Origin of the sequence: Minwuia sp. (assembly GCF_048263705.1) — a bacterium.
In the GTDB taxonomy this organism is placed as follows: Bacteria; Pseudomonadota; Alphaproteobacteria; order Minwuiales; family Minwuiaceae; genus Minwuia.
Genome location: NZ_JBLXDV010000002.1, coordinates 1 through 112,361 on the forward strand (window position 1 = coordinate 1; position 112,361 = coordinate 112,361).

General features: G+C 63.2%; 114 protein-coding genes and 1 tRNA gene (1 of these 115 running past the window's edge). 56 read left to right on the top strand and 59 right to left on the bottom strand.

The genetic code is table 11. The annotated features are described in order from the left end of the window. Both ACN0X7_RS02380 and ACN0X7_RS02385 read left to right on the top strand, forming a co-directional pair. Nucleotides 1-469 (top strand): hypothetical protein (locus tag ACN0X7_RS02380; RefSeq protein ID WP_417513723.1); only part of this gene is annotated, 469 nt, incomplete at its 5' end. A gap of 48 nt (nt 470-517) precedes the next feature. Then, nucleotides 518-1,258, top strand: coding sequence for a hypothetical protein (locus ACN0X7_RS02385; protein ID WP_417513725.1), 741 nt, complete (start codon nt 518-520; stop codon nt 1,256-1,258). Between the two features lie 18 nt (nt 1,259-1,276). Here ACN0X7_RS02385 and ACN0X7_RS02390 read toward each other — a convergent pair whose 3' ends face one another. Further along, nucleotides 1,277-1,504, bottom strand: a complete 228-nt coding sequence (locus ACN0X7_RS02390) for a hypothetical protein (protein ID WP_417513727.1) — start codon at nt 1,502-1,504, stop codon at nt 1,277-1,279. Between the two features lie 126 nt (nt 1,505-1,630). Here ACN0X7_RS02390 and dnaG point away from each other — a divergent pair, with 126 nt between their 5' ends. Genes dnaG through ACN0X7_RS02405 form a run of 3 tightly spaced genes read left to right on the top strand, consistent with a single transcriptional unit; the run spans nt 1,631 to nt 6,073 of the window. Next, complete coding sequence (gene dnaG, locus ACN0X7_RS02395) at nt 1,631-3,490, top strand: DNA primase (protein ID WP_417513729.1); 1,860 nt, start codon at nt 1,631-1,633, stop codon at nt 3,488-3,490. Nucleotides 3,491-3,525: 35 nt separating this feature from the next. Next, nucleotides 3,526-5,562 carry an RNA polymerase sigma factor RpoD gene (gene rpoD, locus ACN0X7_RS02400; protein ID WP_417513731.1) on the top strand — a complete coding sequence of 679 codons (2,037 nt, stop codon included), beginning with the start codon at nt 3,526-3,528 and terminating at the stop codon, nt 5,560-5,562. A gap of 25 nt (nt 5,563-5,587) precedes the next feature. Continuing rightward, nucleotides 5,588-6,073, top strand: a complete 486-nt coding sequence (locus ACN0X7_RS02405) for a hypothetical protein (RefSeq protein WP_417513733.1) — start codon at nt 5,588-5,590, stop codon at nt 6,071-6,073. A 32-nt stretch (nt 6,074-6,105) separates the two neighbouring features. Here the strand turns inward: ACN0X7_RS02405 and ACN0X7_RS02410 are convergent, their stop codons facing one another. From ACN0X7_RS02410 to ACN0X7_RS02420, 3 genes are all read right to left on the bottom strand, one after another. Then, a complete protein-coding gene (locus tag ACN0X7_RS02410; RefSeq protein WP_417513735.1) occupies nt 6,106-6,513 on the bottom strand; it encodes a host attachment family protein in 408 nt (135 codons plus the stop codon). Nucleotides 6,514-6,622: 109 nt separating this feature from the next. Continuing rightward, entirely contained in the window at nt 6,623-7,450 is an 828-nt protein-coding gene (locus ACN0X7_RS02415) for an MBL fold metallo-hydrolase (protein ID WP_417513737.1), read from the bottom strand. A 226-nt stretch (nt 7,451-7,676) separates the two neighbouring features. After that, complete coding sequence (locus ACN0X7_RS02420; RefSeq protein ID WP_417513739.1) at nt 7,677-8,855, bottom strand: M20 aminoacylase family protein; 1,179 nt, start codon at nt 8,853-8,855, stop codon at nt 7,677-7,679. 156 nt (nt 8,856-9,011) lie between these two features. Between ACN0X7_RS02420 and ACN0X7_RS02425 the strand changes: the two genes are divergently transcribed. Further along, nucleotides 9,012-10,580 (top strand): portal protein, encoded by a 1,569-nt coding sequence (locus tag ACN0X7_RS02425; RefSeq protein ID WP_417513741.1) that lies wholly within the window; start codon nt 9,012-9,014, stop codon nt 10,578-10,580. A gap of 193 nt (nt 10,581-10,773) precedes the next feature. Here ACN0X7_RS02425 and ACN0X7_RS02430 read toward each other — a convergent pair whose 3' ends face one another. The 8 genes from ACN0X7_RS02430 to ACN0X7_RS02465 all read right to left on the bottom strand — a co-directional run bounded on the left by ACN0X7_RS02430 (nt 10,774) and on the right by ACN0X7_RS02465 (nt 15,916). Beyond that, entirely contained in the window at nt 10,774-11,409 is a 636-nt protein-coding gene (locus ACN0X7_RS02430) for a class I SAM-dependent DNA methyltransferase (RefSeq protein WP_417513743.1), read from the bottom strand. A 110-nt stretch (nt 11,410-11,519) separates the two neighbouring features. After that, nucleotides 11,520-11,933: a 3TM-type holin gene (locus tag ACN0X7_RS02435; RefSeq protein WP_417513745.1), complete on the bottom strand. Its 414-nt coding sequence runs from the start codon at nt 11,931-11,933 to the stop codon at nt 11,520-11,522. A 1-nt stretch (nt 11,934) separates the two neighbouring features. Further along, nucleotides 11,935-12,315: a D-Ala-D-Ala carboxypeptidase family metallohydrolase gene (locus ACN0X7_RS02440; protein WP_417513747.1), complete on the bottom strand. Its 381-nt coding sequence runs from the start codon at nt 12,313-12,315 to the stop codon at nt 11,935-11,937. After that, on the bottom strand, nt 12,315-12,755 hold the full coding sequence (locus ACN0X7_RS02445) for a hypothetical protein (RefSeq protein WP_417513749.1): 441 nt from the start codon (nt 12,753-12,755) through the stop codon (nt 12,315-12,317). The genes ACN0X7_RS02440 and ACN0X7_RS02445 overlap by 1 nt, the downstream gene beginning before the upstream one ends. After that, nucleotides 12,752-12,955: a hypothetical protein gene (locus ACN0X7_RS02450; RefSeq protein WP_417513751.1), complete on the bottom strand. Its 204-nt coding sequence runs from the start codon at nt 12,953-12,955 to the stop codon at nt 12,752-12,754. Before ACN0X7_RS02450 ends, ACN0X7_RS02445 begins: the two co-directional genes overlap by 4 nt. Further along, nucleotides 12,952-13,254, bottom strand: a complete 303-nt coding sequence (locus tag ACN0X7_RS02455; RefSeq protein WP_417513753.1) for a hypothetical protein — start codon at nt 13,252-13,254, stop codon at nt 12,952-12,954. The genes ACN0X7_RS02450 and ACN0X7_RS02455 overlap by 4 nt, the downstream gene beginning before the upstream one ends. Continuing rightward, complete coding sequence (locus tag ACN0X7_RS02460) at nt 13,251-14,309, bottom strand: SGNH/GDSL hydrolase family protein (protein WP_417513755.1); 1,059 nt, start codon at nt 14,307-14,309, stop codon at nt 13,251-13,253. Before ACN0X7_RS02460 ends, ACN0X7_RS02455 begins: the two co-directional genes overlap by 4 nt. Continuing rightward, nucleotides 14,309-15,916 carry a hypothetical protein gene (locus tag ACN0X7_RS02465; RefSeq protein ID WP_417513757.1) on the bottom strand — a complete coding sequence of 536 codons (1,608 nt, stop codon included), beginning with the start codon at nt 15,914-15,916 and terminating at the stop codon, nt 14,309-14,311. Before ACN0X7_RS02465 ends, ACN0X7_RS02460 begins: the two co-directional genes overlap by 1 nt. A gap of 188 nt (nt 15,917-16,104) precedes the next feature. Here ACN0X7_RS02465 and ACN0X7_RS02470 point away from each other — a divergent pair, with 188 nt between their 5' ends. Next, nucleotides 16,105-16,959, top strand: a complete 855-nt coding sequence (locus tag ACN0X7_RS02470) for an LLM class flavin-dependent oxidoreductase (RefSeq protein WP_417513759.1) — start codon at nt 16,105-16,107, stop codon at nt 16,957-16,959. A 15-nt stretch (nt 16,960-16,974) separates the two neighbouring features. Continuing rightward, nucleotides 16,975-17,829, top strand: coding sequence for a metallophosphoesterase family protein (locus ACN0X7_RS02475; RefSeq protein WP_417513761.1), 855 nt, complete (start codon nt 16,975-16,977; stop codon nt 17,827-17,829). A 335-nt stretch (nt 17,830-18,164) separates the two neighbouring features. Here the strand turns inward: ACN0X7_RS02475 and ACN0X7_RS02480 are convergent, their stop codons facing one another. Then, nucleotides 18,165-19,805, bottom strand: a complete 1,641-nt coding sequence (locus ACN0X7_RS02480) for a carotenoid oxygenase family protein (protein WP_417513763.1) — start codon at nt 19,803-19,805, stop codon at nt 18,165-18,167. Between ACN0X7_RS02480 and ACN0X7_RS02485 the strand changes: the two genes are divergently transcribed. From ACN0X7_RS02485 to ACN0X7_RS02515, 7 genes are all read left to right on the top strand, one after another. Then, nucleotides 19,764-20,273, top strand: a complete 510-nt coding sequence (locus ACN0X7_RS02485; RefSeq protein WP_417513765.1) for a TetR-like C-terminal domain-containing protein — start codon at nt 19,764-19,766, stop codon at nt 20,271-20,273. The genes ACN0X7_RS02480 and ACN0X7_RS02485 overlap by 42 nt on opposite strands. 266 nt (nt 20,274-20,539) lie before the next feature. Further along, complete coding sequence (locus tag ACN0X7_RS02490; protein ID WP_417513767.1) at nt 20,540-21,361, top strand: phage capsid protein; 822 nt, start codon at nt 20,540-20,542, stop codon at nt 21,359-21,361. Between the two features lie 16 nt (nt 21,362-21,377). Further along, complete coding sequence (locus ACN0X7_RS02495; RefSeq protein ID WP_417513769.1) at nt 21,378-21,641, top strand: hypothetical protein; 264 nt, start codon at nt 21,378-21,380, stop codon at nt 21,639-21,641. Nucleotides 21,642-21,794: 153 nt separating this feature from the next. Further along, complete coding sequence (locus tag ACN0X7_RS02500) at nt 21,795-22,370, top strand: hypothetical protein (RefSeq protein ID WP_417513771.1); 576 nt, start codon at nt 21,795-21,797, stop codon at nt 22,368-22,370. 5 nt (nt 22,371-22,375) lie between these two features. Next, nucleotides 22,376-24,400: a hypothetical protein gene (locus tag ACN0X7_RS02505; protein ID WP_417513773.1), complete on the top strand. Its 2,025-nt coding sequence runs from the start codon at nt 22,376-22,378 to the stop codon at nt 24,398-24,400. Between the two features lie 29 nt (nt 24,401-24,429). After that, nucleotides 24,430-24,798, top strand: coding sequence for a hypothetical protein (locus tag ACN0X7_RS02510; RefSeq protein ID WP_417513775.1), 369 nt, complete (start codon nt 24,430-24,432; stop codon nt 24,796-24,798). 127 nt (nt 24,799-24,925) lie between these two features. Then, a complete protein-coding gene (locus ACN0X7_RS02515) occupies nt 24,926-26,137 on the top strand; it encodes an NADP-dependent isocitrate dehydrogenase (protein ID WP_417513777.1) in 1,212 nt (403 codons plus the stop codon). A 64-nt stretch (nt 26,138-26,201) separates the two neighbouring features. Here the strand turns inward: ACN0X7_RS02515 and ACN0X7_RS02520 are convergent, their stop codons facing one another. Beyond that, entirely contained in the window at nt 26,202-27,188 is a 987-nt protein-coding gene (locus tag ACN0X7_RS02520) for an adenosine kinase (RefSeq protein WP_417513779.1), read from the bottom strand. Nucleotides 27,189-27,258: 70 nt separating this feature from the next. Between ACN0X7_RS02520 and ACN0X7_RS02525 the strand changes: the two genes are divergently transcribed. The 4 genes from ACN0X7_RS02525 to ACN0X7_RS02540 are packed head-to-tail and all read left to right on the top strand — an operon-like array spanning nt 27,259 to nt 30,421. Next, nucleotides 27,259-28,674 carry an amidase gene (locus ACN0X7_RS02525; protein ID WP_417513781.1) on the top strand — a complete coding sequence of 472 codons (1,416 nt, stop codon included), beginning with the start codon at nt 27,259-27,261 and terminating at the stop codon, nt 28,672-28,674. Continuing rightward, nucleotides 28,671-29,411 (top strand): EI24 domain-containing protein, encoded by a 741-nt coding sequence (locus ACN0X7_RS02530; RefSeq protein ID WP_417513783.1) that lies wholly within the window; start codon nt 28,671-28,673, stop codon nt 29,409-29,411. Before ACN0X7_RS02525 ends, ACN0X7_RS02530 begins: the two co-directional genes overlap by 4 nt. Nucleotides 29,412-29,414: 3 nt before the next feature. Then, on the top strand, nt 29,415-29,918 hold the full coding sequence (locus tag ACN0X7_RS02535; protein ID WP_417513785.1) for a bactofilin family protein: 504 nt from the start codon (nt 29,415-29,417) through the stop codon (nt 29,916-29,918). An 11-nt stretch (nt 29,919-29,929) separates the two neighbouring features. Beyond that, entirely contained in the window at nt 29,930-30,421 is a 492-nt protein-coding gene (locus tag ACN0X7_RS02540; protein ID WP_417513787.1) for a hypothetical protein, read from the top strand. Nucleotides 30,422-30,434: 13 nt separating this feature from the next. Here ACN0X7_RS02540 and ACN0X7_RS02545 read toward each other — a convergent pair whose 3' ends face one another. The 3 genes from ACN0X7_RS02545 to ACN0X7_RS02555 all read right to left on the bottom strand — a co-directional run bounded on the left by ACN0X7_RS02545 (nt 30,435) and on the right by ACN0X7_RS02555 (nt 34,559). Further along, a complete protein-coding gene (locus ACN0X7_RS02545) occupies nt 30,435-31,070 on the bottom strand; it encodes a DsbA family protein (protein ID WP_417513789.1) in 636 nt (211 codons plus the stop codon). Beyond that, nucleotides 31,070-32,800 (bottom strand): AMP-binding protein, encoded by a 1,731-nt coding sequence (locus ACN0X7_RS02550; RefSeq protein ID WP_417513791.1) that lies wholly within the window; start codon nt 32,798-32,800, stop codon nt 31,070-31,072. The genes ACN0X7_RS02545 and ACN0X7_RS02550 overlap by 1 nt, the downstream gene beginning before the upstream one ends. A 76-nt stretch (nt 32,801-32,876) precedes the next feature. Continuing rightward, nucleotides 32,877-34,559: an acyl-CoA dehydrogenase family protein gene (locus ACN0X7_RS02555; RefSeq protein WP_417513793.1), complete on the bottom strand. Its 1,683-nt coding sequence runs from the start codon at nt 34,557-34,559 to the stop codon at nt 32,877-32,879. 538 nt (nt 34,560-35,097) lie between these two features. On the opposite strand from ACN0X7_RS02555, the gene ACN0X7_RS02560 reads away from it, so the two are divergent. The 3 genes from ACN0X7_RS02560 to ACN0X7_RS02570 all read left to right on the top strand — a co-directional run bounded on the left by ACN0X7_RS02560 (nt 35,098) and on the right by ACN0X7_RS02570 (nt 37,586). Continuing rightward, entirely contained in the window at nt 35,098-35,451 is a 354-nt protein-coding gene (locus tag ACN0X7_RS02560) for a hypothetical protein (protein ID WP_417513795.1), read from the top strand. Between the two features lie 237 nt (nt 35,452-35,688). After that, nucleotides 35,689-36,696, top strand: a complete 1,008-nt coding sequence (gene dusA / locus ACN0X7_RS02565) for a tRNA dihydrouridine(20/20a) synthase DusA (RefSeq protein WP_417513797.1) — start codon at nt 35,689-35,691, stop codon at nt 36,694-36,696. Nucleotides 36,697-36,842: 146 nt separating this feature from the next. Then, on the top strand, nt 36,843-37,586 hold the full coding sequence (locus tag ACN0X7_RS02570; RefSeq protein WP_417513799.1) for a hypothetical protein: 744 nt from the start codon (nt 36,843-36,845) through the stop codon (nt 37,584-37,586). A 23-nt stretch (nt 37,587-37,609) separates the two neighbouring features. Here the strand turns inward: ACN0X7_RS02570 and ACN0X7_RS02575 are convergent, their stop codons facing one another. Together ACN0X7_RS02575 and ACN0X7_RS02580 are read right to left on the bottom strand one after the other, a co-directional pair. Continuing rightward, complete coding sequence (locus ACN0X7_RS02575) at nt 37,610-38,836, bottom strand: PAS domain-containing sensor histidine kinase (RefSeq protein ID WP_417513801.1); 1,227 nt, start codon at nt 38,834-38,836, stop codon at nt 37,610-37,612. Nucleotides 38,837-38,893: 57 nt separating this feature from the next. Continuing rightward, nucleotides 38,894-39,907 carry a phosphotransferase family protein gene (locus tag ACN0X7_RS02580; RefSeq protein WP_417513803.1) on the bottom strand — a complete coding sequence of 338 codons (1,014 nt, stop codon included), beginning with the start codon at nt 39,905-39,907 and terminating at the stop codon, nt 38,894-38,896. An 84-nt stretch (nt 39,908-39,991) separates the two neighbouring features. Here ACN0X7_RS02580 and ACN0X7_RS02585 point away from each other — a divergent pair, with 84 nt between their 5' ends. The 5 genes from ACN0X7_RS02585 (at nt 39,992) to ACN0X7_RS02605 (ending at nt 44,736) form a co-directional block, all read left to right on the top strand. Then, complete coding sequence (locus ACN0X7_RS02585; protein WP_417513805.1) at nt 39,992-40,906, top strand: SDR family NAD(P)-dependent oxidoreductase; 915 nt, start codon at nt 39,992-39,994, stop codon at nt 40,904-40,906. Nucleotides 40,907-40,972: 66 nt separating this feature from the next. Further along, nucleotides 40,973-42,178: an aminotransferase class V-fold PLP-dependent enzyme gene (locus ACN0X7_RS02590; RefSeq protein WP_417513807.1), complete on the top strand. Its 1,206-nt coding sequence runs from the start codon at nt 40,973-40,975 to the stop codon at nt 42,176-42,178. Nucleotides 42,179-42,197: 19 nt separating this feature from the next. Next, on the top strand, nt 42,198-42,794 hold the full coding sequence (locus ACN0X7_RS02595; RefSeq protein WP_417513809.1) for a cysteine dioxygenase: 597 nt from the start codon (nt 42,198-42,200) through the stop codon (nt 42,792-42,794). Then, nucleotides 42,791-44,386: a rhodanese-like domain-containing protein gene (locus ACN0X7_RS02600; protein WP_417513811.1), complete on the top strand. Its 1,596-nt coding sequence runs from the start codon at nt 42,791-42,793 to the stop codon at nt 44,384-44,386. Before ACN0X7_RS02595 ends, ACN0X7_RS02600 begins: the two co-directional genes overlap by 4 nt. Then, nucleotides 44,386-44,736, top strand: coding sequence for a tRNA-binding protein (locus tag ACN0X7_RS02605; protein WP_417513813.1), 351 nt, complete (start codon nt 44,386-44,388; stop codon nt 44,734-44,736). Before ACN0X7_RS02600 ends, ACN0X7_RS02605 begins: the two co-directional genes overlap by 1 nt. Before the next feature lie 9 nt (nt 44,737-44,745). On the opposite strand, the gene ACN0X7_RS02610 is transcribed toward ACN0X7_RS02605, so the two are convergent. Further along, nucleotides 44,746-45,531 (bottom strand): short-chain dehydrogenase/reductase, encoded by a 786-nt coding sequence (locus ACN0X7_RS02610; RefSeq protein ID WP_417513815.1) that lies wholly within the window; start codon nt 45,529-45,531, stop codon nt 44,746-44,748. 58 nt (nt 45,532-45,589) lie between these two features. Here ACN0X7_RS02610 and ACN0X7_RS02615 point away from each other — a divergent pair, with 58 nt between their 5' ends. From ACN0X7_RS02615 to ACN0X7_RS02630, 4 genes are all read left to right on the top strand, one after another. After that, nucleotides 45,590-46,447 carry a TIGR01459 family HAD-type hydrolase gene (locus ACN0X7_RS02615; protein WP_417513817.1) on the top strand — a complete coding sequence of 286 codons (858 nt, stop codon included), beginning with the start codon at nt 45,590-45,592 and terminating at the stop codon, nt 46,445-46,447. A 48-nt stretch (nt 46,448-46,495) separates the two neighbouring features. Beyond that, nucleotides 46,496-48,349 carry an acyl-CoA synthetase gene (locus tag ACN0X7_RS02620; RefSeq protein ID WP_417513819.1) on the top strand — a complete coding sequence of 618 codons (1,854 nt, stop codon included), beginning with the start codon at nt 46,496-46,498 and terminating at the stop codon, nt 48,347-48,349. Nucleotides 48,350-48,506: 157 nt separating this feature from the next. After that, complete coding sequence (locus tag ACN0X7_RS02625) at nt 48,507-49,553, top strand: tetratricopeptide repeat protein (RefSeq protein ID WP_417513821.1); 1,047 nt, start codon at nt 48,507-48,509, stop codon at nt 49,551-49,553. A gap of 5 nt (nt 49,554-49,558) precedes the next feature. Continuing rightward, nucleotides 49,559-50,605, top strand: a complete 1,047-nt coding sequence (locus ACN0X7_RS02630) for a tetratricopeptide repeat protein (protein ID WP_417513823.1) — start codon at nt 49,559-49,561, stop codon at nt 50,603-50,605. 9 nt (nt 50,606-50,614) lie between these two features. Here the strand turns inward: ACN0X7_RS02630 and ACN0X7_RS02635 are convergent, their stop codons facing one another. The 12 genes from ACN0X7_RS02635 to ACN0X7_RS02690 form a co-directional block, all read right to left on the bottom strand. Next, nucleotides 50,615-51,166: a histidine phosphatase family protein gene (locus ACN0X7_RS02635; RefSeq protein ID WP_417513825.1), complete on the bottom strand. Its 552-nt coding sequence runs from the start codon at nt 51,164-51,166 to the stop codon at nt 50,615-50,617. After that, on the bottom strand, nt 51,166-52,866 hold the full coding sequence (locus ACN0X7_RS02640; RefSeq protein ID WP_417513827.1) for a Na(+)/H(+) antiporter subunit D: 1,701 nt from the start codon (nt 52,864-52,866) through the stop codon (nt 51,166-51,168). Before ACN0X7_RS02640 ends, ACN0X7_RS02635 begins: the two co-directional genes overlap by 1 nt. After that, nucleotides 52,853-53,092: a hypothetical protein gene (locus ACN0X7_RS02645; RefSeq protein WP_417513829.1), complete on the bottom strand. Its 240-nt coding sequence runs from the start codon at nt 53,090-53,092 to the stop codon at nt 52,853-52,855. The genes ACN0X7_RS02640 and ACN0X7_RS02645 overlap by 14 nt, the downstream gene beginning before the upstream one ends. Continuing rightward, nucleotides 53,089-54,576 (bottom strand): monovalent cation/H+ antiporter subunit D family protein, encoded by a 1,488-nt coding sequence (locus ACN0X7_RS02650; protein ID WP_417513831.1) that lies wholly within the window; start codon nt 54,574-54,576, stop codon nt 53,089-53,091. The genes ACN0X7_RS02645 and ACN0X7_RS02650 overlap by 4 nt, the downstream gene beginning before the upstream one ends. Next, on the bottom strand, nt 54,573-56,078 hold the full coding sequence (locus ACN0X7_RS02655) for a monovalent cation/H+ antiporter subunit D family protein (protein ID WP_417513833.1): 1,506 nt from the start codon (nt 56,076-56,078) through the stop codon (nt 54,573-54,575). The genes ACN0X7_RS02650 and ACN0X7_RS02655 overlap by 4 nt, the downstream gene beginning before the upstream one ends. Further along, entirely contained in the window at nt 56,075-56,464 is a 390-nt protein-coding gene (locus tag ACN0X7_RS02660; RefSeq protein ID WP_417513835.1) for a cation:proton antiporter subunit C, read from the bottom strand. Before ACN0X7_RS02660 ends, ACN0X7_RS02655 begins: the two co-directional genes overlap by 4 nt. Continuing rightward, on the bottom strand, nt 56,461-56,922 hold the full coding sequence (locus ACN0X7_RS02665; RefSeq protein WP_417513837.1) for a Na(+)/H(+) antiporter subunit B: 462 nt from the start codon (nt 56,920-56,922) through the stop codon (nt 56,461-56,463). The genes ACN0X7_RS02660 and ACN0X7_RS02665 overlap by 4 nt, the downstream gene beginning before the upstream one ends. Continuing rightward, the gene (locus tag ACN0X7_RS02670; RefSeq protein WP_417513839.1) at nt 56,919-57,512 is read right to left on the bottom strand and encodes a DUF4040 domain-containing protein; all 594 of its coding nucleotides are present in this window, start codon (nt 57,510-57,512) and stop codon (nt 56,919-56,921) included. Before ACN0X7_RS02670 ends, ACN0X7_RS02665 begins: the two co-directional genes overlap by 4 nt. Continuing rightward, nucleotides 57,509-57,859 (bottom strand): monovalent cation/H(+) antiporter subunit G, encoded by a 351-nt coding sequence (gene mnhG / locus ACN0X7_RS02675; protein ID WP_417513843.1) that lies wholly within the window; start codon nt 57,857-57,859, stop codon nt 57,509-57,511. Before mnhG ends, ACN0X7_RS02670 begins: the two co-directional genes overlap by 4 nt. Further along, complete coding sequence (locus ACN0X7_RS02680; protein ID WP_417513845.1) at nt 57,856-58,134, bottom strand: monovalent cation/H+ antiporter complex subunit F; 279 nt, start codon at nt 58,132-58,134, stop codon at nt 57,856-57,858. Before ACN0X7_RS02680 ends, mnhG begins: the two co-directional genes overlap by 4 nt. Continuing rightward, nucleotides 58,131-58,637 carry a Na+/H+ antiporter subunit E gene (locus tag ACN0X7_RS02685; protein WP_417513847.1) on the bottom strand — a complete coding sequence of 169 codons (507 nt, stop codon included), beginning with the start codon at nt 58,635-58,637 and terminating at the stop codon, nt 58,131-58,133. Before ACN0X7_RS02685 ends, ACN0X7_RS02680 begins: the two co-directional genes overlap by 4 nt. Before the next feature lie 105 nt (nt 58,638-58,742). Next, on the bottom strand, nt 58,743-61,043 hold the full coding sequence (locus ACN0X7_RS02690; protein WP_417513849.1) for a hypothetical protein: 2,301 nt from the start codon (nt 61,041-61,043) through the stop codon (nt 58,743-58,745). 56 nt (nt 61,044-61,099) lie between these two features. Between ACN0X7_RS02690 and ACN0X7_RS02695 the strand changes: the two genes are divergently transcribed. Next, the gene (locus ACN0X7_RS02695; protein WP_417513851.1) at nt 61,100-61,684 is read left to right on the top strand and encodes a cold-shock protein; all 585 of its coding nucleotides are present in this window, start codon (nt 61,100-61,102) and stop codon (nt 61,682-61,684) included. A gap of 18 nt (nt 61,685-61,702) precedes the next feature. After that, on the top strand, nt 61,703-63,052 hold the full coding sequence (locus tag ACN0X7_RS02700; protein ID WP_417513853.1) for an FAD-dependent oxidoreductase: 1,350 nt from the start codon (nt 61,703-61,705) through the stop codon (nt 63,050-63,052). Between the two features lie 26 nt (nt 63,053-63,078). Here the strand turns inward: ACN0X7_RS02700 and ACN0X7_RS02705 are convergent, their stop codons facing one another. From ACN0X7_RS02705 to rph, 5 genes are all read right to left on the bottom strand, one after another. After that, a complete protein-coding gene (locus ACN0X7_RS02705) occupies nt 63,079-64,224 on the bottom strand; it encodes a tetratricopeptide repeat protein (RefSeq protein WP_417513855.1) in 1,146 nt (381 codons plus the stop codon). A 96-nt stretch (nt 64,225-64,320) separates the two neighbouring features. Beyond that, on the bottom strand, nt 64,321-65,571 hold the full coding sequence (locus ACN0X7_RS02710; RefSeq protein ID WP_417513857.1) for an MFS transporter: 1,251 nt from the start codon (nt 65,569-65,571) through the stop codon (nt 64,321-64,323). Further along, nucleotides 65,568-66,731 (bottom strand): radical SAM family heme chaperone HemW, encoded by a 1,164-nt coding sequence (gene hemW, locus ACN0X7_RS02715; protein ID WP_417513859.1) that lies wholly within the window; start codon nt 66,729-66,731, stop codon nt 65,568-65,570. The genes ACN0X7_RS02710 and hemW overlap by 4 nt, the downstream gene beginning before the upstream one ends. A 14-nt stretch (nt 66,732-66,745) precedes the next feature. After that, nucleotides 66,746-67,348 (bottom strand): RdgB/HAM1 family non-canonical purine NTP pyrophosphatase, encoded by a 603-nt coding sequence (gene rdgB / locus ACN0X7_RS02720; protein WP_417513861.1) that lies wholly within the window; start codon nt 67,346-67,348, stop codon nt 66,746-66,748. Nucleotides 67,349-67,351: 3 nt separating this feature from the next. Then, nucleotides 67,352-68,071 (bottom strand): ribonuclease PH, encoded by a 720-nt coding sequence (gene rph, locus ACN0X7_RS02725; protein ID WP_417513863.1) that lies wholly within the window; start codon nt 68,069-68,071, stop codon nt 67,352-67,354. A 186-nt stretch (nt 68,072-68,257) separates the two neighbouring features. On the opposite strand from rph, the gene hrcA reads away from it, so the two are divergent. The 4 genes from hrcA (at nt 68,258) to ACN0X7_RS02745 (ending at nt 72,055) form a co-directional block, all read left to right on the top strand. After that, nucleotides 68,258-69,307, top strand: a complete 1,050-nt coding sequence (hrcA, locus tag ACN0X7_RS02730; protein WP_417513865.1) for a heat-inducible transcriptional repressor HrcA — start codon at nt 68,258-68,260, stop codon at nt 69,305-69,307. 44 nt (nt 69,308-69,351) lie between these two features. Further along, nucleotides 69,352-70,014 (top strand): nucleotide exchange factor GrpE, encoded by a 663-nt coding sequence (locus tag ACN0X7_RS02735; protein WP_417513867.1) that lies wholly within the window; start codon nt 69,352-69,354, stop codon nt 70,012-70,014. A 10-nt stretch (nt 70,015-70,024) separates the two neighbouring features. Then, nucleotides 70,025-70,993 (top strand): ATP-grasp domain-containing protein, encoded by a 969-nt coding sequence (locus tag ACN0X7_RS02740; RefSeq protein WP_417513869.1) that lies wholly within the window; start codon nt 70,025-70,027, stop codon nt 70,991-70,993. A gap of 69 nt (nt 70,994-71,062) precedes the next feature. Continuing rightward, nucleotides 71,063-72,055, top strand: a complete 993-nt coding sequence (locus ACN0X7_RS02745) for an MDR family oxidoreductase (RefSeq protein ID WP_417513871.1) — start codon at nt 71,063-71,065, stop codon at nt 72,053-72,055. Between the two features lie 22 nt (nt 72,056-72,077). Here the strand turns inward: ACN0X7_RS02745 and ACN0X7_RS02750 are convergent, their stop codons facing one another. Then, complete coding sequence (locus tag ACN0X7_RS02750; RefSeq protein WP_417513873.1) at nt 72,078-73,451, bottom strand: mechanosensitive ion channel family protein; 1,374 nt, start codon at nt 73,449-73,451, stop codon at nt 72,078-72,080. 113 nt (nt 73,452-73,564) lie between these two features. Between ACN0X7_RS02750 and ACN0X7_RS02755 the strand changes: the two genes are divergently transcribed. Then, nucleotides 73,565-75,379: an acyclic terpene utilization AtuA family protein gene (locus ACN0X7_RS02755; RefSeq protein ID WP_417513875.1), complete on the top strand. Its 1,815-nt coding sequence runs from the start codon at nt 73,565-73,567 to the stop codon at nt 75,377-75,379. Nucleotides 75,380-75,434: 55 nt separating this feature from the next. Beyond that, nucleotides 75,435-76,505 carry a bifunctional DNA-binding transcriptional regulator/O6-methylguanine-DNA methyltransferase Ada gene (gene ada / locus ACN0X7_RS02760; protein WP_417514656.1) on the top strand — a complete coding sequence of 357 codons (1,071 nt, stop codon included), beginning with the start codon at nt 75,435-75,437 and terminating at the stop codon, nt 76,503-76,505. Here the strand turns inward: ada and ACN0X7_RS02765 are convergent. From ACN0X7_RS02765 to ACN0X7_RS02775, 3 genes are read right to left on the bottom strand one after another with little or no spacing between them, the layout of a single operon-like run. Then, nucleotides 76,498-77,109 carry a DUF1684 domain-containing protein gene (locus ACN0X7_RS02765; RefSeq protein ID WP_417513877.1) on the bottom strand — a complete coding sequence of 204 codons (612 nt, stop codon included), beginning with the start codon at nt 77,107-77,109 and terminating at the stop codon, nt 76,498-76,500. The genes ada and ACN0X7_RS02765 overlap by 8 nt on opposite strands. Further along, nucleotides 77,106-77,699, bottom strand: a complete 594-nt coding sequence (locus tag ACN0X7_RS02770; protein WP_417513879.1) for a LysE family translocator — start codon at nt 77,697-77,699, stop codon at nt 77,106-77,108. Before ACN0X7_RS02770 ends, ACN0X7_RS02765 begins: the two co-directional genes overlap by 4 nt. A 32-nt stretch (nt 77,700-77,731) precedes the next feature. Beyond that, a complete protein-coding gene (locus tag ACN0X7_RS02775) occupies nt 77,732-78,952 on the bottom strand; it encodes an adenylate/guanylate cyclase domain-containing protein (protein WP_417513881.1) in 1,221 nt (406 codons plus the stop codon). Between the two features lie 115 nt (nt 78,953-79,067). Between ACN0X7_RS02775 and ACN0X7_RS02780 the strand changes: the two genes are divergently transcribed. Further along, on the top strand, nt 79,068-79,637 hold the full coding sequence (locus tag ACN0X7_RS02780; protein ID WP_417513883.1) for a NifU family protein: 570 nt from the start codon (nt 79,068-79,070) through the stop codon (nt 79,635-79,637). 80 nt (nt 79,638-79,717) lie between these two features. Further along, entirely contained in the window at nt 79,718-80,605 is an 888-nt protein-coding gene (locus ACN0X7_RS02785; protein ID WP_417513885.1) for a glucosaminidase domain-containing protein, read from the top strand. Between the two features lie 96 nt (nt 80,606-80,701). Here ACN0X7_RS02785 and ACN0X7_RS02790 read toward each other — a convergent pair whose 3' ends face one another. From ACN0X7_RS02790 to ACN0X7_RS02820, 7 genes are all read right to left on the bottom strand, one after another. Next, nucleotides 80,702-81,112 (bottom strand): DUF2852 domain-containing protein, encoded by a 411-nt coding sequence (locus tag ACN0X7_RS02790; RefSeq protein ID WP_417513887.1) that lies wholly within the window; start codon nt 81,110-81,112, stop codon nt 80,702-80,704. A 139-nt stretch (nt 81,113-81,251) separates the two neighbouring features. Further along, complete coding sequence (locus ACN0X7_RS02795) at nt 81,252-81,881, bottom strand: TetR/AcrR family transcriptional regulator (protein ID WP_417514658.1); 630 nt, start codon at nt 81,879-81,881, stop codon at nt 81,252-81,254. Between the two features lie 58 nt (nt 81,882-81,939). After that, entirely contained in the window at nt 81,940-82,773 is an 834-nt protein-coding gene (locus tag ACN0X7_RS02800; RefSeq protein WP_417513889.1) for an SDR family NAD(P)-dependent oxidoreductase, read from the bottom strand. A 1-nt stretch (nt 82,774) separates the two neighbouring features. Then, nucleotides 82,775-84,055 (bottom strand): ArgE/DapE family deacylase, encoded by a 1,281-nt coding sequence (locus ACN0X7_RS02805; protein ID WP_417513891.1) that lies wholly within the window; start codon nt 84,053-84,055, stop codon nt 82,775-82,777. Next, entirely contained in the window at nt 84,052-84,870 is an 819-nt protein-coding gene (locus ACN0X7_RS02810) for a hypothetical protein (RefSeq protein WP_417513893.1), read from the bottom strand. Before ACN0X7_RS02810 ends, ACN0X7_RS02805 begins: the two co-directional genes overlap by 4 nt. After that, a complete protein-coding gene (locus ACN0X7_RS02815) occupies nt 84,867-86,351 on the bottom strand; it encodes a M81 family metallopeptidase (protein WP_417513895.1) in 1,485 nt (494 codons plus the stop codon). The genes ACN0X7_RS02810 and ACN0X7_RS02815 overlap by 4 nt, the downstream gene beginning before the upstream one ends. A 92-nt stretch (nt 86,352-86,443) precedes the next feature. Then, nucleotides 86,444-87,169: a Bax inhibitor-1/YccA family protein gene (locus tag ACN0X7_RS02820; RefSeq protein ID WP_417513897.1), complete on the bottom strand. Its 726-nt coding sequence runs from the start codon at nt 87,167-87,169 to the stop codon at nt 86,444-86,446. 109 nt (nt 87,170-87,278) lie between these two features. Here ACN0X7_RS02820 and ACN0X7_RS02825 point away from each other — a divergent pair, with 109 nt between their 5' ends. Further along, nucleotides 87,279-87,785: a MaoC family dehydratase gene (locus tag ACN0X7_RS02825; protein ID WP_417513899.1), complete on the top strand. Its 507-nt coding sequence runs from the start codon at nt 87,279-87,281 to the stop codon at nt 87,783-87,785. 16 nt (nt 87,786-87,801) lie between these two features. Here the strand turns inward: ACN0X7_RS02825 and ACN0X7_RS02830 are convergent, their stop codons facing one another. The 3 genes from ACN0X7_RS02830 to ACN0X7_RS02840 are packed head-to-tail and all read right to left on the bottom strand — an operon-like array spanning nt 87,802 to nt 90,616. Beyond that, nucleotides 87,802-89,178, bottom strand: a complete 1,377-nt coding sequence (locus ACN0X7_RS02830; protein ID WP_417513901.1) for a CoA-binding protein — start codon at nt 89,176-89,178, stop codon at nt 87,802-87,804. 10 nt (nt 89,179-89,188) lie between these two features. Next, nucleotides 89,189-89,995, bottom strand: a complete 807-nt coding sequence (xth, locus tag ACN0X7_RS02835) for an exodeoxyribonuclease III (RefSeq protein ID WP_417513903.1) — start codon at nt 89,993-89,995, stop codon at nt 89,189-89,191. Nucleotides 89,996-90,010: 15 nt separating this feature from the next. Continuing rightward, nucleotides 90,011-90,616: a hypothetical protein gene (locus tag ACN0X7_RS02840; protein ID WP_417513905.1), complete on the bottom strand. Its 606-nt coding sequence runs from the start codon at nt 90,614-90,616 to the stop codon at nt 90,011-90,013. 209 nt (nt 90,617-90,825) lie between these two features. Here ACN0X7_RS02840 and ACN0X7_RS02845 point away from each other — a divergent pair, with 209 nt between their 5' ends. Then, nucleotides 90,826-92,070 carry a tetratricopeptide repeat protein gene (locus ACN0X7_RS02845; RefSeq protein WP_417513907.1) on the top strand — a complete coding sequence of 415 codons (1,245 nt, stop codon included), beginning with the start codon at nt 90,826-90,828 and terminating at the stop codon, nt 92,068-92,070. Between the two features lie 18 nt (nt 92,071-92,088). Here ACN0X7_RS02845 and ACN0X7_RS02850 read toward each other — a convergent pair whose 3' ends face one another. The 4 genes from ACN0X7_RS02850 to ACN0X7_RS02865 all read right to left on the bottom strand — a co-directional run bounded on the left by ACN0X7_RS02850 (nt 92,089) and on the right by ACN0X7_RS02865 (nt 93,882). Next, nucleotides 92,089-92,586, bottom strand: a complete 498-nt coding sequence (locus tag ACN0X7_RS02850) for a cupin domain-containing protein (RefSeq protein ID WP_417513909.1) — start codon at nt 92,584-92,586, stop codon at nt 92,089-92,091. A 7-nt stretch (nt 92,587-92,593) separates the two neighbouring features. After that, nucleotides 92,594-93,019, bottom strand: coding sequence for an HIT family protein (locus tag ACN0X7_RS02855; protein WP_417513911.1), 426 nt, complete (start codon nt 93,017-93,019; stop codon nt 92,594-92,596). Between the two features lie 26 nt (nt 93,020-93,045). Further along, nucleotides 93,046-93,132 (bottom strand) — tRNA-Leu (locus tag ACN0X7_RS02860). 57 nt (nt 93,133-93,189) lie between these two features. Beyond that, the gene (locus ACN0X7_RS02865) at nt 93,190-93,882 is read right to left on the bottom strand and encodes a hypothetical protein (RefSeq protein WP_417513913.1); all 693 of its coding nucleotides are present in this window, start codon (nt 93,880-93,882) and stop codon (nt 93,190-93,192) included. 51 nt (nt 93,883-93,933) lie between these two features. On the opposite strand from ACN0X7_RS02865, the gene ACN0X7_RS02870 reads away from it, so the two are divergent. Beyond that, a complete protein-coding gene (locus ACN0X7_RS02870; RefSeq protein WP_417513915.1) occupies nt 93,934-95,073 on the top strand; it encodes a mandelate racemase/muconate lactonizing enzyme family protein in 1,140 nt (379 codons plus the stop codon). A gap of 8 nt (nt 95,074-95,081) precedes the next feature. On the opposite strand, the gene ACN0X7_RS02875 is transcribed toward ACN0X7_RS02870, so the two are convergent. The 4 genes from ACN0X7_RS02875 to ACN0X7_RS02890 are packed head-to-tail and all read right to left on the bottom strand — an operon-like array spanning nt 95,082 to nt 99,086. Further along, nucleotides 95,082-95,714 carry a division plane positioning ATPase MipZ gene (locus ACN0X7_RS02875; protein ID WP_417513917.1) on the bottom strand — a complete coding sequence of 211 codons (633 nt, stop codon included), beginning with the start codon at nt 95,712-95,714 and terminating at the stop codon, nt 95,082-95,084. Nucleotides 95,715-95,724: 10 nt separating this feature from the next. Then, nucleotides 95,725-97,209: a CHAD domain-containing protein gene (locus ACN0X7_RS02880; protein WP_417513919.1), complete on the bottom strand. Its 1,485-nt coding sequence runs from the start codon at nt 97,207-97,209 to the stop codon at nt 95,725-95,727. Nucleotides 97,210-97,221: 12 nt separating this feature from the next. Further along, nucleotides 97,222-98,283, bottom strand: coding sequence for a lipid A deacylase LpxR family protein (locus ACN0X7_RS02885; RefSeq protein WP_417513921.1), 1,062 nt, complete (start codon nt 98,281-98,283; stop codon nt 97,222-97,224). Next, nucleotides 98,280-99,086, bottom strand: coding sequence for a hypothetical protein (locus ACN0X7_RS02890; protein WP_417513923.1), 807 nt, complete (start codon nt 99,084-99,086; stop codon nt 98,280-98,282). Before ACN0X7_RS02890 ends, ACN0X7_RS02885 begins: the two co-directional genes overlap by 4 nt. A gap of 319 nt (nt 99,087-99,405) precedes the next feature. Between ACN0X7_RS02890 and ACN0X7_RS02895 the strand changes: the two genes are divergently transcribed. The 12 genes in view from ACN0X7_RS02895 to murB are tightly spaced (at most 5 nt apart) and all read left to right on the top strand, a layout consistent with a single transcriptional unit that may run on beyond the window. After that, nucleotides 99,406-99,876: a division/cell wall cluster transcriptional repressor MraZ gene (locus ACN0X7_RS02895; RefSeq protein ID WP_417513925.1), complete on the top strand. Its 471-nt coding sequence runs from the start codon at nt 99,406-99,408 to the stop codon at nt 99,874-99,876. Continuing rightward, nucleotides 99,873-100,841, top strand: a complete 969-nt coding sequence (gene rsmH / locus ACN0X7_RS02900) for a 16S rRNA (cytosine(1402)-N(4))-methyltransferase RsmH (RefSeq protein WP_417513927.1) — start codon at nt 99,873-99,875, stop codon at nt 100,839-100,841. Before ACN0X7_RS02895 ends, rsmH begins: the two co-directional genes overlap by 4 nt. Then, complete coding sequence (gene ftsL / locus ACN0X7_RS02905; protein ID WP_417513929.1) at nt 100,838-101,167, top strand: cell division protein FtsL; 330 nt, start codon at nt 100,838-100,840, stop codon at nt 101,165-101,167. Before rsmH ends, ftsL begins: the two co-directional genes overlap by 4 nt. Further along, on the top strand, nt 101,164-102,930 hold the full coding sequence (locus ACN0X7_RS02910; protein ID WP_417513931.1) for a peptidoglycan D,D-transpeptidase FtsI family protein: 1,767 nt from the start codon (nt 101,164-101,166) through the stop codon (nt 102,928-102,930). The genes ftsL and ACN0X7_RS02910 overlap by 4 nt, the downstream gene beginning before the upstream one ends. Then, the gene (locus ACN0X7_RS02915; protein WP_417513933.1) at nt 102,917-104,347 is read left to right on the top strand and encodes a UDP-N-acetylmuramoyl-L-alanyl-D-glutamate--2,6-diaminopimelate ligase; all 1,431 of its coding nucleotides are present in this window, start codon (nt 102,917-102,919) and stop codon (nt 104,345-104,347) included. The genes ACN0X7_RS02910 and ACN0X7_RS02915 overlap by 14 nt, the downstream gene beginning before the upstream one ends. Further along, the gene (locus tag ACN0X7_RS02920) at nt 104,344-105,774 is read left to right on the top strand and encodes a UDP-N-acetylmuramoyl-tripeptide--D-alanyl-D-alanine ligase (protein WP_417513935.1); all 1,431 of its coding nucleotides are present in this window, start codon (nt 104,344-104,346) and stop codon (nt 105,772-105,774) included. The genes ACN0X7_RS02915 and ACN0X7_RS02920 overlap by 4 nt, the downstream gene beginning before the upstream one ends. Nucleotides 105,775-105,777: 3 nt before the next feature. Then, nucleotides 105,778-106,866 carry a phospho-N-acetylmuramoyl-pentapeptide-transferase gene (gene mraY, locus ACN0X7_RS02925; protein ID WP_417513937.1) on the top strand — a complete coding sequence of 363 codons (1,089 nt, stop codon included), beginning with the start codon at nt 105,778-105,780 and terminating at the stop codon, nt 106,864-106,866. 5 nt (nt 106,867-106,871) lie between these two features. Then, nucleotides 106,872-108,242, top strand: a complete 1,371-nt coding sequence (gene murD / locus ACN0X7_RS02930) for a UDP-N-acetylmuramoyl-L-alanine--D-glutamate ligase (protein ID WP_417514660.1) — start codon at nt 106,872-106,874, stop codon at nt 108,240-108,242. Continuing rightward, the gene (locus tag ACN0X7_RS02935) at nt 108,239-109,363 is read left to right on the top strand and encodes an FtsW/RodA/SpoVE family cell cycle protein (RefSeq protein ID WP_417513939.1); all 1,125 of its coding nucleotides are present in this window, start codon (nt 108,239-108,241) and stop codon (nt 109,361-109,363) included. The genes murD and ACN0X7_RS02935 overlap by 4 nt, the downstream gene beginning before the upstream one ends. Continuing rightward, nucleotides 109,360-110,460: an undecaprenyldiphospho-muramoylpentapeptide beta-N-acetylglucosaminyltransferase gene (murG, locus tag ACN0X7_RS02940; protein ID WP_417513941.1), complete on the top strand. Its 1,101-nt coding sequence runs from the start codon at nt 109,360-109,362 to the stop codon at nt 110,458-110,460. Before ACN0X7_RS02935 ends, murG begins: the two co-directional genes overlap by 4 nt. Next, nucleotides 110,457-111,881, top strand: a complete 1,425-nt coding sequence (gene murC / locus ACN0X7_RS02945; RefSeq protein ID WP_417513943.1) for a UDP-N-acetylmuramate--L-alanine ligase — start codon at nt 110,457-110,459, stop codon at nt 111,879-111,881. The genes murG and murC overlap by 4 nt, the downstream gene beginning before the upstream one ends. Nucleotides 111,882-111,886: 5 nt before the next feature. Next, nucleotides 111,887-112,361, top strand: partial view of a UDP-N-acetylmuramate dehydrogenase gene (murB, locus tag ACN0X7_RS02950; protein WP_417513945.1) — the 5' portion only. The gene runs 455 nt beyond the window's last position; 475 of the gene's 930 nt are visible here — the first part of the coding sequence; the start codon lies at nt 111,887-111,889; the stop codon falls past the right edge of the window.

Genomic DNA, 112,361 nt, shown 5'->3' on the forward strand with positions numbered 1-112,361 from the left:
GCATCACGCCAAAGGAGTGCGCCAACTACATCACCAATGCAGGATACGCTTCAATCTAATATTGGAACGCTCTAGAGAATATCACGGAGAAGCTTTCGACCCAGAAACCGGCGCGCGGGTTCATGTTGATGCCTCAAACGATGACCAGAATCAAATACAGGTATTTGCTGATAATTACGAAAACATGAGTCGATTATCCACCTCAAATCAGCTGCAGGAATTTGAAATCTCGCATGCTGATTTCGAGAAATTTCAATTTTTAGTAGAAAATATGTCGAGAATCATAATTGATTATGAAGTTCCTTATAAATTCTACGAAATTGGGGTTGGCGAGAGGAATGCAGGCAATAGAAATGGAGTTACTAGACTAATTATTCTATTAGTTGGAGTAGATGTAGATATCGCTCGAGAGAAATTTCAATCTAACAGTCCAGATATTGATGTGAGGGCCACCCCAGGCAGTCATTGAAATTTTCTAGCGAGCCAGTCCAGCCATTCAAAAAGAAAAATCGATGCATTGATCGATTCATCGGATATAAGTTTACAAACTATCGCCGCTCCATCAAATGTCGAATGCTTTGCTGCTGGAACCATTGTTCGTACACAAAATGGTAAAATACCTATTGAAAGAGCTCAAGTTGGCGAGCTAATTCTCGCACCTAATTCCAGAACAGGCGATCTAACTTCCGCCCGCGTGACCCGCATCTTCACCAGCGAAGTCAGCCTCATCCTCGACTTCCACGGCACGGGTGTCACACCGGGCCATGTTTATTGGTGCGCAAGCGGGCGGCTCGCGGGTGAGTTTGCCCCGCTGATCGACATTCTGCGCACGGATGGTGCGGTGGCGGATACGGACGGGAATCAGCTGCGAGCGGCGACGAAGCAGCCGGTTGGCGGTGCCATGGACCGCCCGGTGCGGGTTGTCGCCGTCGGCGGCGCGCAGGGCGTCGAGACAGGCACGGTCCGCACGGGCACGCGGATTCCGGAAGGCGCAGGCTGGGTGACCGTCGATGCGCTGATCGCGCGGGCGGGCGGCACATTGGCCGAAGATGGTCTGGTGCAGGTGCCCGGTGCGGCCGAGGCCGCGCCCTTCATGCTGCCCACCGACCATGTGCCGAAGCGCGCGGCGCCCCCCCCCATTATTGAGTTCTTCCATGGTGCCGCATTCGTCCGGGTGGGGCAGTTCAAGAATGGCGCTTCGCCAGCGGCCCACATGAAAGCCATCCGACATCTCTGGTCTGATTTTTCCGTTAGTTGACGCAGTCGGTAGATGCGGTCAGCCAGCCTTGCAGTGACCGCAGGGTGTGCCGGGTGCGATGAAGGCGCCGCAGTTGTCGCACTTCACCAGATCCACGGACTGGCCGTCGGCATGTTCGGGGCGTCCCGGTTTCGACTTCCGCGCGCGCGGCTTGCGCCCCGCTCCGTCGGAGACGCGGTTCATGTAGCGAAAGCCGTAGAGCACCGCCGCGATGGCTCCGATGAGCAGAAGGATTTTCCAGATCATGGGGCTGAACTTAAGAGCGAAATCGATTGCACGGAAGTCTTTTTCGCCGCGCAAACGATTCGCATAGCAGCCGCCGATCTGGCATGAATGCGGGTCCATCATTACCTGTCAGAACATGAGGCGGCCTTGGCCTTTCCGAAGCACTTTCTGGACGAATTGCGCGGCCGTGTGAACGTCGTCGAGCTGGTCGGCCGGACCGTGCAACTGAAGAAGCGCGGCCGCGATCACTGGGGCTGCTGCCCGTTCCACGGCGAGAAGACGGCCAGCTTCAAGGTGTCGGAGGATCGCGACGACTATCACTGCTTCGGCTGCGGTGCGCATGGATCGGCCTTCGACTTCGTGATGCAGACCGAGGGGCTGAGCTTTCCCGAGGCGGTCGAAAGCCTGGCCGAGTTCGCAGGCATGCAGGTGCCGGAGGTGACGCCCCAGGACCGCCAGCAGGCCGACCGCATGACCCGTCTGGCCGAAGCCAACGAGGCAGCGGCAAAGTGGTTCACATCGCAACTGCATGGCGGCGCGGGCGCGGAAGCGCGGGACTATGTGGCGCGCCGCGGCCTGTCGCAGAAGGCGGTCGAGGAATTCCGGCTGGGCTATGCCCCCGACCGCAATGACGGGCTGAAATCGGCGCTGATCGAGCGCGGTTTCTCCGAGGCCGAACTGATCGAGGCCGGTCTGATCGCACAGCCCGACGACGGGCGCGGCTCCTATGACCGGTTCCGGCACCGGCTGATCTTCCCCATCGGCGACCGGCGCGCGCGCATCATCGCCTTCGGCGGGCGGGCGCTGGGCGATGCGCGCGCGAAATACCTCAACAGTCCGGAGACCCCGCTCTTCAACAAGTCGATGACGCTGTACAATTTCGCCATGGCCCGGGAAGCTGCGCGCACGGCAGGTACCGTGATCGTCGCCGAGGGCTACATGGACGTCATCGCGCTTGCCGAAGCTGGCTTCCGGCACGTCGTGGCGCCGCTGGGCACCGCCATCACCGAGGAGCAGATCGGCATGCTTTGGCAGATGACGGCGGAACCGGTGCTCTGTCTGGACGGCGACGAGGCCGGCCTGCGCGCCGCCCAGCGCGCTGCCGAACGCGCCCTGCCCCTGCTGAAGCCCGGCAAGTCGCTGCGTTTCGCCCTGATGCCGGAAGGCCAGGACCCCGATGATCTGGTCAGGTCACAGGGCCCGAAGGCCCTGAAAGACCTGTTGCAGACAACGGCATCAATTTCGGACCTGCTCTGGCGATCGGTATCGACAGGACGACCGCTGGACACGCCGGAGCGCCGCGCCGCGATGGAACAGGATCTGACACGGCTCGGTTTCGAGATCGCCGACGAGAATATCCGGCGGCACTATCTGGACGATTTCCGCGATCGCGCCAGAGCCCTGTTTCGCAAACAGCGGGAGACAGGCCCGTCCGGCTGGCAGCCATGGAAGCCCGGACGCCGGACGCGACGTGTTCCGCCCGAAGACCTGACCGCGCTGAAGGCCTCGACACACACCGACGGCAGCCGGGCGCGGGAGGAGACCATCATCGCCGCCCTGCTGGACTGGCCGGATCTCATGGCAGCGTTCGAGGGCGACCTGGAACAGTTGCAATTCCGCCACGACGATCTGGATGCGGCACTTGTTTCGTTGCGTGATGCGGCGATGCGCCACCCGAAACTTGACAGCGAGGCCGTAACACGCCATCTCCACGCGGCTGGGCTCGGACCCCTGATCGAGCGTCTTCGCACGCCGACTGCCGCGAGGCTTTCCTTCCGCAGCCAGCGCGATATGCCCCTTGATGAGATCGGGGAGCAATTTGGTGCGCTTTTGCATTATCATCGCACTGAGGTTTTGGAAGAGGAATTGAGGGAGGCGGCCCAGCAGGCGCGGCAGGAAATCTCTACCGCTGCCTACCAACGGTGGGCTGCCATCAGATTGGAACTTGAACGTCATCGCGCCGGTGAGCCGACCGCGACGCAGGCCGCCCGAAATGGCGCCGGATGACGTCACGCATTGACCTGAACTGGAACGGGACACACATGGCCACGAAAGCAGCAGCAGCCGAAAAAGAAGCACCCGCCGCCCCCGAACAAAAGGATGGCCCGCTTCTGGACCTCGCCAAACAGGACGTGAAGAAGTTCGTCGCGAAAGCGAAGGAACGCGGCTACGTCACCTATGACGAGTTGAACAAGGCACTGCCGCAGGATCAGGTCTCCTCCGAGCAGATCGAGGATATCATGGCGATGCTCTCGGAGATGGGCATCAACGTCATCGAGAACGAAGAACAGGAAGATCAGACCGAGGAGCCGGAGAAGAAGGAAGTCGCCACCACGACGACAACCACCTCCTCGTCCTCCGATGTCGAACGCACGGACGATCCGGTCCGGATGTACCTGCGCGAGATGGGTTCGGTCGAACTGCTGAGTCGCGAAGGCGAGATCGCCATCGCCAAACGCATCGAGGCCGGCCGCGAGAACATGATCGGCGGCCTTTGCGAAAGCCCGCTGACGATGCGCATGCTGATGGCCTGGCGCGACGAGATCGAAGCCGGCAACATGCTGCTGCGTGACGTCATCGATCTGGAAACCACCTATGGCAAGCCCGAAGGTCCGACCGCCAACACCGGCAATGACGATGACGACGAATCGGACGACACCGATGGCGACAGCGACGGATCGGGGAAGTCCGACGAAGCTGCCAGCGCCGGGAAAGACGGTGACGCAACCGGTGCCAGCTCCGATGGGGATACCAAGACCGAGACGGAATCCAAGTCGGACGATGACGACGACGACGATGACTTCGACGAGACGACACTTTCCCTGGCAGCGATGGAAGAGGCGCTGAAACCCAGGATGCTGGAAGAGTTCGAAGCGATCGCGAAACTGTTCAAACGCATCGACCGGGCTCAGGAAAAACGCATCACGGCAGCGCTGGAAGGCGAGGTTCTCTCGACCGCCGCGGACCGTCGGTATCAGAAGCTGCAGGACGAGATCGTCGAACTCATGTCGGCGATCCGTTTCAACAACCCGCGTATCGAACTGCTGGTCGAGGAGCATTACATCCTGAACAAGCGCCTGATGGGTGCGGATGGCAAACTGCTGCGGCTGGCCGAGAAACACGGCGTCGACCGGCAGGAATTTCTGGACTCCCACTTCGGCCACGAACTCGACCGGGCCTGGATCGACAACATCTCGAAGAAGGGCAAGGCCTGGAAAAGCTTTGCCACTGCCGAGGCCGATCGCATTCAGGACATCCGCGACGAATATCTGGGCATCGCCGCACTTGGCGGGCTGACCATCAACGACTTCCGGCGCATCGTGCAGACGATCCAGCGCGGCGAGCGCGACGCCCGCCGGGCGAAGAAGGAAATGGTCGAGGCCAACCTGCGCCTGGTGATCTCGATCGCCAAGAAATACACCAACCGCGGCCTGCAGTTCCTGGACCTGATCCAGGAAGGCAACATCGGGCTGATGAAGGCGGTGGACAAGTTCGAGTACCGCCGCGGCTACAAGTTCTCGACCTACGCCACCTGGTGGATCCGGCAGGCCATCACACGGTCTATCGCCGACCAGGCGCGCACCATCCGCATTCCGGTGCACATGATCGAAACGATCAACAAGCTGGTTCGTACCGGACGCCAGATGCTGCACGAGATCGGCCGCGAGCCGACGCCCGAGGAACTGGCCGAGAAGCTGGGCATGCCGCTGGAGAAGGTCCGCAAGGTGATGAAGATCGCCAAGGAACCGATCAGCCTGGAGACCCCCATCGGCGACGAGGAAGACAGCCATCTGGGCGACTTCATCGAGGACAAGAACGCCGTCCTGCCCATCGAAAGCGCGATCCATTCCAACCTGCGCGAGACCACGACCCGCGTTCTGGCCAGTCTGACGGCCCGCGAGGAGCGCGTCCTGCGCATGCGCTTCGGCATCGGCATGAACACCGATCACACGCTGGAAGAAGTCGGTCAGCAGTTCTCGGTCACCCGCGAACGCATCCGGCAGATCGAGGCGAAGGCCCTGCGCAAGCTGAAGCATCCGTCACGCAGCCGGAAGCTGCGCAGCTTCCTCGACAACTGATCGCCAGCCGTATCGTTCCCGTCAGATGATTCTGCGACAGGCCGGCCTGCTGGCACTCAGCCTCGCCGGCGTCTGGATATGGCTTGCCTACGACTACGGCGGTTCCAACCCCACGCCCCTGTGGATGCCCGCAATCCTGATATGGATCTGTCAGAGCATGTTCTGGCTCGGATGGTTCACCAGGGATCTGAAGCTGTTACTGTATCTGTCGGGCGCCTGGATCGGTGTCATGGCGGCCGTGGCAGTGCTGGGCACGTTCCTGGGTGCCGGTGTTGCCGCATCGGCGGAGAGGCAGACCATCCAGGCGGTCCTGCTGATCATTCTGGTCCTGCCGGTGCTGCTGTTGCCCAGAATGAAGACGCTCTGGCCCGGCGCAGCCTTGCCCGGCAGCCTGCCGTCGCACGTGGCGCGCAGTCTTTTCGTGCTGCTTCAGTATGGGGGGATCGCCCTGCTGATGCTTTCCCTGATCCAACCGCCTCTGGCCGAAACGGCGGCACCGGTCGGCGGCTGAGACCGCCGACCGGTGCTGACAGGGTCAACCCCCTATGCGGCGTTCAGCGTCTTCTCGATATCGTCGATCGTGCTGTTCACCAGCGTCTTGGCCATATCGAACCGGAGCCTGTCCTGCACTTCCTTGTGCAGCAGCGGCCTGACCTCGCCCAGCGTGTCCGGATCCAGAATGAGCACAAGCTGGTCGAACTTCCCGGCATGCGCCTTGTCGTAGAGATCATTTGCCAGAATTTTGGAAAATGTCGCTTCCATTGATTCCTTGTCGGACTGATCCGGCGGGCTCTTTCCTGCAGGTCCCTGGTCCGCCAGATCTCCCGGTTCGAGTGCGCCCTCCGGCTTGAGATCGAGATTCTGCGTATCGCCGGCGTTGCGGAAGAACTTGGCCCCCTCGCCCGTGCCCACAACGATGAATGTGTCGGTCGGAATGGTCTTGCTGGACATGTGATGCCTCCCTGTTGTCGCTACTGCGGGATCGTCGGTCACATGTGCAGATAGGGACGGCGCGGGTCTCGGACACCGCGCCCTTTCGTCCCGGGCAGCAAAAGCGGTCTCAGCCGACCCGAAGCCGCATGTTCTCGCGCGCGACGGTATTACCGATCCACTGGAACCGGGCCTCTTCCTCCAACCGCTCCATGTACATGTCTTCATGATCGGGATCGTGATGGAAGATGATATGCTGGCGGACATTCGCCGCCTGGCAGAGACGCATGCCCTCCTGCCAGGTGGAATGGCCCCAGCCGACCTTGCTGTCGAATTCCTTGTCGGAATAGGTGCAGTCGTAGACGACGATGTCGGCACCCTCGATCAGGGCCAGAATGCGTTCGTCCGGTTTGCCGGGAACATGCTCCGTGTCGGTCACATAACAGAAGGCATTGCCCTGATACTCGACACGATATCCGGTTGCACCGTCGGGATGATTCAGCGGCGTCGTCCGGATGGTGATGTCGTCTTCGATGACAAACGTGTCACCGGCCGAAAAATCCTCGAAGTCGATCTGGGCCTGCATGATCTCGATCGGCACGGGAAAGGTCGGCTGATTCATCTGGGAGGCAAGAACTTCCCGGATACCGCTGCCCTGATCGCTGAGATGCCCGGCCATGATCGTGAAGTGATGATCCTTCTTGAACGCCGGCGAGAAGAACGGGAAGCCGTTGATGTGATCCCAGTGCGTGTGGCTGAGCATCATGTGGGCATGCTTGACGTTCTTCTTGGTCAGCCAATGGCCCAGATTTCGGATGCCGGTGCCCGCATCGAAAATGATTCGCCGTCCGCCGCAGGCCACTTCGATACAGCTGGTGTTGCCGCCGAAAGCCACATAACGGGGACCGGGCGTCGCAATGGAACCGCGCACGCCCCAGAATTTCACCTTGAAACTCACCAAATATCCCCTTGTCTCATCCAGCATCACACGGCGACGTCTCCGGCACCGGGCACGGTATCATTTTCCCTGTCGCAATCCAGTCCCTGACATCCGCACACAGGATCCGCCAGGGTCAGCAGAAGTGTACCAAGCGCGCCCCGTCCGTCAGGTCAAATGACGTTCGTCACACTCTTTGGGAAAGCAAGGTCCATACCATCTGTGCGTGTTCAGAAACAACCGCCGATCAAGCACCGGCTGCGGGAAGCTGCATCTGAACCAGTTGTACCCAGTAGGCAGCGCCGACCGGCAGGGCGTTGTCGTTGAAATCGTAGTTCGGATTGTGGACCTCGCAACCGCCCAGACCATCCTTACCGTTTCCGGTGAAAACATAACACCCGGGCCGGGCCTTCAGCATCCATCCGAAGTCCTCTGCCCCCATGTGCGGCGTGATGTGATCGTTGACGTTCTCGTCGCCAACGACAGCCCGCGCGGCGGCAATCGCATGGCCGGTTTCCTCCGGCGAGTTGACCGTCGGGCAGTAGCGCCGCTGATAATCGAACGAGGCCTTCATATCGAAACCCTCGGCAACGGACGTCGCAATCTTGCGCATCCGCTCCTCAATCATGTCCTGAACACCCATGTCGAACGTCCGGGTCGTGCCGCGAATGGTGGCGGTCTCGGGAATGACGTTGCCGGTGAAACCGCTCTCGATCTGCGTCGCGCTGATCACGGCGGCTTTCATGGGATCGACATTGCGGGAAACAATGCTCTGCCAGGCTGTGATGACATGCGCCGCGGCCAGCACGGGATCGCGCGACATGTGCGGATATGCACCATGACCGCCCCGACCGGTCAGCACCAGTTCGAAGAAATCGGCCGATGCCATCATCGGACCCTCGCAAACACCGAACGTCCCCACGGCCATGCCCGGCCAGTTGTGCATGCCGTATACGGCTTCCACCGGGAACCGCTCGAACAGGCCTTCGTCCACCATGACCCGGCCGCCGGCCAGGTTTTCCTCGGCAGGCTGGAAAATGAAATGCACGGTGCCGTCGAAATCCTTCGTCCTGGCCAGGTGACAGGCTGCGCCCAGCAGCATGGCCGTATGCCCGTCGTGGCCACAGGCATGCATCTTCCCGTCGTGGACCGACTTGTGATCGAACTGATTCAACTCGGTCAGGTCCAGCGCATCCATGTCGGCACGCAGGCCGATGGCCCGATTGCCAGTCCCGGCCTTCAGGGATCCCACGACGCCGGTCTTCGCCAGGCCCCTGTGCACCTCCATCCCGAAACTCTCCAGCAGTTTCGCCACCTTGTCGGACGTGCGCTCCTCTTCGAAGGCCGTTTCGGGATGCTTGTGAATATCCCGTCGCCAGTCGGTCATCTCCGGCTGAATCTCCCGCAGGCTCTCAAGAATGGTCATTTCCGGCTCCTTCTGATGGTGCGCGTGGCGGCTGTCATATCGTGCGCGCCATGCTCGCCCAGAACGGTCGGACAAAACAATCTCAAAGTCGGAACGCTTAGAAAATGAACCGGTATTTTAACCGCTCCACTGACATGAAACAGAAGGAGTGATCTCGTGGAAACCAAGAAGCGCCATGACCAACGTTCCGAAACCCTGCGCCGATACAGGCTCGCCGAGAAACGGCGCCGTGCCTGGGACCGGTTGCTGGATGACGCATATGCCTTTGCCCTGCCCCATCACGATGCTGTCCGGGATGGCATTGTGGGCGCCCGTCGTGACCGGGAGATCTTCGACAATACCGCCGTCCAGGCGGTGCAATGGAAGAAGTCGAAACTGCACGGCCTGCTGTTTCCGCCCTTCAGACCCTGGATGGACTTCGATGCCGCCGAAGTCGCCGGACTGGATCAAGAGGAAATGGAGGCCTTTGAAGCCTACGCCGTGGAAGTCAGGGAACGCTTCCATGCCGCGATCGAGATGTCGAATTTCCACATCGAGGTTGACCCTGCATTGGGTGACGCGCTGATCTCGACCGGTGCCCTGATGGTCCATGAGGGCAGCTTCTCCCAGCCTCTGCGGTTCGAAGCCATTCCGGCACGCGAACTGATTCCCGAAGAGAGTGCCGACGGCATGCTGTCCTCGGTATTCAGGCAACGGCGGATGACGGCACGCCGCATTCAGGAGACATGGCCGGACGCCGAACTAATGCCTGATCAGGAAAGAATGGCACAGGAAGGGTCGGACATCGAGATCGAGCTGATTGAGGCGGTGCTGGCCGAACAGCCCGGTGGCCCGGCTCATTATGAAGTCTGGTGCTGCGATCAGCCGGGCTCGGAAGGCGAAAGCCGCATCGTGGAACGTGACTACGCCGCATCGCCGTTGATCGCCTTCCGCATGGACAAGGCCCCCGGCGAATGGATGGGGCGTGGCCCGGTTCTGAACGTGCTGGGTGACATCAAGACAGCCAACAAGGTCGTCGAACTGATCCTCAAGAATGCCTCCATCGCGGTCACCGGCATCTGGCAGGCCGAAGATGACGGCGTCCTGAACCCGGCCAATATCCGGCTGGTACCGGGCGCCATCATCCCGAAGGCCGTCGGATCCGCAGGACTCACGCCGCTGGAGGCCCCCGGCAAGTTCGACGTCAGTCAGATCATCCTGTCCCGTCTGCAGGAAACCATCCGGCGCGGCATCATGGGCCCCGAACTGCCTCCGGCCCAGGACGGTGTGCGAACGGCTTTCGAGATCGGCGTGCGGCAGCAGGAATTCGCCGCCGTCGAACTGCCGATGTCATTGCGCCTGCTGACGGAACTCGACTATCCGCTGGCGCGCCGGGTTCTGGCCATCCTGTCCAGCCCGGCGATGGTGGGATCGCCCTATCACATCGAACCCTTCACGACAGATGGCCGGCAAATCCGGCCCCGCCCGACATCGCCGCTGGTGCGCATGCAGGAAGCAGCCGTGGCAGCGGAATCACAGAGTGCCTATATCAGCGCGGCGCAGGCATTTCCCGATGTCGTGGGTCAGGTCGTGGATCGCCCCGGCTATCTGCGTCACTATCTCAGCCAATCCGGGTTTCCAGCGGATTTTCTCAATTCCGGGTCAGAGCCGCAGACGAGCGCTGCACCTGACGGCGGCGCTTCTGATCCAAAGGCCTTGATCGAGAACCTGATCGCACCGGAATAGCAGCATGAAATGGTCGTCCATTGCGGGATCCCTTCCGGGCACGGGCCACTGCCGGCGCGGTTCTTCGCAATGGACGACCCGCCCGGCCAGCCAATCCGGTCCGAATTCGAACACGTGACGGAAGCTGCGGCAGCGATGCGGCACATGCCGTCAAGGCCTGGCCTTTCGCGCGCGCCCTCAAGCCAGAATGGCGTCAGAGCTTCCGAAAGACATGTACCCGTGCTTCGGTCTGTTCGTCGGGCCCGGCTCCGGGCAGCACGGTGAAATAGTCAGTGCTGAACAGGGGAGAAAGCACCCGGCCTGCGGACATGCGCTGCGCCATGTCTCGATAACCGTCTTCCCAGGCTTCGCGCACGATTGTCACGACGAAATGCCCGCCGGACTTCACGACGCGGGCGAGTTCGTGAAGACACTCGGGCGGGGCGTGTCCGACGGTCATCACACCGGAGCTGACGATCGTATCGAACTCGGCATCCGAAAAGCCGAGTCGTTCCCCGAGTTGTTCCTTGCGCAGTTCGATGTAGCAGGCCTTGGTTGCGGCCATACGCAGCATACCATCGGAAATATCAATGCCGACGATGTTCCGGTAGCCGACGAGAGACAGTGCCTGACCGATCATGCCACTGCCGCAGCCGGCATCCAGAATGCGAGATCCCAGATCAGGCACGAAACGACCGAGGGTGCCGGCCACCATGAACGGATAGCGATACCCCATGGCTGAAAGATCCGCATCATAGCTCTCCGACCAGCTGTTGTAGCTCTCGGAGAGGCTCGAAACATCACCTCCGGATGCATAGACCTTTCTCAGAAATTCGTCGCCGTCAGGCATGTGCCGCATCCCGTCGCATCAGTTCTCCCCATGCAGTTCACATTAGCGCGTGATGCAGCATGTTACGAATCCAGGCCGGCTGCATAGACTGGAAGTTTCAGGCCGAACTGTCAGCGTGCCTTGCCGCCGAACTTTTCCGCGGTCCGGAACGCCCCCAGGCCGAGCATGCCCAGCAGGACGGTCAGCAACTCTTCCATGGCCAGGTCGGGCGGCATGGACGCCTGAAGACCGGTGTTGAGTATGACCCATGCGAGAAGGTCCCGCGCGACGAAATTATACAGAAGCGCCAGACCGCAGACCCAGCCGATAAACGGCCGCCAGCCCGCAACGAACACCGATCGATGTCCGGCCTCGACCTTGTTCAGTTCGGTCTGGACCAGCGAGGGCTGCATCATCATGCGTGCCTTCAGGATCTCGGCCGTCCGCCTTTCATCGTCGGTCTCGACAAAACGGTCCACGATCCCGGCCACGCCTTCGGCTGCACTGACGACGCCACCGCCAATGATCTTGCCAAGCCAGCTCATCTCAGTAACTCCATAACCAGGGCCGCGGAGCCGCAGTCTCACCGGGCATGAGCGTATCGATGTGGACGAAGCGGGCCTGTCCGGACTGTTTCACACCAATGCCTGTGGCGCCCCTTGAAACCGCCAGGCGAACCAGGTCCAGCGCAGCGCCACCCCTGATCGCAATGTCAGCCGCCTTACCTTCGGGATGGGCCGGTCCACCGCCCACAGCACGGTTGTGGTCCGGACACCGAAAGCCGGATGAGATCGGAAGCGGCATCCCCAGTTCAGTTCTGACGGCCTGAAGCAGCGACACGAACTGCATGTCCATTTCGGCGCGACCGCATCCACAGCGGCAGCGGAACTCGATTTCCCCGAAGTTCGGGAACTTCTGCCAGTTCATCATTTTAACTCCACATCGACCCACGCAGTGGGTACGGCAAAAACATTTCCGTCGGCGCAGGTGTATTCCCCGACGGATCGAACCCGGTATGCGCCAGCCGCCAGGTCCAGCGGCAATTCAGACCGCAACCGGATCCACCGATGCTCGCCGGGGGTCAGAACCGTCCGGTTGCGGTTGATCCGGCTGCTGATGATCCGATCCGCCCCCTGCCATTGTGTGGTCGCCACAAGACGGCAGTCACGATGGCGGGTGGCGCGTATGTCAATCCAGATCGTGCGATCAGCCAGGCCGGCGAGCCGGGTTTCATGCACGGTCGCGGGCGGTGTGAATGCCTCGCGCGCGATCTCGGCGTCCCAGAGAAGGGAGGCAACAAGCGCCAGCCCCACACCGATGCAGCCGGACCAGAGACTGGTCATCCAGAAGTGCAGACGTCCGCTCATCGGACCAGCTCCACCAGATTGCGCCATTGGGTCAGCAGAAAGGTTGCCGTTGCGCCCGTGACCCCGATCACCCAGACAGCCCCCCGTCCCCTGTTCAGCAAACCGCGAAGTTCCCGGTTCTCCCGCTCCAGAAGCGCGACGTCTGTCTTGAGCCGATTGACGTCCGCCCGAAGCGCGCCGATCTCGGCCTCCATCGTCATGATTCCGGATCATCGTTCTGAGGCTCTTGCCAGACACGGGTCTGCCAGCTTTCGCCGGTGACGAGAACGCAACTGATCCCCCGCGCATCGGTCCGGATCAGAGTGAATGTCTCGCCGTCTCTCGACGCGAGCACCTCGATAACGGATTGGTCGGCGGCCAACGCCAGCGCGACCGGGATCTCCAGATACCGCTCTTTCGCGATCTGGAGGATTGCCGTGCGGGATCCGCAATGGAACTGCGCCGCAGCCGGCACAGTGATTGCGGAAACCAGAGCGGCCAAAGTCAGAGCCCGGATCATGCCGTCGACCCGGCGAAACTCTGCAGCACGAAACCGGGCGCATGGTCGTTTGAATCTTCCAGCGTTCTGATGACCCCTTCGGGCGCGAATCTTTCGACCAGGTCGTGGGGCGCAAACAGCCTGAAATGCGCGGAACTGCCCTCGGCAAGAATCAGATTGGCTTCGTTGCTGTCGATCCAGTCAAGTCTGGCAATTTGCAGTTCAGACTGCGTATCCGCGTTCTCGACACGCCAGCTGGTCGGAAAGGCCGGTTGGATCAATTGCTGGCCGGATGGAACGTTGAAGTTCACCCTGATGGTCTGATCATCAATGCGCGCGATAGAGGTTATCGAGGGCGGTCCGCCATCGGCGAAATCAATGTCCTCCATCATGCTGGCAATCAGCCGGCCGGCGCGCCAGCCGACAGTCTGTGCACCGGCAGCCGACGGATGAACAGAATCTTCCAGATCGACGTCATAGTAATCCAGAAGCCTGACATGACTGTCCGCAGCAGCCGCGGCGATCGAACCTTCCCGCCATGTCTGGCTGCCGCCGCGTTTTCCACCGGTCGAACGATCCCGTCCCGGAACCAGAAGGACAACCGGCAGCACGCCGTCCGAATAGCCGTTGGTGATGTTCTCCGCGCGAATCTCGGCGATCAGTCTGTCGAGACCGGCGCGAACCTTGCCGGCATCATAGCCGCTGATCGCGTTCGGGGCGGTTTCGACATTGCCCAGATCATTGGCGCCCAGGCTGATGACAACACCATCGACCGGCGGGAAATTGCCCATGATCGTCTTGGCAGCGGTCAGTCCGTTCGCTTCGGCCAGATCGGCGAAATTCAGGAACCGGTCGTCGCCGCTCTGGTCCATCAGCTTGTAACCGCCGAACGCGGCGTTCACCAACGCGGTTTCTCCCGTGATCGACGAGATGGCAGCTATCTGGTCGAGCATCGCACCACCGCTGACACCGAACCGGAAATCACGGCCGATCGAGTCGCCAAGAACCAGTACGTGAGAGGCTATGGCAGGCGCTGTATCGTTGATCTTGTTACGTTTTTCAGTGATGGTAGCCATCAGATTTTCTCCAGGTTGTGCCAGTTGATCCGCAGGTCAGCGATATTTGCGTAAGCGCTTCGCACGGCCATGCTCGTGACTCCGCCGGGCAGGTCGAAAATGTCCGCGCCTCGTGACGCGATGGTGGCCGTGCAACCGCTCTCCCCGCCAACGAGGCTGTCGCTGGCGACACCTGCACCACCTGTCTTGTCCAGCAGGCCGATCCTGGTCTGATCTGCGAAAAGCAGACGCACTTCAAAGGTCTTCCCTGCTGTGGTGACTTCTTCACCGATTTCGAAGTAGGGCCCCGCGGAAATGCCCGAGATCTCGTAGATCGCCGTCGGCAGGTCGATGTACGGCTGATGCAGACCGGTCGCCGCACTGACCGCCGACTGGAAATCGGGATATGAGAAGTTCTCGTCACCCGTGTCGATCATGTAGCCGGAAGGCGTATGAATGCTGTTCAGGCCCTGGGGCAGGTTTGCGATCGACACGCCGTCATAAAGGCCGAGCGGATTTTCAAACAGGCGCGTCCCGCTTCCCAAGGTGACCACCTTCAGATTCGCGGAGTAATCGGTCACGTCGATGATCGTGCGACCGTTGGCGTTGGTCGATCGGCTGGTCAGCGTGACCGCTTCACCTGCATGGATAAGCAACTGACCGGCAGCAGAAAAAGGACCGATCAGATTATCTTCGCCGGACTGGCTGATCCCGCCGTCGATGACGGCCGTGCCCACACCGCCTTGGCGAACGGAAACCCTCAGTTCCTGACCGATCCCGAGCATGCGCGCATCAATCCAGAGCGTACCGCTGCTCGACGCATTGATATGCCAGCAACCGGAGTCGTTCGGACGATAGACGTGATGTTTGACCTGTCCGGATCCAGGAGCGAACACCCGTGAGCGCCGGTTGTGCGCCAGGGCAACCACGCCCGGATAGGGCAGTGGGACAGACGGGCTGCCATAGTGCATGGCGGCCTGATGATTGGACCGGATCTGACCGGCTTGCACCGAAAGCGTGCTGGTTCTGAGTTCATCCGCATCCTGTGCTGCTGACGCTGCGCTCGCTTCGGCGCTGGCTGCCGCAGCGACGGCTCCCGCCTCGGCAGCCACGATCGCATCGGCATTGTCCACAATCGACCTGAGCGGCCCGGCTTCGGGTTCGCCGTTCTGATCGAAACTCAGCAGGCGACCGGATCTGGCCGTCTTCGCTGGCAACACCGAGATCACGTCGCCATCGTGTTCGGCGATCCTGAGGGACCTCCGGTCTGCTGACCCAAGCTCCTGCCCGACCATCGTGAGACGATCGAGTTCGGTGTTCAGTGCCGCTGCCCGCAAGGCGCTGCCGGCGAGGAAATCGCTGGTCCGTGCAACCTCGAGATGACGCACGATGACAATGGCGGCACCTGAAGGCGGCGGCAGCCGGAACGTCACCGTTCCGCCCGAGGACAGACCGGCGCCGGAAACCGAATAATCCGGTCCGGCACTCAACAGGCTGCCGTTCTGCCAGACGGAAAGGTCCTGGTCTGTCAGAAACGGAAACGTCACACCGTATTCGGTTGCGGTGCCGTCACCTTCGTAGCCGACCCAGGGCGGCGTACTGCTTACCTGAATATGATCTTCGCTCATGCGTTCTTTCTCCTTTCGGTATCGGTATTCGGTGAAATTACCGATACATGAACAAAGCGTTCCCAGAAATTTTTCCGGCAGCGGATTTTTTTGACTAGGCTTGCGCTCAGATCATCGGACAGGAGGACAGAATGACGAACAGGATGCCCGCGTTGGCGATTGCCGCTTTGCCAGGACGGCGAGCCCGCATGATCGAATTCGCAAAGGAAGTCGAACAACGCGATTTCTTCGGTGTTTTCGTCACCAGCGTGTCCGCCTGTCTGCCGTTTTGTCAGGCCGTACTGCAGGAAACCAGCAGGATCACCGTCGGCAGTTCCATTCAGCCGATCTACTTCCAGTCCGCCCGCTTGCTGGCCGACAATGCGGCCTTCATGCACGAGATCTCCGGGGGCCGGTTCCGGCTCGGCATCGGCATCAGCCATGCCCCGGCTCTGGATCGATACGGCGTACAGAATACGGGCAAACCGATAACGGACATGAGAGCCTACGTTGCTGAACTCAGGGCTGCCGAAGCCGAAGTCGGCGAATTGCCACCCATCGTGCTCGCAACCCTTCGAGACAGGATGCTGGATCTCGCCTGTGAAATTGGGGACGGCGCTGTCTGGGCCAACGGGCCACGGCATACGGTGGCAAGTCAGCTTGCAGGACGCGCACGGACTTCAGACGACGATTTCTCGACCTCTGCAATGATCCCCACCGTGATCGACGACAATGTCGATGCCGCCCGCAACGTTCACCGCAAGACACTCTCACGCTATGTGCAACTGCCGAACTATCGCGCCTACTGGAAGGCATCCGGTTTCGAACAGGAAATGACCGATATCGAGAATGCGATCCACAGTGGCGATCTCGAACGCATTCCATCTTTGCTCACCGACGAATGGCTCGATTCGACAACGCTTTCCGGTCCGGAAACCAGGGTCCGGGACGGTATCGAGGCCTGGTACGATGCCGGTATCAAGACGCCGATCATCGTTCCATCGGCCACGAAGGGCGGCCAGACGGCCGGACTGGCTGCGATTTTCGACATGTACGATCGCTGAGACCGGTTTTCCGCCGTGAGAATTGCTCAGATTTCGGACACGCATCTGAGCGATCGGCACGGTTTTTTCGTCGAGAACTTCCTTCGCGTGACCGACGCGATCAATGCGTGGCAACCGGACCTCGTGATTCATACCGGCGATCTGACGATCAATGGTGCCGAGCGGGGACAGGACATCGGCTATGCGATGGACGCCATGCGGCAGATCAATGCGCCGGTCCTTGTCTTGCCCGGCAACCATGATGTTGGCGAAGAACCCGGCTTCATGCAACTCGATCAGCCGACAACGGCTGAAAGCCTCGCTCGATATCGCAGCATTGCCGGGGACGACCGTTGGGCGATTGATGCGGGTGCGTGGCGCCTGATCGGCATCAACGCACAGCTCCTCGGCACGGGCCTCGCCGCGGAACGATCGCAAGCGCTCTGGTTTCAGGAAGAGCTCGATGCCGCGACCAGTCGCCAGATCGGGGTTTTCCTGCACAAACCCCTGTTCTTCCCTCGCAATCTGAAAGGCCGGACGCCCGGCTCCATCTTCGTACCGGCCGGCGTGCGGGCACGGATGTTCAGCCAGCTCCTGCGCGCCGGTGTGAGGTTCGTCTCCAGCGGCCACCTGCACAAGTACCTTGATATCTCCGTCGCCGGCGTCCGCTGGATCTGGGCACCCGCGACCGCCTACAGATCCGGTCTCAACATCGGCGTTGGCCGGCCTTCTCTCGGTTTCCTGAAGATCGAACTGGAGGACAGCGATTTCTCGATCGATCTCGTCGAACCGGACGGCATGGTCAGACAGAAGCTCTCCAGCCTGAAAGGCGGCGAAAGGTTCTTGAAAGACGCTCCGCCGCAGCCTTCCGCATCGTTGCCCGCCGACTGAAAAAACCGGGTACGCTTAAGTTTCAACTTCCTATCGTTTGGACTTCGATGGCCATGCGAAAGGAGAAAGAAATGGCATTTTCAGGCGGTGGCGGAGACACTTCTGCACTTGATGCGGCAACCCGGCGCGAGGAACAGGAGGCTGCAAGGCTGGAGGCGCGGAACGAGGCTCGGGTCCGAAACCTGCGCGCACGCCGGAGCGGCCGGAGAGCCCTGCTCGCTTTCACCGAAACCGGCCCAGGCGGCGGGGACGGACTTCAGACCACACTCGGGTAACCGGAGAGGGTGCGTCGCTGAGCAGACATTCATGGGCGCACCCGACCCGTCATCAGGTTGTCAGGCACTGACCCAGTTGCCATGGAACCCATGCGGTATGCGATGGGGGACCTCGCAGACGGCGACGGGTTCCCCCCCAACGTCCTGGGCATTCAGGATCACAAGATCGCTGCGATTCTCCTCGGCCCGGTAGACCGTGAACATCACCCAGCCGTCGCCTTCGATCGCGTCGTCCGAGCGCGGCACGAACACCGGTTCGGAAACATGATGGGCTTCACCATCTTGCCAGACAGAACGTTTACCGCTGTTCAGATCGATATGAACGATCTCGGTCCAGTTTCCCTTGTCTCCCCGGCTTCGTCGCTGGACCCCGGCAAACCATCCATGCCGGTAGTTCAGGCCGGCGAAACGCTCGTCGAATCTTGGAAACTCCGCAGCACGATCATCCAGTTCGCTTTCCACAACAGACGACGCCGAGGGGTCGATCACCCATCGCATCATCCGTGCCGACGCGAGTTCCGGATCGCCCGGTGTACCATCGGCATGGGGGAACAGGGGGGCCGCCTCATATCTGGCGACATCCACCAAGATCCGCCCGTTCTCGTCGAAGGCATTCATCGGGTGAAACACATAGCTGGGCGGGACTTCGATCCAATGAATCGTCTCGATTGGCGCATCGCGGCGCAGCACGCCAAGCCAACCGGATTTGTCGGGCTCCCAGGCAAACGGCGATTTGCCCTGCATCGCCCGCTCCAGGCTTCCGGTCAGCGGCAGGACCGGAAAGACGACATGATCCCGGGTCACGAAAAAGTCGTGAATCATCGATGAATAGGGTGCCGTGAAGGTTTCCGCGCGCGTGATCTGGCCCGAGGCGTCGACCACGTTGAAGCTGACCTGATCGGTGAAATAGCCACCAACCGAATAGCCGAAGAACAGCATTTCGCCCGTTTCAGGATCCACCTTCGGATGCGCTGTCATCCTGCCCCCGGCCATCTTGCCGCCGAAATCGTGATAGCCCTTTGAATCGAGCGTGCCGCCTTCCATCTCAAAAGGCGGATGGCCCTCTTCCAGAGCGAGCAACCGTCCCGCGTGACAGACGATGTTGGTATTTGCCAGCCCGGAATCCTGGCCGACGACAGACTGTTCCGTTGTCATCGGATTGCCAAATGTCCCGAACAGCGCGGCACCGGCCTCTCGCTCCACATTGAACTTGTTGGTGCGAACCCAACGGTTCCGATAGTCGACCTTTCCGTCCCGGATGATGAAGCCATGCACCATGCCATCCCCAGCGAACCAGTGATGATTGCCGTCGCGGGGCGGGAACTGCGGATTCGGACCGATCCGGTAAAGTGCCCCGTTCATGTCCTTCGGTATCTCGCCGCGCACGATCAGGTCAGGGGCATCCGCTTCCATGCGAAGCGGTGCATAGTTGCCTTGAAGGTGTGGGTGACGGGGATATGGCGCAGACATTTCCGTATGCTCCTGAAGACGGTGAGACGATGTACGTCGGAACGCGGGATCGCTTATATTGACAGCAACAATATTTGTTTTATGGACACTGTCAATATGACAAAACCAAGGACCTATCACCGTGGGGGCCTGCGCGATGAGCTGGTCCGTCTGGGCGGCGAAATGCTCGAGTCGGACGGACTCGACGGATTGAGCGTCCGGAAACTGGCCATCGCGGCCGGTGTGAGTCACAACGCGCCCTACATGCATTTTCAGGACAGGGACGCCTTGATCGCGGCGATTGCAGCGGCGGGGTTTCAGGACCTGCAGGAAACCATCACCAGGGCCAGCGATGCGAGCGAACCGGACTGGCAACACCGCTTCAAGGCTGGTTGCCACGCCTACGTCATGTTCGCCATCCAGCATCCGGTCCGATACGCGACAATGCATCTGGGGTTCGATCCCGATACACACCCGGAGACACACGCGGCCAGCATCCGCGCCTTCGGTCAGTTGAAGCAACACCTGGCCGACGGCCAGAAAGCGGGTGCGATCAAGGACATGGACACGCATCAGATGGCGATCGGTGTCTGGGCCAGCCTGCACGGACTTTCCGGGATACTGAGGCGTCCGTCCGGCAAACATCCGATTTCAGGCATGCCAGCCGAGGATATTCTGGAAGACACGCTTGATCTGCTGCTCCATGGCATTGCTGCCTGACGCGACGCGCGCGCCGGACGGTCTCGTCGATCACCCGAAAAACCTGATGAGAACACCAAAGCCGTCTCCAGGCCTGCCGGCGTAGAATTTTCCATTGACATATACGGTAAATATACACTATATATACCGCCACGCATCGCAGGAAACGGCCTGATCCCGGAACAGCGGGACCCGCGTCCAGAACACCGGTGCAAGGACGGCAGGCTCGATCGGCGTTTTTTCGCGGACCCCGCCCTCTCCCCCCTTTCATTTCTGGAGACGAAACAATGAGCGACACTGTCGACCAAAGTTTCCGCCGCGAATACGCGACCAGCGTACATATCGCCTATCAGCGGCAGGGAACCAAACTGCGCAACACCGTGCGCACGCAGAACAAGATCAAGGGATCTTCCTGCGTATTTCACAAAGTGGGCAAAGGCGCTGCCTCGACCAAGGCCCGCCACGGCATGGTGCCGACAATGAACGTTACCCACGAAGCCGTGGAGTGCTTCCTGAAGGACTTCTATGCCGGCGACTGGGTGGACAAGCTGGACGAGTTCAAGACCAACTCCGACGAGCGTCAGATCCAGGCCAATGCCGGCGCATATGCCCTGGGCCGAAAGACCGACGAACTGATCCTCGCGGAAATGGACAAGTCCACCAACCTGACCGGGACCACCACCGGCGGACTGACCAAGGCCAAGGTTCTGGAGGCTTTCGAACTGCTTGGCGAAACCGACGTACCCGACGATGGCGAGCGCTATGCTGTCATCGGCTGGAAACAATGGTCGGACCTGCTGGACATCCCGGAGTTCGCGAACGCCGATTATGTCGGCGCGGACCAGTTGCCGTGGAAATCCACTCAGGCGAAGCGCTGGCTTGGAACCCTGTGGTTCCCGCATTCGGGACTGACCCTGGATGGGTCCAGCAAGCGGCTCTGCCACTGGTACCACAAGACGGCAATCGGACATGCCATCGGCAATGACGTCGATACCGACATCACGTGGCATGGCGAACGCGCCGCACACTTTGTGAACAACTACATGTCGCAGGGCACGGTCCTGATCGACGGCACGGGCATCGTCACGATGCCCTGTGAAGAATCCTGATCGGAGGCGACTGAACATGGCTTTCAAGATTGAGGAACTGGAACGCATGGCCGGCGGCGGTGCCGGCTTCGCGCTTTGGGGGTACACCACCTCCGATGACGATCTCAGCGCCGTCACCACCGCAGGCTACTTCAACGAGGCGAAGGACATGCTTCGCGTCAATGACTGGCTGTTCGTCAAGGCAAGCGATGGCAGCGGTATCGCCATTGTCAACCAGAACACCGGCGGCGTGGTCGATCTGACCAACGCCACTGCAATCGGCGGCAGCGATTCGGCCTGATCCGGACCGCTGCTGACCACTTGTTCTCCCTTCTGCTGCGGAATTCTGCCCCGCAGTCCGGCACGCCGTCACCAGCTGCCGGGTCCCCGCGATCATTTTCGCGGGGACAGAGCGGAGCCATCAGCCTGAACATACATTCGGAGAAGCCGCATCATGGCACTCAACAAGATCCAGCTTTCGACCCGGGCCCTGCTGAAAGTCGGGGCGAGCCCCATCACCAGCTTCGAGGACGGGACGGCAGAGGCAGAAGTCGCTGCACTGCTCTACAGCGTTACACGTGATGCGCTGTTGTCCGCCCATCCCTGGTCGTTCGCATCCGCGCAGACCACGCTGCCCAGACTGACGGTCAAACCGGTGGCCGATTTCGAGAATGCGTTTGCCCTGCCCGCAGACTTTCTTCGCGTCCTGTCCGTCGGGGCCACCGGTTCCGGCAGAGGCCGAGGCGTTGCATATCGCATTCACGAACGCCGCCTGCACACGAACGCCGAAAGCATCACCCTGACACACGTCTTTCGACCCGATGAATCGGCATTTCCGCCCTTCTTCGACCAGACGCTGATCGCGAGACTGGCAGCGGAGTTCTGCCTGCCGCTTACGGAGAACACATCGCGCACGGAAGCGCTGACCAAGGCGGCGGAGATGGAGTTCGCGCGTGCGCGCACGATCGACGGACAGCAGCAGACGCCCCAGGCGATCGAGAACTTCCCCCTCATTGACGCGCGAGGCTGACCGGCATGCCCAGACGTACCCCGACCCAACAGTTCGGCTTCGCCAACGGCATGCTCGATCCGTCGCTGGACGCCAGAACCGACGTGAAGGCCTACTATGCAGGCGCGCGCGACCTTTCGAACGTTCTGGGCCTCGCCCAGGGCGGCGTCGAAACACGCGGCGGCCTCAGACATGTGGCCGAGATCACGCCGCCCGTCGGACAGACCAACATCCGCCTGGCAAGGTTCGCATTCTCCTTCGAGACAACGTACCTGATCGCCTTCTCGCATCAGAAGATCGAGATATTCTCGCGAGCCAAGATCGGAGCCACAATCACGGACCAGAAAGAAGCCACGGTCGAACCCGACCCCCAGATTGCAGACGACGCCGACCGATTTTTCTCATCAGACGATCTGGAAAACCTGTCCTGGACGCAGAGCCTCGACACCATGATCCTCGTTCACCCAAACCATGCACCGAAACGCCTGATCCGCATCGGAGGCGGCCAGAGCTGGAAACTCGAAACGCTGCCGCTCACCAATACGCCGACCTTCAACTTCGGCGCGGCATCCAAAGGCACGGCGACCGCGAACGCCGCCAGCGGCACCATCAACATCTCGACCACCGATTCCGTTGACTTTGATTCCATCGGTTTCGGCGAAGACGATCCGACCTACTGGATCAGAATGAACGACGGGCTGATCAGGCTGACGGCGAGAGTTGATGCCGATACGGTCCAGGGCGAGGTCATACAGGATCTGGACGGTACCGCAGCCGCGAAACCAGGTCTCTGGTCCATCGAGGAAGACGCCTGGTCGAACAGCCGTGGCTGGCCGGGCGCCGCTCATCTGTTTCAGGGTCGACTGTACTTCGGTGGTACACCGTCGCGGCCACAAACGATCTGGGGCAGTCGCGCAGGGGATTTCTTCAGTTTCGAGACAACCGCGGATTCGCTGGATGACGAAGCCGTCGAGATGACACTCGATAACGACCAGATCGCTTCCGTTGAACAGCTGTTCGCCGCCAACGACTTCTTTGCGTTCACCTCCGGCGGCGTCTTTGCCAGTGGCGAGACCCCTGTCACACCTGCGAACTTCTTTCTGCGCAGGCACAGCGAATTGCCGGCGGCACGTTTGCGACCGGCCGAAATCGATGGCGCGGTCGCTTTCATCCGTCGCGGCGACGATGGTACGCGTGCAACCTGCAACGAACTGGTGTTCGACGAGGTTCAGCAGCAGTTCATCGCACAGGACCTGGGCCTGCTGGCTGGCGGCCTTATCGACGGTCCCGTGGAGATTGCGGCCCGTCTGGGAACTGAAGCGGATGCCGCCAATCATCTTCTGGTCGTCAATCAGGATGGCACCGTGGCCGTACTCAACACGCGACGATCCCAGAAAATTGCGGGCTGGACGCGGATCATCCCTGCCGACGATGGCAAGGTCCGCAGCCTCGCGACTGTCGGTTCCGACGTTTACTGCCTGGTCGAACGGCGGCTTCAGGGAAACCTCCGCTGCTTCATCGAGCGCCTGGACCCTGGATGTCGGCTCGACAGCGCGATCGTGGCGACCGCCGACCAGCCGGTGCCGAGCAACGCCTGGTCCGGTCTCGATATCTTCAACGGTCAGGAGGTGCGGCTGTTTGGCGACGGGATGGACCTCGGCGTCGCTTCGGTAAGCGATGGCCGGATCACATCGCCGGTCGCGGTTTCCGAACTGCATGCCGGCCTGCCCTTTGACTGGGCAGTCGAGACCATGCCGATCGAGGCGCAGCTCACTGACGGCACGCTGGTGGGCAATCGCCACCGTCTGATCCGCGCGACCGTGCGCGCCGGGTATGCGACCTGCTTCGACGTCAACGGTCGCACCGTCAGCGGCAATGCTCTGGAGCAGACGTCATTCGACAAGCCGGCACCAACCTTCACCGGCATGCGCACCGTTCGCTTCCTGGGATGGAGCGGCGGTCGTGACGGCGCAGGCTCGTCCGTGCGTGTAACCGGCCGTTCCACCGAACCGGCATCCATTCTTTCAATCACAGCAGAGGTAGCTCAATAATGTCAGATCCAGTCACCCCAGTCGTCCTGATGGGCCTTTCCGGCCTGCAGACGGCGAACTCCATCTCATCGGCGAAACAACAGCAGCGACTGAGCCGGTCCAAGTCCCGACTGGAACTTGCGAGACAGAAGCGCGACAGCGCCGAGAACCTGGCCCGCGGACTTGCAAAGCAGAATGTGGTGGGCAGTGCGCGCGGCGTCGCCACGACAAGCGGCTCGCTGATGCGGCAGGCGCTGACCGCAAGCCGGGCAGCGCGAAGAAACGTCGGGCTCGCCACGGGTCTTAGTGAGTTGGAGAACGCCAGCGCCGCTGTTCGGACCCGTGCGGGAATCAACAAGGCCTTGATCAGCTTCGGCGATACGCTTGCCGAACAGGGACCGAAGGTCTTCAGGCAGTAGACCCTATCGCATTCAAGGTCAGACACCCTTCCCTTTTGACCCTGCGGTTCCGGATGATACAACCGGCTCATCCCAAACGGGACCGGTTCCGGCCGCAGGTTCATCAAGCAGCGAAAAAGGGTGGGGTATGGACAAGATCAAGGTAAAGAATCCGGTTGTCGAGCTGGATGGCGACGAGATGACCCGTATCATCTGGGATTTCATCAAGCAGAAGCTGATCCTGCCCTACCTGGATATCGATCTTCATTACTACGATCTAAGCGTGGAAGAGCGTGACCGGACCGACGACCAGATCACCATCGACAGCGCTGAAGCCATCAAGAAGTATGGCGTGGGCGTGAAGTGCGCCACCATCACCCCCGACGAGCAGCGCGTCGAGGAATTCAAGCTGAAAAAGATGTGGCGCAGTCCGAACGGTACGATCCGCAACATTCTGGGCGGCACCATCTTCCGCGAACCGATCATCTGCCAGAACGTGCCGCGTCTGGTACCCGGCTGGACCGATCCGATCGTCATCGGACGTCACGCCTTCGGCGACCAGTACCGCGCCACCGACTTCCTGGTGCCCGGCAAGGGCAAGATGACCCTGAAGTGGGAAGGCGAGAACGGCGATGTCATCGAGCGGGAAATCTATGACTTCCCCAGTAGTGGTGTCGCCATGTCCATGTACAATCTGGATGACTCGATCCGTGACTTCGCACGCTCCAGCATGAACTTCGGACTGGACCGCGGCTGGCCCGTATACATGTCGACCAAGAACACCATCCTGAAAGCCTACGACGGGCGCTTCAAGGATCTGTTCGAGGAGGTCTACCAGAACGAGTTCAAGGCCGAGTTCGACAAGAAGGGCATCATCTACGAACACCGCCTGATCGACGACATGGTCGCCTGTGCGATGAAATGGTCCGGCAAGTACATCTGGGCCTGCAAGAACTATGACGGCGATGTGCAGTCCGACACGGTCGCACAGGGCTTCGGCTCACTGGGCCTGATGACATCGGTGCTGATGACGCCGGACGGCAAGACCGTTGAGGCCGAAGCCGCGCATGGCACGGTCACCCGTCACTATCGCATGCACCAGCAGGGAAAGGAGACCTCGACGAACCCGATCGCATCGATCTTCGCGTGGACCCGCGGCCTGAACTATCGCGGCCGCATGGACGACACGCCGAAGGTCGTCGAGTTTGCCGAGAAGCTGGAGCGGGTCTGCATCCAGACCGTCGAGAACGGGCAGATGACCAAGGATCTGGCCATCCTGATCGGTCCGGACCAGTCCTGGATGACCACAAACCAGTTCCTGGACGCGCTCGACCAGAACCTGCAGAAGGCCATCGGCTGATCTGTTGAGGCGACCCTGAATCGTGGGACCCCCGGAGCGATCCGGGGGTTTTTCTTTGGCCGTTTCAGACGCCCGCGATCAGGGCTCTCAGGTCGGATTCAGGGCGCGCCCCGTAGTGGCTGATGATCTCGGCCGCCGCGATCGCCCCCATCCGCCCGCAGGTCGCGAGATCCCGGCCCGTGGTCAGCCCATGCAGAAAACCGGCGGCGAACAGATCGCCCGCTCCGGTCGTATCGACCAGCTTCTCGGGCACCCTGGCACCGACCATGATGGTTTCCTCGGGGGTGACGATCACGCAGCCCTTCTCGCTGCGCGTGAGGATCGACAAGGGTGCATCGCCGCGCACGGCATCCATCGCTTCCTCGAAATCGTCCGTCTGATACAGCGACATGATCTCGTCCTCATTGGCGAACAGGATGTCGACCGGGCCGGCCACAAGCTGCCGGAACTCATCACGATGCCGATCGACACAGAAGGAATCCGACAGGCTGAGGGCGACATCGCGACCACCTGCCTTGGCAACTTCCATGGCCTTGCGAAAGGCGGCCTTGGCCGGCTCGGGATCCCACAGATAGCCTTCCAGATAGGTAATGGACGCCCCCAGGATCAGATCGGGATCCACATCGTCCGGCCCCAGTTCCCCACTGCACCCCAGGAATGTGTTCATCGTGCGCTGCGCATCGGGTGTGACCAGCACCAGGCAGCGCGCCGTCGCCGCACCGGGCAGCGCCTGCGGCGGATCGAAACTGACGCCGGACGCGCGGATGTCATGCGTGAATACTTCACCGAGCTGGTCGTTCTGAACCCGACCGATGAACGCCGAGCGTCCCCCCATGGCCGCGACGCCGACCACCGTGTTCGCCGCCGAACCGCCGGAGCTTTCGACGCCCGGTCCCATGTCCGCATAGAGCGATGTCGCCTGCGCTTCGTCGATCAGTTGCATGCTGCCCTTCGGCAGGCCGTGCGCCTTCAGAAAGGCATCGTCGGACTCGGACAGAACATCGACAATGGCATTGCCCAGCGCAATGACGTCATGGCGCGTATCACTCATCGGAAAACTCCCAGATCGCATTGATCGGCCCGGTTTACACGTTCGCGCCCGTGACGCAAACTCCGCTGCCATGAATGAACTGATCCGCATGAGTGCAACCGAAGCCGTTGCCCGCCTGAAGGCTGGCGATATCTCTCCGATGGAACTGATCGATGCGTCGGAAGCGCGCGTGGCCGAGGTTGATGGTGCCGTGAATGCGCTGCCAACGCTCTGCTTCGATCGCGCGCGCACGCACGCCAGCCGGCTGAAAGTGCCTGACGATCCGGATCCGGGACACCTTTACGGACTGCCCGTCGCAATCAAGGACCTGACCGAGGTCAAGGGGGTCCGCTCCACCTTCGGATCGCCGATCTATGCCGACAACATTCCGGCCGCATCCGATGTCATGGTCGAACGCGTGGAGGAACGCGGCGGCCTGGTGGTGGCCAAGGCGAACACACCGGAGTTCGGTGCCGGCGCACAGACCTTCAACGAGGTTTTCGGCGTTACGCGCAACCCGTGGGACGTCTCAAAAACACCGGGCGGTTCATCGGGTGGATCGGCCGTCGCGGTGACCACCGGACAGGTCTGGCTGGCACAGGGCAGCGATCACGGCGGATCCCTGCGCATCCCTGCCTCGTTCTCCGGCTCCGTCGGTCTGCGGCCCAGTCCGGGCCGGGTGCCGCACGGTCCTTCGTCGTTGCCGTTCACGCCGAATTCGGTGGACGGTCCGATGGGCCGCACCGTTGCCGATGTGGCGCTTTTCCTGGATACCCTCTGCGGTCACCAGCGCAAGGATCCGATTTCGCTGCCCAGGCCGGCGGTCCCGTTTCAACAGGCCATCGCCGATGCCCGTCCGCCGAAACGGGTTGCGTTCTCCATGGATATGGGCGTCAGCCCGATCCACCCCGATGTCCGCAAGGCGACGGAAGCGGCGATGCAGCACTTCCGCGACATGGGCACCGAAGTCGTCGAGTCGACCGTCGATTTTTCCGGGGTCGAGGCGACGTTCCAGGTCCTGCGCGCCAGCCAGTTCGCCGCCGCCCATGCCGAGAAGCTGAAACTTCACCGCGACAGGCTGAAACCTGAAGTCATCTGGAACATCGAGAAGGGGCTGAAACTCACCGCCGAGGAGATTGGTGAGGCCGATCGCGCGCGCGCCGACCTTTTCCAGCGGTTCGAGGCACAGTTCGACGACATTGACGCTTTCGTTACGCCCACGGTGAATACGCCGCCTTTCGATGCGGACATTCGTTACCTGGAAGAACTGGAAGGTCGCAAGTTCGATAGCTATATCAGTTGGCTGATCATGACCTTCGCCATCACAGTGACCACGAACCCCGCGATATCGGTGCCCGGCGCAATGACGGACGAGGGACTGCCGGTCGGTCTGCAGATCGTCGGACCGCAGCGCCGCGAAGACATCGTCCTGTCCGTGGCGCACATGTTTGAACAGGCGGCGGGCCTGACGGCTCAACTGCCCATCGACCCGAGAGGAACGCCGTGATCGGACTCGTCATCAATGGCGCATTGAAAGGGTTTGGCCAGCTTGCGGCTGACCCGAAGCTTCGGACCATTCTCTGGCGTTCGCTGCTGCTGGCCGCCGGTGCAGTGGTGATTGCGCTGGTGGCGGCCTGGCTGGCGACGGATTACCTGCTGGGCATCTATCTCAGTGCGATCGACGGCTGGATCATCAACGTGGCCGAGGTGGGTTCTGTCATCACGATCGCCGGCCTGATGTGGATCCTGTTTCCCGCCATCGTGACCGGCATCGCGGGCATGTTTCTGGACGGTGCCGCCAAGGCGGTAGAGGATCGCCATTATCCCGGAGACCTGCCGGGCGAGGAGCCCCCGCTTTGGCCGTCGGTCTGGAATTCGGTCAAGTTCACCGCGATGGTCGTCGGTGTGAACCTCCTGCTGGTACCGCTCTACATCATCGGAATCTTCTTCCCGCCCCTCCTGCTGCTGATCTTTGCGATCAACGGCTGGCTGCTGGGTCGGGAATATTTCGAACTCGTCGGCTACCGGCATCTGAAACCGGGTGAGATCTACGATGCGCGCCGGAAGAATTCGAGCACGGTGTTGCTCGGCGGCATCGCCATCGCACTGGGTTTCACGATCCCCTTCCTGAACCTGATTGTTCCGGTGGTAGGGATCGCCATGATGGTGCATATTTTCAAGGGACTGGAGAAGCGCGGCAAGATCGCCCGCGCCGAAAGCAGCCATATTCAGGCGACGAACTGAACCATGTTCAGAAAGAAGCCGACAGAAGAGCCAGAGGCCGCACCGGTGGAGGGACCGGTACTGCCGCTGAAACAGGGCAAGCAAACCGCATTTCGTCCGGAGCCGGCCACGCCGGGCCGCGCGCATCGGCGGGATGAGGGGAACAAGGGCATGGCACCTGACGCCAAGACGCTGGTCATCGGCCGGCAGATCAATCTGAAAGGCGAGATCGGGGACTGCGAGACCCTGATGATCCACGGCAGCGCCGAGGCGACCCTGTCCAACTGCAAGGGCTTCGTGATCACCGAGTCCGGTGTTCTGAAAGGCGTCGCGGAGGTGGAGCAGGCCGAAGTGATGGGCCGCTTCGAAGGCACCCTGAAGGTGCGCGGCCGGCTGATCATCCGATCCGGCGGACGCGTGCAGGGCAGCATCAGCTACGCCGAAATCGAAATCGAACCGGGGGGCCGCCTGGACGGCACGATCGATTCCATCGACCCGGAACTGGTTCAGGCCCGCGCGGCGGGCTGACCATCGGCATCGTGAAATCCCGAACCCTCTTCGCCCTGGTCATCGCCACGGCTTTGCACGGCTGCGCCAGCGTCGAACTGCCTGAAGCTCTGGCAAACCTGCTCGCCAGCGAGCCGGAGCGGATTGACCGCCAGGATCAGCTTGAGTCCGTGCTGGAAGGCCGCAAGGCCGTCGGTCGTGAAGATGGCGACGATGTTCTCGCCTACGCACGACCGGAACCGGCGATCAAGGAACCGACGCCCCCGCTGCCCGAAGTCACGCCTGACGCGCTGGTCGGGGCACCGTCCCGGCGCGTGCGCGGCTGGATGGGCGCGCCCGATGCGATGTGGCGCGAGGGAGACCATGCGATGTGGCGGTATCAGGATCGTCAGTGCGTGATCCTGCTGTTCGTCGATCCGTCCGACACCGTGCGCAAGGTGGCGATATCCCGCCGCGACGGCAAAGGTCCGGCGGGATGCGGCAAGGCGATCAGCAACCGGATAGGTGACATCCCCGCCAGCTGAGACCGGCCGGACTTCAGTTCACGACGCGCGACTTCTCGATCCAGCGGTCGATGACCTTCTCCAGCCACTCCCAGGTCTGATACCCCATCGAGATCAGCCGGTAGCGTTCCTCATCATATCCCAGCAGGCACGGGAAGCCCTGAACCCCGAGACTGCGGGCGAAATGAATGTCACGCTCGGTCAGTTGCCGCACGGTGTCCGACGTCATCATTTCGATGAATTCTGCCCGATCGAGTCCCGCCTCTTCGGCAATATCCGCCAGCACCTCACGGTCCGTCAGGTCACGATTGTCGCGATAGAATGCGGCGTGCAGCACATCCAGGAAATCCATCCCGTTCTCGCCCGTCATGCGCTTCATCGCTACCAGCGCCTGACTGGACGGCAGCGTGTCGTAGACAAAACCCTCGCGCTCGAAAAAGCCGTGATCGAAAGGTTGTCCCGAAGCTTCATGGACGTGCGTCCAGTGTTTGGCGACTTCCTGTTTCGTCTTCTCCGTCATCGGCTTGGTCACGCCGGGATACAGCCCGCCCATGCCGAGCCGGACGGGAATATCGGGATGCCTTTCCTGGACCCGGTGCATGTTGGGTGAGAACCCCCAGCACCACGAACACATGGGATCGGCGAAATAGATGAAACGAAGCTGCCCCATCAGGCCGTCTTCTCTTCCGTCAGTCCCAGTTCCTCGGCGTACATCTCCCGCATGATGAACTTCTGCGGCTTGCCGGTCACGGTCATCGGCATTTCATCGACGAACTTCACATAGCGCGGCATCTTGTAGTGCGCGATCTGGCCCTTGCAGAAGGCCTTGACGTCGTCTTCGGTCAGGCTCTTGCCGGATTTCAGGACGATCCACACGGCGATCTCCTCACCGAAGCGGGGGTCGGGCACGCCGAAGACCTGCACGTCCTGAATTTCAGGCATGCGGAACAGGTATTCCTCGATCTCGCGCGGATAGACGTTCTCGCCGCCGCGGATCAGCATGTCCTTCACCCGGCCCGTGATGTTGCAGTAACCCTGGTCGTCGATGGTGGCCAGATCGCCGGTGTGCATCCAGCCGTCGGCATCGATGCTTTCGGCGGTGCGTTCGTCATCTGCCCAGTATCCCTTCATCACCGAATACCCGCGGGTGCAGAGTTCGCCCTGCTCGCCGGGGGCCAGGATGTTCCCGTTCTCGTCGATCACCTTGCATTCGACATGCGGCTGGATCTGGCCGACCGTCGAGACCCGTTTCTCCTCGGGGTCGTCGACCGCGCTCTGGAAGCTGACGGGACTGGTCTCGGTCATGCCGTAGGCGATGGTGACCTCGCGCAGGTTCATTTCCTTCACGCAGCGGCGCATGACTTCGGTCGGGCACGGCGCGCCTGCCATGATGCCGGTCCGCAGGTTGGAGAAATCGAAGCTGGCGAGATCCGGATGCTGCAGTTCGGCCACGAACATGGTCGGCACCCCGTACAGCGCCGTGCATTTCTCCTCGGACACGGCGGTCAGTGTCTGCGTCGGTTCGAAGGCTTCGCCGGGGAAGATCATGCAGGCGCCGGTCGCCGTGCACCCCAGCACGCCCATGACCATGCCGAAGCAGTGGTAGAGCGGCACCGGAATGCACAGCCGATCGTTCTCGGTGAAGTTCATCCCCGCCGCCACGAAGCGTCCGTTGTTGATGATGTTCTTGTGCGTCAGGGTGGCACCCTTCGGGTTGCCCGTCGTGCCGGAGGTGAACTGGATGTTGATCGGATCATCGGCGTCCAGCGTCGCAGTGATCGCGTCAAGTCTGTCGGCCGCCCCGTCGCGACCGCTCTCGACAATATCGTCGAAGTTCTGCATCCCGGCCGAGCGCGTGTCGCCCATGCGGATGACCGTTTTCAGATGCGGCAGCTTCTCCGAGATCAGCGAGCCCGGCACAGCATCGTCGATTTCGGGTGCCAGCGTCCGGATCATCTCCAGATAGTTGCTGGTCTTGAAGGTTGCCGCGGTGACCAGCGCCTTGCAACCGACCTTGTTCAGCGCATATTCCAGTTCGGAAAGTCTATAGGCCGGATTGATGTTCACCAGCACCAGCCCGATGCGTGCCGTCGCGAACTGGGTCAGCACCCATTCGTAGCGGTTGGGGGACCAGATTCCGATGCGGTCGCCCTTCTTCAGTCCCAGATCCAGCAGTCCGTGGGCCAGCGCATCGGCCTCGGCCGAGAGCTCCTTCCAGGTCCAGCGGATATCCTGCTCGCGGAAAACGGCGGCCTCTCGCGCGCCGAAACGGTCAACGGTGATCGCAAGCTGTTCGGGAATCGTGCGATGCCAGAGTTCCGGCCCCGTGTCTCCGATCACATGGGCCTTGCCGTCGCGCGGCCCCATATCATGAGCCACAGAAGATGCGGGCGCATTCATGGCGCTCTCCCTGAAGTCTGTTTTTCCCTGGTCGCCCCGATCTTCGCGCCCGCGCGACCCAAGTCAAGTGACGGGCTCAGACCTGTCGTGCCGCGCGGTCGATGATCGTGTCGAGATCCAGGCCGGCGGGCAGGCTGCCGAAGGCTCCGGACCAGCGTCCGCCCAGACGGCTGGCGCAATAGGCATCGGCGACCGCGTTGGGGCTGTGCCGGACCAGCAGCGCGCCCTGCATGGCGACCGCCATGCGCTCGGTCACGCCGCGCGCGCGCAGTTCCATCTCTTCCGGATTGGCGAGTTCGGCTGAAAGATCGTCGATGGTGTCGTCCAGCGCGGGATGGCCGCCGCGCGCACGCTCCAGTTCCGCCATATAGGCCGGGATCGCCGCTTTCTCGCGGAACATCGCCCGCAGCACGTCCAGGCACATGACATTGCCCGAGCCTTCCCAGATCGAGTTGATCGGCGCTTCCCGCAGCAGGCGCGGCAGAATGGATTCCTCGATGTAGCCCGGCCCGCCAAGGCATTCGAGCGCCTCGACGATCTGCACCGGCGCGCGCTTGCACACCCAGTATTTGGCGACCGCCGTGCCGATGCGGGCCAGCGCCGCGGCACCCTCGTCGGATGGCCCCTCGTCCATGGCCCGCCCCACGCGCAGGGTCAGCGCCAGCGCCGCCTCGCTCTCGATGGCCAGATCGGCGATGACGTTGCGCATCAGCGGCTGCTGGATCAGCTTTTTCTGGAAGGCCGAACGGTGGGTGACGTGATGCATGGCCTGCACCACCGCCTGCCGCATCATGCCTGCCGAACTGATGGCACAGTAATAGCGATTGCCGGTCACCATCTCGATGATCGTACGGACCCCCCGGCCCTCGTCACCGACCATGATGCCGAACGTGTCCTGCATCTCGATTTCCGAGGACGCGTTGGAGCGGTTGCCCAGCTTGTCCTTCAGGCGCTGGATGAACAGGTTGTTGCGCGTCCCGTCGGGTTTCCAGCGCGGCACCAGAAAGCACGACAGGCCGTTCTCGGCGTAGGCCAGCGTCAGGAAGGCGTCGCACATCGGTGCCGAGCAGAAGAACTTGTGCCCGGTCAGCAGGTAGGCCGCTCCCGGCCCGGTTGCCGCATCGATGGCGCGCGCCTGCGTCGTGTTCGCCCGCACATCCGAACCGCCCTGCTTCTCGGTCATGAACATGCCCATGGTCGCACCGGCCTTCTCGGTCACCGGCACGTCGCGCCCGTCATAGGCCGGCGACAGCAGGCGCGGGATCCATTCGTCGCCGACCTCCGGCGTCAGCCGCAGCGACGGGATCGCCGAATAGGTCATGGCCATGGGGCACATCACGCCGCCTTCGACCTGACTGAACATGTAGGTCAGCGCCGCGTGCCCGACGTGGGCGCCGTTCCCGCCCTCCATGGCTCCGTGCCGCCAGGCAAAGCTCGGGATCTCGTTCTCGATGGCCAGCTTCATCAGATCGTGCCAGGCGGGATGAAACGTCACCTGATTGATGCGCATGCCATAGCGGTCGAAGGCCTTCAGTTCCGGCGTGAAACGATTGGCCTGATCCGCCTTGTCGAAGTTCTCCGTGCGTCCGATCTCGGCGCCGAACGCGGCAAAACGATCCGCGGCCCAGCCCGCGCCCTCGCGCTCGATCCCCTCGCGCAGCACGATATCTTCAGCCCAGAGGTTCTGATCGTCCAGATGGGGCGGCATGTTGATGACGTCATGCGTCGGCAGTTCCGCAAGCGGTTTGATGGGCGGCATGGACATGGTCCTCCCCGATCATGGGTAGATTGCTTTCAATCGGACGAATTCTGCCCCCTTGCGGCAAACCCGGCAAGACAGGTGAATCCCGTCTTCCCCCATGGGTCATCCGGGCCGCAGCCTGAATCCGAACCAGAAGCTTTTCTTCGCTCAAAAACCAAAATGAAATCCCGATGTATTCATCAAATAATTTAAATATAGTTGCAATTTTTCCGCTTATCAGATAATAATATTACTGACATTTTGATTTATCGCCATCGAATTGATAATTCCGAGCGGAGATCGAATAAATATTGAATCTGGCAAAAAATCCTGATTCATGGACGGGCCGTTAGAAAAAATTTCCGACGTGCTTGAGGAATGTCACCTGCTTGAGAACCGCGACACGCAACCGAAACGCCTGAAGCAACGGGCGGTTTCGACATGTGTTGCGGCCAAAGGATCACCCGGGTCCGGATCGTGCGCCCGCGCATCGCCGGACCCATTCTGACAAGACAGAACAGCGAGACGGCGCTTTTTCCCGTCGGAGGACCACAGAATGACTTTTCCCGAATGGACGAAACCCGCACTTCTCGGTGCAGCAGCAGGCGCGGTCGCCATATCCATCGTCGGCTTCAGCTGGGGCGGCTGGGTGACGGCCAGCTCTGCCCGGGGCATGGCCAGCGATCATGCGCGATCCGAGGTGACGGCGGCCATGGTGCCGCATTGCCTGGAGATGTCAGCCGATGATCCGCAACGGATGACCAAGCTGGCGGCCATTCGCGACGCGAACGGCTATAACCGCCGCAAGGCCGTCGAGGAATCGGGCTGGGCGACCATGCCGGGCGAGACGTCGCCTGACCGTCATCTCGCGGAAGCGTGTGCCGAAAAGCTCGACCTCGAAGAGTCGTGATACATCGGCACCGCGCCCGGACGGCCCTGCTGTCCGGGCTCCGCACAATCGCCGACGTCTGACGGCCTGCTGCCGACGTGCGTGAAGCGCAGACCCCTTCCGGACCATCTGGTTCGAAAGGGGGCTGCCTTGCGATCCCGACGGTAACCGGGAACGCGCCCGCCCGGCACCGATTGCGAGGACTGGCGCGGACCGCTAGATATGACCATATCCATCAATGAAACCCTGCGGTCATACATGGCAATCGGACAAGAATTCCGGAACAGCACGCGCTTCTCCGTCGCGCCGATGATGGACTGGACGGACCGGCACTGCCGGATGCTGCACCGGCTGATCTCGCCGCATGCGCTGCTGTATACTGAGATGGTGACTACGGGCGCGCTGATTCACGGGCCACGTGACAAGCTGCTGCGCTACAGCGCCGAAGAGCACCCGCTTGCCCTGCAGCTTGGCGGCAGCGACCCCGCCGATCTGGCTCTGTGCGCGCAGATGGGCGAGGATGCCGGCTTCGACGAGATCAATCTGAACTGCGGCTGTCCGTCGGACCGGGTGCAGAACGGTCGCTTCGGTGCCTGCCTGATGCGCGAACCCGCGCTTGTCGCCGAATGTGTCGCCGCCATGAAGCGCACGGTCGACATCCCCGTCACCGTGAAATGCCGCATCGGCGTCGACGATCAGGACCCTGAGACCGTACTGCCCGACTTCATCACGAAGGTTCGTGATGCCGGTGCCGATCTGATCATCATCCACGCGCGCAAGGCCTGGCTGCAGGGTCTCAGCCCGAAACAGAACCGGGACGTGCCCCCGCTGGACTACGACCTCGTCCACCGCATGAAGGCCCGCTTTCCCGGCCTGCCCCTCGTGATCAACGGCGGGCTGACCGACATCGGTACCTGCCTTGATCAGCTCGAGGTAGTCGATGGCGTGATGGTGGGTCGTGAGGCCTACCACCGTCCGATGATGCTGGCGGAAGCCGAAGACCGGATCCTTGGCGGCCCGCCCCCCCTCACCACCGGTGGCGATGTGGTCGAAGCCATCATTCCCTACATCGAGCGCGAAATGGCATCGGGCACGCCGATGACCTGGATCACACGCCATATGCTGGGGCTTGCGAACGGCCTGCCCGGCGCAAAGCGGTTCCGGCGCACCCTGGGCGAAGACACGCGAAACCCCGACGCCGACGTCAGCCTGCTGCGCGCGGCCGTGTCGATGGTGCACTGGCAACACGCGGCTGAGGCCGCTTGAGCAAGACCCTGTTCGCGCGGATCGCAATTCGGTGGCCTGCAAATTGCTTGGTTGCGGACAGGCTGTAGTTTCGTTTCAGTTCGGTAATTCTCGAAGGTACAAACATGACGATGACGGACACGCAGGGGACAGGAACAAGACTGTCCATGACCGATGCGAGCCGCTGGACGGATCCGGACACCGCCAGGCGTCCTGCGGAACATCCTGCCGATATCGCCGAGGCACCGGTCGAAAGACCTGCACCGCCGCCGGCCGCATCCGCATCAACCGAACCGGAAAGGCCTGCGGACGCAACCGGTACCGTGAACGTCGATACGTCGTTGCGCGATCGCATCAGCCGGCTGTCCCGCCGCCCCTCCCGGACCGAGATGGATGGCGATGATGGGGCACCGGCCCCCCTTGCGACCGCGGTGCCTGATCCCGAACCGGCGCAACCGACCGATACCGCCTTCTCTTTCACTCCGGCCGGTCGCCGGGAACCGGTACGCGAAAGCCAGCGCAACCGCGACGAGGAAACACCCCGGATGAGACAGTCCGCGCGTCGCCGCACCCCGGCGGAGGACAGCGAGACCCGAGTGCCCGCCAGACGCGCGTCCAGCGATCCGGAAGTGCGCACGACCGATGTTCGCGCCAGCGAGACCGAGGTCGAGGTTCTGCGCGGACAGGTGCAAAGGCTTGAGGCTGAAATTCGCAAATTGCAGGAAACGGTTGCCACGATCAGCAGCAAGAGCGGTCCCGCGGAAGGCCAGAAGGGCATCGGCGCGGTCGAACGCGCCCTGCAGCGTCTTTCCGAGCGCGTGGACCGTCTGGACGGGGGCGCTTCCTCCGTGCGCGTCGAGGATAACCGGCAATCCGGAAAACGCGGCTTTCTCGGCCTGTTCGGACGTTAGGTGGTCGCGGAGCCTGCGCGACGCTAACCGGTCGCAGCAAGTCTGCGCACCCGGTCCGGCGGCAACAGAATGCCGACCTGCGTGCCCTTGCCGGGAGAACTGGTGATGGTCATTTCGCCACCGTGCAGGTGGCACAGCCTGTCCGTCAGCGGCAGACCGAGCCCCGTCCCTTCCTGCTGGCGCGTACGATGATGGCTGATCTGGGTGAACGGCTGCATGGCCTTGCCGATCTCTTCGGCCGTCATGCCGTGACCGGTGTCGCTGACCCGGAGCTCGATCCCGCCGGATGCCGTACAGGCCGCCGACAGGGTGACCGCCCCGCCCGGCTGCGTGAACTTCACGGCGTTCGAAAGAATGTTGCACAGCGCCTGACAGATACGCCGCCGATCGACGAACACTTCGGTCGAGACGCCCTCTGAAATCACCTCGACCGCGATCCCGTTCTGGTCGGCCAGCGCCGACAGCTTCTTCTGCGCATCCTGCAGCAGGTCGCCGGTCGCCACCCAGACCTGGCTGACGGGCATCAGTTCGGCCTCCATGCGCGCCATGTCCAGAACATCGTTGATCACGGCAAGCAGGCGCTCGCCACTGCCGTGAATGTCGGACGCGTAGTCGCGGTAGCACGCGACCCCCACCGGACCGTTCATCTCCTGCGCTATCATGTCGGAAAAGCCGATGATGGCGTTCAGGGGCGTGCGCAGTTCATGGCTCATCGTGGCCAGGAACTCCGACTTGGCCCGATTTGCCGCCTCGGCTTCCTGTTTGGCTTCGCGCAGGGACTGCTCGATGGCCATCCGGTCCGTGATGTCCGCCCCGATCCCGCGATAGCCGGCGAAGTTGCCATCCGCCGTGTAGACAGGCTTGCCGCTGATGGACAGATAAACCTTTCGGCCATCGGGATGGACGCGGGGATGTATGAAGCTCTTGAACGGCCTGTGCGCCTCCAGGTCGGCGACGTGATTCCACCAGTCCTCGGCCGATATGATGTCGTCCGTCACCGGATCGTTGGCTTCCAGAAGATCGCGCCGCGACTTGCCCAGCAGATAGTGCGGCGGCACACCGGCGATCTCCTCGAACCGGTCCGAAAACCAGCAGAACCGGAGATGCTCGTCCATTTCCCAGAACCATTCCGAGGCGGCCTCTGCAAAATCCAGGAAGCGCTGCTCCTGCTCTGCGGGAGAGAGGTCGGACGGATCGAAGGCCACGAAGTCGCGGATCGTGCCTTTCCCGGCTTTTCGGCTGGCGGACAAAGGGCATCACTCGCTTGAAAGACGTGTGTTCGCGGACACTATACCCGTTTCAGTTAATCAAGGGTGAAACGATCCGCGCGAAAGCAGGCGTTCGGCGTTCGCAAAAAGGGTCGGCGCCGACGAAGCAAAGTTCTCCCACATCGGATCGTGACGCTTGCCTGTGCGATGCAGCTTCACGTTCAGACAGGTGATCACACCGAAGATGAAGCATGACAACGCCTGGAAATAGGGAATGCTGTCGAAGCTCTCTCCCATCGCCGTCTCATAGGCGATGACCAGATCGGCGACCGGCGGCACCCCGGGCGCGGCCCAGTCGGGTGCCCAGCTCTGCGGATCGCCCATCATCAGCAGCCAGCCGATATCCAGCAGTTGCGGCCCGATTCCCGCCAGTTCCCAATCCAGAATGGCGCTGATCCGTTCACCGTCGAAAAGGACGTTGCCCGGCTGGTAATCACCATGGAACAGGCCGATGGGCGAAGGTTGCAGCGGCAATGCCTGAAGCCGTTGCGCCACCCGGCGCCCCGCCGCCTTCCAGTCCTCTTCATCGGTCCGCTCCAGAATGCCGGACCAGCGCGCGATCTCGTCGCCCATGTCGCGCGGCGCTTCCCATGCAGGCAATTCGCGCCGCCAGTCGAAACGGTGGATCGTCGCCAGTTCCCGTGCGGACTTCAGCCAGCAATCGGCAATACGACCGTCGAACTCCGCGGCAGGTTCCCAGATGATCATGGTGCGCCCGGGCAGCCGCCGAGTCATGACGAACGGCGTTCCGAACCAGTCTTCGGTCGATTGCGCGTGCAGCACCGGCGGGACGGCGACGCCCGCCTTGCCCAGCGCGCGCAGCAAGGGTGCCTGGCGGTAGACGTCCGTGTTGCCGCTGCGCCGCACGCCTTTCGGTGCAAGACGCAGAATCACACCTTCGACTTCCCTGTCGCCGCGCATCACCGAAAATCCGAAACTCAGTCCGGCATGTCCGTCTTCCATCGGCCCGAAGTGCGCGACCGTGTGGTCCGCGCCCCAGGTCGTCGCCACGAAACGGGTCGCTTCTTCCGCCAGTTCGTTCAGATCTGTCATGCCGTTTCCTCTGCTGGACCGCCCTGTCACGGCGATGATAGCGTGCGTTCCACAATTTGGCTCAAGTCTTCGGGGAGGAATTTCATGGGCATTCTGGACGGAAAAGTGGCGCTGGTGACCGGTGCCGGACGCGGCATCGGACGCGAGGTCGCGCTGGACATGGCCAAGGGCGGCGCGAAGGTGGTCGTCAACGATCTGGGCGGCAGCGTCGAAGGCGAGGACACCGGTGACAGCCCCGCCGAATCCGTGGTGAAGGAAATCAGGGCGGCGGGCGGCGAGGCCGTGGCCAACGCGGATTCCGTTTCCGATGGAGCCGGTGCAAAGGCGATGGTCGAATGCGCGATGGACAATTTCGGCAGTATCGACTGTGTCGTGAACGTCGCCGGCATTCTGCGCGATCGCATGTTTCACAAGATGAGCGAAGATGACTGGAAGGCCGTCATCGACGTGCATCTGAACGGCTGCTTCCTGGTCAGCCGCGCCGCCATCGAACATATGAAGGCTGCCGGTTCCGGATCGTTCGTGCACTTCACCTCGACCTCCGGCCTGCATGGTTCCATCGGTCAGGCGAACTACGGCGCGGCAAAGATGGGGATCGCCGGCATGTCCAAGATCATCGCCATGGAAGGCCAGCGATACGGCGTGCGGTCGAACTGCATGGCTCCGTTCGCCTGGACCCGCATGATCGAGAGCATTCCGATCACGTCGGACGAGATGGCCGAGAGCTTCCGCAAGTTCAAGGAAAATGCTACCGCAGCGCACATCGCGCCGGTCGTCAGCTATCTCTGTTCCGATGCGGCGAAGGACGTGACCGCGAACATCTTCGGTGTACGCGGCAACGAGATCTACCTGTTCAGCCAGCCCCGCCCGATCAAGACCATCCACAAGGGCGACGGCTGGAGCCACGAGGATCTGGCGGCTCAGTTCGAGCCGTCCCTGCGCAAGGAACTGTTCGATCTGGACGGCACGTCGGAATATTTCGTGTGGGATCCGATCTGATAACGTCGGGTTGCGATCGAACGGGGATAACCCGTTCGACCGCGCCCCGCCTGGCCGAGAGATAATATGCCCCCACCCTTTCCCATCACCGATGAAGAAGTAGAGCGGCTGCGGGCGGATACGCCGGGGACCGCGAATGTGCTGCATTTCAACAATGCGGGGGCCGGGCTGATGCCCCGTGCGGTGCTGGACGCGGTGAAGGAGCAGCTGGATCTGGAAGCCCGGATCGGCGGATATGAGGCTTCCGCCCGCAGCGCCGCGGCCCTGCGCCGGCCGTATGACGCGATTGCCGACTACCTGAACTGCGATCCGACCGGCATTGCGGTCGTCGAGAACGCGACCGTTGCCTGGAACCAGGCCTTCTTCGCGGTGCTGGACACCATGAAGGCGGGCGACCGCATCCTGACGGCGGAGGCCGAATACGCCTCGAACTTCCTCTCCTACCTGAAGGCGAAGGAAGATCGTGGCGTCATTGTCGATGTGGTTCCGAGCAACGATCACGGCGAACTGGATGTCGATGCCCTGCGGTCGATGATTGACGACCGGGTCAGGCTGATCGCCGTGACGCATGTGCCCACGAACGGCGGTCTGGTGAATCCGGCGGAAGCGGTCGGGAAGGTCGCCCGCGAGGCTGGTATCACCTATCTGCTGGATGCCTGTCAGTCGGCCGGACAACGGGCTCTGGACGTTCGGAAGATCGGCTGCGATTTCCTGTCGGCGACGGGCCGGAAATACCTGCGCGGTCCGCGCGGCACCGGGTTCCTGTACGCCAGTCCTCGCGCGCTGGAGAGATACCGCCCGCCGACCATCGACCTGCATGCTGCGAAATGGGAAGGCCCGGAACGCTATCGCTGGGCGGAGGGCGCGGCGCGCTTCGAGAACTGGGAGAATTACGAGGCCGGAAAGATCGGTCTCGGCGTCAGCGTCGATTACATGCTGGACGTCGGCATCGACCGTATCGAAACGCGCGTCGAGGCATTGGCCGCCCTGCTGCGGGAGCGTCTCGAAAGCCTGCCGGGCTTCTCGGTTCACGATCTGGGCCGGACGCGCTGCGGGATCGTGACCTTCTCGCATCCCCGGCTCGACGCCGTTGACGTGCAGGATCGCCTGCGCGCTCGGGCCGTCAACGTCTCGACATCCAGTGCGGCCTCGACCCGGATCGACATGACCAAAAGAGGACTCCCCACACTCGTGCGGGCTTCGGTACACTACTACAATACCGGGGAAGAGATCGACCGCTTCACGGCGGCCGTTGAACAACTGAACCCCTGAACAGCTCTGGGAGGAGACGATGGAAGCAACGGAACGGTCAGCGGCGAGAAAGCGCGAGATTGCCGAGGCGGTCATGCGGATCCGCGCCATCGAGACCGCCCAGGGCGTCACGCGCACGTCGCTGAACGACATCAAGGCGGTTCTGCTGGAACTGGCCGAACGCAAGGATCTGTTCCCGCTGGAGGACTTCACCCATCCCGGCGGCGGACCCGCGGTCGAGAACGCCCTGTTCCGTCTGCACGAGGACGACGACCACCGGTTTGCCCTGTACGGACAGATGTCGACCAGGCCCCGCGACACGCCGGCACACAACCATACCACCTGGGCCATCGTGGTCGGCATGTACGGCGAGGAACTGAACAAGTTCTACGATCGTGACAATGGCGGCGTGGCCTACAGGGACGAACACGTGGTGAAGGCCGGGACGGGCGTGGCGATGCTGCCCGACGACCTGCATTCGATCCACATGCACGCGCGCGAGCCCGTGCTGAATTTCCACATGTACGGGCTGGCGCTGGAGCAACTCGACCGCCGTCAGTACTATCGGCCGGAAACCAACGACTGGAAACACTTCCCGGCATCGGAAGGCATTCAGGACCTGCCGGAGCCCGCATGAAACAGATAGATGCTTCCGGCCTGCGCGGCCTGCTGAAGGGTGGCGGCGAAGTCGCCCTGATCGACGTGCGCGAGGAAGGTGCCTTCTCGAAGGAACACATCTTCCTCGGCTCCTGCATACCGCTCAGCCATCTGGAGATGCGCGCGGAGCGGCTGGTGCCGCGCAGGAGCGTGCCCGTGGTGCTGACCGACGGCGGTCCGAAGGATGACGGGCTGGCCGAACGCGCGGCGGAACGGCTGAGCGAGATGGGCTATTCGGATATCGCGATACTCACCGGCGGGCTGGCCGGATGGCGAGCGGAAGGCTTCGAGGTCTTTTCCGGCGTCAACGTGCCGTCGAAGGCCTTCGGCGAATTCGTCGAGCACTATTACGATACGCCACGCATCCCGGCGGCCGACCTGCAGGCCATGAAGGATGCGGGCGAGGATCTGGTCATTCTGGACAGCCGCCCGATGGACGAGTTCAACCGCATGTCGATCCCCGGCGGCGTCGATTGCCCCGGCGCGGAGCTGGCCTGGCGGGTCGGCACGATGGCACCGGACCCGAAGACGACCGTGATCGTGAACTGTGCCGGGCGCACACGGTCGATCATCGGCTCGCAGTCGCTGATCAATGCCGGCATTCCCAATAAGGTCATGGCGCTGAAGGATGGCACCATGGGCTGGGAACTGGCCGGACTGACATGCGCCCGTGGCGAGACCGAGCACGCGCCCGCGCCGGAAGGCGAAATCCGGGATCAGGCGATTGCCCGCGCCGACGCGGTGGCGGAACGGTTCGGTGTGCAGCGCACCTCACCCGGGCAGGTTGCGGACTGGCGCGGTGAACCGGACCGCACCACCTTCCTGCTGGACGTCCGCACGATTCAGGAATTCGAGGCCGGCCACTGGCCGGGAGCACACCACGCACCGGGCGGCCAGCTGGTGCAGGCAACGGACGAATACGTCGGCGTCCGCGGCGCGCGCATCGTGCTGTGCGACGGCGAGGACGGCGTTCGCGCGACGATGACCGCAAGCTGGCTGATTCAGTTGGGATACGACGATGTGTTCGTGCTTGCCGGACAACCGGACACGCCCGGGACGGGTCCCGACACGGCGGACCCCGCACTTTTCCGATCCTTCGAGACCCTGAGCGCGGACGAGATGCTCGCCGTGCAGGATTCCGGCGAACCTGCCGCCGTCATCGATCTCGCCGACAGCCTGACATTCCGCAAGGGGCATATACCCGGCGCGCGCTGGGCCATCCGGTCCAGACTGAAGGAATGCATCCGCGCCCTGCCCGGTGTCGGCATGGTGATGCTGACCTCGCCGGACGGCACTCTGGCACACTATGCCGCGTGGGAGCTGCAGAAGCTGCGGCCCGACCTTGTGATCCGCGTTCTGAAAGGCGGGACAGACGCCTGGATCGACAGCGGCAAACCCGTCGAGAGCGGCATCACGCACAACACGCTTTGTGCCATCGACGACGTCTGGTGGAAGCCCTACGACAATCCCGAACGCGTCCGGCAGGCCATGGAAGACTACCTGACGTGGGAAGTCGGGCTGGTCGAGCAGGTCGAACGGGACGGGCTGGTTCAGTTCCGCCGGTTCGACTGATGGGTGACAGGGACGGCGGTGACCTGAGCTGGGACGAATTCCGGCGCGTGGATATTCGTGTGGGAACGATCATCGAGGTCGAGGATTTTCCGGAAGCCCGACGTCCCGCCTGGAAGCTGCGCATCGACTTCGGCGACGAGATCGGCGTGCGGAAGAGTTCGGCCCAGATCACGAACTACGCCAAGGACGACCTGATCGGGCGTCAGGTCGCCGCCGTCGTGAACTTCCCGCGCAAGCAGATCGGCAGGTTCATGTCCGAATGCCTGACCCTCGGCTTTCCCGGCTCGGACGGAGAGGTGATCCTGATCAGTCCGACGCACCCGATCCCGAACGGCGGTCGCCTGTTCTGACCTTCGGGCCTACTTGAAGCTGGAATTGTTGCTGGCATGGCCGCCATCGACGGTCAGGATCGTACCGGAGATGTAGGACGCCCGGTCCGAGGCCAGGAACGCAACGGCGTCGGCCGTTTCGCGCGGGGTTGCAGCACGCTTGAGCGGCAGATTCTCCAGCAGTTCTTCCCAGCGATCGGCATCCCCCAGCGTTTCGCCCGCGACGTGACGCAGCATGGTGGCGATCCGATCCGTCAGCACGGCGCCGGGATTGACGCCGGCGATGCGTATATTGTCCTGCAGGCTGGCCCCGCCCATCGCCTTGGTGAACGCCATCATCGCCGCGTTACCGGTCGATCCGGCCACATAGGCGGAGTCCGGATTCTCGCCCGCCAGACCGATGACGTTGACGATGGTGCCATAACCCCGTTCCCGGAAGCGCGCGTAATAGTCCCGCGTCATGTTGATGTAGCCGAATATCTTCAGATCCCACGCCTCGCGCCAGCGCGCCTCGTCGATCTGGTCCAGCGTCCCCGCCGGGATCGCGCCCGCATTGTTCACCAGAATGTCCGGCAACGGACAATCGGCGGCGACCGTCGCGATGGATGCGCTGTCGGACAGGTCGACTGCCGATGTCGTGACGGGCCGATGGTAGGTCAGTTCCAGAATGCGCCGCGCCTCCGCCAGCCGGTCCGGGTCGATCGAGACCAGATGCAGGTTTGCGCCTTCCTGCGCAAACACCTCGGCGCAGGCGAAGCCAATGCCGCGCGATCCACCCGTGATCAGCACAGTCTTGTTCTTCAGATTCAGGTCCATTTGCCTCTCCCCCCACTTGTGCGTTGAACCGCACCGATCCTTCGTTTACGCAGCCCGCATGACTGTTTCCGTGACCGATCATATCGCCCCCATCGCCGAACGCTACGATGCGTTTCTGTTCGACCTCTGGGGCGTCGTCCACAACGGCATCCGGGCCTATCCGGGGGCGCTGCGCACGCTTGAGGCACTGCATGACGCCGGCAAGACGGTGATCCTGCTGTCGAACGCACCGCGTCTGGGCACGGACGTGGATCCGTTCATCGCCAGGATGGGCGTCCAGCGCGACCATTACCTGCGCGTGGTTGCGTCCGGCGACATGGTGCGCAAGGCGCTGGAAGAACGGACCGTTCGCGTCGGCCAGAAGTTCCTGTTCTGGGGCAAGGGCAATGACCGGTCCATCACCGCAGGGCTGGACTTCCAGGAGGTCAACAGCATCGACGACGCCGACTTCATCCTGTGCTGCGGGCTGAACGATGACGAGACCGAAACGGTCGACGACTACCGCGACCAGTTGCTCTGGGCGAAGCAGGTCGACCTGCCGCTGATCTGTGCCAACCCTGACTTCGAAGTCATGAAGGGCGACCAGATGCACCCTTGCGCAGGCGCACTGGCGAAAGCCTATCAGGACCTTGGCGGTGAAACCCACTGGTTCGGCAAGCCCTATCCGGTTGCCTACGACTATTGTCAGACCGTGCTCGGTGGCGTGAATCCGTCTTCGATACTGGCAGTCGGTGACACGCTGCGCACCGATATCCGGGGCGCGACAGACGCCGGGATCGACGCGGTGCTGGTCACCGGCGGCATCCACGCCCGCGAGACCATGCAGGGCGGCGAACTGGATCGGAACGCGCTGGACCGTATCTGCACCGAGGCGGCACTGACACCGGTGGCGGCCATGACCGAACTGGACTGGTAGAAACTGCGGAACTCCTCGGCTACCCTCACTGCCGGGGAGGACCACGCATTGAGATATCCAGTCAACACGCCGGCCGACGTCGCCGAGATCGAGAAGAAGCCGTTCGAGCACTATCTGCCGGTTGACAACATCTACACGGCCATCAGTGAATCCGCCGCGAAACACCCCGACAGGGTCGCGATATGGAACCTGCCCCGGGGCGAACTGGCGGACGAACCGGAAGCCATCACCTATCGCGACCTGCTGCACAATGTAACCGCAACGGCCAATCTGCTGCGCGATCTGGGTGTCGGCGACAATGATGTCGTGACCCTGCTGATGCCGATCATGCCCGAGACGGAATACTTCCTCTGGGGGGCGGAAACCGCCGGTATCGTCAATCCCGTGAACCCCTTCCTGGAGCCGGAGCACATCGTCTCGATCTGCAAGGCGGCGGGCACGAAGGTCATTGTCGGCTGTCATCCTTCCGTCAGCCCCGACCCATGGCCGCGCATCGAGGAAGTGCGCAAGGCCCTGCCCGATCTGATCGTCATTCAGGTGGGCGGCGATCGTGCCGCCGATGACGTCATCCGCTATGAAGATGCCATTCGCGATGTGCCCGGCGAAAAGCTGACCTTCACGCGCGATTTCGACATGCACGATACGGCGGCCCTGTTTCACACCGGCGGCACCACGGGGGTTCCGAAACTGGCCCGGCACACCCAGCGCGGGCTGATGCTGCAGAGCTGGAACTTCGGCAACGCGATCCCGGGGGACGATCACAATGTTCCCATGGGCCTGCCACTGTTCCATGTGGGCGGCGCAACGGCCTGGGGCGCGATGCCGTTCCTCTGGGGCCACACGATCACCCTGCTGGGCGTGGAGGGATTCCGGAATCCGAATGTGGCGCGCGACTTCTTCGCCAACGCCGAACGTTTGAAATGGACCATGGTGCCCGTCGTGCCCGCCATCTGGTCCATGCTGCTGCAACAGCCGCTGGAACAGTATGATCTCTCCAGTATCCGTTACGGCGCGGCCGGTGGCTCGACCCTGTCGGTCGAGGTGGCGAACCTGGCCATGAAGAAGCTCGGCATTCCGCTGGTCGAAGGTTGGGGCATGACCGAAACGCACGGCTTCGCGACCACCAATCCCTACGAGGGCGAGGTGCGCGTCGGCTCCATCGGGTTTCGCCTGCCCTTCATGGAAATACGCATCGTCGAACCGGACGGCGAAGGCGGTATCGCCCGCACGTGCGACCCGGAAGAGATCGGACTGCTGGTCTGCCGGGGCCCTCAGATCTTCGGCGGTTACCTCGATCCGGTCCATGATTCGAAGGCGTGGCTGGACGGCGAATGGTTCGACACCGGCGACCTCGCCCGGCTCGATAAGGACGGCTATCTGTGGCTGACGGGCCGGTCGAAGGATCTGATCATCCGTGGCGGCCACAATATCGACCCCGCCACCATCGAGGACATTCTGTACCAGCATCCCGACATCGAACTGGCCGCCGCCGTGGGCCGTCCCGACCGCCGCGTCGGCGAGATGCCCGTCGCCTTCGTCCAGTTGGCGCGCGGCAGGACGATCCCCGAGGACGACCTGAAGGCCTTCGTCGCCGAACGGATCACCGAACGCGCCGCGAACCCGGTCGAGATCATCGAACTGAAGGAGATGCCGCTGACCGGGGTCGGCAAGATCTTCAAGCCGGAACTGCGCATTGCCGCCGCCCAGCGGGTCTTCGACCGCGAAATGGAAGTTCTCGCAGGCGACACGGGGGCCACGATCACGGTCACGGTCCGGTCGGACAAGGTGCACGGCACCCTGGCTGTCATCGAGTACTCCGGCGGGCCGGACGATATGGAAAGCCGCATCCGCGAAACCATGGGCGGCTTCGAAACGAAGTTCGAAGTGAGGAAGGGTCCCTGAACTGAGACACCGACCAGCGCCTGAGCGCAAGGATCGTCCTGGTGCCTGTCGAACATCAATTGCGCGCACTTCATTCGCCGACCGGACGTGTTGAGCGCGGTCAGCAATTGATGTACTTCTATCCTGGGTTGTCTTGAGGTGATTCATGCAATCATTGATGAGAAGGGTGACTGTCTCGCTCTGCCTGCTTCCGCTGGCGATATGGACTGCCGCTGCATCGGACTACGACGAGCAACTGCTGCGTCAGCAGTGCCTGAATGCCGACAGTCTCTATTCAGAGGACATGAACCTGGCGTACTGCCGCGTGCTTGCGGAGGTTACGCGCGATGACACCGTGGCGGCTGAGGCGCTCAAACGAATGGCCGATATCCATCGTGCCGCGGGCATCGATTTTCTCGCCGACGAGATATTCGATGAACTGGTGGAGCGGCAACCCCAGAACCTGACGGCTCGAAGATGGCGCGCAGCCTTCTCGCTTGAGCAAGGCCGCAGTGAAAAGGCCATGGCCGACCTGAACCGCATTCTCGAAGAAGAACCGGAAAGCAAGGATGCCTACATCGGGCGGGGTCTGGCCAAGGCGGAGACAGGAGACTATCAGGGCGCGATCGACGATGTCGAACGTGCGTTGGCGATCGATCCGGACTATGCCGACGCCTATCGAACGCGCGGCGACATCAACTACTATCATGGCTACGACGAGAAGGCCTTGGACGACTTCGACACGGCCATCGACCTGGCCCCGGACCGTGCCGATCTTCGTGTTGCACGCGCCGATTTCCTGAGATTCATCGGAAAATATGCCCGAGCCTATCTTGGATACAAGGATGTCGTCGCACGGGACCCCGAGAATGTCGACGCGCGTTTCAACATTGGACGTCTGGACTATCTGATCGCCGAGGCCCCGCATGAACTGCTCGCCGCAGCCGCTTATCTGAAGCTTGTTCTGGTTCAGGACCCCCGACGGGATACTGCCGCTTTCCTGCTCGCCAACGCGTTGTCGCGACTGGAAAAGCCGACGGAATCAATGAAATACCATCGGGTATTTCTCGAACGGTCCGCCAGGTTCATCGCTGATTACAAGACGTTCCTGTCTCAGGAAGGCTACTTCGACGGAGAGATCGACTACAAGGCCGACGACGCCTTCTGGACAGCGGTACGCGCCTGTGTGGACGAGAAATGCCGAATACTGCCAAGTCTGGAGTGACGGGAATGAGAGGCATCGCAATCGCTGGTCTTGTCTGTATCGGCTCGGCATTTCTGGCCGGTACAGCGGTTGCCGACGCGAACGTCGCGGCCTTCCGGGCCGACTGCGCCGAGCCGCGGATTCAGGGAAACTGGGAGTTGCAGGCCGCTGCCTGTCTGATCCTGATCCAGCATGCGGCGGACGATGACGAACGCGCCTACGCGCATTACGAACGCGGCAACGCGCTGGAGGAACTGAACGAAAACCGCGATGCGATCGAACATTACAATCAGGCGATTGAAATGAAGCCCGACTATGTCGATGCCATCGTCAATCGCGGCCTTACTTACCGCCGGATGGATGACATCGACAAGGCCAGGGAGAACTACGATCTGGCGATAAGTCTGGATCCTGACCATGAGCCAGCCCGCGTCAATCGCAGCAAAGTGGCCATTATGGAAGAGCGCTATGCCGACGCAATCGCGGATCTGGACCATGTGCTGCTGCGGAACCCGGAATTCCCCGTTGCCTTGAACAATCGGGCGCAGGCCCATGAGCAGCTTGGGAACTTCGAGAAGGCGCTGGCGGACTACGGATCCGCCATAAGGATCTGGCCCGAGAACTCCTACCTGCGCGTCAATCGGGCGATTACCTATCTGGACCTGGACAGGGTGGACGATGCCCTGTCCGATCTGCACGCGGCCCTGAAGCTCGATCCCGACAATGCGTCAGCACATGATCATCTCTCGGAAATTTTCGGATCTGAGGAATATGGGATTGTCGATCAGGAGAAGTCTTTTCAACACGCCCGGGAGTATGCCCGTCTCCGGTCTGACGATGCGCAGGGGCATTACCGTGTCGCCCTGATCGCAACCAGGCTTGGAGATACCGCGCAGGCGATCGCCGCTCACGAACGGATCATCACGGATTTTTTCTTCTACCGTCCGAGTTATCAGGAAGCGCTCGTCGCCAAGGGGTTTCTTGACGAGGACCACGAAAATGCCTGGGACGATGCGAGCCGGCGTGCGTTGAAGCAATGCGTCGAAGCCGGCTGCATTCCCTTCGATGACTGAGCGCCGTCTCTAAAGCTCCAGCTTTGCCACTTCGGCGTTGTTGAGGAAGCGGCCGAGCAGCATGTAGAAGAAGGTCCCGTGGCCGACGACGGCGATGCGGCGTTCGGGGCGGCTGGCGAGCCAGCCCCGGAACCGGTTCACGCGTTCCATCAGCATGTCATGGGGTTCTTCGGCGAACGGTCCGCGGTGGCCTTCCTTCTGGTACCACCACGGATCGTCCAGATGTCCGAAATCCAGTTCGGGGAAGGCGTCCGTCAGCACCTTGGGCGGCGAACCGACATCGCAGCTGGCGTTCAGGTGCTCGCGGTGCAGGGCCTCGATCACCAGCGGCAGCCCGCGATGACCGAACGCGCCCAGACTGGTCTGGATCGCACGTGTGAAGGGCGTCGACACCACCAGATCGACAGGGTGCGCCGCCATCTGATCGCGCAGGGCCGCGACCTGTTCTTCACCGCGCGGACTGAGCGGCGCGTCGAAATACATCGGATCGACGCCATGCAGCGACATGTGGGCGTTGAAGGTCGACTGACCGTGCCGGATCAGATGGATCGTCTTGGACATCAGGCGTAGAACACCAGCAGATAGATACCCAGCATTGCCATCAGCCAGAGCACACCGGTGCCGGGCGCGACCGTGCGTGCCAGCGGTCCGTTCATCCCGACGACGCGCCGGGTGGTGATGACGACGGCCCCGACCCAGCCGAGCATGCCGCCCTTCAGCGCGCCGGATGTCTCCGACGCCCATTCGATCACCTTGCGCCAGACGTCCTGCAGACCCTTGCGGTAGATCCAGTCGAATTCCAGAACCATGTCGCGCCGGTCTGCGGGATGGCGGCCCGATCGTTTCATCCAGGCAAAGGCAAGGCCGGTGAAGGCGAGCAGCTGCAGTTGCGTCACGATGTGGCCTGCCGTGTAGGGCTCATAGGCGGAAGCGAACGGCAGATGCTGGTAGAGCAATCCGGGTGCGACACCGATCACGACGCACAGCGCGGCGGCGAGCACCATCGCGAGCACCATGTTTGCGGGCGCTTCGGATACCGGACCGTGGTCCTGGCGCGCCGGGGCGAAGAACACCGCATAGGGAATCCGGATGCCCGTATTGTAGACCACGCCGACCGACGCCAGCAGCAGCATCGCCCAGACCAGCCAGTGCCCGCCCGCGCCTGCCGATGTCAGGATCAGCGACTTCGAGATGTATCCGGCGAACAGCGGGAACGCGGAAATCGATGCGGCACCGATCAGACACAGGCCCATGGTCCATGGCATCGCCCGCGCCAGCCCGCCCAGATCCGTGGCCTTTGCGGAACCGGTCCGGTAGATCACGGCCCCGAGCACCATGAACAGGAGCCCCTTGTAGAGCACGCCGGTAAACGCGTGCGCTGCCGCGCCATCCAGCGCCAGTTCCGTTCCGATGCCGACACCGACAACCATGAAACCCAACTGGACCTGAAGGCTGTAGGCCATGACCCGCCGCAGATCGTTCTCGATGGTGGCAAAGAACAGCGGGAACACCGCCATGATCGCGCCGATCCAGATCAATTCCTCGGTGCCGGGAAATCCCCGGGCAAGCGTGTAGACCGCCATCTTCGTGGTGAACGCGGAGAGGAACACGGCACCCGTGGCCGTCGCGCGCGGATAGGCGTCGGGCAGCCAGTTGTGCAACAGCGGGAACGCGCATTTCACACCCAGCCCCAGGAACATCATCAGCGCGCCGGGACTCTGCAGGGTCATGGCGTCGAAGGCGATCGAGCCGGTCGCCCGCCAGTGCATCACGATGCCGCCCAGCAACAGTACGCCCGACAGTATCTGGACCAGCAGATACCGGATACCCGCGCGATAACTCTCGTTCGTGCGGTTCGCGAAGATCAGGAAGGCCGACGTGACGGCGGTCAGTTCCCAATAGACGAATAGCGTCAGCAGGTCGCCGGCGAAGACGGCACCAATGGCCGCACCGGCGTAGGTCATGGCGGCGACATCCTGCGTGCGATCCCTGACATGCAGATGGAAGACAGCGCCGATGAATGCCGCGATATAGAAGATGTATCCCCAGATCAGGCTGAGGCCGTCCACACGGCTGCCGATCAGGTTCAGTCCGAAGAATTCGACGACCGCGTGATTGCCGGCCGGGATGGACAGAAGCTGATAGAAACCCGCCACCGGCAATCCCAGCATCAGCAACTGGCGCAGACGCAGGGGCAGCGCGGCGGCCAGCAGACCGCCTGCGATCAGGATCCATCCCGGCGGCAGTTCAGTCCACGTCATTGTCGTAATAATCCTCGTCGCGTGACAGTACGCGTCTCAGCCAGCCGGACGTCAGCACCAGAAGCACGCCGGCGATGAGGCCGAAAAAACCGTAGAAGTTGGGCAGGCTCTCGACCTGGAACTTGCCGTAATGGTCGAAGACGTGCATCGCCAGATTCACGACATCGACCAGCGCCAGCAGCACGCAGACAACGATCAGCACCCTGAAGATTGCCGTGCCGCTCATGGTCGCGCGCCTCCGCCCGGTTCGGTGATCGGCAGAAGCATGTCATAGATCTGGTCCGCCCCGAAGAACAGCGCGACACACAGAACCGACGTGATCACGATGGCGATCAGACAGGCGAGCGGGGCTTCCTGAATCTTGATGGGACCACTGTCGCCGCTGCCCGGCGGGCGGAAAAAGAACCCGCGCAACGGGATCGGCATCAGATAGGCAACGTTCAGCAATGACGACAGGATCAGCACGCCGATGATCAACTGGAAACCGGCGTCCGCCGCCCCCAGCATGATCAGCGTCTTCGACCAGGACCCGCCGAGCGGCGGCACGCCGATGACCGACAGCGCGCCGATCATGAAGCAGAACATGGTGACCGGCATGACCCGGCCCAGCCCCTTCATGTCGGATATTTCCGTCTTGTGGGCGGCGACGTAGATGGCACCGGCGCAGAAAAACAGCGTGATCTTGCCCGCGGCGTGCATGGCGATGTGCATGCCCGCGCCGACCACGCCCATGGCCACCCCCAGCGCCGCGCCCAGAATGACATAGGAAAGCTGGCTGACGGTCGAATAGGCCAGGCGGCGTTTCAGATTGTCCTGCTGCATGGCGATCAGGCTGGCGAGCGTCAGCGTGATCGCGGCGGCATAGATCAGCCAGTTCGTCGCCGGTTCGGTCGAGATCAGATCCAGTCCGAAGATATAGACGATCACCTTGATGACCGTGAACACACCCGCCTTCACGACCGCAACGGCGTGCAGCAGCGCCGAAACGGGCGTCGGCGCGACCATCGCGGCCGGCAGCCAGCGATGGATCGGCATCAACGCCGCCTTGCCGATGCCGTACATGTACAACGCCAGCAGCAGGCCGGCGGTGAAACCCTGAACCTGGCCGACCAGGATACCGCCGGGCTGGAAATCCGTCGTCCCGGTCAGATTGTAGGTCCAGATGATGGCCGGCAGTTGCAGCCCGATCGAGGTCGCGATCAGGATGCCGAGATAGGTTCGCCCGCCCCTGCGCGCGTCTTCGTTTTCCTTGTGCGTGACCAGAGGATAGGTCGACAGGGTCAGCAATTCGTAGAAGATGAACAGCGTCAGCAGGTTCCCCGCAAAGGCCACCCCCATCGCGCCGACGATTGCCAGCGCGAAGCAGGCGTAGAACCGGGTCTGACGGACTTCGTTGTTGCCGCGCATGTATCCGATCGAATAGATCGAATTCACGATCCAGAGCGTCGCCGCGATGATGGCGAACATCATGCCCAGCGGTTCGACCTCGAACTTGAGCGGCAGGTCCGGCAGCACGTCAATGACAGCGACCACCGGACGCCCGCCTTCCAGCACAGTGGGCAGGATCATCCAGACGTTGACGGCGTTGACCGTGGCGGTGACCAGCGTCACGCCCTCGCGCAGGTTCGGCCAGCGGCCGGTCAGGGCAATGACCAGCATGCCAACCAGCGGAACGATGATCGCGAGCAGGATCTGGGTCTCGACGGTCATTGGCCGATCCCCATCAGTTGCAGGGCGGCCTCACGGGCCACGCCGACGGTGAACTCGCTGTCGATGCCGAACCAGAAAAACCCGATGACAAGCAGGTACATCGGCACCAGCATCATCAGCGGCGCCTCCTGCCGGGGCGCTTCGGGGTCGGGATCGCGGAAGTAGGCGACCTCGACCACACGCCAGATATAGATGACCGCCATCAGCGAACTGAACAGGATCATCGCGGTGATGAAATAGCCGGTGATCCCGGTCTGCAGCGCGGCGAGCACCAGATACCATTTCGACACGAAGCCCACCGTCAGCGGCACGCCGACAAGACTGAGCCCTGCCAGCACAAAGGCAAACATTGTCAGCGGCATGCGCCGGCCAAGTCCTTCGAACTGTTGCAACTGTACGCCACCCGTCCGAAGGAACACTGCCCCCACACACATGAACAGCGCGGCCTTTATGAGAGCGTGATTGAAAAGGTGCACAATACCGGCGGTGACGCCCTCCACCGAACCAAGTCCGATGCCGGCAATCATATAGCCGATCTGCGCGATCGACGACCAGGCCAGCATGCGCTTGATATCCTGCTGGAAGATCGCAGCCGTGGACCCGACGACAAAGGCGACCAGCGCGAACGGCAGCAACATGTTCGCCAGCGCGAAATCTCCGTAGGAAACGTCACCGAACAGGGTGAACTGCACGCGAAGCAGCAGGTAGATGGAAACCTTTGTCGCCGTTGCCGACAGAAACACCGAAACCGCGCTCGGGCTGTATGCATATCCGTTCGGCAGCCAGAAATGCGCCGGGAACAAGGCGGCTTTCAGCGCGATGCCGACCGTCAGAAATCCGGCTGCCGCCCGCACAGGTGCCGTATCCGCAACTGCGGGAACACGCTCTGCCAGATCGGCGATATTGAGCGTGCCCGTCATGACATAGAGCAGGCCCACACCAATCAGGATGAAGGTCGCGCCCAGCGTCCCCAGGATCAGATACTGAAACGAGGCGGTCAGCGCGCGCGGGTCGCGGCCCGACGCGATCAGCACATACGTCGAGAGCGACGCGATCTCCAGAAACACGAAGATGTTGAAGGCATCGCCCGTGATCGTGATCCCCAGCATGCCCGTCAGGCACAGCAGCCACGCAGCGTAGAACAGGTGCTGCTTGTCCGCCGGAATCTCGCGATCCACAGCGACCCTGGCATAGGGCAGCGCAATCAGCGACATGGCGGACACGATCAGCAGGACGAAGGCGTTCACCTTGTCGACGCGGTATTCGATTCCGATCGGCGGCGCCCACCCGCCCATCTCGTAGGAGATGAAACCGTCGGCCAGAACCTGTTGCAACAGGGTGACGGATATCCAGAACGCCAGCACGCTGACCAGCAGGGCGAACGCCCAGGCCAGCCCCTTCGGTTTCAGGAAGATGCAGATCGGGGCGGCGATCATCGGCACGACGACCTGCAGCGCGGGCAGATTCGCCATCACGCTGAACCCGCTGGAGGCGACGCTCATTTGCCGCCCGCTTGCTGCCGCAGTTCCGCTTCGAAGGCGGCTTCGGCTACCAGCACCTCGTCCTCCTCGACGGTCCCGTAGGCTTCCTTGATCCGCACCACCAGTGCCAGCCCGATGGCCGTGGTGGCAACGCCGACGACGATCGCGGTCAGGATCAGGACGTGCGGCAGCGGATTGGAGAAGATGGGATCCTGTCCCTTCGAGAAGATCGGCGCGGTCCCGCCCCAGATCTTGCCGGCGCTGATGTAGAGCAGGAAGACGCTCGCCTGAAAGATGTTGAGGCCGACCACCTTCTTCACCAGATTGCCGCGGCTCATGGTGATGTAGATGCCCAGCGTCATCAGGATCGCGAAGATCCAGTAATTGTACTGACCGAGCAGGCTCATATGTCCTCCGCGTCTTCCGCCAGTTCCAGTTCCCGCGTCAGATGCAGGCGGTCCGCGAACTTGTAGAAGATCGTGATCATCACCGACGCCACCGTCATGCCGACGCCGAACTCGATGATCAGAATCCCGAGGTGCTGGCCATGGACAGGATCGTGACCGTCCAGCGCGTCGTAATTCAGGAACTCCGCCCCCAGCAGCATGGTCGCCACGCCGACACCCGCATAGATCAGCAGACCCAGTGCGACAAACGCGGCGACGATCTTCGGCGGGACCGCCGCCTCGGCAACATCCAGCCCGTAGATCAGCGCATAGAGGATGATGCCTGCGGCGATGATGACGCCCGCCTGGAATCCCCCGCCGGGGCCAAAATCGCCGTGGAACTGGACATACAGACCAAACAATATGATGAAAGGTATCAGAAGCTTCGACAGGACGCGCGGGATCAGATGATGGATCATAACGGCCCGTCCCCGTCCCGCCGGCGCCGGCGGCGGGCACCGATCACGGGCATCACGCCCAGCAGATACATCACACCGATGCCGGCGGTGAAGATCACGGTGACCTCACCCAGCGTATCGAAGCCGCGGTAGCTGGCCAGAACCGCGGTAACGATGTTCGGCACGTCAATCTCTTCAGGCGTCCGCGCGATATACGCAGGACCGACATGCACCTGTGCCGGGGCGCTGGGGTCCCCGACGACGGGCAGTTCCTCCATCGCCCAGAGCAGCGCCGCGCCCGTGGCGAGCGACACCAGCAGCGGCGTGAAATGGAAGCGGTCGGGAATCTTCTCGCGGCGATTGTCGATCAGCGCCAGGGTGCCCAGGGCCAGGATCGTCGAGATGCCCGCGCCCACCGCGGCCTCTGTAAAGGCGACATCAACCGCATCCAGCAACGTGAAGACGGATGCCATGATCAGGCTGAAAATGCTGGCCAGCATCACGACGGCGAACAGATTCCTCAGCCGAACGATGCCGATGGCCATGACGATCAGCATCGCCAGCAGGATGATGTTGATGATCTCTTCCCAGTTCCAGCTGTCTGGCATCATCGGACACTCCCGCCTTCCTGATCATCCGTCAGATCGTGGTCCAGCAGCGGCTTCTCGTCATCGAAAAAGGCCGCATGACCCAGCGCATAGGACGCAATCGGCGACGTGAACCAGAGGAAGACAAGGATGAAGAACAGCTTGACCGCAATCAGCCAGTCGCCGGAAACCAGTACCGGAACCGAACAGCCCGCCAGCACCAGGAAGGTCGCCAGCGTGTCGGTGACACTGGCCGCGTGCATGCGCGTGTAGAGATCCGGCAGCCGCAGCGCGCCATAGGCCCCCACGATGGTCAGGAAGCTGCCGAGTCCGACAAGAATCCACGTCAGTATTTCCACCCAGGCGGTCAAGGATCGATCCTCGTCTGGCCGAGGTCGCGATAGCGGACGTATTTCAGGACGGCGATGGTGCCGATGAAGTTCATCAGCGCGTACAGCAGCGCCAGGTCCAGAAACTCCGGCCGCCCGGCGACGAAGCCCAGGACCGCGATCAGCAGCACCGTCTTCGTGCCGAACATGTTCAGTGCCATGATCCGGTCATAGATCGTCGGGCCCAGCAGGGCCCGCACCATGGCCAGCGACATCGCCACCAGCAGCCCAAGCGCGCCGATCGCGAACACCGTCATCGCAGGTCCGCCCGGCGACTCAGCCGCTCGTTCTCTAGTCCGGCGCATCTGCGGTTCATGTCGTCGGTCAGCACACCTTCCGCGCCTTCCCTGGACAGGCCATGCACCAGGATTCCGTGCTCGTAGTCGATGTCGATGGACAGGGTGCCCGGCGTCAGCGTGATTGAATTCGCATAGATGACCCGCCCCAGATCGGATTTCTGCAGCGGGCGCGTGCGGATCAGTGTCGGCGAGATCGCCGGGGTCGGACGCAGCAACCGCGCGACAACGTCGATGTTGGCCTTCACGATCTCGACGAACAGCCACGGCCAGTAGGCGAATATCCGCCATCCGAGATCGAGGGGGACACCTTCGTGATCGACAACATCCATCCGGATGGCCAGCGCCACGCAGGCAATGCAGGAGGCCCCGCCTAGCCAGAACAGCAGGCTGTGATCGTAGATGCCCGAGAGCAGCAGCCAAACCGCCGCCAGCACCACCAGCAATCCCAGCGCACGTGTCACGAAAGATCATCCCCCCGGGAATCGTCTCGGCTTCGAAGAACCCGCATCCATGCTTATCTCGGGGACGGGACCTGATGCAACCGGGAACGCGAACCGGACTTCATCCTATCGTCGGTACAGTTTGCCAAGCTGACGTGCCGCGCGATCGAGATTCCGGTGCTTCCGGGCCCACAATCGCGCAGCTTCGCCGACTTCCGCCAGATGATCCGGGCGGGAAAGCAACAACCGAAGCCGCTCGGCAAGTTCATCGACCATCACGCTGCCCAGGTCGGGAAAACCGGCTTCCGAACCTGCTCCATCCGGACCCGGGCTGCCGCCCACCCGCAGAATCGGCACGCTCATGGCAACATGATCCAGCAGAATCGTCTCGTGATCGCCGGTCGTGTGCCACGCCAGCGCCAGCGATGCATGCGCCAGGAACGGTCCCGGCTCGTTTGGCCATGCCAGCACCGGCCCCGGGGATGATGCCGATGCGGCGGCGGGTGTCCCGCCCGGATGCCAGACGACAAGATCCGCGGCATCGCGCATGTCGGGGACGCCGGAGAAACCATCCGATTGATCGACAGCGCCCGCACCCACGACTGAAACGAGTGGCTTGTCGGTACGCACGCTCATGCCCTCGCCCGCCCTCAGACGACCGATGCCGCCCGAACCCCGCCGCGTCGCCCTTACATCGACGGCGTCGGGGATAACCGAGATCCGGGCACCATCGCCCCAGCGTTGGTGAACCGCCTCCGCCACGCCCGTATGGTTCGCGAGGCACCGGACGCGCCGGTCGTCCAGAAGGGCGGCCATCGCGGCGTCGAAGAAATCCGGAACCCCGGCATCGGATGTGAACCAGCTTTCCGCGACATGCAGCATCAGGCGGCTGTTTGGGAAGTCCACCATGGCAAGGCCGGCTGATACCGCGAGGCCCGGGTCGGCGGTCTGCAGGACCAGATCCGAAAAGGGTTCCATCGCCTGCCTGAGGAGCAATACCTCGGAAGCGCCAGCCGGACTGAGAAAGCCGAGTTCGGAATCGGCAGGAACCGGCGTGTCGTGACCGGACTGTGCCGAGGGCTTCGAGATCAGTTGATAGTCCGGAATGCCGAAGAAGCAGCCCGACAGATACCCGGCGTCTGCCGTGAATTCCGCGTCCAGCCCCGCCGCTGCGACCTGACGTGCGACCACCGTCCGCCCGGCCTGCGCGGCTTCCCGGCTGGCCAGACGCAGAAGCATCTGCTCACGCACATCCGGACCGTTCTCGCTCAACAGGATCATCACAACGGCGTCCGCGCTGCCCGAACCGCCACGTCCATGGGGGCCGCGCCGCCGCGGCTTCCGGCGCAGCAGGCCCGTGCGCAACGCATGATCGGTCACACGGACAGGCGGCGCGTGTCCGGCATCAGCCAGTTCCCCGATATTGTGCCCGGCGATCGCCAGCAGGGGATGTTCGCCAAGTGACGGATCGTCATCCAGCATCCGTTTCGTGGCGCGCCAGTTTCCAAGCCTGTAGTGCGCGAGGGCGAGGGCGACCGCAGCGTTGCGATCCGATGCGGCTCTGGCCGTCAGCGATGTCAGGACATAGTCGCGCAAGGGGCTCATCTGTGCAGATGTGAGCAGCGCCGCCAGGTCCGAGATCTGATCGGGATCAGCGGCGAAGAACTGCAGCGCCGATCCCACCGCGTTTGCCGCCCCCGCTGGATCACCGCTGCGCGACAGCGCCATCGCCCACCGTGCGTAGGTCGCCCCGCTGGGCACGGCGCGGGCCAGGGACTGGCGATGGCCGAGCGCCGCCGCCACATCCCCGTTCCAGTCTGCGATCTGCGTCGCCAGCACACGCTGCCGGGCGTCGAGATCGGCTCCGTCGGTCGACACCTGTGCGGCCCGGCCCGCACGATGATGATCGTCGAACAGACGGAAGACATGAGCCAATGCCATGGACAGGCGCGGCGACGGCTTCGGCGTTTCCAGAAACTGCTCGGCAAACCAGCGCGCAAACCGGCGCGCATCGCTTCGCAGACACAGGCCGATGGTTGCGATCTTGAGCCCGTCGTCATCGGGTCGGCGGGCGATCAGGCGTTTCAGCCAGTCGATCGCCTCGTCATGCTCGCCAGCACCAAACAGCGCCTCCGACAGATGCAGACCGGCCGTCGGGCTATCGGGTTGCAGCACCAGCGCCTTGCGCCAGGCCCGCAGGGTCTGCTCCTGATCTCCGGTCCCGGCGATGGCCCTGGCAAGGTGGTAGCGGAGTTCGAAACTGGTCCGGTCCGTCCGAACCCGATGCTTCAATTCGGCCAGCGAAAGACCCGCGAAGGCAGAGATGGCACGCGGTTCCTCCACCTGGGATACGCCGGAAGGGTCCGTACCGGACAGCCGGCAGATCACATGATCGGCAGGCCAGGGGCTTTCAGAACCTCTTGTCACAGGCGATTTCGCCCTTCCTTCGTCGGTTGCCGTAGTGATAGTGTCAAAAATAAACAATGTTAAGTTCGACGCAGTACAAAGATTGGGTGAGACAGAGCATGTTCCAGGAGGTCGCTGAAAAGCAGACCATTGAGGTAGGCGGACATCTCAAGTGGTTCAACTATGTCAAAGGGTACGGTTTCGTCACGACCGACGATGGGCGTGACGTATTTCTGCATCTTTCCTGCCTGCGGAAAGCGGGGCTTTCCTTCGTGGAAGAAGGATCCGAAATCTGGTGCATGGCCGTAGAGGGTGCCCGCGGCCTGCAGGCCGTGAGCGTCACCCAGGTCCGCCCTGCCAACCCCGACAACAGCCCGCAGCAGCAGCAGACGGAAATCCCGAGCGGGACCATGTCACAGCCCGGCGACCTGTCCGAGGAACCGCCCGAGAACGAAATCGGTGCCGTGGTGAAATGGTTCAACAAGATCCGCGGATACGGATTCCTGACCGCCGAGAATACCCCGTCGGATATTTTTCTGCACATTGAGGTGCTGCGCCGCTCCGGCATCACCACCGTGCAGCCCGGCCAGCAGCTTCGCATCACACTCGAAGAAGGCGACAAGGGTCTTTCCGCGCGCACCGTCCGGCTGACGGACGTCTGACGCTGATCCGCGCAACCCATGACTGATCATCCCGGCTCACGAACCATCCGGCGACAACCGGATCAGACCCGCGCGCTTTCGGCTGACCTGTGTGTGGTCGGTTCGGGCGCGGCGGGCCTTTCTGCGGCGCTTGAGGCCCATGAACTCGGTCTGGACGTACTGATCGTGGATGCATCGCCCCAGCTGGGCGGTCAGGCGGTGGGCTCGGCAATCGGGACCATCTGCGGCCTCTACAGCAATGGCGAGAGCCCCCACCGGGTGACCCATGGCGTCATGGACCGGATGCTGGAAACGCTGTCCCGCAACGGCGACGCGGCGGCACGCCGGGCGCGCAACACGCTCATCCTCGACTATTCGATCAATGCGTGGATGCGCTGGGCCGAAGATGCGGTCGCCAGCCGCGGTATCCGGCCACTGACCGGTGCTGTTCTGAGAGCGGCGGCAGTGGACAGCGGCCGTGTCAGGTCACTGGAAATCGCCACGCGCTGGGGGGACTACCGGGTCGAAGCGAACACGTTTGTCGATGCTTCCGGCGATGCCGCGCTGACCTGGCTGGCCGGTCAGCCTCTGACTGAAGCGGACCGGTCGATCTACGGCACCATCATGGCCGTTTTCGAGGATGTCGATACCGACATCTGCGGAGCCTATCCCAGGGAGAAATACCACGAGGCGATGCGCCGACGCGGTGCGGATTTCGGCCTGGTCCGTCACGACGGGTTCATCTTCCCGGTCGCGCGAGGCGGGCGGGTTCTGCTGAACATGACCCACATCGAGACGCCGCAGGAGGCCATCGGCCTGGCGCTGGCCGGTATCGAGGGGCGGCAGCAGATCGACGGCCTGCTGAACCTGTTCCGTGACGAATTCCCCGAAGCATTCGGACAGGCCCGCGTGGCGATCTATGGCCAGCCGGGCATCCGCCAGACCCGCACCATTCAGGGACGCAGCCGCATCACGGTGGATCAGGTCCGGACCGGATCCGTGCCGGACGATGTGATCGGGCGTTGCAGCTGGCCGATCGAACTGCATACCGAACTGGCGGACACCCACTGGGAAGTTTTCGACGCGGACCACATGCACCACATTCCCTTTGGTGCCATGGTGCCGAAGGGTCTGGACAATGTCGTCGTGGCCGGACGCTGCATCGACGCCGAGCCTGCGGCGCTCGCCAGCGTACGCGTGATGGGGCCCTGCTTCGCCATGGGTCGCGCGGCGGCAACGGCCGCATCGCTGGTCGGCAGCGGTTCCTTCCACCAGATCGACGTTCAGGCGCTTCAGAACGGCGTCGGCGATAACATCAGCCGGAACACCAGGGATCCCTGGACCGCCGAATTCACCGCCGAAACCGGACGGGAAGCGGACGGCGCCTGACCTTGATCAGGACGCCTGTCCGATCATCAGCTCTTGTTCTTGCTCAAACGTGCCCGGTTACGCTGGGACTGACGCAGACGTTCATCGCGGATGGCGTGGACCGTCTCCATATCGAGGTCCCGTCCCTTGCCCAGTGACGCGAGCCTGCGGAACATCCCGACCGCCGTGCGGGTCGTCGGTCCGTCGCGGCCATCGACGCCTCCCGACGGGATGCCCATCTGGTTGAACGCGGCCTGCACGAAACGCACGGTGGCCTTGTCCACAATAACCACCTTGCCGGCGGGAAGCGGCTGCCAGGCGGCGGCTTCGTCGCGCGCGGCACGAATGTCCGCCCGGGACATCCGGCGACGATGTACGGGGACGGCCTGCTGCGCTTCCTTCGATCCGGCCTTCGCGGCCAGGATCAGCCACTTCAGCCCCTCGGACTGGTTCACGGGCAAACCCTGCCCGGCCCAGATCCGCTTGCCGAACTTGACCTGCGATTCGACGATCCCGTACTGCGCGGCACGTTCATGCCAGCGCATGGCCCACACCGGATCGACCGGCACGCCTCGGCCGGTTTCATAGGACTCGGCGGTCTCGACGACCGCACCGACGATCCCCTGCTCGGCCGCGCGTTCGAAATAGCCCGTCGCGATCTTGTCGTTGACCGGAACACCGATTCCCGAACGGTATGCCAGAGCCATCTGGTTCTGCGCATCGGCGATACCGCCGTCGGCCGCGATCCGCATGTACGCTGTCGCCTTCTTCGGGTCGGGTGCGACGCCCGGTTGACCGCGTCCATAGGCCTGGGCCGCCAGATACGCCGCCTGCGCCTGACCCCGGGACGCCGCCTTCTCGAACGATGTCAGTGACTTGACCGGATCCTTCGCGACACCCTTGCCATCGCGATAGGCGAGGCCAAGCATGTAGAGCGCATCCGGATCGCCCTTGGCCGCCTCAGGTTCCAGCAAAGCCACGGCGCGCGCCGGATCGGCCGGCTTGCCTTCACCGAAATAGTACTGACGCGCCAGAATGACATTGGAAACATTCGGCTTCACGACCGGCGGTTTGGCAACCACGGGCGGCTTCTGCGGTTCGGTGCAGGCACCGAGCAGAACTGCACCGGTCAGCGCAATGATCATGGGACGCGTCACGGCGCGCGCGTTCGGTAAACGGCTGAGAATTGTCATGGCACTTTCAGTTACTGGGGAAACTACAATCCGCGCTCGTCGTAACCGGTGAGTCGCCGCCATGTCAAACACAGCGCGACCGGGACGTGACGGGCATCAGGGGCGATCGTTCCGAAGACGGCGCTCGAAGGCACGCGCGGCCATGGTCGAGAAAACCGACGCGCCGACACAATACAAGGCAGACCAGACCGCGATCCGCTCCATGGTGACACCCACGTCGATGGCCGCCCCCATGATGAAGGGTGCCAGCCCGGTCGAGAACACCATCATCGCGGTCGCGAACGAGCGGATCGATCCGATGTAGCGCACGCCATAGAGTTCGGCCCACAGTGCCCCGAGGAGCACCTGCGTGAGTCCCGCACCAAACCCCATCAGCCCCAGAAAGACCGGTGCCGACCATGCCGCGTTCCCTGCCCAGAGAACGGCGCAGGATGCGGCGAGCGGTGCCAGAAACACACTGACCAGACGCCGGGCGCTCAGCCAGTCGACCAGCGCCCCCCCGATCAGCAGGCCCAGCACGGTCGCCACGGCAAACGCACTGAACGAATAGGCCATCACATCGATGTCCCAGCCCTTCGAGGCTGCCAGATGCACCTGATGGAAGAAGAAGCCCGTCGAGATGAACGCCGGTGCCAGCAGAGCCGGAAGCCGGAGCCACAAACCCGGATCGCGGAGCGCCTGGCCAAGCGTGTAGTCGGCCCGTGCGCCCGTCGATCGGACTGCGGCAGCAGTGGCGACACTGACCTCCGCCTCGGGCTTGCGCCAGCCCGTGCCGCGCAACAGCAACGGGACGATGGGAACCAGCACGATCACCAGCACGGCCGTCGCGAACCAGGCCTGCCGCCAGTCCATCTGTGCCAGCAGGAAGATGACGAAGGCCGGTGACGCCGCGACTCCGATGGCGTGGCCCAGCGATGCGATGGAAATCGCACGCCCCCTGAAACGCTGGAAATGCCGGGCCATCGCGGTGATCCCGACATGGGTCGACATCCCCTGCCCGAACAGCCGCAGCCCGAAGATCGCAACTGTCAGCGCGACGGGCGACCAGGCCAGTCCGGCGAAGGCCGCCACCCCGGCCAACCCCAGAAGCACGATGAACGAACTGTTGTTCAGCGACAGGAAATCGACGATGCGTCCGAACAGGATCAGCGTCGCGCCGCTGGCGATCGTCCCGATCATGTAGATCAGCCCGAACTCGCCATGGCTGAGATCGAATGCGGCGCGCAACTCGCCGCCGAAAAGCGAGATAAAATAGGTCTGGCCGACACTGGAGATCAGGCACATGAACGCGCCGAAGGCGATCAGCGAGACGCCCCGCCGCATGCCGCCCGCTTCCGTGAAACTCATCTGCCGCGCGCTCCATCCAGAAGCTGTCCGGTGATGCTGTTCAGCAGCAGGCGGCCTTCGGGCCGGACCTGAATTCCATCGCCGTCCGACACGATCAGCTCGGCGCGCGCCAGCCCCTCGACGGCCGTCGGGTCCAGCAGGTCGGAGAGTGCGGTGCCGGTGCGGTGCCGAAACCGGGCCTGATCGATGCCCCGGGACAGTCTGAGCCCCATCATCAAAGCCTCTTCCGCCTGTTCGGCGGCAGGTACCGAGCGATCCTCATCCAGACCCTGCCGGTTCGTCTCGACCTGCGTCAGCCAGCGTTCCGGCTTCTTCACGTTCGCGGTGGCGTGGCGCCGTCCGTCCGGCATCACCGGTCGCCCGTGCGCGCCAGGCCCGATGCCGATCCACGAACCATACTGCCAGTAGATCAGGTTGTGGCGGCTTTCCTGACCGGGCACCGCGTGGTTGGAGGTCTCGTAGGCCGGTATCCCCGCCGCATCGCACACCCGCTGCGTCAGATCGAACAGGTCCGCTGCCCGGTCATCGTCCATCGGCTGAAAGGCCCGCCGCCGCACCGCCCCGGCGAACCCCGTGTTCGGCTCGATGGTCAGTTGATAGAGCGAAAGATGCCCCCGGCTGAGATCGATGGCGCGTTCGAGTTGCTGCCGCCACGCCGCCCCGGTCTGGTCCGGCAACGCATAGATCAGATCGAACGAGAACCGCTCGAAGGTCTGCCGGGCGGTTGCGATGGCTGCCAGCGCGGTATCCGCATCATGCGCGCGGCCGAGGAATCTCAGCGCTTCATCATCGAAACTCTGCACGCCGAGACTCAGCCGGTTGATCCCGGCAGCCCTGAAATCCTGGAAGCGGCCCGCTTCAACCGTCGACGGGTTGGCCTCCAGCGTGATCTCCACATCGTCGGCCAGCCCGAACTGCGCATCGATCTCCGCGATCAGCGCCGCGACCGTCGCAGGCGGCATCAGCGAGGGCGTACCGCCGCCGAAGAAAATGGAGCGAACCGGCTGCTGTCCGATCCGTTCCCGCCAGTATCCGGTCTCGGCCAGCAGTGCCGACCGCCAGCGATCCTGATCGACCGTCTCGCGCACGTGGCTGTTGAAATCGCAGTAGGGGCATTTGGAGACGCAGAAGGGCCAATGGACATAGATACCGAAATCCATCGACCCGAAACCCTTCAAGACAGGCAGGCGGCAAGCAGTTGCCGGAACGCGTCGGCGCGATGGCTGATGGTATGTTTTTCCGCGGGATCCATCTCGCCGAATGTGACGTCCTGCAGGTCTGCCACGAAGACCGGATCGTACCCGAATCCGTTTTCGCCGCGCGGCGGCCAGACCAGTTTCCCCGTGACCTTGCCTTCGAAGACGGCTTCTTCCCCGTCCGGCCAGACCAGCGCCAGCGCACAGACAAACTTCGCGGAACGGTCATCCGATCCACTGGCCCGCAGGGCGTCCTCGACCTTGCGCATGGCCAGTGTGAAATCCTTCTCCGGCCCCGCCCAGCGCGCCGAATAGATTCCCGGATCGCCATTCAGCGCGGCAACCGCCAGGCCCGAATCGTCCGACAGGGCCGGCATGCCGGAAGCTTTCGCCGCCGCCCGCGCCTTCAGCAGCGCGTTGCCCTTGAAGGTTTTCTCGGTCTCCTCGGGTTCCGGCAGGTTCAGTTCCGCCGCCGACACCGGCGTGATCCCGAAGGGCCGCAGCAGATCGGCAATTTCCACGACCTTGCCGCGGTTATGGCTGGCGACGACGATCCGCTTCTCAGTCAGTCTGCGCGTCATGCCTCAACCGCCTACCGCCGCGCGCTGCATCTCGCTCAGCTCCGCACAGCCCTTCTTGGCGAGGCGCAGCAGTTCCATGAACTCGGCGTCGGTGAACGGCGTGCCCTCGGCTGTCGCCTGGATTTCGCAGAGCGTGCCACCGTCGGTGATGACGAAGTTGCCGTCGGTCTCGGCGTTTGAGTCCTCGGCATAGTCCAGGTCGAGCACCGGCGTCCCCTGGTAGATGCCGCACGAGATGGCCGAGACCTGTCCGATCATGGGCACCGACTTGATCGCGCCCTTCTTCACCAGACCGTCGAAGGCAATATGCAGCGCGACCCAGGCACCGGTGATGGAAGCCGTACGGGTGCCACCGTCCGCCTGAAGCACATCGCAGTCGACCCGGATCTGACGTTCGCCGAAACCTTCCAGATTGGTCACCGCGCGCAGCGAGCGCCCGATCAGACGCTGGATCTCCTGCGTGCGGCCGGACTGCTTGCCGCGCGCGGCCTCGCGGTCGGTCCGCGTATGCGTGGACCGGGGCAACATGCCGTATTCAGCTGTCACCCAGCCCTTGCCGCTGTTGCGCAGCCACGGCGGGACGCGTTCTTCGATGGATGCGGCGCACAGCACATGCGTATCCCCGAAACGGATCAGGCAAGAGCCTTCCGCATGTTTCGCGAAACCGGGTTCGATGGAGACGTCGCGCATCTGGTCAGGCACACGGCCCGAGGGGCGGTTCATGGATTCACCTCTTTGTTTGATGGGCGCGTTCTAAAGCGTTCGGCGGGATGATTGAAGCGCTATCATCCGGCGGAGGACGATGCGCCGGGGTATCCACATGTCCCGACGCCTGATCGTGTGCGATTTTCCGCTCGCGAAAGCCGCGTGCCCGTTGACCGGCCAGGGCCGCAAACCTACCTTCAGACCATGACAGACCGTGATGCCATACAGTCTCTGGACGAGCGGAGCCGGGAGATTTTCCGCTACATCGTCGAGGGTTATCTGGAAAAGGGTGTGCCGGTCGGATCGCGCACGATCTCGCGCAACATGTCGAACTCGCTGTCACCGGCGTCCGTGCGCAACACGATGTCCGATCTGGAAGAGATGGGACTGCTCTATTCGCCGCACACCTCGGCGGGCCGCATGCCGACCGAGACCGGTCTGAGGCTGTTCGTGGACGGCCTGCTGGAGGTTGGCGACCTGTCGGATTCGGAGCGGGCCTCCATCGAGGGACGCTGCGTGACGCTGGGGCGCAACTACACCGACATGCTGTCCGAAGCGTCGAACATGCTGTCCGACCTGTCCGGATATGCCGGACTGGTCACCGTGCCGAAAAGCGACCAGCCGCTGAAGCACCTGGAGTTCGTCAGCCTCTCCCCCAACAAGGCCCTGGTCGTGATGATCACTGTCGGCGGCGTCGTCGAGAACCGCCTGATCGAGGTGCCGCCCGGCCTGCCGCCGTCGACGCTGGTCGAGGCCGGCAACTACCTGTCGGACAGATTGCGCGGGCGCACGATTTCAGAAGCACGACAGGCCATTCTGGAAGAACTGGAAGCCCGCAAGGCGGAACTGGATGAACTTGCATCCCAGGTGATCGAGGCCGGTCTGGCCGACTGGGCCGGCGGCGACGATTCCCGGCGGCTGATCATTCGCGGGCACGGCAAGCTGCTGGAAGACGTGCAGGCCATTGAGGACCTGGGGCGCGTGCGGATGCTGTTCAACGATCTGGAAACCAAGAGCGACCTGCTGAACATGCTGGACCTGGCCGGCGACGGCGAAGGCGTCCGCATCTTCATCGGTTCGGAAAGCAAGCTGTTCAGCCTGTCCGGCAGTTCCATGATCGTGGCCCCGTTTTCCGACAGCAACCAGCAGATCGTCGGTTCCATCGGCGTGATCGGCCCCACGCGCTTGAACTATGCCCGCATCATTCCCATGGTTGACTACACGGCGCGTGTCATCGGCAAGCTGATCGGCTAAACAGCCCGACAGCGCGGACACGCCACAACATTCAGGACAGATCGATGACGGATCAGAGCGACAAGAAATCGTCGGATGAAATACCCGAAGGTGCCGAACCCGAAAAAGTACTGGACGAGGCCACCGAGGCGTCAGCCGAACCGGATCCCGCGGCGATGGCCGAGGCGGAGGCACTGGATGCGGCGAACGATCAGGAGCCTGTCGTCGATCCGGATCCCCTTGCGGAACTGGCCGAGGAGAACGCCGTCCTGAAGGATCGGCTGATGCGCACGCTCGCCGATCTGGAGAACACCAGGAAGCGCGCCCAGCGCGAAAAGGAAGATGCACTGAAGTTCGGCGCGCAGAAGTTCGCGCGCGACATGTGCGAAGTTGCCGACAATCTGCAGCGCGCGCTCGATTCGACGTCCGAGGAAGATGCGTCCGCAGAGACCAAGGGCGTCCTGGAGGGCGTCAAGATCACCCGGGATTCACTGAAGCAGATCTTCGAGCGGCACGGCGTCAGGGAAATCGAGGCCGAGAACCAGAAGTTCGACCCGAACCTGCACGAAGCGATGACCGAGGTCGAGGTGCCCGGCGCGCCGCCCGGCACCTGCATTCAGGTGATCGAAAAGGGCTTCACCCTGAATGGCCGGCTGCTGCGCCCCGCGCGCGTGATCGTCGCCAGGGCGCAGAGCCAGAGCGGGCAGAAGGTGGACACCTCGGCCTGAGGCCGCAGGCGTGAAAATCCGCAATGACGAGCGGCTGATGGTGGAGGCCGTGGTCGGCTTTGCCGCTGACGAAGGCTTCGACCTGACACGCCTGTCGCACGACTGGCTGCTGGTGTTGCGCAAGGGCCAGCGGACCCATACCGTCTTCGGCTATGACGTCGGTCTGAACAGTGCGACCTGCCTTCGGGTGTGCAACGACAAGGCGGCCAGCTTCGATGTGCTGAGAGCTGCCGGTGTGCCGATGATCGAACATCGGCTGTTCCTCGAACCGATCATGCACCGGTTCACGGGGCTGCCGGGAAACTGGTCGCGCATTCTGGAGGCCTTCAGCACCTTTGACCGGGACGTGGTGGTCAAGGCCAACGAGGGCACCAGCGGCAACGATGTGCATCGCGTCCGCGATACGGCGGAACTTGAACGAGTGGTGCACCTGCTGCTGCAGTCCTGCCGCTCCATTGCCGTTTCGCCCTTCGTCAGTCTGAAGGCCGAGAAACGCTTCGTTATTCTGGATGGGGAGATCATGCTCGCCTACGCGAAGGCGCGGGCCGCCGCGACCGGCGATGGTGCCAGCACGGTTCGGCAACTGGCCGCGGCATCGCTTTCGCCCGAAACCGCCGAATCGTTCGGGGAATGGCTGGGCAATCAGGCACGCGAGGATCTGGACCGGATTCCCCGCCGCGGCGAGCCAGTGTATTTTGGCTGGCGGCACAATCTGGGCCATGGCGCGCGTGCGGAGACCATCCCGCCAGACGACCGGAACCACAAACCCGCAGCGGGACTGGCGCTCGACGCCGCCGCGGCGACTGGTCTGCGCTTCGGCAGCGTCGACGTGGCCGAACGCGCCTCCGACGGCGCACCGGTGATCATGGAGGTGAACGCCGGAGTCATGCTGGAGCATTTCGGCCGTCGCGATGCCGAAGCCCGGCAGCAGGCCATGGACATCTATCGCTCCGCACTGGCCCGGGTTTTCGCGGACTGACCGATTGCCAGCCCGATAGGGCGTACGCTAGACAACAGTCACACAGGAATTCACGCCGGGGAGAGCATCATGGCCGACACATTCAGGGCAATTGTCGCGAACAAGGACGATGACGGCTACACGTCATCGGTCAGGCAGATCACGCTGGACGATCTGTCGGAAGGCAATGTCGTCGTCGATGTCGCCTATTCCACACTGAACTACAAGGACGGCCTGGCCGTGACCGGCAAGGGCAAGATCTGCGAGAGCTTTCCCATGGTCTGCGGGATCGATCTGGCCGGCACCGTGGCCACGTCCGACTCGGGCGACTTCAAGCCCGGCGATCGCGTGGTGCTCAACGGCTATGGCCTGAGCCAGAACCACTCCGGCGGCTATGCACAGAAAGCCCGCGTGCGTGCGGACATGCTGGTGAAGCTGCCCGACAGCATCGATTTCAGCCAGGCCATGGCCATCGGTACGGCGGGGTACACCGCGATGCTGTGCGTGCTGGCGATCGAGCGCCACGGTGTCGCGCCGGGGGACGGCGAGATTCTGGTGACGGGTGCCGCCGGCGGCGTCGGTTCGGTCGCGATCTCGATCCTGAACAAGCTGGGCTATACGGTCGTCGCCTCGACGGGCCGTTCCTCCACCCATGACTACCTGAAGGGTCTCGGTGCCCGGGAATGCATCGACCGCAACGAACTTTCCGAACCGGGCAAGCCGTTCCAGCGGCCGCGCTGGGCCGGTGTCGTCGACACGGTCGGATCCAGCACGCTGGCCAACGCGCTGGCACAGACGAAGTACGGCGGCTGCGTCGCGGCCTGCGGTCTCGCAGGCGGCACCGACCTGCCGACGACCGTACTGCCGTTCATCCTGCGCGGCGTGACGCTCGCCGGGATCGACTCGGTCGAAGCCCCGATGGCCGCCCGCACCGAAGCCTGGACGCGCCTTGCCACCGACCTGCCCATGGATGCACTGGACGCCATGTCCGCAACCGTCGGCCTGGAAAAGGTTCTGGAACTGGCACCCGAAATCCTGAAGGGTCAGGTGCGCGGTCGCGTCATCGTCGACGTCAACGCATAAGCGTTTCCGCGAGCGTCAGCTTCTATCGCTCACCCTCTCCATCGTCCCCGCTTTCGCTGCCGGGGCCGGTGTGGTGGGCGGACGACGCTTCACCATCACTCTCGGCGTTCTCGCTCGGCGACGGGCCGCGTCCCACCGAGGCGGAACGACTGCCGGAGCCCGACGACGAATCCGACAGCTTCTCAGGGTTTCGTTTCTCCGAGGCGCTGGGCCGTTCGGGCAGGTCGCCCGACGATGACGGCTCTTCGTTTTCCGCATTGCCGGACGGCACCGCTTCCGGCTTGCCGAACGGCACGGTCTCGACATAGAGCGACGACGAGGGGAATGCGAAGCCGGTTCCTGCTTCCTCGACCAGTTCCTTGATGTGGTAGAGCAGCCGCTCCTTCACTTCCATCCAGACCGCCCATTTCGTGGTCTTGGTGAAGCAGTAGAGCATGATGTCGATGGATGAATCATTGAAGCTGTCGACGTGAATCAGGGTCGAGACCCGGTTCGGATCGGTCTCGAAATCCTCGCCGTTGCGGACATAGTCGTTGATGCCCTCGACGATCTGGATCAGTTGCTCCTGCGTCGTGCGGTACTCGACGCCGATCATCCAGTAGATGCGCCGGTTGGTCATCATCGAGAAGTTCGTCACGGCCTCATCGGCCAGTGTCGAGTTCGGCACGGTCACCAGCGCCTTGTCGAACCGGCGGATCTTGGTGGTCCGGAAGCCGATCTTCTCGACGGTGCCCTCGACGTCGTTGGAGCGGATCCAGTGGCCCTCGACGAAGATCTTGTCGAGGAAGATCACCAGCCCGCCGAACAGGTTGGCGATCAGGTTCTGGGCCCCGAAGGCCACGGCCATGCCGACCAGCCCTAGGCCGCCCAGCACGGCGGCGATGTCGAAATCCCACTCTTCCAGAATGGCGGCCACGCCGAGCACGACGATGATGACGCGAAACACCCGGATCGCGAACTTCTTCAGCGCCTCGCCCAGGTCCTGTCCTCGCATGGCGTTCATCGCCGTATCCAGCAGGAACGACAGCGGTACGGCCATCCGGTAGATCGCCCAGAAGATCGTGAAGGCGATCAGCGACCGGATGATCTTGACGACATAGTCATCCACGGCCTCCGGCAAGGGCGCGACCCGTGACGCAAAGAACAGTCCGGCGACAATGAACGTGAACCGCAAGGGTCCCCGCATGGCCTCCAGTATCTGATCGTCCACGGTCGTTTCGGTGCGCTGCGTCAGTCGACTGAGCGATGCGATCACGATCTTCGTGAAAATACCCCGCAGGATCACGAAGATCAGGAAAATACCGATCGCCAGCAAAATGCTGTCGATCTCGACCCCGAAGACTCCGCGCTCCCATACAAGGCGGATTTCGTTCCAGAATTCTTGCAGTTCGTTCATGGGCGCGCACAATAGGGAGGGCCATGGCACAGGGCAAATTCCGGAGACCGGAAAAGCGCCGCTGCGTCAAAGGGTCTGACCGAAGGCTTCGGATTTCCTGGGGAGGATAGATGATGAGCGACAAGATCGTGCGTATCGGCGGTGCATCCGGCTTCTGGGGGGATTCCGGGGTCGGCGCGCCGCAACTGGTCCGCCGGGCGGAGATTGATTATCTGGTTTTCGACTATCTGGCCGAGATCACCATGTCGATCATGGCCCGGATGCGCGCCAAGAACGCCGAGGCCGGCTATGCGACGGACTTCGTTTCGGTCGCCATGAAGCAGGTCATCCGCGACATCGCCGAAAAAGGCATCAAGGTGGTCAGCAACGCCGGCGGCGTGAACCCGCAGGCCTGCGCTGTGGCACTGCGCGAGGTGGCCGAGGAAGCCGGCGTGAAGCTCAGGATCGCCTGGGTCACCGGCGATGACCTGATGCCGAAGGAACAGCAACTGCGCGACGCCGGGGTTACGGAGATGTTCTCAGGCGCTCCGTTCCCGGACAAGTGCTGGTCGATGAATGCCTACCTGGGCGGCCTGCCGGTGGCGAAGGCGCTGGACGAAGGGGCCGACATCGTCATTACCGGACGCGCCGTCGACAGCGCAGTGACACTCGGTCCCCTGATCCACGAGTTCGGCTGGTCGGCGGACGAATTCGACCTGATGGCCGCAGGCAGCCTCTGCGGGCATATCCTGGAATGCGGCGCGCAGGCTACCGGTGGCCTGTACACCGACTATCACCGCGTGCCCGACTGGGACGACATCGGCTATCCGATCGCGGAATGCGCGGCGGACGGCAGTTTCGTCATCACCAAACCCGAGGGGACCGGCGGTCTGGTGGAGGCCGGCACCGTCAAGGAGCAGTTGCTGTACGAGATCGGAGATCCACAGGCCTATCTGCTGCCCGATGTCGTCTGCGATTTCAGTCAGGTGAAGGTCGAGGAGATCGGCGCGCACCGTGTGAAGGTCTCGGGTGCCCGGGGTTATCCGGCACCGGACACCTACAAGGTCTCCGGCACCTGGCAGGACGGCTTCCGTGCCACGGCCCTGATCACCATCGGCGGCTGGGACGCGGTGCCGAAATGCGAACGGACCGCCGAGGCGATCCTGAAGCGCACCCGGCGGCTGCTGGCCGAGCGCAACCTTGGTGACTACACGGACACGCTGGTCGAGATCGTCGGCGGAGAAGCCATGTACGGCCCGCACTCCAGGGCCCGCTCCGCCCGCGAGGCCGTCATGAAACTGGCCGTCAAGCATCCCGATCCGAAGGCACTGAACATCTTCGTCAAGGAAATCGCGCCTGCGGGCACGTCCTTCGCACAGGGCACGACCGGCGGCTTCGGCGGCGGCCGTCCGAAGCCGCAGCCTGTGGTCCGGCTGTTCTCGTTCCTGGCGAAGAAGGCCGATCTGCCGGTTCAGGTCCATGTCGACGACCGCGTCCACGATGTCGACATCCCGCCCGGTCAGCCGTTCGATCCCGACAGCATCGTACGCCCCGAAGCCGTCACGCCCGAAGCCCCATCCGGTGACACCGTCAGCGTGCCGCTGCTGGCCATCGCGCATGGCCGTTCGGGCGACAAGGGCGCACACGCCAACATCGGAATCATCGCCCGCAGGCCGGAATACCTGCCGCTGCTGCGTCACGCGCTGACCGAGGAAACGGTGGGCGCGTACATGGCGCACACGTTCGACAATGACGTACAACTCAGCCGGTTCGACCTGCCGGGCATCGGGGCCATGAACTTCATGCTCTACGATGCGCTGGGCGGCGGCGGCATCGCCAGCCTGCGCAACGATCCGCAGGGCAAGGCCTATGCGCAGATGCTGATGGACATGCCCATCGAGGTGCCCAGGGCCTGGGGCGTGCACCAGACCGCTTCGGCGGCGGCCTGACATTGGTCACAAGCGGCGGATGGTGATGAAACCGGGAAAGGACGATGTTGAGGCCATGCAGAAGGAGCAAGCCATGACCGAACATCGTTACTGGACCGCCGTCGAGAGCCGCGATGCGAGCTATGACGGTCATTTCGTACTTGCCGTCAAGACCACCGGTATCTATTGCCGCCCCAGTTGCCCGGCCCGCACGCCGAAGCGCCAGAACGTCCACTTTTATGACGTCCCCGCCGCGGCGGAGGCTGCCGGGTTCCGCGCCTGCAAGCGCTGCCATCCGCAGAAGCAGCATCTGGTCGATCCGATGATGGCCGCCATCGAGGACGCTGCGCGCGGGATCGAGAAGCGCCTGCTGGCCGAGGCTGCCGTGCCCTCGCTGGAGGAACTGGCGAAGCGCGCGGGCTTCAACGCACAGCACTTCCAGAAGGCCTTCAAGAAGGCGCTGGGCCTCAGCCCGAAGCAGTATGCCGACGCACGCCGGATGGTGCTGCTGAAAGACGGGCTGAAATCGGGCAACGGCGTATCCGACGCGATCTATGCGGCCGGTTACGGCTCGCCCAGCCGTGTCTACGAGAATGCGGGCCGCCAGATGGGCATGGCACCGGGAGTGTACGCGAAAGGCGCGCCCGGCGTCCGGATGGCCTACGGCTTTGCGGACTGCAAGCTGGGGCTGGTCATGGCCGCGACCACCGACAAGGGCATTTCCGCCGTCTATCTGGGCGATGACCCGACGCGACTGGCAGACGAACTGCGGATCGAATACCCGAAGGCCGAGATCGCCGAAGATCGCACCGATCTGGGCGAGGCGCTGTCAGCGTTGACCACCTATCTGGATCGGAACGGACCGCATCCGGCGTTGCCCCTCGATGTGCGCGCCACGGCCTTCCAGTGGCAGGTCTGGCAGGCGCTGATGCAGATTCCCTATGGCGAGACGCGGACCTACAAGCAGATCGCCGAGATGATCGGCAATCCGAAGGCCATCCGCGCCGTGGGCACTGCCTGTGGCCGCAACCCGGTGTCGCTGTCCATCCCCTGCCATCGCGCCCTGGGCACCGACGGCAAGCTGCACGGCTATCGCTGGGGCCTCGACCGCAAGCAGGCGCTGCTGGAACTCGAAGGGATCAGGTGACCGGCCATCGCTCCCCGGCGCGCACGGGCACCGACAGCGCATTCTCAGGCGGCGAAAGCGGACAGACGTAGGCATCGGAATGGGCACAGGACGGGAAGTAGGCGAAGTTGAAATCCAGGACCAGACGCCCCGGCCCGTCCTGCCCCAGGTCCGCGCCCTTGATGGTGTCCAGCAGATACCGTCCGCCGCCATAGGTCTCGGTGCCCGAGGTCGCATCGCGAAACGGCAGGAACAATCCGCCACCATAGCCGTGCAGGCGGTAGATGGTCAGTTCGAGACCAAGCGTTCCGGCCAGTCCCGCTGTTCTGAGCGCCGGTGAAACCGTCAGCGCGCCGTCGCTGCCGAGCTGGTAGCTCTCGGCCTTTCCTTCGGCGGGTTCCGTCTCGACCGCGAACCGCAGAGCGGGGTCATGGTCGAACAGGTGAATGCCTGGGAAACGGCGACGGTCTGCCGGCGCGATCATCGATGCAGGGTGCGTTGCGACCAGTTCCGCCCGGCGGTCCTGCCAGTAACGCCAGGCCTGCTGCGGATCAGGGATCGCGCGCACGGTGGCATACATCCCGGATACGCAACGCCGCCAGTCGAGCACTTCCAGCGGCGTCATTTGCCGCCGGCCACCAGCGCCAGCGCGACGACAGCCAGCATCGCGACGGCCATCGCATAGTTGATCCAGCGCTGCGTCCTTGGCGGCAGGTCCAGCCGCTTCAGCGTGATGCCGAGAAACAGCCAGCCGAAATGCACCGGCACCCAGATCAGGTTGATGATCAGGAATTTCATCGCGATCTCGGTCACCGGGTCGGCAAAGCCGAGCGGCAGGCCGGCGAACAGCGTGGTGTTGACCGCATAGGCCTTCGGATTGACGAACTGAAGAAACAGGCCATCCAGCGCGCCGGGTTTGCGCGTGGCTTTCCTGAACGCGATCTCCGACCCGGAAAAGGCGATCTTGAACGCCAGATAGGCAAGGAACGCGACCGATATGCCCAGCAGGATGTCCGTCAGATACGGCACTGTCTCCAGCGACGCCCATAATCCGGTAGCGACCAGTAGGGCCACCAGATTGGTGCCAACGAACAGGCCTGCACCGAACAGCGCCCCGCGCCGTGCGCCGAAACCCGCGCCGATGCCCGCAACCGTCAGCACGCCCGGTCCGGGTGTGATCAGCAGGAACAGCACGGCCAGCGTGAAAGTCATCATGGTCGTGTGGTTCTTTCCATCGGCCGCCCGGTTCAGGCGGGTTCGAAGATTTCCGCAGGCCGCGACACGCCGCTCAGGCCATGAAATCCCAGCGAGCGCAACGCGCGCCCATCATCATGGTATTCGGCGAAGTCAGCGGTCATCAGGATCGGACGATCGAGCACGCGGGTCAACGATTCGACGCGGCTGACCTCGTTCACGGCCCGCCCGATCACCGTGAAATCCAGCCGGTCGGCCGAGCCGATGTTGCCGAAAATGACCTCGCCCGCATGCAGCCCCACCCCGACGCCCAGTTTCTTCTGGCCGTTCGCTTCGCGGCGCTGGTTCAGGGCCGTCAGATTGCGCACGCCTTCCTCGGCCGCCGCCAGCGCGGACTGGCAGGCAAGCTGGGCCGTGCGGTCGTCCATCGGGAAGATCGCCAGCATCCCGTCGCCCATGAACTTCAGCACCTCGCCCCCCAGCGCCTTGATGGGTTCGATCATGCAGTCGAAATAGTCATCCAGCGTGGCGATGATCTCATCGGCCTCCAGCTTGTCGGACAAGGCCGTGAAGCCGCGCAGATCGCAAAGGAACACGGCGGCCTGCAACGCTTCCCCTTCGGCCCGGTGAATGGTGCCGGTCAGCACGCGCCGCGCGGCGGCCTCTCCGAGATAGGTGTTCAGCAGCGTGCTGGTCGCGAAATAGCTGTTCAGCAGTTCCATCCGCATGGCGATCAGGGGCAACAGTTCGCGCAGCCGGGTGATGTGCGCGGCGGAAAATCCGGCGCGGCGGCGTGTCGCGAACGACAGCACGTTGACCTCGCCGGTCGAATGCCGGAGCGGCAGCGCGATATAGTCGGTCATGCCGTCTTTCCTGGCTTCGCGCCAGATGTCGTACGCCAGCAGATCATCGTCGACGTCGAGACGCTGCCGCACTTCCGGCGCGCCCTGATGAATCAGATAGACCGGGCTCTGGTAATAGAAGTCCGAGCGCTCGGCACCATGTTCATTGACGCGTGTCTCGCTGCCGCTTTCGGGCCGCCAGATCAGATTGCGCGAGACGAAGAGCGGATGCAGCGAAAGCAGGCCGCAGAACGCCCGCCCGATCTCGATTCCCTCGCCAACCAGCCGCCTGCAGAGATCGTCGAAGAAATCGAGTTCCGCATTCGGACGATGCAGATCGACCATCAGCCAGCGCGCCAGATCATCGTCCAGCCAGCGCGCGCGCATCATCTGCGGCTGTTGCCGGGGTTCCGGCGTTGGTTCTTCCGTCAAATCCTGTTCCGATCACGGTGTGACAAATTGATTGGACTGCGGCACAGGTGTTGATCCACAACCGCATCCGCGCCAAATAGGCCGCTGAACGCCCAAGGGCAACCCGGAGGAACCCATGTTCATCCAGACTGAACCGACACCCAACCCGCAGACGCTGAAGTTCATCCCAGGCGTCACGGTCATGCCGGAAGGTGTTGCGGATTTCCGCAGCGCCGCCGACGCCGCCGATTCACCGCTGGCCGAGCGCCTGTTCGCCGTGGAGGGTGTCGAAGGAATTTATCTCGGACTCGACTTCGTGTCGGTCAGCAAGCACGAAAACGTCGAATGGCACCATATCAAGCCGGCCATTCTCGGCGTGATCATGGAACACTTCACGGCCGGCCTGCCGGTGATGAAGGATGGTGCGAAGGTCGATACCGCAGGCGGCCATGCAGCCGGCAACGAAGCCGACAGCGAGATCGTCGGCCAGATCGTCGAACTGCTGGACACCCGCGTACGCCCCGCCGTTGCACAGGACGGTGGAGACATCGTGTTCCACGGTTTCGACAATGGCGTCGTGTATCTTGCGATGCAGGGGGCCTGCGCAGGCTGCCCGTCTTCGACCATGACACTGAAGCACGGCATCGAGAATCTGCTGCGGCACTACGTGCCGGAAGTGGAAGAGGTCCGCGCCGTCGGCATGTAGTCCGACCGCCCGACCTGAACAGAAAAACCGACTGAAAGACCTCCGTGGCCGCTGGCCAGCGGGGTTCAAGGTGTATTTGAATGAATCGAACTGGAAACCTCATTGCTGTCGCGATGATCGGGTTTGGTGTTTGGGGTGCAGGTGCCCCGGCCCTGGCCGCCGCTGCCGGCGACGGTCGCTCGGGCGCACACAGCGCCGCGCTGGGATGGGAACGCGCTCAACTGAACTACGACCTCGACGCGGTGCGCCGGGGCGAGGCCGCGGCTCCCGCCGTTTTCGCGACGGCGTTGCCCGGAGACATCGGATCGATCCGGGATGTCCGGCAAAAGAAACGGACCTTCATCCGGCTTGTCCTGCCCCTGGTTCTGGAAAGCAACAATCGCATCATGGCGAAGCGCCGCCATCTGGAGAATATCGCCGAATCCGGCTGGATATCGGCAGACGACCGTGCCTGGTTGAGAGAACTGGCATACGATTATGACGTGGACCCCGATGCCGCCAACCTGATCGAACGGCTGTTGCATCGTGTGGATATCATTCCGCCTTCACTTGCCATCGCGCAGTCCATCACAGAGAGCGGCTGGGGCACATCCCGGTTCGCGCGCAAGGGCCGCGCCCTGTATGGGCAGAGAACATGGTCGAAGGGTGCCGGGATCGTCCCGAAAGCCCGGCGCTCAGGTCAGACGTTCGAAGTGAAGGCCTTTCGCAGCCTGCTGGAATCGGTCACCAACTACATGCGCAACCTGAACACCCATCCAGCCTACCGCGATCTGAGAAACCGGCGCGCGAAGATGCGGGCGGCGAACCAGACGATCGACGGCTATCAGTTGGCTTCGGGCCTCAGGCTCTATGCCGAAACCGGCACCCGATACGTCAAGGAGATCAGAACCCTGATCCGGGTGAACCGGCTGAAAGATTTCGACAACGCGGAAATCCATGGTGCCGGGGAACGGATCACGGGGATCTGACCGGCGTTCCGCGCAACGATCTCTCAGGGAATCCACCCGCAAACGCAGACAGCGCCGGTACGATGACCGGCGCTGTGCTCTCGTGATGAAGGCGGTTCAGCCCGCGGGGCTGGCTTCCGCACCATCTCCGGCGGATCCGCTCCGTCGGCCGCGATCAGCCATGAACTGATCGAACTCCGCCTTGTCCTTGGCCTTGCGCAACTGGTCCAGGAAGGTGTGGAACTCGTCCTGCTCTTCCTCCAGACGCCGCAGCATGTCGTCGCGATATTCGTCGAAGGCGCTGTTGCCGCTGGACTGATGCTTGCCGCGCCGGAAACCGCGCTTGCGGCTACTGCCGTCCTGATTGTACCAGCGCCCGAAGTTACGCTTTGAACATCCCATTCTGCCACTCCATATCAGATAACCCAGTACCGCCAGGCCAATCGGCCAGAAGACGATGAAAGAGACGATCATCAGCGTGATCCACGCGGGTTTGCCGTAATCGTCGAGTTTGGCTGCTAGCTCCATTTCGGCCTCAAAGTTAATGTTATCAACATTTACATAAGTGGCTGCTTACGCTGATTTGTTCAAGGTTTATCGGCACATCGGGCGTAAGAAAATGTAACGGAACGAAACATTGCCCGATCCGGGCGTACGCACGATGCGGTCAGTCCGGTTGAAGTCCCCGGAAATAGACCAGGGCCGCGGCTTCCAGCAGCGCCTCTGGCGACATGGGCAGGGGACGCCGTCCGGTGTCCCCCCGTCCGAACAGGGCCGCGATCCCGTGCGCGACCGACCACATGTGCAGCGCCACCATCATGGCCGGCGGGCGTCCTTCCGCCGGAAGCGTCGCCACGGCCACCTCCGCCGCATGCCGGAGGACACCGAATGCGGCATCGGCAGCCCGGCTGAGTTCCGGATAGTCGGACGGCGCAAGCTGGGATTCGAACATGGCGACATAGGACGCGGGATCGTCACGGGCGAAGTCGAGGTAGGCGCGGCCAAGCGCATCGAAAGCCCTGACCGGGTCGGCCTTGCCCGCATCCCATGCGGCCTGAAGACGATCGTGCAAGGCATCGAACCCGCGTGTCGCGACATCGGCCAGCAGCGCGTCCTTGTCTTCGAAGTGACGGTAGGGAGCCGCGGCGCTGACCCCGGCCGCGCGCGCGGCCTCGGCAAAGCTGAACCCGGCAGGTCCCTTCTCGGCGATCAGCTTCAGCGCCGCCTCGACCAGCGCTTCCCGCAGATTGCCGTGATGGTATCCTTTCCGCGATCCGGATTTCTTCGACCAGCTCATCTCACCGGCATGCCCCAGCCGCCCGCCGAACGCCAGCACTTTCAGGAACCGCCGGCCTTCAGCCCGTCGTCAGCCCGCCGCCCACGACCAGAGTCTGGCCGGTGATGTAGTCGCTTTCCGGCGCGCAGAACAGATAAACGCCGTTGGCCGCATCCTCCGGCGTACCGATGCGTGCCATCGGGATCAGCTTCAGCAGGTCGTGCTGAATGCCTTCCTGAAACCCGACCTTGTGATCCTTGCCATCGACATGGATCGTCGCCTGTCCGCCCTTCTCGAAACGCTGCGTCAGGCGGGTATCGATATAGCCGAACGCGACGGCATTGACCGTGATGTTGTAGCGGCCCCATTCGCGCGCCATGCCCGTCGTGATGCCGACCGCAGCCCCCTTGCCCGCTGCATAGGACACGGCGGCAGGCATGCCGTAGACCGCCGCCATCGACGAGATGTTCACGACCTTGCGCGTGACGTTGGTGCCGTCGGCGGTCTCGGCCCGATGCCGTTCGCGGAAATGCGGTGCCGCCGCCCGCAGGATCTTGATGGGTGCGGCAGCATGGACATCCAGCATGGCGTCGATCTGCTCATCGGTCTGATTCTGGACAGTCGTATTCCAGATGTAACCCGCATTGTTGACGATGATATCCAGCCCGCCAAGGCCATCGATGGCACCGTTCACCAAGTCATCGGCCATGCCCTTGGCCGTCACCGATCCGGCAAGGCCGATTGCCCGGCCGCCCATGGCGTCGATGTCGGCAATCGTTTCGTCCATGGGCGCGGCGTCCAGATCGTTCACGAAGACCGCAGCCCCTTCAGACGCCAGTTTCAATGCGACCGCGCGACCGATCCCGCGTCCCGCACCGGTGACCAGCGCGACCTTACCGTCCAGTTTGCCCATCTCAGATCGCCTCCACGCCGCACCATTCGGCCATGAACAGGGCCACAGTCTTGGTCACCGCGCGTGTCGACGACAGGCTCACCCGCTCGTCGAACCCGTGGATGTGCTCGGACACCGGTCCGTAGACCAGCGCAGGCGTGTCGTCGTAGAGCATCGCCACACGCGCATCCAGATAGGCCGGCATGGTTGCGTCGTTCAGTTCGGCGCGGAACACTTCGCCATGGGCCTCGGCCAGACACTTCTCGGCATCGGTCCCGGGCGGCAGCGTATAGCCCTCCGCCGCGAAGCCATTGTAGGTGATGGTCGGCGGATGGTTCGACAGGAACGGATCGTCGCGCGAGGCCGCGCGGATGGCACCCTCCAGCCGCTGCTTGGCTTCCTCGACCGATGTACCCGGATAGATGCCGGCGCGTACGTCGAAGCGGCACCATGCGGGCACGGATGAGGCCCAGTCGCCGCCGGCGATCTTCCCGATATTGATGGTGATCGGTTTTTCCGCCTTCTCAAAGAAACGGTGATCCGCTTTCTCGGCATTCATCTCGGCTTCAAGTTTGCCCAGCGCCTCGATGACATTGTAGGCGGCCAGGATGGCGCTGGACCCGATCGAGGATTCGTAGACATGGGCCGGGCGGCCCCGCAGTTCGACCTGGAACCACAGCACGCCGACATTGGCCCGCACCAGACAGTCGTGGGTCGGCTCGGTGATCAGAACCGCATCGGCGTGATAGCCGCGCACCAGACAGGACAGCGCCCCGTTGCCGGTGCACTCCTCTTCCGTGACCGACTGCATGTAGACGCTGGAGGCCGGTTCCACACCCGCGCGGCGCATGGCATCCAGCGCGAACAGATTGGCGGCGATCCCTGCCTTCATGTCGCCGGAGCCACGCCCGTACAGCCAGTCGCCATCGATGCGCGGCTCGTAGGGGGGCGTGGTCCACATGTCCAGCGGCCCGACAGGCACCACATCGACGTGGCCGTTCAGGATCAGGCTGCGGCCCTTTTCCTGCTTCGGGCGGTGCGTGCCGACGACATTGACCGCGTTGTCATAGTTCACCGTCACCGGCGAGAACCCCGGATGATCCTCGATCTCACCGACATCAATCGACCAGCGGTCCATCGCCAGATCGCGCTCGGCAAAGGCCTTGTAGAGGAAATCCTGCGCCGTGTGCTCCTGGCCCCGTTGCGAAGGGTAGCGGACCAGATCCTGCGTGAAGGCAATCTGATCGTCGAAACCCTTGTCGACCTCGTCAAAAATACGTTGCTTCAAGCCATCATCGATCATCTGTGTCTCCCCGGATCGTCATCGTGCACAGCCTTATCCATTCGCACGTTCGTGTCCATATGCCGGAACCAGCGATAATGCGGCCCCTGGGGTGCGCCATCGACATTCGTGGCACCAAGGCCCTGTCGGACGTGATCGGTGGAGACCGTGCGGGTTTCGAAACTGATGCGCGCGAGCATCCCCCCATTCGGCGCACTCTGATGCAGCTGACAGCCCGAGAACACCGCCATCTCGCCCGGTTCAAGCACCAATGGGCAAGCGAGCGCAGGATCGATGTTGCGCGTCGCCTGCGGTGTCGTCAGTTCTGCCTGCCCGGCTTCCACCTTCGCCAGAGTGGCTTCGAACGACCAGTCGGCGCTGTCGTTCGCGACCCGCTTGTCGAACAGGGATGGGTAGAGCCACAACGTCCGATCCGCGCTGACCGGCAGCACCGGCATCCACCAGTTCAACTGCTGCGGAATACCCGAGCCCCAGTTGTCACGATGGGCGGGCAGGTGCATGGTTTCGCGTGCCGCGTGAACGCCATGCGGCGGCTGTACGCGCAGGATCAGGCGGTCGCGGAATGTCTCATGCGGGTCGAGGCCGGCGGCGGCGATGCCTTCGCGAAAGGCGGCGCGGATGGTCGCGTCTGCCTTCACGGTTTCCCGGATCGCCGCGACGGCTTTCAGATAGGCCGCGTGATCCATGCGCTGGTGCGCCGTCAGTGGATCGCCCGGCAGGTTGGCCAGAACGATCTCCGATGCCTCCGTGGCCAGTTGAACCCAGGCCGCGTGACGCAGCACGATGATCTCGCCGTTGAAGGCTCTCTCCGTCACCGCTCGTTGATCAGGTCCAGCGGGTAGATCGGACGGCGGACGTGCTGATAGTCCAGCAGCGTGTTATCCGACGTCGTGACACCCACGCCGTCCAGCGTGATATGCGGGCCCTTGCCGATGGGCGCGAAGCCTGCGCGGTAGTGGATGCGGGACTTCAGCAGCAGGTATTTCTTGTGCTCGGGTTGAATGCCGACCGACGTGAATACGCCCGTGTCCCAGGGTTCATGATGCTGGCTGACGATGACGATCTGCATGTTGCCCGTGTCGAGCACAGCGGTCGGTCCCATACGCACGGTGACGCCCGTGTACATCGGACCGCGGCAGATCCATTCGCCGTCGGTCAGCGTCTTCACCTTGCCGGTGACCTCCAGCGGCGCGCCCTCGCGGCCGATGGACGGCATGTCCGCCTTGCCGCCGAGCCGCAGCGTGACCGTGTTGCCAATCCCCGCCTGCTGCATCTGCTGTACGGCTTCCGGGTCATAGACCGCAGCCACGGCGATATCCTCAAGACCCTGCCGCAGCACCTCTGCGATCACCGTCATGACGTCCTGTGTCGCGCCGGACCCGACATTGTCGGCATGATCCAGCAGGATGATCGGCCCGTCCTGCTGCATCTCCTTCGCTTCGGCGACGGCATCCTCCAGCGGGTGATGTTCGTAGATGAAATCTTCCTTCTGTGCCCAGGCGGCGGCCAGGATCTCGTCGCGAACCTCCTCGGCCAGCGCAGCGTCATTGTCCGTGACGATGATGACGGATGTGCCGCTGTCGGGCATGTCCGCCAGGGCGAAGCCGCCGAACACGGTCGCCGCCAGCACGCCGGGCCGCTGCTCGGCAGCGCGGCACATGGCGATCAGCGACTTCATCGGTTCGTCATCCGTGCCCTGTCGCAGGGTCTGGCTCAACAGCGGCAGGTTGGCCCAGCGCTGCACCGGCTGCACCTTGCCGTCCAGATGGTCGAACAGGACCGCGCCGATCTGCTTGCCGACTTCGTACATGTCCACATGGGGATAGGTCTTGTAGCCGATCAGCGCCGTGCAGTTGTCCACCATACGGCTGGTCAGGTTGCAATGCAGGTCGCAGGTCACGGCGATGGGCGTGTCGGGGGCAACGGCGCGAATGCGCTCCAGCAGCAGCCCTTCGCCGTCGAAATCGTGCGCGGCCACCATCGCTCCGTGCAGGTCCAACAGGATCGCGTCGCATCCGTCCTTCACCGCATCGATGATGGCACCCGCCATGATCTCGTAGGCGTCTTCCTCGACCTTGCCCGACGGCATGGCTTCGGCGGCGACCGGCGTCACGATCTCGCAGCCCCGCGCTTCGGCCAGTTCAAGGTAGGCACCGAACGGCATCGCGGTGCCTTCATAGGCGGCCCGTGCCTCATCGCCCAGATAGCTGCCCCATCCGGTGAACCGCGCCCAGTCGGTCACCACCGGCGAAAACGTGTTGGTCTCGTGCTTCATCATGGCGATGACGACGCGCATGGCTTCCCTCCCCCGGATATTGCCGATGCAGCATAAAGAAAAAGCCCGGCGCGTTAACACCGGGCTTTTCCCTATCGGATGTTGGTCAGCGTCTAGTCGTCGCCGCCGCCGAACAGGTGCAGCAGGAACACGAACATGTTGACGAAGTTCAGGTAGAGACCGACCGCGTCCATGACCGCCGAGCGAGTGGCAACGTCACCTTCCATGCGATAAGCGATGTAGGTCGACTTGATCCGCTGCGTGTCGAAGGCCGTCAGACCCGCGAAGATCAGCACGCCCAGCACCGAGATCACGAACTGCATCATGGAGGATTCCACGAACATGTTCACGACCATCGCGATGACCAGGCCGATCAGGCCCATCACCAGGAAGCTGCCCATGCCGGAAAGGTTCTTCTTGGTCGTGTAACCGAACAGGCTCAGGCCGGCGAAGGACGCCGCCGTGATGAAGAAGACGCGTACCACGTCACCCATGCCGTAGCGAATGAAGATCGTCGACAGGCTGACACCCATGATGGCGACCATGGCCCAGTACAGTCCCTGGATCGCGGGCGTCGACAGCTTGTTCTGCGCGAAGCTCATCACCAGAAGGATGCCCAGCGGCGCAAACATCACCACATAGCCCAGACCGGAACCGAAGATGGTCTGCATCGCGGCAGGCGAACTGGAAACCAGCAGGGCGACGATAGCGCTGACCAGCAGGCCGGACGCCATGTAATTGTAGACGCCCAGCATGTACTTGCGGAGACCGGCGTCGATCTCCGCCGCGTCCACGCGCGACGCGGTGTTCGAGTAGCGTGTATCGGCATTCAGTGCCATGGGGCCGAAGCTCCTTCGTTTCGGGTTGGAATTCTTTCGGACATATTGGCTTACCATACAGTATTATCAAGATACTTCGACGCGTGATTTTCGGGGAGAGAACGCAGAAATGACGGTCAGATCAGATTCCGTCGGCGGAAATCGCCAGAGGGAGAGCTTCGGGCGCTGTTTCGAGGAGTTCGAAGTCGGTGCAATCTACGAACATCGCCCCGGCAGAACCATCTCGGAAGCCGACAACACGTGGTTCACCCTGCTGACCATGAACCAGCATCCGCTGCACTTCGATCACGCCTATGCCGCGAAGTCGGAATTCGGTCGACCCATCGTGAATTCGGCGCTGACCCTGTCGGTGGTGACCGGCATGTCCGTGTCCGACGTCAGCCAGAAGGCCATCGCCAACCTGGGCTGGACCGACATCAGGATGCCTGCCCCGGTCTTCCATGGCGACACGCTGACGGCTGAATCCGAAGTGCTGGAGAAACGCGAATCGACATCGCGACCGCATCAGGGGATCGTCACGGTGGAAACCCGCGGCTTCAAGCAGGACGGCACGCTGGTGATCAGCTATCGCCGCACGGTCCTTGTGCCGAAGCTGGGGCATGACATCGTGGACTGAGGCGGAAGGATCTGCTTCAGCCCCGATACCGCGCCAGCAATGCGGCGCAATCGGCCATCTGCTCGACATCGTCGAAGGTGGGAACACCGGCAGCTTCCAGTTTCGCGAACCAGTCCGCCTTGCCCGGCAGGGTGCCCATCATCGCATGCATCATCGGGATCGGGCAGTCCGCGGCCATCTCGGCCAGGCGGGCGACCACCGGTTCGGCCTGCACCATGAAAGGCACGACGTGGATGCCCAGCACGGCGTCGTAGGCATCTGTGCCGTGATCCAGCAACGCCTGAAAGCACATGCCGAAGCGGTCTTCACGCGCATCGGCCAGCAGGTCGATCGGGTTGGCGACGGATGCCTCGCCGGGAAGGTTGTTGCGCAGCCTGTCCACCATCGCGGCGGGAAGGCCGGACAGTTCGAGACCGCCCGCCGAGGCGGTATCCGACGCCAGCACGCCGGGGCCGCCGGAGTTCGACAGCAGCAGGACCCGGCGCCCGATGCCTTGCGGAAAGGCCCCGAAGCCCTTGCCCGCCAGCATCAACTGGCGCAGCGACGTGACCCGGATCGCGCCGGCCTTGTCCAGGAAGGCCGCGATCCGGTCATCATCGGTCGGCGATGCACCGGTATGCGCGCCCGCCGCCGCGCTGCCCGCGCTGGAGCGCCCGCCCATCAGCGCGACGACCGGTTTCGTCTTCGCAACCCTTTGGCAGGCCTCAATGAAAGCGTCTTCGTCCGGTACGGATTCAATATAGAGCAGCACGACCGACACCCGATCCCGTGCGCCCAGATAATCGAGATAGTCAGTGACGCCCAGATGCATGCCGTTGCCGACCGACACGACCGTCCCGAGCGAGATATGGCGGTCCTTCGCGGCGGCGATGGCTTCCTCGGCGATGGCACCCGACTGTGTGATCAGCGCGACCTCGCCGTGCCGGTTCGGGCCGGGCGGCATGGCGCTGAGGAACGTGGCTGCGAACGGTGCGTCCCGATCCAGCGAGATCAGCCCTGCGGAATTCGGCCCGGCGATGGTCATCCCGGTCTCGGCGGCGATGGCACGCACTTCAGCATCCCGCGCCCGCCCTTCGGGGCCCGCCTCCTGAAATCCGCCGGGCAGGATCAGCACATTGCGATGCCCGGTTGCGGCGGCCTCTTTCAGTGCGGCGGGAATGAAGTCCGGACGGATTACCACGACGCACAGGTCGGCAGGCGCATCAAGCTCGGTCAGCGACGTCTTCGCCGTGTGCCCGAAAACATCGCCGCCCTTCGGATTGACCGGGATGATCCGGCCGTCAAAGCCCGAGGCCGCGAGATTCTGCATCACCGCACCACCGGACGAACCGGGCCGCTCTCCCGCGCCGAGCACCGCGACCGATCCGGGCCGGAAGAAGGCGTCGAGGCTCATGATCGCCCGCTCACACAGGCAGATCGAAGTCGGCGATGATCGGCACGTGATCCGACGGCTTCAGCCAGCCGCGTGCGGGACGCAGCACCTCCATCGACTTCACCGTATCGCGCAGGGCCTGGGTCACCCAGACGTGGTCCAGCCGCCGCCCCTTGTCCGCCGCATCCCAGTCACGGGCGCGATAACTCCACCAGGAATAAAGCTTCTCGGTATCCGGCACGAACTGGCGAACCACATCGTGAAAATCATGGCTCTCGATCCAGCGGGCCATTGCCTCGACCTCGACCGGCGTGTGGCTGACGACCTTCAGCAGCTTCTTGTGCGACCAGACGTCGTTCTCGTGCGGCGCGATGTTCAGGTCGCCGACCACGACCATGCGGTTGGCGTCGTCGCGGCGCTCGGCGTACCACGACGTCACTTCCTCCAGGAACTGAAGTTTGTGGGCGAATTTCTCGTTGATCGCGGGGTCGGGCTCGTCGCCGCCCGCGGGCACGTAGAAATTGTGGATCTCGGTGTCGTCTTCCAGCGTTGTCACCAGATGCCGGGAGTCTTCCTTGCCGCACCAGTGCATCCGCTCGACCGACTGGAACGGCAGCTTCGAGATGGTGGCCACTCCGTGGTAGCTCTTCTGGCCGAACGCCTCGACCTGCCGGAACCCCAGTTCGCGAAATGCCTCGTAGGGGAACTTGTCGTCGTCGACCTTGATCTCCTGCAGGCAGAGCACGTCCGGATCATGTTCCGCGACGAACTGTTCGACGATGGGCATGCGCAACCGCACCGAATTGATGTTCCAGGTGGCGATGCGGACGTTGGTCATGAATGGAAATCCCTCTCAGAAGATGCTGAATGTGCCGCCGATGATCCCGAGCGGCCAGCGACCGCCCTGAAACAGGTGGAATTTCTGCGCGAAGGCGTGATCTTCATCCTCCGCCGCGGCGATCACCAGCGCCGCCTGGTATGCGGCCTGCGTCGCCGCGCCCGCTGCGGCGCGAATCAGCCCCTGATCGGCCACGCCGAACCGGCCCGCCGCGACCGCCGCCGCGCCATGCACTGAATCCGAGGCCTTCGAGGTGACGTTGGTCAGCGCGACCAGCAGGGCTTCCTCATCGCCGGTCAGATCGACCGCCTGCGCCGACAGTCCGGCGCGCAGCTGCTCCTCCGCCTCCCACCATGCGGTGTTCCAGTCGGGGTTGCGCGCGGCTTCCTCGGCCTCTTCCCAGTCCATCGCCTGCACGATGTCACATTCGGGAAACCCCAGCGCCAGCAGGTAGCCCGCCGAGTCGGCGCGTTCCGCCTCGGACAGGCGTTCGCCCACCGCCGCGAACCACGAGACGTGGTTCAGCGTGGCCGCAAACCGGGAAAGCGCCGCGAGGGACGGCGGAAGGTCGCCGAACGCGACATCATCCAGTTCGTCGTCATCATCTTGAAAATCCATCATCGCTGCGGAGCCTATGGAATTCCGAACGCGGTGTCATCGGGGAATGGCGTGAACAGCCGTGCGGACAGGCCATTGATCGCGGACTCCGTTGTTCCATTCCCCGGCAACCCGGGGAACAAGAGCCAACCTGCAACGGGCTGGCAGCGCCCACCCTTTTGCTGCAGGATCGGACCAGACCATTCCCGGTGCGACGCAACCGAACAAAGAAGATGCTGTTTTTCCTGATATTGCCCATCGTTCTGATCGGCATGCTGTTCAATGGCCCACTCGCCGATCGCCTGTGGGACAGGGCCATCGAGAACTACAACAATGGCATCTACGCGCCGGCGAATGTCGTGTTCCCGCTTCGGGCGGTGATGGGATCGCGTTCGGCACAGTACAACTATGGGCTGATGCTGGAGCATGGCACAGGTGCCGCGAAAGACCTGGCCGCCGCGCGCGGCTGGTATCGAAGGGCGGCAATGCGTGGACATCCCAATGCAAGTCTCAAGCTCGGCAGCTTCTTCGCGAGAGGCATCGCGGGTCGAAAAAGTCAACGGGCCGCACTTAAATGGTATCTCCGGGCCGCAGAAGGCGGGATTGTTATCGCTCAAGCCGTCGCCGGCCAGATGTATCTGGATGGTGACGGCACGCCAAAGGATATCGCTCAGGCGGCAACATGGCTGAGGCGCGCCGCACGCCAGAACCATGTCGGTTCAAAGCACCGGCTCGCCATGCTGCTCTGGAAGAATCCGGAACACGCCGTCGAACCTGAGGAAATCATGGTCTGGCTCAGACGGGCGGCCGAACAGGGTCACGCGGACTCCATCAACGCGATAGGAGCAGCCTATTTCGATGGTTTGTTCGGCATGCCTCGCAATCGTGGACGCGCCGCCGATCATTTCGCGCGTGCTGCAGCCATGGGAAATGTGGATGCGCAACAGAACCTTGCGCAGGTCTTCGAATTCGGCGATGGCCGCAAGCAGAACATGTACAGCGCTTTGCTCTGGTACCGGAGGGCTGCCGAGAACGGCTCAGTCAAGGTGCAATATCACCTCGCCATGACACTGTGGAGGACAGGAACCAACTGGCAGGACAAGGTCGAATCCCTGAAATGGATGGAAGCCGCAGCGGACAAGGGCCATGAGGTTGCGATGGTCCGGCTGGGAATTCTTCATTCAGCAGGCCAGGCCACACCCAGGGATCTGGAGCAGGCAGAGAAATACTGGCGAATGGCAGCCGAAAAAGGCAACGCCGATGCGCGGTACCTGCTGGCAAACCTTCTGTTCGAACGCGGAACGGCTGAGAGCCATCTCGAAGCCTATCTGGAGCTCAGAAAAGCGCTGAACAGCGGCAAGCTGACAGGCAACGCGGAAAAGGCGCGGCTTCTGCATGACCGCATCTGGAAGCATTTCACGACACGTGAGCGCGAGGAGATCAACTGGAAAAGCAGACGTCTGGCTCCGGTCAATTGACTGAGCGAGACCTGCCCGTCACGTCAGTTCGCAGATCATCTCGGCGACGTCCGGATACATCGGCACCAGCGCGTCGCGCGGGCCCATCTCGAAATCGTCGAAGTCGAAGCCCGGCGCGACGGTCGTGCCCAGCAGGGCGAAGCGCCCGCCCGGTTTCACCCGCGCGCCCTGCCAGACGCCCCGGGGGACAACCATCTGGGGCCGCTGACCGGCCAGCAGATCTGGCCCGATCTCGACGATGCGATGGCTGCCATCTTCGAAGAGTTGAAGCTGCTCGACCGGATATCCCAGGTAGAAATGGAAGATTTCGTCGGAGGTGATGCGGTGCATGGCGGACTTGTCGTCCGGCCCCAGCAGGTAATAGATCGCCGTCCCGAACGCCCGCGCCCCGCCATACCGGGGCGGCAGCACATCGGCTCCGATCCTTTCATCGGACCGGTAGATCTCGGTGTAGTGTCCGCCTTCTGGGTGCGGCTTCAGGCCCAGCGTGCGGATGATGTTGTCAATCTCGGTCACCCGGCACTCACCCGTTCGCAAGCGCGGCGCGGATCCTGTCGGCATTGGCTTTCAGCACTTCGGGCTTCTCCATGCCGCTGGCGGGCTTGCGCAGTTTCACGCCCTCATGGCGCGGCAGCACGTGGAAATGCAGGTGAAAGACCTCCTGCCCGCCTGCGGCCTCGTTCGCCTGGGTCAGGGTCACGCCATCGGCGTCGAAGGCCTTCATCACCGCACGGCTGAGCTTCTGCACCGTGCGGATGCAGGCGTCCAGTTGCTCGGGCGTCGCGTCCAGTATCGTGCGTGCCGGATCCTTCGGTATGACCAGAACATGCCCGTCCGAACGGGGCATGATGTCCATCAGAGCGAGTGTCATGTCGTCTTCATAGACCTGCTCGGAAGGCAGTTCGCCACGCATGATCTTCGCGAACACATTGTTGTCGTCGTAGCTCATTTTTTCTCTTCTTGTTCAGAGGATGCTGGTGCGGACGAGGGGATTTGAACCCCTACTCCCTGTCGGGAAGCGGGTTTTAAGCCCGCTGCGTCTACCGGTTCCGCCACGTCCGCATTGAATTTTCACCTTCGAGACCATGACAAGAAGGTATAGTTTATCTGCCACGTCACTCAAGGTTTCGCCACAGATCGATGTGTACCCCGCGCCCTATGGACCAGGCCATCGCCAACAATTCTGCAGAACGATCGCATCCGACCACGATATTCATGCAGCAGGTCGAACGTTATCACCATCAACGCGCCATCCTCGAAAGGCCAGGCGGCTCCCTGAACACGAGCACGTTCAGCCAGAACAGCATTCGAGCGACTTTGACCGTGAACAATCTGATTGCGCAGGAGAGCGATCTCCACCAGCCCCTCCAATCCACCATAGACATCAGACCAATCCTGACCGACCTTTTTCATTAGTTCGCCGGTCCATGCCTGAAGACCACCCTGCAGCTTCAAGTCAGCCACTTGCTCAAGCGTATCCTCGTCCAACACAAGAGCGTCATCTGCGGTTTTGTCCTCAGCGATCATGTACTTCACGAGTTTTGCCTGGAACTCCATCAATGAGTACGAACGGACGAGGATCAGTCCATAAAAAAGTGACGTGTCTTGCAAGGATTTCAGATGATCCTGCAGATAGAGCCTGTACTGCCCGCCGCTGCGTTGCGATCGGATCAGTCGATTATCGTCGGGGCCGACAGATTTAGCTTCCCAGCGATCCAGTTCCGTTTCAATGGCAAGCGTTCCACTCCATTGCAGGCGCGTAAGCCGTCCCCATTCATCCCAGATCGGGGACCGAAACCAATTGTCGGACATAAAATTGCTCGCGCTTGCTACAGCATCCAAATCCGGTTCTACACTGTCGTCATGAAAATCGTAAGCATCCGCACGCACCCGCTGGCCGCGCCCATCGATCAGCCTTTCGCCTTCAGTCAGGCATGGGTCGATACCCGCGTCGGCCTTGTTGTCGAGATCGAGACCGACGCCGGACTGACAGGCTGGGGCGACGGCTATGGTCCGCCGAAGCCCATCGCCAGCGTGATCGACACACTGTACGCGCCCCGCCTGATCGGGCGCAGCCCCTTGGCCGGCGACGCGATCTGGGAAGAGCTTTACAACGGCTTCCGCGATCACGGTCAGCGCGGCATCCCGATCCAGGCCCTGTCGGCCATCGACATCGCGCTGTGGGACCTGCGCGGCAAGTTCTTCGGCGCGCCCGTGCATCAGTTGATGGGCGGACCAATCCGGACCGAGGTGAAGGCCTATGCGACCGGCCTCTACCGCCGCTCGAATGATCGCGACGACAATCACGCCATGCTGCACGATGAGGCCGAGGCCTACCTGGATGCCGGGTTCGGCGCGATGAAGACCAAGGTCGGGTTCGGGTTCGACGACGATATCGCGCTGGTCGAGATGCTGCGCGCGACCATCGGGGACCGGTCGGAACTGTTCGTCGATGCAAACCACGGTTGCGACGTCGTGCAGGCCAAGAAGCTGGCCCGTGCCATGGAACCGCTGAACATCGGCTGGTTCGAGGAACCGGTCGAGCCGGAAGATATCGACGGCTATGCCGAGGTCCGCGCGGCGACCGACATTCCGATTGCTGGCGGAGAATGCTCCTTCACGCGTCACGACTTCCGCCGGATCATGGATGCCCGCGCCATGGACATCATCCAGCCCGATACGGCGTCGTGTGGCGGATTGACGGAAGCCAAGCGCATCTCGGACATGGCCTGGACCCACGGTGTGCGCCACAACCCGCACGTCTGGGGAACCGGCATCGGGCTGGCCGCCGCCATGCAGCTTCTAGCCGTGATCCCGACAACCGCGCCGTCCTTCGGCGCACACCATCCCCTGCTGGAATATGATTCGACCCCGCATCCGTTCCGCCAGGGCCTGCTGGTCGATCCGATCCGGGTGGAAGAAGGCATCGCCCACGTCCCGCAAGGCCCGGGGCTTGGCATCGATATCCGGCGCGATGTGCTGGAGAAATGGCGGATGGACTGACGGCGAAGTCAGGCGCGATCCTCGATCAGCCGTACCAGCGGCAGCCAGTCATCGACAGCGCCCTTGCGGCGCGAGGGTGCCAGATCGAAGATGCCCAGACCCTGCCGCGCCACATCCGGATAGATCGCCCGCTCGGTGAACCGGGTTGCCACATCGTGGCCCAGCGCTTGAAGAAAGACGTGCAGTTCCTTCGCGGCACGGGTGTTGGGACGCACGCGGTTGGCGACGATGGCGACGGGTTTGAGCCCCTTGCGAACGGGTTTCAGGTCATCGACCTTCTTCAGGAATCGCCGGGTCGCCACTTCGTCGAAGACCGACGGCAAGACGGGCATCACTACCAGATCGGCGCATTCCAGCAACGCGTGCATCCTCTTCGAGGTGACGCCCGCCGGCGCGTCGATCACCAGCCGTTGAACCTTCTTCGGCACCTTGCCGGGACCGTCGCGCCAGTCGAGGCCTTCGATCTGCGCCACGTCGTCAGGCCGCCGTTTCAACCATTGCAGGCTGGACCGCTGCCGGTCGCCCTCCGCCAGCGCCGTCTTCAGACCGGCGTTCGCGAAGGCGCTGGCGAGGTTCGTCGCCAGCGTGGTCTTGCCGCAGCCGCCTTTCGCGTTCGCAATCAGGACAGAAATCGCAGCCATTCGGGTCGCCTCATCGTTTCCAGAAGGGATCGGTCTTGCGGAAATCGTTCCAGGCCACAATCATGTGCGGCTCGATGGCCTTCAGCCGATGCGCATACCAGCCCTTGATCAATGCGGCACCCATCAGCGCCTCGACAAACCCGTCCGCAATCCGGTCGGCCAGCACGTCCGCGACGGCCGCGTCATTCAACGCGCCGAAATCATCCTGCAGGGTCTTCAGCTTGCGGCGAAACGGCTTCACATCATCGGGCGGATACAGCGCGCGGAAGAAATCGACCGCGTAGCGCAGCTTCTTGACCGCGATGCGCACCTCATGGCGTTGCACGGTCGGCATCGTGTCGAAATCCCGCCCCTTCTTCAGGGCCTTCTTCCGGTGTCGCTTCATGACATCGATCGAAAAGTCCCGGACGGACACGTCATCGCGCTGGTGGTCCTCCAGTTCCCGCGCCAGCAACAGGACCCGCACCAGAAACCGGCTGAACTCCGGATCGTCACAGATGCCCCGGACCTGCGCGTAGGCGGCGGCGCGCTGCTGCGCGGCGCGCTGTTTCAACTGGTCCAGCCCACGGCCCTCGGGGTATTCCGCCAGTACCGGTGGCAGGGTCTCGTTCAGAAACACATCGAGGTCGCGGGCCGGACTGAGCGCCTGCAACAGGCGGCGGGCCTGTTCGTTCAGGCCTTCCACCGGTTCGCCCAGATGCTCCCCGAAGATCGAGAACCCAGATCGAAGGCGGCGAAGCGCCACCCGAAGCTGATGCACGCCGGAGACATCGCGTCCGTCGGCAGCGGCCGCCATGTTCGCCATGGCCTGAGCGACCGTCACCGAGAGAATATGCGCGATCGCGCCATCGATGGTGTCCGCCGGAACCAGTGCCGGCCGGGCGGCCCTGTGCCAGGCGGGTGGTCTCGCCGTCACCAGTTCCATGCCCCGCGCCGCCTTGGATCGGGCCTCGATGGCGACGGTGTGGTTCGTCAGGACACGCTCGGCGAGCGTCAGGATGGCCGCCTCGTCACCGTGCAGCAGTTCGAACTCGATCTCGCCGAGCGCGTGTGCCTGTCCGTTCGCCTCGATCGAACCGAGATCGAGGGAGACCTCGATCACCGACCCGTCCGTCTCGACACGTTTTCTGGTCCGCTTTGCGACCGTCCTGTGCCGTTCGACCAGTTCTTCCGGCAGGATCAGCCCAAGTTCGTCGCGTGGCGCGGACGGGGGCAGCAGGCCGGGATCAGGTACGGCCTCGTCCAGCTGCACAGACCATTCGCCGCGCACCAGCAGACCGGCACCTTCCGACTTCAGCGTGAGTTCGTGAGCGCCCCCCGTGGCGCGCAGGCGCAGCGTGTAACCCTTGCGCCAGAGCCGATCATCACGGGTGTCATGGTAGACGCTGACGACCTCGGTGGTTTTCTGAGCGTCACCGCCGAGCGCCGCGAACGCCTGCGTCAGGACCGCTACGTCACCCCTGAGCTTGATTTCGGTCTCAGTCGACGGTGCCACGGGACACCACGGTCAGTATCGGAAGGTCAGCGAAAAGGCCGCGAAATAGTGCGGGTCCGTCTGGGTCTCGAATTCACGACTGCGCCGGACCAGGGTGTAGCTCAGCCGGAACCCCTGATAGTTCATCACGACACCGGCCTGGGCATCGTGCACGAAATTCCGCTTCTCGACGCGCAGGCTGTCGGCAAAATTGTTGCCATCCAGAAAGATGTTCTTGGCCACCGCCCGCCCCTGCATGCCGGCAAAGAAATACCAGTTGAAGTCCGGCTTGCCGGCGATGAAGCCGGCTCCGGCCAGGCTGGGCCGAATGCGCGGCGGTCCCAGATCATCCTCCAGATCGGGCCCGAAACGCATGGTGAAACCGGCACGTCCTTCGGTCAGGACGTTGCCCACGCTCACGCCGGCCGACGGCAGAAGGTCGAAACCGTACTGGCGCAACGACCGCCCGACGCGCCAGGTCCGGTCGAACGCCAGAACCAGCCCGGGTTCGTTGCTCAACTGGTTGTCCCAGCCCTCGGCCCGATCGGAATTGATGATCCGGTGGAAGGTGTTCTGGACAAATTCGCCGCCCGCAGCGGGACCGACGATACCGGCCGTTGCCGACACCGTATCGACCGAACTCACGTTGTCGACGATCCCGGCAAACTCGATGTAAAGCCAGCCGGCGTAGGGCTGCTCGCCCGGGCGCGGGTTCGGATCGGTGATGTCCAGCGGCGTGAAGATGCTTTGTCCGATGGACACGCCCTCATACATCCGCCCTTCGTCCTCGACGCCCAGCAGGTACTGACCCAGCGCGTCCGTCAGATCGCTCACGCGGCCTTTGGGGCGCAGATACTGCAGCCGCAGGCCATTGGTGTAGTTCTGATCGGACCGCGCGAAGAAGTCGTTCTCGACAATGATCGCCAGGGTGCCGACCTCGGCCTCCTCCTCGAAGACGGGCGGACCGGGGTCGGTGACCGCATCGATCGGATTCCCCTTCTGCGGGAAAAGCAGGTTCTGCGCCTGCGCGGTCCCCGCAAGGGACATTGCCATGGCAACGATGGCTGACGATACGACGCCGGGAAATCTGATCACGCACTCACCCTCACTTGTCTGGGCTCATAGATAGCGACATGCGCGATCCGCGCAATGGCCCGGTCCCCGGAAAACAGTGCGACATTCAGGTCAACGAAGCCGTGTCCCTTGTGATCGTAGAGCCGGTCCACACGCGACCGCGTCTCCAGCGGTTCACCGGCGCGCAGAACCGAGAAATGCGTGACAGTCGAGCCGACGTGGATCCACGGTCCCAGCAGGACATTGTCCTTCAGCGCACTGTTGGCCCGCCGCAACAGGTAGCCGGGATGCACAATGCCCTGCGCCTCGTAGAGTTCCAGCGTCTCGCGAACATCGCGACGGTAGCTCCGTTGGGAATCCGCATCCGTTGCCTCGCGAAGCGTTCCCAGGGCCTGCCCATCCTTCAGCGAGTCCGGTCCGGCCGGCGGACGATCATCGGGTCCGGGCATCTCGGTAGTGGGGTAACGAGAGATGCCGGGCACCGGGTCACCGGCACCCGGTCGCGCGGTGGCCGTCGCCAGCGTGGCGTTCCGACCCGTCAGCTCGATCTTCAGCAGACCGTCGTGATCGAGTTGCCCTGTCACGGCGATAGTCTCGCCGTCGTAGACCGGCTGTCCGAACCGGCAGTCCATGATGCCGGAGCGCAGAAAGCTCTCACCGAAAACCAGCACGGCGGCCCGCGTCATGTAGGCGTAGACATCCACGCCCGGCACCAGACCGCCCTGAAAGCCGAAGCGCTTCGCAATGCCGTCGTCATGGATCCGGTTCTCGCTCTCGGTCGCCGTGTTGAAAGCCTCGATCTCGTATCTGACCCGTTCGACCATCGTGTCCTCCCGACAAGTGTGATCGGGCAAGAGTAGTTGCGGTTTCCCGTCAGGTCATCTGTTGCGCCGAGAACAGAATGTTCTAATTTTGTTCTCGTCAAGCAGCCGTTCACCATAGAAATACCGATTTTCTCCGGAAACAGGCGGATTTACCCAGACTGATTCCACCTACTTCCATTGACGCTCCATTTTTTTCCAGATATATCCGTTTTAGCTCCAGAAATTTCCGTAGCATTCCGGAAAATTCAGAAGAACGTGGTGGAGGGAGCAGGTACGGGCGGTGACGCCCTTGTCCAGTGAGCGGAGATAACGCCGGGCTATGAAGATTTTCCTCGGCACGCACGTCCGGAAGATCGACCGGAATGGACGCGTTTCCATTCCGTCGAAGTTCCGCGTGTTGCTGGAATCTCAGGGCAGCTCGGATGTTCATGTGTTTCCGTCACGCCATGACGATGACGTTCTGGTCGGCTGTGGCGACGACCATCTGCTGAAGCTGCAGGAACGGTTGAGCCCGCAGGATCCCACCAGCGAGGCCTATGACGCCATCACCTATTCGATCTTCGGCGACGTCGAGACCTTCTCCATCGATGGCGACGGTCGTATCGTGCTGCCCCCCGCGCTGCGGGAGATCATGGGCGTCGACAAGGAAATCGCCTTCGTCGGGCGCGGCGAGCAGTTCTCGCTGATGCGGCCCGACCGCGTTGGCGGCAAGGTGGCCAAGTCTCGTGACATCTCCCGCGAAAAACACGAGGGCCTGCTGGCGCTCCCCGGCGGAGGGCCCCGTGAATGAGCACGCACGCACCGGTCATGGGCGCAGAGGTCGCCGATGCCCTTGATCTGAAGGCAGACGGCATCTACGCCGACTGCACCTTCGGACGCGGCGGCTATGCGCGCATCTGGCTGGAACGGACGTGCTGCAGGGTCTTCGGCATCGATCGCGACCCCGAAGCCATTGAGGCCGCGAACGCCATGGCGCGCGCTTATGACGGTCGGCTGATCCCGGTTCAGGGACGCTTCGGTGATATCGCCGACCTGATGCGCGCGCGCGACGCCGGACCGCTGGACGGGCTGGCCATGGATCTCGGCGTCTCCTCCCCGCAACTGGATCAGGCCGGTCGCGGCTTCAGCTTCATGCGCGACGGCCCGCTGGACATGCGCATGGGCGACAGCGGCGAGACGGCAGCGGACATCGTCAATGGCTGGGAAGCCGACCGGCTGGCCGACCTGTTCTATCACTATGGCGAGGAACGCCGCAGCCGCCGCATCGCCCGGGCCATCGGCGAGGAACGCACCGACAATCCGTTCGAGACGACACTGCATCTGGCGAGCGTGGTCGCGCGCGCCGCGCCGTCCGGCAACAGCCGCATTCATCCGGCCACCCGCGTCTTCCAGGCACTGCGCATCGCGGTGAACGACGAACTGGGCGAATTGCATCGCGGCCTGAGCGGTGCCGAGCAGGTGCTGGCCGCAGGAGGCCGTCTGGCCGTCGTCAGCTTCCACAGCCTGGAAGACCGGATCGTCAAACAGTTTCTCAGCCGGCGTTCCGGCGCTGAGCCGCAAGGGTCGCGCCATCGTCCGGAAACGCAGGCTGCGCACGCCCCGTCGTTCCGGCTGATCAAGCGCGGTGCCATCAAGCCCACGAAGGCCGAGGTCGACCGCAACCCGCGCGCGCGTTCGGCAAAGCTGCGTGTGGCCGAACGGCTCGACACCGCGCCATGGCCCTATCAGGCAAGCGATCTGGGGTGGGCGGCATGAACCTTTCCCTCACCATCATGTCCGCCCTGGTCGGCATCGCGGCAATCGGTGCCGTGTACGAGATCGAGGGCCGCCACGATGCCGCAACGGACGTCGCACGGGCGCTGGATCGCGAGATCGAGGCGACCGAACGGGACATCCATGTGCTGAAAGCCGAATGGAGCTACCAGACCCGGCCCGCACGGCTGCAGGAACTGGCCGAAAGCCTGCTGCCGCTCGCCCCGACGTCGCCGGATCGCATCATCGCGAACCCTGCCGCCCTGCAGACGGTGATCGAACGCATGGACGGCATCGTCGAAGCGAAATCGGCGGAGGCCCCGAAATGAGCCGAACGCTTTTCGATCCCAATCCCTCCGCCGAACTGACCGGCCGCGATCTGAAACGGCAGATGCCCACCGGCGATGCCACACGCGTCCGGCGGCGGCTGGGCATGCTGGCTTTCGCGTTTGCCATCGGCTTCACTGCGCTGTCGGTGCGCACGATCCAGCTTTCGCATCCGATGGACGCCATCGCGTCGATCAGCACGGCAACCGCGGCACCTGCGATGGTCAGCGCGACGCGGCAGCAACCGTTCTGGAGCAAGCGGGCGGCCATCACCGACCGGCGCGGCAACCTTCTGGCCGTGGACCTGCCGACACGCGCGCTGATGGTGCATCGCCGCCGCGTGAAGGATCCGGTGGCTCTGGCGGTCCGGCTGGCGGACGCGCTGGGCGAACGCACCCCGGACGCGATCGCGGAACGCCTCGCCGCCGGACGGTCGAGCGTCTTCCTGCGCCGCCGTCTGACGCCCGGGCAGGTCGCCGCACTGTATGAAGTGGGCGATCCGGCGCTGGAACTGCTGCCGACGGTGACGCGCAACTATCCGGCGGGTTCCCTGACAGCCCACATCGTGGGTTTTCTGGATGTTGAGCACCAGGGCCGCGCCGGTATCGAACGCGGTCTTCAGGAGAAACTGATCGGCGGCAATACGGACGCCGTCCAGCTTTCCGTCGATCTGGGCGTCCAGCATGTCGTCCGCAAGGAACTCCAGGCTTCCATCGATACTTTCTCGGCCATCGGCGGCGCAGCCATCGTGCTGGACGTCGACAATGGCGAGGTCGTTTCGCTGGTATCGCTTCCAGACTTCGACGCCAACCGCCGCGAAGCCGTGCGCGAGGATGCCTTCTTCAACCGCGCGACCTATGGCCGTTACGAGATGGGATCGACCTTCAAGGCGTTCACCACGGCGATGGCGCTGGAAATCGGGGATCGGCGCCTGACCGACGGCTATGACGCGACCCACCCGATCAAGTTCGGGCGCTTCACCATCCGCGACCATCACGCCAAGGCCCGCTGGATGACGGTCGCCGAGATCTTCAAGTATTCGTCGAACATCGGCGCGGCGAAGATGGCGGTCGACATCGGCACCGAGGCGCAGCAGCGCTTCCTGGGATCGCTCGGCCTGCTCGACCGTTCGCCCATCGAACTGAACGAGGTTGTCAGCCCGCAGCCGCCTGCACGCTGGCGCGAGCTGGAGACCATGACCATCGCCTTTGGACACGGACTCGCAGTCTCGCCCATGCAACTGGCGTCGGCGATGGCCGCGATGGTGAACGGCGGACGCTACGTCACACCTACCCTGCTGAAGCGCGGTCCGGACAATCCCGCCACCGAGCGCGAGATCATGTCGGAAGCGACGTCGGCCAGCCTGCGCAAGCTGCTGCGTCTGGTGGTCGCCGAAGGAACGGGCCGCAAGGCCCAGGCCCCCGGCTACGTCGTCGGCGGCAAGACGGGTACGGCGGAAAAAGCCATCGGGCGGGGCAAGGGTTATTCGCGCAAGCGGATGATCACGTCGTTCGCCGCCGCCTTCCCGATGCACGCCCCCCGGTATGTGGTCCTGGTGGTCCTCGACGAACCGAAGGGCACGAAGGAAACCTTTGGCTATGCGACGGCGGGCTGGACCGCCGCCCCGACGATCGGCCGGATCATTCCGGCCATCGCGCCCATTCTGGGGATCATGCCTGTCGCGACGGACGATGCCATGGTGGCCGAGACCCTCAGCTTGCCCGCCAACACCCAGCGGAGGGTCAGCAAGAATGAGACTCTCTGATCTGGCGGGCGACAAGGCGGGGGATGCGGGGGCAATCGATATCGCAGGTCTGACGGCAGACAGCCGCCAGGTCCAGCCGGGCTATCTGTTCGCCGCCCTGCCCGGCGTCACCCAGGACGGGGCCGCATTCGTCGATCAGGCAGTCGCGAACGGCGCCGCTGCCGTGCTCGCAGGCCAGCGCCTGGATGCCGGCGTTCCGGTCCTGACCGGCGACGATCCGCGGCTGTGTTTGGCCCGGATGGCCGCCCGCTTCTACCGTTCGCAGCCCGCGACCGTCGTTGCGGTAACCGGCACCAACGGCAAGTCCTCGATCGTCTGGTTCCTGCGCCAGATCTGGGCAGCCCTGAATCTCAACGCGGCCTGTATCGGTACGCTGGGCGTGACCACGCGCAACGGACATTATGCCGGCGGGCTGACCACACCCGATCCGGTAGCCCTGCATCAGCAGATCGCCGCGCTGGCCAACGACGGCGTGACGCATCTGGCACTGGAAGCGTCCAGTCACGGGCTGGCCCAGCGACGCATGGACGGCCTGGCGCTGAGCGCGGGGGCCTTCACCAACCTGACCCACGATCATCTCGACTATCACCCGACGGTCGATGACTATTTCGACGCGAAGGCGCGGCTTTTCACCGAACTGCTGCCCGAGGGCGCGCCGGCCGTCATCAACATCGATACCGACTTCGGCCGGAAACTGGTGGATCGGGCCGACGCGGTCGGGCTGAACGTAACAACCTACGGTCAGGACATTGCCGATTTCAGCTTCACGAGCGTTGCGGCTGACCTGAGCGGGCAGCGTGTCCGGCTCAACGCCATGGATCAGGCCTTCAGCATCGACCTGCCGCTGATCGGCGATTTCCAGGCCGAGAACGTCATCGCGGCGCTCGCGCTCGCCGTTTCGCTGGGCGCTGACATTCAAAGGGCCGTCACCGGTCTCGCCAAGATCAAGGGCGCGCCGGGACGCCTGCAATTGGCTGGCGGAGACGCCGAGACCGCCGCCTTCGTGGACTACGCCCATACGCCTGAGGCGCTGCGCTCCGCGATCTCGGCCCTCCGCCCGCACACGAAAGGCCGGATCATCACCGTCTTCGGCTGCGGTGGCGACCGCGACCGCGCGAAACGCCCGCTGATGGGCCGGATCGCTGCCGAACTGTCGGATGTCGCCATCGTCACCGACGACAATCCGCGCACCGAAGACGCCGCCGTCATCCGCGCCGAGATCATGGCCGCCTGCGAGAACGGCATCGAGATCGGCGACCGTCGCGACGCCATCTTCCACGCGGCGAGCCTGCTGAAAACCGGCGATGTCGCATTGATTGCCGGAAAGGGCCATGAATCGGGCCAGATTGTCGGCCACCAGACGCTTCCCTTTGACGACCTGTCCGTGACAGGCGCAGCCATGGAGAAGCGCACATGACCGACATCTGGACGGCACAGGAGGTGGTCGAGGCCACCGGCGGCACCGCAACCGGCACCTGGAGGGCGACGGGCGTGTCCATCGACAGCCGCACCGTCGAACCCGGCGACCTGTTCATCGCCATCGACGGCGACAATCAGGATGGCCACGCATGGGTCACGGATGCGCTGTCCAAGGGGGCCGTCGCAGCGCTGGTTCACAAGCCCGTCGACGGTGCCGACGCCGGGCGTCTGATCACGGTTCAGGACACGATGGTCGGGCTGGAGCGGCTGGGACATGCCGCCCGCGCCCGCACGTCGGCGAAAGTTATCGGCGTGACGGGTTCAGCAGGCAAGACCGGCTGCAAGGAAGCGATCCGCCACTGCCTGGAAGCCTGCGGCGCACGCGTGCACGCCTCACCGCGCAGCTACAACAATCACTGGGGCGTGCCGCTGACGCTCGCCCTGATGCCCCGCGATACCGAGTACGCGGTGCTTGAGATGGGCATGAACCACGCGGGCGAGATCGCGCACCTGACCGCGATGGCGCGACCGGACGTGGCGCTGATCACCACCATTGCGCCCGCCCACATGGCGGCGTTCGAGTCGCTGGACGGCATCGCCGACGCGAAGGCCGAGATCTTCCAGTCGATGGGCGGCGACACGACAGCCATCCTGCCGGCCGACCTGCCGCAGACCGGGCGGCTCGCCGCGTCGGCCCGAAACGCCGGTGTCGGTCGGCTGGTCACCTTCGGAACGGACGACCTGGCGACGGTCCGCCTGATCTGCGCGAAGGTGAAACCCGACCGGTCCTGCGTCCGCGCGATGATCAACGATGTCGAAGCCGCCTTCTGCATCGGGATGGCCGGCGAGCACTGGGTGCTGAACGCGCTTGGCGTGCTGGCCACAGTCCAGGCGGCGGGCGCCGATCTGGGACTGGCTGCCCCCTCCCTCGCACGGCTGCAGCCGCTGGACGGGCGCGGTGCGCGCACCGAGATCCGCGCCGGAGACGGCACGATCACGCTGATCGACGACAGCTACAACGCCAACCCGGCCAGCATGCGCGCGGCGCTTTCGGTGCTTGGCGCAGCGGATCCGGGACCGCGCGGCCGCCGGATTGCCGTGCTGGGCGACATGCTGGAACTGGGCGACGACAGCGCCGACATGCACGCGCGGCTGGCCGACGCCGTCATCGAATCGGGCGCGCGGATGGTCTTCCTCTGCGGCAGCGACATGCAGCATCTGGCATCCCGCCTGAACGGTCAGGTCGATATCCGGCACACCGCGACCTCCTCGGACCTCGCCACGCAGGTCACCCAGGCCGTCTGGCCCGGTGATGTGGTTCTGGTGAAGGGATCGCTGGGCAGCCGCATGGCGGTCATCGTCGACGCGCTGAAAGCGCTTGAAACAGCCGATATCAGTCCGGCTGCCGCGAACGGTCAGGGGTAAGAGATGCTGTACAACCTGCTCTTCCCGCTCGCCGACCAGTTCCAGGTCTTCAACCTGTTCCGGTACCTGACCTTCCGCACCGGCGGGTCTGTCATGACCGCGCTGATCGTCTGTTTCATCGTTGGGCCGCGCTTCATCCGCTGGCTGAAGTCCAAGCCGCGATACGCCCAGCCGATCCGCGATGATGGCCCCGCCAGCCACCTGCTGACCAAGCAGGGCACGCCCACGATGGGCGGGTTCCTGATCCTGTTCTCGGTGACCGTGGCGACGCTGCTGTGGGCGGACCTGACGAACCACTATGTCTGGATCGTGCTGTTCGTGACACTCAGCTTCGGCGCGATCGGTTTCGTCGACGACTACTCGAAGATTTCCGGCGGCACGCACAAGGGCATACCGGGCCGGACCCGGCTGATCATCGAATTCGCGGTCTGCCTGGCGGCGACGGTATGGCTGGCCGAGATATCCCCGGACAATCTGTCGAACAAGCTCGCCTTCCCGTTCGTGAAGAACTACCTGCTGGATCTCGGCCTGCTGTTCCTGCCGTTCGCCATGTTCGTCATCGTCGGCACGGCAAACGCCGTCAACCTGACCGACGGGCTGGACGGTCTGGCCATCGTGCCTGTGATGATCGCGTCCGGGGCCTTCGCGCTGATCGCCTATGTCACCGGCAACGCCATCTTCGCGGACTACCTGCAGATCAACAACGTGCCCGGTGCCGGTGAACTGGCGGTACTGACCGGCGCGCTGGTCGGTGCGGCGCTGGGTTTCCTGTGGTTCAACGCCCCGCCTGCCATGGTGTTCATGGGCGACACGGGCAGCCTGGCCCTGGGCGGTGCGCTGGGTGCCATCGCCGTTGTCGTGAAGCATGAGTTCGTGCTGGCCATCATCGGCGGACTGTTCGTGCTGGAGGCCGTGTCGGTGATCGTTCAGGTCGCCAGCTTCAAGCTGACCGGCAAGCGCGTCTTCAAGATGGCACCGCTGCACCATCACTACGAACAGAAGGGCTGGAAAGAGCCCACCATCGTGATCCGCTTCTGGATCATCTCCCTCATTCTCGCGCTGGTCGGTCTGGCCACGCTGAAGCTGAGGTGAGCGCGATGATTCCATTGGCCCCCTACAGGGACAGACGGCTGGCGGTGCTGGGCCTCGGCAAGAGCGGCGTCGCCACGGCGAAGGCGGCCATCGCCGGCGGCGTGGAAGTCCTGGCCTGGGACGACCGCCCCGAACGCCGCGCGGCCCTGCCCAACGTACCGATGCAGAATCCCGTCGAACTCGACTGGACGACGACGGATATCCTTGTGCCCGCGCCGGGTATTCCGCTGACCCATCCGCAGCCGCACCCGGCCATGGTCGCCGCACGGGCGGCCGGTGCGTCCATCGCGGGCGATGTGGAACTCTATGCCACTGCCTGCCCCGACAGCATCAAGGTCGGCGTGACCGGCACCAACGGCAAGTCGACCACGACCGCCCTGATCGCCCATGTCCTGCAAGCCAGCGGACGGGATGCCGTCGCCGCGGGCAACATCGGCCGGGCCGTGCTGGATCTGGATCCACCGAAAGCGGACACGGTGCATGTGCTGGAACTCTCGTCCTACCAGCTCGACCTGATCGACAGCTTCCATCCGCAGATCGGCGTGTTCCTGAACCTGACGCCGGATCATCTGGACCGGCATGGCGGGATGGACGGCTATATGGCCGCCAAGGAACGGCTGTTCGCCAACATGTCCGCGGGCGATACCGCCGTGATCGGGGTCGATGACCCCTACGGCAGTGGTCTCGCGGACCGGCTGGACACTGAAACCGGCATCACCGTCGTCCGGGTTTCGGTGGAGCGCGCCCTGCAGCAGGGCATCTATGCGCTGAAGGGTCATATCTTCGAGAACGGGCTGAGTGTCGTCGACCTGAAGGACGCACGCGCGCTTCCCGGCACCCACAACCACCAGAACGCCGCAGCCGCCTATGCGGTCTGCCGGGCATTGGGCTGCACGCCACCGCAGATCGCGGCGGCCCTGGGCAGCTTTCCGGGGCTGGCCCACCGCATCGAGCGGATCGGGGAAACCGGCGGCGTCACATTCTACAACGATTCCAAGGCCACCAACGCCGAGGCCGCAGCCCGTGCACTGGGCGCCTTCGAGCACATTCACTGGATCGCGGGCGGCAAGCCGAAGGACGGCGGGCTGGATGCGGTGATGCCCTTCATGAACCGGGTGCGTCATGCGTATCTGATCGGTGAGGCCATGGGTCCGTTCGCCCGCGCCCTGGACGGCATCGTCGAGACCAGCCGCTGCAACACGCTCGCCGCAGCCACCGAGGCCGCGTTCGATGCGGCACGCAGGGAAGGCACAGGCGTGGTTCTGCTGTCACCGGCCTGCGCCAGCTTTGACCAGTTCCCCAACTTCGAAGCCCGTGGCGATGCCTTCCGGGCCATCGCGGAATACATCATCGCGCGCGAAGGCGGTGCCTCATGATCGGGTTCGGACGCACGGACCGCTCCACGCTGGGGCGCTGGTGGTGGACCGTCGACCGGTTCACGCTGGTGGCCTTCGTCGTGCTGATCGGCATCGGCATCACCCTGACGCTGGCCGCCGGTCCGGCCACCGCGCATCGCAAGGGGCTGGAGACCTACTTCTTCGTGCAGCGCCAGCTGATCTTCCTGGCCCCTGCCCTGCTGGCGCTGGTCGGCCTGTCGATCCTGTCGGTCGCCCAGGTGCGCCGCCTCGCCATCATCGGTTTCGGGCTGGCCTTTGCAGCAACAATCGCAACGCTGTTCATCGGGGTCGATGTGAACGGTGCGTCGCGCTGGCTGCGGTTCGGCGGCCTGTCGGTCCAGCCGTCGGAATTCCTGAAACCGACCTTTGTCGTCATGACCGCATGGCTGATTTCCTCGGGCGGACGCGACAACGCCTCGCAGACCGGTGTGCTGGCATCGGCGATCCTGTGCGTTGCCATCGTGGGCACGCTGGCCATGCAACCCGACATCGGCATGTCGCTGGTGATCTCCTGCGTCTGGGCGGCCCAGTATTTCATCGCCGGCATGCCCCTGCTGCTGGTCTTCGGCATGTTCGTGCTGGGCGCGGGTGCCCTGTTCGCGGCCTACAGCATGTTCAGCCACGTCCGCGAGCGCTTCGACCGCTTCCTGGACCCGAGCGTCGAGAACTATCAGGTCGACCGCGCCATGGAAGCCTTCGAAGCGGGCGGGCTGACCGGCACGGGTCCGGGTCAGGGCGAGGTGAAATACCTGCTGCCGGACGGCCACACCGACTTCATCTTTGCCGTTGCGGCGGAAGAATTCGGCGCCATCGCCTGCGTGCTTGGTATCGCCCTTTTCGCCGTGATCGTCGTGCGCGGCCTGATGCGCATGCGGCGCGAGCAGGATCTGTTCGTGGTGCTGTGCTGTTCCGGTTTTCTGGCCCTGTTCGGACTGCAGGCGGCGGTGAACATCGGCGTCAATCTGAACCTGCTGCCGACCAAGGGCATGACCCTGCCGTTCATCAGCTATGGCGGCTCTTCGCTGCTCGCACTTTCGATCTCGGCGGGGTTCCTGCTGGCGCTGATGCGCCGCACGGGATCGGAGGCCGGATACCGATGAGCGCAGCCCGGACATATGTGCTGACGGCGGGCGGCACCGGCGGTCACCTGTTCCCGGCACAGGCGCTGGCGGAACAGCTGACCGCGCGCGGGCATCGGATCGTCCTGATGACCGACCGGCGCGGACAGGCCTACGCGGACCGCTTCCCCAACAGCGAGATCGTGACGGTTTCGTCCGGCTCTCCGTCGGGCGGTATCGCCAGCAAGCTGCGTGGCGCGGCGCAACTTACCCGCGGCGGATTTCAGGCTTTGAAACACTTGCGCACGATACAGCCCGCGACAGTGATCGGGTTCGGCGGCTATGCCAGTTTCCCGGCGCTCTGGGCAGCAGCGCGTCAGAAGCGCCCGGTCGTGCTGCACGAACAGAACGCCTATCTGGGGCGGGTCAACCGTGTCTTCGGCAAGGTGGCGTCGGCGGTCGCGCTCTCGTTTGACCGGACCCGCGCACTGGATAAGGCGCAGGGCAGCCGTATCGAGGTGACAGGCAATCCTGTGCGCCAGGCGGTGCTGGCCATCCGGCAGAACGCCTATGCCGAACCGGATCACACAGGCCCGATTCGGCTGCTGGTGTTCGGTGGCAGTCAGGGTGCGTCGATCTTTGCGTCAACGGTACCGGCGGCGATCGCAAACCTGCCGGAGAAACTGAAAAACCGCATCCACGTCACGCAGCAGGTCCGTGCCGAAGAACTGGAACCGGTGCGCGCGGCCTACGCCGAAGCGGGAGTCGATGTCGAACTGGCGAGCTTCTTCGACAACATGTCCGGCCTGCTGTCGGATGCGCATCTGATCCTGGCACGCGCGGGCGCATCGACGGTTGCCGAACTGGGCGTCGCGGGCCGGCCTTCGGTGCTGGTGCCCTACCCCTACGCCGCCGACGATCATCAGACGGCCAACGCGGAAGCGATGGCTTCGGCGGGCGCGGCCTGGGTGATCGCCAACGACAAGTTCGACGCGGCGACCTGCCAGCGCACGCTGGAAGCCCTGCTGGAAGACCCGGCCACCCTGTCGCGGATGGCCGGCAGCGCCTTCGCGCTGGGCCGTCCAGAGGCGGCGGCACGGCTGGCCGACCTTGTCGAAGAGATCGGAGCCGCTGCATGAGACAGATGCCCCTCGATATCGGCCCCATCCATTTCGTCGGCATTGGCGGCATCGGCATGAGCGGCATCGCCGAAGTCATGCACAATCTGGGCTATCAGGTGCAGGGCAGCGACATTGCGGCCAGCGCCAATGTGGAACGTCTGCGCGGTCTGGGCATCCACGTCGAGGTCGGGCACCGGGCGGAGAACGTCGGCGATGCGCAGGCCCTCGTGGTCTCGACCGCTGTGAAAGCCGACAATCCCGAAGTACGGGCCGCGCGGGAGCGTCTGGTGCCGGTCGTGCGGCGCGCCGAGATGCTGGCGGAACTGATGCGTCTGAAGTGGGCCGTTGCCGTCGGCGGCACCCATGGCAAGACGACCACGACATCCATGGTCGCCCAGTTGCTGGACCATGCCGGAATCGATCCGACCGTGATCAACGGCGGCATCATCAATGCCTATGGCACCAACGCCCGTCTGGGCGAAGGCGAATGGATGGTGGTCGAAGCCGATGAATCCGACGGCAGCTTCGTCAAGCTGCCCGCGACGGCGGCCATCGTTACCAACATGGATCCCGAACATCTGGATTTCTACGCCGACTTCGACGAAATCCGGGACGCCTTCCTGACGTTCGTCGAGAACCTGCCCTTCTATGGCGTGGCGGTGATGTGCATCGACCATCCCGAAGTGCAGTCCCTGATCGGGCAGGTCACCGACCGGCGGGTCATTTCCTACGGCTTCAGCCCGCAGGCGGACGTTCGCGCCATCAACCTGACCTTCGAAGGCGGCACGGCACAGTTCGACGTCACCTTCGAAGAGCGCCGAACGGGCGAGACCACGCGGATCGACGGCATGCGCCTGCCGATGCCCGGCCGCCACAATGTGCTGAACAGCCTCGCCGCAATCGCGATGGCGCGGGAGATCGGCGTCAGCGACGACAATATCCGCGAAGGGCTGGCCGGATTCGGCGGCGTGAAACGGCGGTTCACGAAGACTGGCGAGGCAGGCGGCATCACCGTCATCGACGATTACGGGCATCATCCGGTCGAGATCGAGGCGGTCCTGAGCGCCGCGCGCGAGGCCACCGAGGGGCAGGTGATCGCCGTGGTTCAGCCGCACCGGTATTCGCGTCTTGCCGCCCTGTTCCAGGATTTCTGCGCCTGTTTCAACAATGCCGACACCGTGATCGTGGCCGACGTGCATGCGGCGGGCGAAGAGCCCATCGACGGTATCGACCGCCTGGGCCTGGTCGAGGGATTGCAGGCCCATGGCCATCGCCGCGCCATCGCGCTGGAAAGTCCGGATGCTCTGGCCGGGACAGTTCTGCAGCATGCCGGGCCCGGCGACATGGTCGTCTGCCTGGGTGCGGGGTCGATCACGCAGTGGGCCAACGCCCTGCCGGAAGCCCTGCAGAAGATACTGACGGAACGGGGCGGAGCATGAATGCGATGACCGATATCCGACGCAGCGCCGGCCTGATCGATCGTCTGCCCCACGTACGCGGCAGCTACGAGGCCGATGCGCCAATGCGTGACCTGACCTGGTTCCGCGTGGGCGGCCCGGCCGAGGTGCTCTTCCGCCCGGCCGACATCGACGATCTGATGGCCTTCATGACCTATCGCCCGCAGGACGTTCCCGTCACCGTGATCGGGTCGGGCGCGAACCTGCTGGTGCGCGACGGCGGGATTCCGGGTGTCGTCATCCGCCTTGGCAGGGGTTTCAACAGGATCGTGCCGGATACGCACGGGCTGTGCGTCGGCGCCGGATGTTCAAACGTGAGCGTCGCCCTGCGCGCGAAGGATCATGGCTTTGCGGGATACGAGTTCCTGCGGGGCGTACCCGGCTCCATCGGTGGCGCGCTGCGCATGAACGCCGGCGCCTATGGCCAGGAGATGAGCCAGCTCGTCGTCGCCGCCCGCTGGA

Coding starts and splice junctions, on each gene's coding strand:
- ACN0X7_RS02390 (WP_417513727.1), bottom strand. CDS start 1,504: ATGATCTGGAAAATCCTTCTGCTCATCGGAGCCATCGCGGCGGTGCTC.
- rpoD (WP_417513731.1), top strand. CDS start 3,526: ATGGCCACGAAAGCAGCAGCAGCCGAAAAAGAAGCACCCGCCGCCCCC.
- ACN0X7_RS02405 (WP_417513733.1), top strand. CDS start 5,588: ATGATTCTGCGACAGGCCGGCCTGCTGGCACTCAGCCTCGCCGGCGTC.
- ACN0X7_RS02410 (WP_417513735.1), bottom strand. CDS start 6,513: ATGTCCAGCAAGACCATTCCGACCGACACATTCATCGTTGTGGGCACG.
- ACN0X7_RS02420 (WP_417513739.1), bottom strand. CDS start 8,855: ATGACCATTCTTGAGAGCCTGCGGGAGATTCAGCCGGAGATGACCGAC.
- ACN0X7_RS02430 (WP_417513743.1), bottom strand. CDS start 11,409: ATGCCTGACGGCGACGAATTTCTGAGAAAGGTCTATGCATCCGGAGGT.
- ACN0X7_RS02435 (WP_417513745.1), bottom strand. CDS start 11,933: ATGAGCTGGCTTGGCAAGATCATTGGCGGTGGCGTCGTCAGTGCAGCC.
- ACN0X7_RS02440 (WP_417513747.1), bottom strand. CDS start 12,315: ATGAACTGGCAGAAGTTCCCGAACTTCGGGGAAATCGAGTTCCGCTGC.
- ACN0X7_RS02445 (WP_417513749.1), bottom strand. CDS start 12,755: ATGAGCGGACGTCTGCACTTCTGGATGACCAGTCTCTGGTCCGGCTGC.
- ACN0X7_RS02450 (WP_417513751.1), bottom strand. CDS start 12,955: ATGACGATGGAGGCCGAGATCGGCGCGCTTCGGGCGGACGTCAATCGG.
- ACN0X7_RS02455 (WP_417513753.1), bottom strand. CDS start 13,254: ATGATCCGGGCTCTGACTTTGGCCGCTCTGGTTTCCGCAATCACTGTG.
- ACN0X7_RS02460 (WP_417513755.1), bottom strand. CDS start 14,309: ATGGCTACCATCACTGAAAAACGTAACAAGATCAACGATACAGCGCCT.
- ACN0X7_RS02465 (WP_417513757.1), bottom strand. CDS start 15,916: ATGAGCGAAGATCATATTCAGGTAAGCAGTACGCCGCCCTGGGTCGGC.
- ACN0X7_RS02470 (WP_417513759.1), top strand. CDS start 16,105: ATGATCGAATTCGCAAAGGAAGTCGAACAACGCGATTTCTTCGGTGTT.
- ACN0X7_RS02490 (WP_417513767.1), top strand. CDS start 20,540: ATGAGCGACACTGTCGACCAAAGTTTCCGCCGCGAATACGCGACCAGC.
- ACN0X7_RS02495 (WP_417513769.1), top strand. CDS start 21,378: ATGGCTTTCAAGATTGAGGAACTGGAACGCATGGCCGGCGGCGGTGCC.
- ACN0X7_RS02500 (WP_417513771.1), top strand. CDS start 21,795: ATGGCACTCAACAAGATCCAGCTTTCGACCCGGGCCCTGCTGAAAGTC.
- ACN0X7_RS02505 (WP_417513773.1), top strand. CDS start 22,376: ATGCCCAGACGTACCCCGACCCAACAGTTCGGCTTCGCCAACGGCATG.
- ACN0X7_RS02510 (WP_417513775.1), top strand. CDS start 24,430: ATGGGCCTTTCCGGCCTGCAGACGGCGAACTCCATCTCATCGGCGAAA.
- ACN0X7_RS02515 (WP_417513777.1), top strand. CDS start 24,926: ATGGACAAGATCAAGGTAAAGAATCCGGTTGTCGAGCTGGATGGCGAC.
- ACN0X7_RS02520 (WP_417513779.1), bottom strand. CDS start 27,188: ATGAGTGATACGCGCCATGACGTCATTGCGCTGGGCAATGCCATTGTC.
- ACN0X7_RS02525 (WP_417513781.1), top strand. CDS start 27,259: ATGAATGAACTGATCCGCATGAGTGCAACCGAAGCCGTTGCCCGCCTG.
- ACN0X7_RS02535 (WP_417513785.1), top strand. CDS start 29,415: ATGTTCAGAAAGAAGCCGACAGAAGAGCCAGAGGCCGCACCGGTGGAG.
- ACN0X7_RS02545 (WP_417513789.1), bottom strand. CDS start 31,070: ATGGGGCAGCTTCGTTTCATCTATTTCGCCGATCCCATGTGTTCGTGG.
- ACN0X7_RS02550 (WP_417513791.1), bottom strand. CDS start 32,800: ATGAATGCGCCCGCATCTTCTGTGGCTCATGATATGGGGCCGCGCGAC.
- ACN0X7_RS02555 (WP_417513793.1), bottom strand. CDS start 34,559: ATGCCGCCCATCAAACCGCTTGCGGAACTGCCGACGCATGACGTCATC.
- ACN0X7_RS02560 (WP_417513795.1), top strand. CDS start 35,098: ATGACTTTTCCCGAATGGACGAAACCCGCACTTCTCGGTGCAGCAGCA.
- dusA (WP_417513797.1), top strand. CDS start 35,689: ATGGCAATCGGACAAGAATTCCGGAACAGCACGCGCTTCTCCGTCGCG.
- ACN0X7_RS02570 (WP_417513799.1), top strand. CDS start 36,843: ATGACCGATGCGAGCCGCTGGACGGATCCGGACACCGCCAGGCGTCCT.
- ACN0X7_RS02580 (WP_417513803.1), bottom strand. CDS start 39,907: ATGACAGATCTGAACGAACTGGCGGAAGAAGCGACCCGTTTCGTGGCG.
- ACN0X7_RS02585 (WP_417513805.1), top strand. CDS start 39,992: ATGGGCATTCTGGACGGAAAAGTGGCGCTGGTGACCGGTGCCGGACGC.
- ACN0X7_RS02590 (WP_417513807.1), top strand. CDS start 40,973: ATGCCCCCACCCTTTCCCATCACCGATGAAGAAGTAGAGCGGCTGCGG.
- ACN0X7_RS02595 (WP_417513809.1), top strand. CDS start 42,198: ATGGAAGCAACGGAACGGTCAGCGGCGAGAAAGCGCGAGATTGCCGAG.
- ACN0X7_RS02600 (WP_417513811.1), top strand. CDS start 42,791: ATGAAACAGATAGATGCTTCCGGCCTGCGCGGCCTGCTGAAGGGTGGC.
- ACN0X7_RS02605 (WP_417513813.1), top strand. CDS start 44,386: ATGGGTGACAGGGACGGCGGTGACCTGAGCTGGGACGAATTCCGGCGC.
- ACN0X7_RS02610 (WP_417513815.1), bottom strand. CDS start 45,531: ATGGACCTGAATCTGAAGAACAAGACTGTGCTGATCACGGGTGGATCG.
- ACN0X7_RS02615 (WP_417513817.1), top strand. CDS start 45,590: ATGACTGTTTCCGTGACCGATCATATCGCCCCCATCGCCGAACGCTAC.
- ACN0X7_RS02625 (WP_417513821.1), top strand. CDS start 48,507: ATGAGAAGGGTGACTGTCTCGCTCTGCCTGCTTCCGCTGGCGATATGG.
- ACN0X7_RS02630 (WP_417513823.1), top strand. CDS start 49,559: ATGAGAGGCATCGCAATCGCTGGTCTTGTCTGTATCGGCTCGGCATTT.
- ACN0X7_RS02635 (WP_417513825.1), bottom strand. CDS start 51,166: ATGTCCAAGACGATCCATCTGATCCGGCACGGTCAGTCGACCTTCAAC.
- ACN0X7_RS02640 (WP_417513827.1), bottom strand. CDS start 52,866: ATGACGTGGACTGAACTGCCGCCGGGATGGATCCTGATCGCAGGCGGT.
- ACN0X7_RS02645 (WP_417513829.1), bottom strand. CDS start 53,092: ATGAGCGGCACGGCAATCTTCAGGGTGCTGATCGTTGTCTGCGTGCTG.
- ACN0X7_RS02650 (WP_417513831.1), bottom strand. CDS start 54,576: ATGACCGTCGAGACCCAGATCCTGCTCGCGATCATCGTTCCGCTGGTT.
- ACN0X7_RS02655 (WP_417513833.1), bottom strand. CDS start 56,078: ATGAGCGTCGCCTCCAGCGGGTTCAGCGTGATGGCGAATCTGCCCGCG.
- ACN0X7_RS02660 (WP_417513835.1), bottom strand. CDS start 56,464: ATGAGCCTGCTCGGTCAGTACAATTACTGGATCTTCGCGATCCTGATG.
- ACN0X7_RS02665 (WP_417513837.1), bottom strand. CDS start 56,922: ATGATCCATCATCTGATCCCGCGCGTCCTGTCGAAGCTTCTGATACCT.
- ACN0X7_RS02670 (WP_417513839.1), bottom strand. CDS start 57,512: ATGATGCCAGACAGCTGGAACTGGGAAGAGATCATCAACATCATCCTG.
- ACN0X7_RS02680 (WP_417513845.1), bottom strand. CDS start 58,134: ATGACGGTGTTCGCGATCGGCGCGCTTGGGCTGCTGGTGGCGATGTCG.
- ACN0X7_RS02695 (WP_417513851.1), top strand. CDS start 61,100: ATGTTAAGTTCGACGCAGTACAAAGATTGGGTGAGACAGAGCATGTTC.
- ACN0X7_RS02700 (WP_417513853.1), top strand. CDS start 61,703: ATGACTGATCATCCCGGCTCACGAACCATCCGGCGACAACCGGATCAG.
- ACN0X7_RS02705 (WP_417513855.1), bottom strand. CDS start 64,224: ATGACAATTCTCAGCCGTTTACCGAACGCGCGCGCCGTGACGCGTCCC.
- ACN0X7_RS02710 (WP_417513857.1), bottom strand. CDS start 65,571: ATGAGTTTCACGGAAGCGGGCGGCATGCGGCGGGGCGTCTCGCTGATC.
- hemW (WP_417513859.1), bottom strand. CDS start 66,731: ATGGATTTCGGTATCTATGTCCATTGGCCCTTCTGCGTCTCCAAATGC.
- rdgB (WP_417513861.1), bottom strand. CDS start 67,348: ATGACGCGCAGACTGACTGAGAAGCGGATCGTCGTCGCCAGCCATAAC.
- rph (WP_417513863.1), bottom strand. CDS start 68,071: ATGAACCGCCCCTCGGGCCGTGTGCCTGACCAGATGCGCGACGTCTCC.
- hrcA (WP_417513865.1), top strand. CDS start 68,258: ATGACAGACCGTGATGCCATACAGTCTCTGGACGAGCGGAGCCGGGAG.
- ACN0X7_RS02735 (WP_417513867.1), top strand. CDS start 69,352: ATGACGGATCAGAGCGACAAGAAATCGTCGGATGAAATACCCGAAGGT.
- ACN0X7_RS02745 (WP_417513871.1), top strand. CDS start 71,063: ATGGCCGACACATTCAGGGCAATTGTCGCGAACAAGGACGATGACGGC.
- ACN0X7_RS02750 (WP_417513873.1), bottom strand. CDS start 73,451: ATGAACGAACTGCAAGAATTCTGGAACGAAATCCGCCTTGTATGGGAG.
- ACN0X7_RS02755 (WP_417513875.1), top strand. CDS start 73,565: ATGAGCGACAAGATCGTGCGTATCGGCGGTGCATCCGGCTTCTGGGGG.
- ada (WP_417514656.1), top strand. CDS start 75,435: ATGCAGAAGGAGCAAGCCATGACCGAACATCGTTACTGGACCGCCGTC.
- ACN0X7_RS02765 (WP_417513877.1), bottom strand. CDS start 77,109: ATGACGCCGCTGGAAGTGCTCGACTGGCGGCGTTGCGTATCCGGGATG.
- ACN0X7_RS02770 (WP_417513879.1), bottom strand. CDS start 77,699: ATGATGACTTTCACGCTGGCCGTGCTGTTCCTGCTGATCACACCCGGA.
- ACN0X7_RS02780 (WP_417513883.1), top strand. CDS start 79,068: ATGTTCATCCAGACTGAACCGACACCCAACCCGCAGACGCTGAAGTTC.
- ACN0X7_RS02785 (WP_417513885.1), top strand. CDS start 79,718: ATGAATCGAACTGGAAACCTCATTGCTGTCGCGATGATCGGGTTTGGT.
- ACN0X7_RS02790 (WP_417513887.1), bottom strand. CDS start 81,112: ATGGAGCTAGCAGCCAAACTCGACGATTACGGCAAACCCGCGTGGATC.
- ACN0X7_RS02795 (WP_417514658.1), bottom strand. CDS start 81,881: ATGAGCTGGTCGAAGAAATCCGGATCGCGGAAAGGATACCATCACGGC.
- ACN0X7_RS02800 (WP_417513889.1), bottom strand. CDS start 82,773: ATGGGCAAACTGGACGGTAAGGTCGCGCTGGTCACCGGTGCGGGACGC.
- ACN0X7_RS02805 (WP_417513891.1), bottom strand. CDS start 84,055: ATGATCGATGATGGCTTGAAGCAACGTATTTTTGACGAGGTCGACAAG.
- ACN0X7_RS02815 (WP_417513895.1), bottom strand. CDS start 86,351: ATGCGCGTCGTCATCGCCATGATGAAGCACGAGACCAACACGTTTTCG.
- ACN0X7_RS02820 (WP_417513897.1), bottom strand. CDS start 87,169: ATGGCACTGAATGCCGATACACGCTACTCGAACACCGCGTCGCGCGTG.
- ACN0X7_RS02825 (WP_417513899.1), top strand. CDS start 87,279: ATGACGGTCAGATCAGATTCCGTCGGCGGAAATCGCCAGAGGGAGAGC.
- ACN0X7_RS02830 (WP_417513901.1), bottom strand. CDS start 89,178: ATGAGCCTCGACGCCTTCTTCCGGCCCGGATCGGTCGCGGTGCTCGGC.
- xth (WP_417513903.1), bottom strand. CDS start 89,995: ATGACCAACGTCCGCATCGCCACCTGGAACATCAATTCGGTGCGGTTG.
- ACN0X7_RS02840 (WP_417513905.1), bottom strand. CDS start 90,616: ATGATGGATTTTCAAGATGATGACGACGAACTGGATGATGTCGCGTTC.
- ACN0X7_RS02845 (WP_417513907.1), top strand. CDS start 90,826: ATGCTGTTTTTCCTGATATTGCCCATCGTTCTGATCGGCATGCTGTTC.
- ACN0X7_RS02855 (WP_417513911.1), bottom strand. CDS start 93,019: ATGAGCTACGACGACAACAATGTGTTCGCGAAGATCATGCGTGGCGAA.
- ACN0X7_RS02865 (WP_417513913.1), bottom strand. CDS start 93,882: ATGTCCGACAATTGGTTTCGGTCCCCGATCTGGGATGAATGGGGACGG.
- ACN0X7_RS02870 (WP_417513915.1), top strand. CDS start 93,934: ATGAAAATCGTAAGCATCCGCACGCACCCGCTGGCCGCGCCCATCGAT.
- ACN0X7_RS02875 (WP_417513917.1), bottom strand. CDS start 95,714: ATGGCTGCGATTTCTGTCCTGATTGCGAACGCGAAAGGCGGCTGCGGC.
- ACN0X7_RS02890 (WP_417513923.1), bottom strand. CDS start 99,086: ATGGTCGAACGGGTCAGATACGAGATCGAGGCTTTCAACACGGCGACC.
- ACN0X7_RS02895 (WP_417513925.1), top strand. CDS start 99,406: ATGAAGATTTTCCTCGGCACGCACGTCCGGAAGATCGACCGGAATGGA.
- rsmH (WP_417513927.1), top strand. CDS start 99,873: ATGAGCACGCACGCACCGGTCATGGGCGCAGAGGTCGCCGATGCCCTT.
- ftsL (WP_417513929.1), top strand. CDS start 100,838: ATGAACCTTTCCCTCACCATCATGTCCGCCCTGGTCGGCATCGCGGCA.
- ACN0X7_RS02910 (WP_417513931.1), top strand. CDS start 101,164: ATGAGCCGAACGCTTTTCGATCCCAATCCCTCCGCCGAACTGACCGGC.
- ACN0X7_RS02915 (WP_417513933.1), top strand. CDS start 102,917: ATGAGACTCTCTGATCTGGCGGGCGACAAGGCGGGGGATGCGGGGGCA.
- ACN0X7_RS02920 (WP_417513935.1), top strand. CDS start 104,344: ATGACCGACATCTGGACGGCACAGGAGGTGGTCGAGGCCACCGGCGGC.
- mraY (WP_417513937.1), top strand. CDS start 105,778: ATGCTGTACAACCTGCTCTTCCCGCTCGCCGACCAGTTCCAGGTCTTC.
- murD (WP_417514660.1), top strand. CDS start 106,872: ATGATTCCATTGGCCCCCTACAGGGACAGACGGCTGGCGGTGCTGGGC.
- ACN0X7_RS02935 (WP_417513939.1), top strand. CDS start 108,239: ATGATCGGGTTCGGACGCACGGACCGCTCCACGCTGGGGCGCTGGTGG.
- murG (WP_417513941.1), top strand. CDS start 109,360: ATGAGCGCAGCCCGGACATATGTGCTGACGGCGGGCGGCACCGGCGGT.
- murC (WP_417513943.1), top strand. CDS start 110,457: ATGAGACAGATGCCCCTCGATATCGGCCCCATCCATTTCGTCGGCATT.